Origin of the sequence: Aeromonas enteropelogenes (genome assembly GCF_000819845.1) — a bacterium.
Lineage (GTDB): Bacteria > Pseudomonadota > Gammaproteobacteria > Enterobacterales > Aeromonadaceae > Aeromonas > Aeromonas enteropelogenes.
In genome coordinates this window covers 56,592-165,274 of record NZ_CDCG01000037.1, presented here as the reverse complement: position 1 = coordinate 165,274, position 108,683 = coordinate 56,592, and the positions used below count along the sequence as shown (strand labels likewise).

Sequence of the window (108,683 nt, the reverse complement as noted above, 5' to 3'; positions counted from 1 at the left end):
GGGAGGAACTCCCTTTCGGGTGGCCTCCTTGCTGGCCATGAGGGTACCCGGGCGAGAGGTGATCACCGGCACCAACTTGCAGTTGCTGCTGGAGATGCTGCTGGAGCGCGATGATCTGAGTGCCAGCGAGTTTCGCATCGAGGCCCTTGCCTGCGGTCATCGGGGACTCACCTCCCTGGCCGACGAGATGAACAAGGAGCAGCAAGCACAGGTTGGTTTGGTGGAGGGGGGGATTTAAATGGCTTCACGGATCCGTGCCCGTTACCTGCTGAGCGAGCAGGGGTGGCTGGCACATCAGCAACTGACCTTCGAGGCGGGGCGCATCACCGCCATCGACCCCTTCACGGGAGGCGAGCCGGAATGGGATGTCGAGCTGTTGGTGCCCGCCCTTATCGATGGTCATGTTCACGGCGGCGCCGGGGTGGACGTGATGGATGAGGAGGCCGGCGCCCTGGCCCATCTCTCCCTTGCCAAGGCGGCCGAAGGGGTCGGCGCCTTTCTGGCCACCACGGTGACCGCTCCATTGCAGCAGATCGAGCAGACCCTGACCAGGATCGCCGACGGCGTGGCCAGCGGGATGCCGGGGGCACAGCTGCTTGGCAGCTATCTGGAAGGGCCCTACTTCACCCCCGAGCACAAGGGAGCCCACGATCAGGCCCTGTTTCGCGAGTTGGATATCCCGGAGCTGGAGAGGCTGCAACAGCTTGCTCGCGGCACCCTGCGGGTGGTCGCCCTGGCGCCGGAGAAACCCCGGGCGCTGGAGGCCATCCGTCACCTTGTTGCCAACGATGTGCGGGTCATGCTGGGTCACTCGGCCGCCGACCATGACACCACCATGGCGGCGCTCTCGGCCGGGGCTACCGGGCTGGTGCACTGTTTCAACGGTATGCGCGGCCTGCACCACAGAGAGCCCGGCATGGTCGGCGCGGGCCTGAGCCATCCCCATGCCTGGCTGGAGCTCATCGCCGACGGCCACCATCTGCATCCCGGCGTGCTCAGGCTCTGCCACTGCTGCGCCGGCGAGCGCCTGCTGCTCATCACGGATGCCATGCGCGCCGCCGGCATGCCGGATGGTCACTACCTGCTGGGTAACCACAGGGTGGCGATGAAAGCGGGAGTGGTACGCACCGAGGCCGGCGGTCTGGCCGGCAGCACCCTGACCCTGCTTGGCGCGGTACGCAACATGGTACAGCTTGCGGACGTACCGCTTGCCGATGCCATCCACATGGCCTCACTGGCGCCGGCCCGCATGCTGGGGATTGCGGATCGCCTCGGTTCCCTCTCGGTCGGCAAGCAGGCCAACCTGCTCGCCCTTGGCAATGAGCTCGCTCAACAACACATCTGGGTGGCGGGCAGGGAGATAGATCCAGCCTGTTTCAGCCCCCTCTTCTCTGAGTCTCGCGTCAGCCATGGCGCACAGGAGTCACCATGTATCTGATCTCTTCCCATGAAATGCTCAAGGATGCCCAGCGCCGGGGTTATGCCGTTCCCGCCTTCAATATCCATAACCTGGAAACCGTGCAGGTCGTGGCCCGCACGGCGGCGCGCATGGGCTCCCCCGTTATCCTGGCGGGTACGCCGGGCACCTGTCGTCACGCCGGCGTGGAGTACCTCGTCTCCATCTGCCAGGCCGCGGCGCAGCAGTACCGCATCCCGCTGGTCTTGCACCTGGATCACCATGAGGACGAGCAGGACATTCGTCGCAAGGTCGAGGCGGGCATTCACTCGGCGATGATCGATGCCTCTCACTGCCCGTTCGAGGAGAACATCGCCAAAGTGCGCAGTGTGGTGACCTTCTGTCACCGGATGGGGGCCAGTGTCGAGGCCGAACTGGGCCAGCTTGGTGGTCAGGAGGATGACCTCGTGGTCGATGCCGGCCACGCCCACCTGACCGATCCGCTGAAGGCGGCCGAATTTGTCCTGCGTACCGGCATCGACTCGCTGGCCGTCGCCATCGGGACTGCCCATGGTCTCTACAAGGAAGAGCCCCATCTTGATTTCGCCCGCCTCGCCGCCATTCGCCAGCAGGTGGATATCCCTTTGGTGCTGCACGGCGCCTCCGGTGTGCCGGAGGTCGATGTGAGGCGCTGCATCGGACTTGGGATCTGCAAGGTCAATGTCGCGACCGAACTCAAGATCGCCTTTGCCGATGCCATGAAGGCCTTTCTTGGCAGTCACCCCGATGCCAGTGATCCACGCCAGTATCTGGTGCCAGCGATGGCTGCCATGGAAGAGGTCGTCGCCGCGAAGATATGCATGTGCATGAGCGACGGCAAATTATAAAAACAACTCATCTCAATTACATAAGGGAGGAAATGCCACTATGCCAAATATTGTCTACACCCGAATTGATGAACGAGGATTGCACGGCCAGGTGACCGTGGGGCATGGGCCACACTCGGGCTGCAATTTAATTCTGTTTGCCAATGATGCGGTGGCCAATGATCCGGCACAGCAAGCACTGGCAAATATGTCGGCAGGTGAATTTGATACCCGTTTTTTTACTTTGCAAAAAACCATTGATGTTATTCATAAGGCCGCCGGTCACCAGAAAATATTTATTCTGGTGCGTACCCCTCAGGATGCATTGACGCTGGTGAAAGGCGGTGTACCCATTACCAAAATCAATATAGGAAATATGCACTACAAGGAGGGAAAGGAGCAGGTTCATGCCACTGTGTCGTTGGATGATGATGACAAACATGCATTTCGGGAACTGCTTGAATTGGGGATCCCCTGCACGATTCAGCGTAATCCATCAGACACTCCAATCGATATTGGACAATATGTGAAGGTGTAGATATGGATATGATAACTGTATTGGCCATCGCCATCTGGTGCGGTTTGGCGGGCCTTGATTACTATGGTTCCGGACTGATGATTGGGCGGCCCATTGTCACCGGGTCCGTGGTCGGCCTCTTGATGGGCGATCTCAAAACCGGTCTCGAGATCGGCGCCACGCTGGAATTGGCCTGGCTTGGGCTGGTGCCGCTGGCCGGCGCCCAGCCGCCCAATGTCACCATCGGCTCGGCGGTCGGGGTCGTGTTTGGTATCCAGTCAGGATTGTCTTCCAGTGCGGTCGTCGGGGTGGTGATCCCCTTTGCCATCTTGATGCAGCAGTTGACCGTCATTCAATTCACAACCTTTGCGACCTTGATGGCCAGGGTCGATAAAATGGCCGCAGAGTGCGATATAAAAGGGATCGAGCGAATAAATTATCTGGGAATGGCGGCCTATTTCTTTACCTTCTTCATCTGCGCATTCATTCCAACCTATTATGGGGACGTTGTTGCCAAAACGATCGTCGAGCAGGTTCCCAAGGGTATTATCGAAGGATTAAGCATTGCCGGTGCCATGATGCCTGCGCTCGGTTTTGCCATGCTGTTGAAAATGATGCTGAAAGAAAAGAGATATATTCCATTTTTCATCATCGGTTTTATTTGCGTCACCTTCCTGGAACTGCCGGTGATTGCCATTGCGCTGCTCGGTTTGTCGGTTGCTATTATCGATTATTTCAACCAGGCCGAACGCAAACAAAGCATGACCCGACCTGAGGATAAACAGATGGATGAGGGAATTTGACATGTCACAGCAAGCCAATGAAATAAAAAACGATGATGAATATCTCGATCAGGGCAATGAAATCGTGCTGGATAAAAAGTTGATGCGGCAATCCTGGCTGCGGATGCTGTGGGTGCAGGCTTCATTCAATTATCAACGCATGCAATCATCCGGATTTCTTTATGCCATGTTGCCGGCATTGCAGCGGATCCATAAAAACAAACATGATCTGTCATTGTCACTCCGGTTGCACAATGAATTTTTCAATACTTCTCCCTGGCTGGTTAGTTTTATGCAAGGGGTTATTTTGGCCATGGAAAAAGGCAAGCAACCCATAGAAACCATTCGAACCTTCAAAGTGGCCGCCATGGGGCCATTGGGCGGTATTGGTGATGCCATGTGCCAGTTGACCATGCTGCCTATTACAGCCTCCATCGCAGCATCATTGGCCCTGGATAAAGTCTATATCGCACCGCTTATTTTTCTGGTGCTGTTCAATATGGTGAGATTCTCGATATGGGTGCCTCTTTTCAATTATGGCTATAAATTGGGGCTCAATGCATTAAGCACCTTGAAACAACAGAGTGAAGCCTTTAGTCGCGGAGCCACCATTCTTGGCCTGATGGTGGTGGGGGCGCTGACGGCCTCCTTTGTCCGGGTTCAACTGGACGTCAATATCCCTCTGGGCGAGACGGCGTTGAGTCTTCAGGAAGGACTGTTAGACAAGATAATGCCCAATATCTTGCCGCTCGTTGTCGTCGCCTGCTGTTACCAGTTGATTATGCGTGGCTTGTCGCCTGTGAAAATCATGCTTGGCATGATCGCCGGTTCGATCATTTTTCATTACGCCGGAATACTTTGAGCCAGTGAGGGAAAGCGAATAATGATTAGCTATCTAGAGGAATGCAAAATCATCATCGAGCAGGTGATGAATAGTGAAGAAAATAATATTTTGCATGGAGCAAACCTGATGACCCGCACCGTTGCACAGGATGGTGTGATCCATGTATCTGGCGGTCATTGCCATATCTATGCCATGGAAACTTTTTATCGGGCTGGCGGTCTGGTGCCCATCAACCCGCTATTACCCCATATTTTTGCGACGGCGCCGCGTACCCAGGCTTATTCCGATCACATATATGAGGTGGAGGGGATCGGTTCCACTATTTTTGCGGATCAATGCGTCTCGACGAATGACTGCATCATATTGGCGTCGATAGCGGGCCGCACCATCCCCGTGGTGGATATAGCATTGGCCGCCAAAAAACGGGGCTTGCCAGTGATTGCATTGCAGTCACTGGCATTTAGCAGGCAGACAACACCGAAACACTCTTCCGGTCTCTTCCTGAGCGATATCGCCGATGTGACGATCGATCTGCATATTCCTTACGGGGATGCCGTTATCGAGCTGGAGGGCTTGTCTGAAAAATGTTGTCCTGTCTCGTCCGTGATCGGTTTCACCGTCATCCAGGCGCTGGTGACGCAGACAGTATGCAATCTGGCCGAATCCGGCCTGACCCCTCTCGTGTGGGTGAGTTCCAATCTCGACAGGGGCGATGAGATAAACAAAGAACATATTTTGTCCATGAAAGGACGGGTCAGCTGCCTGTGAGGGAGGGAATACTATGTACAAAAAATATGTGGCCGGATTGCTGCAGCATATGGATGTCGTGAAGGAGCAGCAGGCAATAATAGAGACGTGTGCCAAGGCGATGGCGCAGACCATCATCCAGGATGGCATGATCCATGTCACCGGCTGTGGCCATTCACAGATGTTTGCCCATGAGATGTATTACCGTGCGGGTGGTCTCGTGCAGGTGAATGCGATTCTGCCACCGATATTGGCATTAGCCCCCTATGCCCCCATGAGCACCTTTGCCGAACGGCAGCATGGCTTGGCCGCCATCGTGCTGGATGCCGAAAAAGAGTTGCGGGCGGGGGACATTCTGATCGTGGTATCGACTTCGGGCCGCAACCCTGTGCCCGTCGAGTTTGCCATGGAAGGGAAGAAGCGAGGCTTGACCGTGATCGGGCTGACGTCTCTTGCCTTTACCCGTTCGGTCAGCTCCCGGCATCAGAGTGGTAAAAAACTGGCGGACGTGTGCGATTACCTGCTGGATATGGGCGGTGTGCCGGGAGATGCCATCGTGCCCGTTCCCCATCATGATTTTGCCACCGGTTCAATCTCTTCCATTATTGGTTTTACGATCCTGAACAGCCTGGTTTATGAATGTGTCAAACAGATACTCAGGCTGGATCAAAAACCACTGCTATGGCGCTCGGTCAATGCCGCAGAGGCCGCCGAGACGAACCGCGTCAATCTGGATAAATATAAAAACAGAGTGACCTGCATGTAAATCATTGACGATGTTGCCGGTATTTTTACGGCAGCATCGATTTATATTGTCACATGAGGTTTGCCATGAAAAAACACACGCGATTTATGATAAGTGGAATAATAGGTCTCGGTTGTTTCTCCTTTCAATATGTCTGGGCTGCGGTGACAGCTGAACATACGTCTCCCGAGCAGGTGTTTCTGGTCAATGATTCACCGGGTTTCTCATTTATTGATGAAACCGGGAAATACCTGTATCACGATACCCTCTCGCAATATAACAAATACAATCCCAATAATGCCGATCATGCCTGGCGATTTTTCAGCGCCAAAAACTACCAGGGGGCAAGCGACAATATAAAAGACAAGCTGGGGGATTATGAAAAGATAAAACAGATCTACGACCAGGCCACGGTACAGAACACGGTTCCGTTATGTACCAATACTCCTTTGATGAAGCGTATAAAACCTCGTGGCAGTGGCTATGACTATATCAATTACTGCGGTTTGATGGATGTCTGGGTCGATCCGGATAGTGGGGACTGGTATGGCTTGCTGCATGACGAAATTTTTGGTCTGACTCCCAGGTATGATGCCATCGAGTTGGTCAAATCCACGGATAAAGGATTGAATTGGGCCGTCACCGATGTCATCCAGACCTCCCAATATGGCATGGCGGATTCGCGAGACGAAGCGCTGGGGCAAACTTACAATTACGGTGGTGGCGACCCTCGTCTGTTCGTGGATTATGCCTCCGGTTATTTTTATCTCTTCTACACCAGCCGGGTCATGAATCTGTCCGGCTGGTCCGGGTTCAGCTCCTTCATGCAGGAGCATGTCATGAGGGCCCCGATCTCGGGGAAAATGTCGCCAGAGTCGTGGCGAAAATATCATGATGGAAAGTGGGAAGCATTCTCTGCGGATGACTATTCCCTGGGTAATGCCGGTGCCGCCAGCAACATAGTGTCGGTAGAGTTGTCCCCCAAGGGGTATTTCACTCCCGAATATGACCCTGTCACCATGAGCGGCACCGCATCCGAGTTGGCCGGGCAGGGCAAACTGGTCAATTCGCCATTAAGAGTGATCAATGTGGCGTGGAATAGTTATCTGAAAAAATATGTGGCAACCCCCGAGCCATCGTCAGGGCCGAAAAATGAGGGCAAGGCGCCGTTGGCGCTTTACGTGACCGATAGTCTGTCGAGCCAGAAGTGGGAGAAGTTGCTGACATTGGACAACTATGTCACCCGCTCCTGGTATCGCTTCATGATGGATCCGCAGGTTCAGACAAGGTCCAATTTTATCGTGGGAAAAACCTTCCGGACCTATTGCTATGTTGAGTGCCAGAAATATGGTGGTGAATATATCGATGTGACCCTCCAGCGCTCACAAGAAGAGATCTCGCCCACACTGGAAAATACCCTGCTCAAAAACCGTGACGGCGAGGTATTGACCGCAGATGACAAGTTCAACCTGGCGGTGAAAAAAGAACCGGGCGAGGGTGATATGTCCTGGGGATTACAGGATAGGCAGGATGGTTATTATTCTGTGGTGGCCTATCCAACAGGGAATACGGCGCAAAAACGATATTTGGGGGTGATCGGCAGCGGGGCAGTCAACGATTTGAGAAAGTGGGGGGCCGAGGTCGGGTTGCTTGATAATCTTTGTCAGGATGCCACCGCCGATGAGTGCTTGAGCGCACAATGGATCAAGGTGCCGACTGTGATTAGCCGTGACGATGGCAGTGAGCGCCGCGATGGCAGTTATCGTCTGGTCAATCGCTTCAGTGGTCTGACGCTCAATCTCGATGCGAGTCAGGCTCAGGATCGCCAGGCCACCTTGTCGCCCTTCCGTTCCTGGGATTGCACCGGGGCGACTTGCAAGGACAGAAACAGGGCCTCCTCACAGATACTGCAATGATCCTTTGGTCGTGTGGCATTGGCACGTTCTCCCGGATCCTCGTCAAAGCGCCTTGAGAAGAGGCTGGAGGAAGAGAGACTGAAGGGACAGGGACTTAAGGTGCAGAGACATAAGAAAAAATAAGCCGCGCTGAAAAGAACAGAGCCACCCGTCGGGTGGCTCTGTTGCTATGGGGCCGTACATAGGGAGGGCGAACCGGGGTTGCCGCAAGCCATCAGACCATCTCGGCTTCAGCCTCCCGGGTGTTGGCCGGGGTGGCCAGCTTGTCAATACGCACCGCCGCGACCTTGAACTCGGGGATCTTGGCGTGGGGATCGGTGGCATTGATGGTGAGCCGGTTGGCCGGCGCCTCGGCAAAGTGGAACGGGATGAATACCACTCCGGGCTGCATCCGCTTGGTGACGAAGGCGGGTAGCTCGATATGGCCGCGGCGGCTGGTGACCTTCACCCGCTCGCTGTTGCCAATCCCGAGGCGCTCGGCATCCGCCACACTCATCATCACCCTGGGGCCGGCGAGCTTGTCGAGCCCCCTGGTCTTGCGGGTCATGGTGCCGGTGTGGAACTGCTCCAGCAGGCGCCCCGTGGTGAGCACTATCGGATAGGTTTCATCCGGCAGCTCGGCGGCATAGCGGAATGGCGTGGCCACCATCTCCCCCTTGCCCCGGGTGAACTGCTTGCCGTGGAGCAGGCGAGTCCCCTCGGGAGCCTGATCATGGCAGGGCCACTGCAACCCGGCCTGACCCACCTTGTCCCAGTGGATGCCGGCGTATTGGGGCGTCACCCGGCAGATCTCCTCGGTGATTTCGGCCACATTCTGGTAATGCCAGTCGCCCCCCATGGCATTGGCTAGCTGCTGGATGATCCACCAGTCTTCCCGCGCCTGCCCCGGCGCCTTGATGGCGGGGGAGAGGCGCTGCACCCGCCGCTCCGTGTTGGTGAAGTGGCCGCTCTTCTCGGCAAAGGAGCAGGAGGGGAGCACCACATCGGCGAGCTGGGCGGTTTCGGAGAGGAAGATATCCTGCACCACCAGGAATTCGAGGCGCTTTAGCCCCTCGATGACGTGATGCTGATCCGGATCGCTCAATACCGGGTTCTCTCCCATCACATAGAGCCCCTTGATAGTACCGGCGCAGGCGGCATCTATGGTCTCGGTGAGGGTGAGGCCGGGCTTGGCGGGCAGCCAGGGGGCTTGCCAGGCGGCCACGAAGCGGGCGTGCACGTCCGGGTCAGCCACCTTCTGATAGCCGGGGAAGTTGTTGGGCAGGGCTCCCATGTCGCAGGCTCCCTGCACGTTGGACTGGCCGCGCAGGGGATTGATACCACCCCCCTCAATGCCGATGTTGCCGCACAGCAGTTGCAGGTTGGCGATGGCCCGCACGTTGTCGTGGCCCGTGGTGTGCTGGGTGATCCCCATGGAGTAGTAGATGGCGGTGCGCTCGGCGGTGCCGATGAGCCGCGCCAGCTCAATCACCTGCTCGGCGGGCACGCCGGTGATGAGGGCCACCTTGTCCGGGGCATAGGCGGGGGAGAGCACCTCGGCCTTGAGCGCCTCAAACCCTTCCACCCGCTCGGCGATATAGCTCTTGTCGTGCCAGTCGTGCCGGATGATCTGCTGCATGATGCCGTTGAGCAGCATCACGTCGGTGCCGGGGCGATGGGCCAGGTAGAGGCTGGCATGATCAGCCATCTCGATCCGCTTGGGATCCGCTACCACCAGCCGTGCCTTGCCCTCGCGCACCACCCGCTTGATGTGGGAGCCGATGATGGGGTGGGCCGCCGAGGTGTCGGAGCCGATGATGAAGATGAGATCCGAGTGATCGATGCTCGGGATGTCGTTGGTCATGGCCCCGCTGCCCAAGGATGCCTCCAACCCGGTGACGGTGGAGGCGTGGCACAGGCGGGCGCAGTGATCCACGTTGTTGGTGGCAAGCTCCCGGCGCATGAATTTCTGGAACAGGTAGTTGTCTTCGTTGGTGGTCTTGGCCGAGGAGAACCCCGCCAGCGCATCGCTGCCATGCTCTGCCTTGATGGCACCAAAGCGCTCTGCCACCAGGGTGATCGCCTCCTGCCAGCTGGCGGGCACCAGCTGGCCATCCTTGCGGATCAGCGGCGTGGTGAGGCGCTCCTCGCTCTGGATAAAGTCAAAGCCAAAGCGCCCCTTGACGCAGAGCAGCCCCTGGTTGACCGGGGAGTGGCGGTTGCCCTCCACATAGCGGATGCGCTGCCGCGCCTCATCCACATAGAGGGTGACGCCGCAGCCAACCCCGCAGTAGGTGCAGATGGTGTTGACCGGGGTGAGCAACTCGGTGCGTCCCTGGGACTTGTCGCGGGCATCCACCATGGCGCCGGTGGGGCAGACCTGCACACAGGCGCCGCACTGCACGCAGTGGGAGTCCCCCATCGCCAGTCCCGCCTCGAACTGCGGCCGGGTCGAGAGGGTGCCATCGGCCTGTCTGGCAAATTGCAGGATGCCCTGTACCGCCTGCTCGTTGCACGCCTGCACGCACTGGCCACAGCCGATGCAGCGGTTGGCATCGAACACGATGAATTCGCTGCTGTTGTCCACCGCAAACTTCTGGCAGTCATGGGTATCGAGGGTGCTCTGGTCGACCTTGTATTCGGTGGCATAGTCGCGCAGGGCGCAATCGGTATTGGCCTGGCAGCCGCACTCCAGGCAGCGGGCCGCCTCGGCCCGGGCCGCGGCATCGCTAAAGCCCTGCTCCACCTCGGCAAAGCTGCCGCTGCGCTCGGCCAGATGGGGCATGACGGCGCGGGCGACCTGCTTCAGGTGGGCGAACTGGGCGGGGTCCACCTGCTTGAGGGAGGGGGCCTTGCTGGCGTTGAAGGGGCGTACCGGATCCACCATGGTGCCGTGCAGGAAGTGGTCGATGGCCAGCGCCGCCTTGCGCCCGTCGGCGACCGCCTCGATGGCGGTGGCCGGCCCCCGGCGCAGATCGCCGATGGCAAACAGATTGGCGTGACCGCTGTGCATGGTCTCGGGGTGGGCGTCCAGAGTATTCCAGCGGGTGAGGGGCAGGGTCAGCGACTCCCCTTCCATAAAGCTCAGATCCGGCCGCTGGGAGACGGCGGCGATGACGGTATCAAACTCCTCGACGATGAACTCGCCGGTGGGCTCGGGGCGGCGGCGGCCGGAGGCATCCGGTTCGCCGAGGGCCATCTTCTCGAGCCGCACCTGACAGACGCGGCCCGCTTCATCGGCCAGGTTCTCTACCGGATTGGTCAGCATCAAAAAGCGCACCCCTTCGTGCTCCGCCTCGTCAATCTCGTACGCCTCGGCAGGCATCTCGGCGCGGGTGCGACGATAGATGAGGGTGGTCTCGGCGCCGAGGCGCACCGCAGTACGGGCGCAGTCGATGGCGGTATTGCCGCCACCGATCACCGCAACCCGTTTGCCGGTGGTGAGGCGCTGCTCCAGCATCCGATCCTTGAGGTAGTCCACCCCGAGATAACAACCTTCGAGAGTGCAGCCCGGGTACTCCATGGGCACAGCCTGGGAGGCGCCGACCGCCAGACAGACGGCGTCGTAGTCGCGGCACAGAGCCGAGAGGCTGAGCTCCTGCCCCAGGCGCTGGCTGGTGTGGATCCGCATGCCGCTCTCGCACATCAATGCGATCTCTTGATCGAGGATCGCCTTGGGCAGCCGGTATTCGGGGATGCCGTAACGCAGCCAGCCACCGGCCTCGGGCATCGCCTCGAAGAGATCCACGTCGAACCCCTCATAGCCCAGGTAGTAACCGCAGGTGAGCCCCCCCGGGCCGCTGCCGATGATGGCGACTCGCTTGCCCTTGGCGGGCTTTTTCGGGGGGTGATAGGGGGTCATCCCGGCCAGATCCAGATCGGCGGCATGGCGCTTGAGTTGGCGAATGGCCAGCGGCTCATCCACCAGGGAGCGGCGGCATTCGGCCTCGCAGAAGGCCGGACAGACCCGGCCGATGGAGAGCGGCATGGGCAGTGTCTGCTTGATGACGGCGGTGGCCGCCTCGTGATCCCCCATGGCGATATGGTGCAGATAGGACTGGATATCCACCCCGGCCGGGCAGGCTCGCTGGCAGGGGGCCTCGCAGTCGGCGTAGTGATCCGCGAGGATGCGGCCGAGCGCCTGCTGGCGGTGATCCCTCAGGGCCTGCGATTGGCTGGTGACCACCATCCCCTCGCTCGGGCGGGTTTCGCAGGCGCGCCGGATGCCGACACCGGCGATCTCGACCACGCAGAGATCGCACGGGGTCTTGGGGGCACGGTCGTTGTCGCCGCACAGGGAGGGGATGTCGATATGGTGCTGTTTTGCTATCTGAAGCAGGGTCAGGGTCGGATCAACCGTCAGCTGAGCCCCATCGAGAGTGAGAGTGAGCATGGCGTCATAAACTCGGGTCAAGGCGCAGAAAATGCTGCATCTGGCGGAGCCAGCAGGAGAAGCGATCGAACAATCGCTGGATATAACCCCACATTACCAAAGGTCATCCACAACTTTATTTGATTTCGGACAGGTTATTGCGCCATAGGGGAAAACGCTTTCAAGGCTGGCTATGAGCCAGGGTCAGCGGACGAGCCGTTAAAGATAATTCCTTTAATAGCAGTATGTTAGTGGGTCATTGCGGCTTGTGAACGACAGGGTTACCAGCAAGGAATGACGCCAGAAAAGATGAGGTGTGGGCCATCTGGCTCTTTTTCTACAACTGTTTTTGCAATGAGGAAGGAATGGCCCGGGCGGCTGGCATCAGCACAAAAGGTTGCCATGGTGCCATATTGCCACATGAAAGGGCCGCGGTTGATACCGCGGCCGTCATGATGCCAGGGGGGGGAGTGACCGCCTGCAACAGAGGGTTAGAGCGCCGCCAGATAGAGTGCGCGGATCTGTTCGGGATCTGCGGCGCGCGGATTGCCGGGGGCACAGGGGTCGGCCATCGCCTTGTCAATCCAGCGGTCGATGTCGGTGCTGGTGATGCCAAGGGCCGAGAAACCGGCGGGGATGCCCACCCGTGCCGAGAGGGTACGGATTGCCTCGATGGCGGCCTGGCTCGCCTGTTCCTCGTCCATGGTGGTGGTGTCCACGCCGAGGGCGCGGGCTATGGCGGCAAAGCGGCTCACGCACACCGGCCGGTTGTAGTCGCAGATGACGGGCAGCAGGATGGCGTTGCAGACCCCGTGGGGCAGGTCGTGGGTCGCCCCCGGTTGGTGCGCCAGCGCATGTACCAGACCCAGCCCCGCACTGTTGAACGCCATGCCGGCCAGATACTGGCCATAGGCCATCATCTCGCGCCCTTGCAGATCCTGCCCCTGTTCCACCGCGTGAGGTAGCCAGCGGCCGATGATCTCGATGGCCGCCAACGCCGAGTGATCGGTAAGCGGATGAGCCCCTTTGGCCACGTAGGCCTCGATGGCGTGGGTCAGGGCATCCATGCCGGTGGCGGCGGTCACTGCCGGTGGAATGCCGAGCATCAGGGTCGGGTCATCCACCGCGATATCGACCAAGATGGCGGGATCGATGATCACCTCCTTCACCTGGCGGTCGGTGTCGGTGATCACCGCATTGCTGGTCACCTCGGCGGCAGTGCCGGCGGTGGTGTTGATGGCGGCGAGAAAGACACCGCGTTTGGCCACCTTGCCCACCCCGCTGTAGGAGGTGACGGGGCCCGGGTTGGCGGTGAGAATGCAGATCCCCTTGGCGGCGTCAATGGCGCTGCCACCGCCAAGGGCGATGATGCAGTCACTGTCGCTGCGCACGAAGGCGCGATGGCCTGCCTCGACGATCGCCACCGTCGGGTTGGGCATCACCTCGCCAAACAGGCAGTGATCGAGCCCACGGGCGGTGAGCCCCTCCACCACAGGTTGATGCAATCCGAGGCGCAGCAGATCCCGGTCGGTCACCAGAAGCGCCCGCTTGAAACCCTCTTGCGCCACCCGATCCAGCATGTCACCGATGGCGCCCGTGCCGTGAAAACTCAGTCTGGGCATGGCCAGCATAAAGCTCATGATTGTCTCCTTGAACATTTCGAATGTATCCATGAACGGGTCTGCCCGTTCATCGGGACACTCGGGCGGGGTCAGGCCCCGCCGCATCAGGGTCAACTCGGGGTGACCCCTTTTTTAAGCAGGATGTTGCCGTACTTGGCGCACTCGCCGGTGATCAGGATGGCGTAAGCCTGCTTCGCCCGCTCATAGAAGGCGAAGCGATCGATGCGCGTCACGTCGACCCCCGGGTTGTGCCCGGCCAGGGCTGCCAGGTAGCGCCGCTCCACGGCCGGATCCAGCTCGTCCCCCGCCACCGCCGCCATCATCACCAAGGGCGGGGCGTAGGCGTCGAGTTCAAACAGCGGGCTGATGGCAGCCAGCAGGGCATCGACCGGGATGCCGTCGGCCCTCAGTACCCGCCGGCCGAGCTGGTGGGCCGGGAAGTGGGCATCGGCAAGGATCAGCTCGTCGCCGTGGCCCATCTCGGCCATCACCTTGAGCAGGTCTGGGCTGATGAGGGGTGAAATTCCCTTGAGCATAGCGTTCTCCTTAGCGGGTGTGCAGCGGGCGGCCGGCAAACTCGGTCGCGTTAAAGAGCTCGGCATCGCTGCGTTCGCTGCGGGCATCGGGCATGCCGAGGGCCTGGCGAATGCGGATGAAGTCGCGCATCGAGGCGGCATCGACCCGGGTGATGGGGCGTTCCAGCTCGGTGGCCAGCAGCAGGATGCGGCAGTAGGCGTCGACGTTCTCGAGCTTCCAGTAGGCATCCTCCACGTGATCCCCCCAGACGATGACGCCGTGGTTCTCCATGAAGATGCACTGGTGATCGACCGAGGCCTCTCCTACGTTGTGGGCGTTCTCCTGACTCCCCGGCGTGGCATAGGCGGCCAGCCCTACCTCGCCGAAGAAGATATCCGGCTCTGGCATGATGCCGGAGGGGGGCACAGAGCCGGTGATCAGGAAGGCGTTGGCATGGGCCGGGTGGGCGTGTACGCAGGAGCGGGCACCGCTTTGGCGCATGATGGCGAGGTGAGTCTTGATCTCGCTGGTGGAGGGGCGGATGCCGGCCTTCTGGCGCCCGTCCATGTCTACCAGGCAGAGATCTTCAGGGCGCATGAAGCCCTTGCTGATGAGGGTCGGGGTGCAGAGCACCAGGTTGTCACCGACACGCACCGAGATGTTGCCACCGTTGCCATCCACGTACTCTTTTTGCCACAGGCGGCGCCCGATATCGCAGATGCGCTGTTTGAGCTGCTCCATGGGGGCGCTGTAGAAAAAGGCGTGTACCTGCTCCGGGGTGACGGGGTCCTTGCCCTCTTCCCAGTGATAGACGAAGTCGGGGAGAGGCGGGTTGATGGTCCAGTCTGCGGCAGTACGAATATCACAGTTCATGAGTGCAATTCCTTGTAGAGAGTCTGGTAAGCCCCGGCATCGGCCGAAGGCTGGAAAGGGGTATAGCGTCTGGTGAGGGCGGCATGGGCAACTGCCAGGGTGGGGTGCAGCCGGGCACCTGTCATGGCATAGAGGGCGGCGCCGAGCACAGTGGTCTCCGCCTCGTCGATGGCGAGCACGGGCAAACCCAGCACATCGGCCTTGATCTGGTTCCACAGGGCATTGCGCGAGCCGCCGCCCACCACCAGCAACTGCTGCGCCTGGAAGTGGCCAATCTGCTCGAGCCGGGTCAGTTGCCCCTTGAGATGAAAGGCCAGCGCCTCCAGGGCGGCGCGATAGAGATGGCCGCGACGGGTCGAGAGGGAGAGGCCGGTAAAGGCCCCTTGGCCATGCCCCACGCCATTGGCCAGCAGATTGGGTGCCATGCGCACGCCGTCACAGCCGACCGGCACGGCGCGCGCCTCATCGATCATCGCCTCGTAATCACCGCCCTCCGGCCAACCGAGGGTTCGCACCCACTCCAGCACGCCGGAGGCGAGCCACTGCAGGCCGGGATTGAACTGGCCGCGGTCGGCATCCAGCTCGCAGGTCGAGCCTGCCACCCGGGCCAGGGCGTCGCTGTCTACTTGCGGGGTGCGCACCATCAGGATCTCCCAGGTGCCCGACGAGAGGACTGGTTGATCCGGGCCCGCGCCGGAGCCTGCCAGGGCGAACTGGGTGTCATGGCCAGCGCTCACCACCGGGATGCCGGCAGGCAGGCCGAGCCGCTCGGCGAAGTCGGGCAGCAAGGAACCGATCATTTCGCCCGCCGCCACCATGGGCGGGAAGAGATGCTCGGACAGGCCGACAGCATCCAGGATGGTGCGGCTGAAACACTCCTGCTGCAGACTGAGCAGCTGGCTGGTGCCGGCCATGGTGCGGTCGGTTGTCATCTTGCCGGTCAGACGGTGATTGATGAGCGACGAGATGAAGAGCCAGGCGTGGGCGCGCTCGACCAGCTCGGGGTGCTGCTCACGCAGCCAGATCAGCTTGTAGAGGGTATTGAAGCCAAATTGCCCCACCCCGGAGAGGCGCTGCAACTGCTCGGGATCCAGATAACGACGGATCTGCTCCATCACCGCTACGGTGCGCGGGCACTTCCAGCTGATGATGGGATAGAGCAGCTCGCCCCGTTCATCCACCAGGGCACCATCGACGCCGAAGGTGGTGACGGTGACGGCCCGGATCTCGCACCCGGCCAGCGCCGGTTGCAACTCGCGGCAGCAGTGGGTGAAGCGTGCTAGGATCGCCTCCAGCGACCACTGGTGCCACTCCGGATGTTCCCGTGCTGGCTCGGTTGCATTGGCCACGGCTGCCTTGGCCACCACTTCACCTGCGGTGTTGACGGCAATGGCCCGGACATTGGTGGCACCACAATCGAGCACGATGACAACATCTTGCCTCATGACAACTCCTTACAACGAGGGAAGAGAGCAGGGCCTTGCGGCCCTGCCGGTACTTAGCGATAGAGCGGGCCGTAGTTGGCGCAGGCGCGATAGTCCTGCCCTTCGCTGTCCATGCCGTGGGCGCCCCAGGCGGAGGGACGGAACACCTTCTCTTCCGGCACGTTGTGCATGCAGACCGGGATGCGCAACATGGCGGCCAGGGTGAGCAGTTCGCTGCCCACATGGCCGACCGTCAGCACGCCGTGGTTGGCACCCCAGTTAGCCATGACCGAGTAGACATCGCGGAAGGCTCCCTGCCCGGTGAGGCGAGGGGCAAACCAGGTGGTCGGCCAGGTGGCGTCGGTGCGCTGATCCAGCACGTCGTGGACCTGTTGCGGCAGTGCCACGCTGTGGCCCTCGGCGATCTGCAGGACCGGACCAATTCCCTTGACGATGTTGATGCGACTCATGGTGAAGGGGATGCCGCCCTCGGTCAGGTAGTGAGTGGACAAGCCACCGCCATGGAAGTACTCCTCGATGGCCGGACACCATTCGGTAGCGGCGAGACAGGCTTTGATGTCCTCTTCGGTCACTTCCCAGTGGGGCTTGATGGTCGGCTTGCCGTCGGCGTCGCGCTGGCGGCCGGTGCCGTCGAGGGCGGCGGAGCCCGAGTTGATCATGTGGATGATGCCGTGTTCGGCGAGCCCGGTCAGACGGTGGCCGGTGACCCGCTCGACCGAATCGGGAGACCAGTAGGTGCGCACGTCGCAGAAGATCTGGGCGGTGCCGGTCAGGCCGTAACCCAGCAGCATGCTCATGGCATTGAGGCTGTCATTCTCGGTGCCCATGATGATGGGGGCGCGGGGGCCGTTCCAGTCGAACGAGCTGTTGAGCAGGGTTTCGGCGGTGTCACCGTTGGGGTATTGATTGGTCCAGTGCAACTGCCCCTGGAAGCCGCCGACGATGGCGTTGTACCCCAGGGCCTCGGCACCGAATCCGAGTTCGGCCAGGCGCGGGTTTCCCTGCATCATGTCGCGCATGCAGATGGTCATCAGCAGGCTCTCGCGCAGCATGGCATGCTTCTGCTCCGGGTTGCGGCGACGCTCGGGAGGGTTTTTGTCGACGCCTTCATTGAAGTACTTGTCGGCCCAGGCCAGTGCAATATCCAGCTCGGCCGGATCATAGATGCCTTTTTCCATGCGTCGGCGCAGCTCTGTCATGTCCACCGCCTGCACCCGCATGCCGAAGAACTCCTCGAAGAAGGTGTGATCGACGATGGAACCGGCGATCCCCATGGAAACCCCGCCGAGGGAGAGGTAACTCTTGCCACGCAGGGTAGCGACTACCAGGCCGGCGCGGGCGAAACTCAGCAGCTTCTCCTGCACGTCGGCCGGAATGCCATCGCTGTCTGCATCCTGCACATCCTTGCCGTAGATGGAGAAGGCGGGCAGCCCTTTCTGGTTATGGGCTGCCAGGGCCGCTGCCAGGTAGACGGCGCCCGGGCGCTCGGTGCCGTTGAAGCCCCAGATGGCTTTGGGACGCAGCGGATCCATGTCGATGGTCTCGCTGCCAAAACACCAGCAGGGGGTGACCGTGATGGAGAGACCGACGTTGCAGGATTTGAATTTTTCCTCGCAGGCGGCGGACTCGGTCATGCCGCCGATGGTGGTGTCGGCGATGACGCATTCCACCGGCTCGCCGCTCGGATGGCGCAGGTGTTGGCTGAGAAACGCAGCGGTCGCTTGCGCCATCTTCATGGTCTGCTCTTCCAGGGATTCACGGACCCCCATGCGACGACCATCGATGGTGGGACGGATGCCGATGGTGGGGAGTGCGCCGATTAACTTGTTCATGTCTTGCTCCTTATGCCTTGTGGCCTTTGAAACCGAAGTGAATGAGGTAGATAAATCCGATAAGCGGGATGATGAATGCCATGCGAATGCCGGCCATGTCCGAGATCTGGCCCATCAGGGCAGTCAGGACGGCGCCGCCGAGGATAGCCATGATGAGACAGCTGCCGCCGAACTGGGTGTCCTTGCCAAGGCCGTGTACCGAGAGGCCGAAGATGGTCGGGAACATCAGGGACATACAGGCGGAGACGGCGACCAGGGCGTATACGCCAGCCATGCCGCCGGCAAACATCACCCACAGCAGGCAGAACGACGCTCCCATGGCCAGCAACCCGAGCAGTTTGGCGGGGGAGATGTAGGTCATCAGGGCGGTGCAGATGAAGCGGCAGGCCGAGAAGATCACGATGGAGGCGAGCAGGTAGGTGGAGGCATCAGCCTCGTTGCCACCCACTTCCGTCATCACGTAACGAATGGTGTAGGACCAGCAGCCAATCTGGGCACCGACATAGAAGAACTGGCCCAGCACGCCGCGCACAAAGTAGCCCCTGGCCAGCAGGCGGGCGAAGCTGCCCTTGAGGTCCAGCCCCGTGCTGTTGGTATCGTGCGCCACCGGCATGCGGGTAAAGGCGATGGCCAGCCACACCGCGACGATGACCAGGGCCACCATCAGATAAGGTCCCATGACTGCGGCCAGCTCGCCGGCCTGGATCTGGCCGAGTTCGTCGGCGGACATCAGTGCCCGTTCGGCATCGGTGGCCGGATTAAGCTGCGAGAGAATGTAGAACTTGCCGATCAGCACGCCGGTGATGGAGCCGATGGGGTTAAACGATTGCGCGAGGTTCAAACGACGGGTGGCGGTTTCCTGCGGGCCCATCGCAATGATGTAGGGGTTGGCGCTGGTCTCCAGAATAGAGAGACCACCGGCCAGCACGAACAGAGAGGCGAGGAAGGGGCCATAGGTCATGATCTGGCTGGCCGGATAAAACATCAGTGCACCGGTGCAAAAGAGCCCGAGCCCGAGCAATACCCCCGCCTTGTAGCTGAACCGCTTGATAAAGAGAGCAGCGGGCAGGGCCAAACAAAAATAGGCACCATAAAAGGCGGTCTGAACCAGACCCGATTGCATATCCGTCAAGGTGAATACCTTTTTGAATTGAGCAATCAGGACATCCGTCATATTATTTGCAAGCCCCCACAGGGCAAAGCAACTGGTCAGCAGAATAAAGGGGATCAATATACTTCTGGGAACTACCTGACTGGATATTCCCGTGCTTTCGGGCACAATATCATCGCGGCTGTTTTCGCAAACAGCGGCATTGGATGTATTAGCCATAATGTAAACTCCATTTATTTTATATTGAGTAGGGTACAGTGTGTTATTTTTTGTATCTGCTTAATTGCCTTATATTGTTTTCATCTTTTTCTGTCAGAATTACATCAACATCGTTGAATTGACAGATCCTGACAATTCCGGAGCGGTTCTCTTTCCGGGTATCAGCCAGCAATACCTTCTGCCTGGCTGAGGCCAGCATCACCTTCTTGGTCGATGCGTTTATCTCATTGTTTTCCCAGACGCCATTGCCTTTGCTGTAGGCGGCGCAGGAGAAGAAAAGAGTATCCACCCGGTACTGGCTGATGTTGCCACTGGCAATGGTGCCAACGAAGGCGGCATATTTCTCAGAGTATTCACCACCGATGGCGATGGTCTTGATGTTCTTCTTGACTGCCAGGCTCAGCACATTTCGAAATGAGTTGGTGATTACCGTCATGGATATATCTGGCAGTGCTTCAGCCAGGTACCAACACGTTGAACTGGCATCGAGCATGATAATATCGCCGGGGTTAATCAGGGCCAGCGCCTTATAGGCGATCAGCTTCTTTTCAATGGAACTCTCGTGCTTGCGTTTATTGAATGCCAGCCCGGCATCGGCATTATCCAGAGAGATGGCACCGCCATGCACTCTTTTTACAGAGCCATTGGATTCCAATTCCTGCAGATCACGACGTATTGTTTCCAGCGATACTGAAAAACGCTCGGAGAGTTCCTTAACGGTGACTGAACCGGCTTGAACAATATATTTTTCAATATCGATAACGCGAGGTGACAACATAATTGGCTCTGCTTTGTTGGAATGAGCCGATTATAGGGGGAGGTGACTTGGAATATGTGTGATCTGACGCAGGATTTACCGAGTGAAAAACGGATGTAAAGCAATCAAAACGGGCATAACACCACATGGGTGATGCATATAACTAGTTGAAGTATATGTATTTGGTTGAAATCAAGGCTTGCCCGTTTCGGCATTGATTATCCGAAATCGGACAGTATTCAAATACAAAAAATTGAATTGGCTCACAGAGAAAAGAGAGTCTTAAAAATGGGGGGCATGTATTCAAGATGAAGCAGTAAATAGAGATCCTGAAAGGATGTCGTGTATTGGCATCATTGGAATCCTTTTTGTTATTCGTTAGATTGTCTAAAATTCGTACGTGTTGACGTGTTGACGTGTTGACGTGTTGACGTGTTGACGTGTTGACGTGTTGACGTGTTGGTGTAACCCGCCATCAAAAATGAAAAACCGGGAACGGGTGAAAAAACGGGAGAGATGGCAGGACAAACACAGGTGTGGTGAGGCTGGCGGCACGAGATGGCAAAGCCGGGCTGTTTACCAAAATATGACAAAGCGCCGTGCCTGGCTGATGGCGATGCGCTGAAAATGAAAAATGGCGTGATGAGTGGTACTGCACGTCTAAACGTTAGTATCCAGAGCGGCTTGCGCTGTCGGTGAACATTTTTGTGGCTGGGCTGTGCGTGGAGTCTCGGCACGGTTGAATAGACTGCTCGATAACCAACAAAAAGGGCCTCTTCCGAAGAAGAGGCCCTTTCCAAACGTTTGGTGGAGCTGGGGGGATTTGAACCCCCGGACTGTGCAGCTTTACCAATTGAACTATAAGGCTTTTTTATTTTCCGTGTGGATTTTGGATCAGGATTGGCGCTTTTGCTGTCTGGCCGTCGTACTCGGCGAGGTAGGATCCGTAGTGCCGAAATAGCATCTCCGGCCCTTTGTGACCCATCTGTGTGGCGAGCCAAAACAGGTTGCAGCCGCGGCTGATGTTGGCCGTGGCGAAGGTGTGGCGGGTTTGGTAAAGGTGGCGATAGCGAACACCGGATCGCCGGAGGGTGTAGAGCCAGGCTTTCTTTCTGATGGACTCAGCCCCAGACCATGGCTCATTGAGCTTCGGATCTTCAAACACGTACTCGCCGCGCATAAAGGTAAAACGCTTCTGGCTGGCCAGCGCCGCCAGCGCCTCACTCGTCAGCTCGATAGTGCGAGTGCCTGCCCTGGTCTTGGTGGTCTTGATGACCCCCACCACTTTAGCGGCCGACACCTGCACGGTGTTACCAATCCAGTCGATTGATCCCCAGCGCAGGGCGCAGATCTCAGACGGTCGCATGCCGGTGGCGAACGCGAACGCGAACAGGTTTGCCCACTGCTCGTTGATGCCGTGAGCGGTCGAGATGATGGCGGCCACTTCATCCGGGTTGAACGGATCCACGTCCTTGGCTCCCTGTTCAGGAACTGAATCCACGTCCAAATACCTGGAGACAGTGACCAGCGACACCGGATTTGATGGAAGCAGCCCATCAGTGACTGCTTCATCAATGGCACTACGCAGGAACGACAGCCGGTTGCGGGCCGTCTTGGCGGTGGTACTGCGTCTTACCAGCCAGTTCTTTACTTGTGCCGGGGTCAGCTCCGATACGGTGATCCCGTGCAGATCGGCCAGCGCCTTGTGGCATTTGCGGTACCCGACCATGGTGGACGGGCTTAGCCCACGGCTTTCACAGCGGTGCAGGTACTCATCCAGATAGTCAGACACCTTGGCGGCGATCGAGGCGCCGCCGAACATGCGCAGCTTTTTGGATTTCGGGAAGTAGTCGGCGTAGGCGAACTGGCCGCGCTCTATCTTGCCCTGGATCTCGCCGAGCAGGCGGGATGCATAACGCACGTTCGCCGTGGTGTTGGGCAGGTTGGACAGGGGCTCTCGGCAGCGAACCCCCTTGAAGGTAAAGGTGATGTTGATGGTCTCACCGCGCAGGCTCACGCCGCGTGGGAGCTGTTTTTCATTGCCCACTTGGTTACCTCCGCGATGTTGACCCAACGCTCCTTCACCCCGTCCACGTTGACGATGTGCACCCCAAGCTGCCAGATACCGCGCTGGATCCGCTTGTTGATGGTATCCCGGTCGGTGATCTCGATGGTGCTCAGGTAGGTGCTGAGCGGGATGGCGTCAGGCATTCTCATTATGATGAGCTGGCCCGGGATGTGGCTTACTGCTGGATCTGCTGCTGTGCCCATGGTGATTGGTCCTCATTATCCTGGTGATTTCATCCCGCCCCGCTCGGTTGTAGAGGAAGCATTCCACCTGCTTTCTACTACTGCTCGCCTGGTCAAGGCGATACTCCCCGAACGCGGGGCGCTTAAGGTTGTGTAGGTTGGCCAGTCGGCCGATGGCTTGCGCGCTCACCCCCAGCTCCTTTCCAAGATCGGTTGCGCTCCAGAGCTGGCCGGCAACCCGGGGTGCTTCGATGGGTAGGTCGAAGTGCGCCAGGATGCGGCCGATCTCGGCGAGCTTGGCCGAACGGGAAAGGGTGGGGGAGCGCACGGCGCTGACCAGCTCGTTGAGAAGCTGGCTGTCCTGGTCGATGGTCAGTTGAAGTTGTTGCATGGCGTGGCCCTCCTGTCCCAGAGGATGGGGCGCCGATTGAGTTGAAGGAAGGGCCGCTATTCAGAGCGGCCAGTTCAAACGGGCTTAAACCGCTCGAAACCAGCGAACAGGGTCAGCGTCTCGTCATTCTCACCCCATACAGCCACCGGTTCGCCGTTGAGGCTGCGTGACAGCTCCTCCGCTTTCGCTTCAGCAGTCTGAAGGTCGTCAATGAAGGGATCTGTCTTGGCTGGAGCCTGGAACAACCCGTAGCGATACTTGGCCATGTCAGTCTCCTATGGGCAGCAGCGCGGCGAGCCGCCGCAGTAGTGATGATTCGGGTCAAACTCAGCAGGGGTGCAATAGATTGGGGTGAGTTGTTCGCAGCATACGCACTCACCTACCCAGCCTCCTTTTGCTGCCTGCCACTGGATGACGCCATCATCTTTAAGCTGCTCAAACCTGGCCTTGTCTCGGGCCCTATTGTTTGCCTTGACCTGTTCCAGCAGGGCGTAGATCTTGGCGTGCTTGATGACCCAGGCGCCGGTCATATTGGCTTTGAGCTTCGGCCATGGATTGATGGTGTCGGGGTCCTGTCCCGGCGCCACCTCATCAGCCTCTCCGAAGTGCCACAGCAATACCTCTTTCGCCACATAAAGGACTGAGTGCCAGTCTTCCGCCTCGCCCCAGTAATCAGTGCCGCCGCCGATGCTCGGCATGTGGTTCACGCTGACCCGCACCTCACGGTTCTGGCGCTCCTGCTTTCCGGTGAGTGGCGGTCTATCTGCACGGCCTTGGCGAGAGCGCCAGTGCGGCTGGCTCAGGTCCAGCTCATCATCGACCCACACTTTTCCAATGGTATTGCCAAGGATGGTGTGGAGCTTCTTGCTCAGCTTCTTCTCGATACGTGGCTTCATGCAGCCTCCTCGTGCGGGATTGAAGTGAGGATCACCGGCTTGCCTAGCTTGATGGCCAGGGCATGCTCTGCTCTGGCGCCAGCGCTGCGCTCCCAGCCAGGCAGCATGACCAGCTGATCGGCCATCTTGACCATTTCGATGCAGATGGCCATGTACTCGTGTTGCTCCAGCCCATCCGGCAGGATCGCCGGGTTGAGCGCGATATGCCCGAGGGCATGCAGGCGTTCGGCCTCCAGGTTGAAGGCGTCGCGGTTGAAGTTCGGCAGGCCGCTCATCGGCCCGGCTATGTAGATTTTCGCCATGGTGAGTCCTTGAATTGGAAGCCCCGGACTGGCCGGGGCTCTGGTTATGCCCGCCAGCCCCGGTACCCGATAAAGCCGGGATCCATGACTTGCCTGAACGGCAGGACGGGGAGGTGGGCTATCAGGGTCTTGAGCTGGGGGTTATCGGGTTGGCTGTCGATGGTGACCCGGGCGCCGGGGTTGATGCGGAGGTATCTGGCGCGGGTCTCTTCGGCTTCGGTGCGGGTCAGGCCGGGCTGGATGATGGGCTCGCGGAATCGCACGGCTCACCTCCTGATGGTATTGGTGCGGCAGGCAGTACCAGGGCATCGGCCAGCAGGACGTATTCCCCCTCGTCGTCTTGCTCCATTTCGGCGCCGCAGCCTTGACCGAAGGAATCGCAGTGCCCGCCCAGGGTGTAGCGCTGGAGGGATGCAATGTCCGACATAAGGACCAGCCCGTCGCCCGGGTTCTGCTCCTGCATCAGGGCGATCAGCTCCTTGCTGTCGCCAGACAGGGTGGCTGTGATATTGGCGGAGAGGATTGCGTGTCCCTCCGCTATCTGTTTGCTGGGGGCGCACTCGACTGCCTCGTCCACATAGAGTTGTACCTGCGCGAGCATATCCAGCGCCCCCTTGAGTCGGCTTTGCAGTGCGTCGTGCTGGGCTTGCAGCTCGCGGTAGTCCTGCTCGGTCGGGGTGGTCGTGGACTCGGCCCAGTCGGCATCTGGCTGCGCTTGCTGGGGGTGCAGCGTGCCATACATCAGCACGCGATCCCGGGCCGCCTTGATGCGCTCCCACAGTTCGGCACCACCCACCGGGCCGCCCGGCGAGTCCAGCTCAACCATGACCCCCTGAAGTTCATCCATCATCTGGTGGAGGATGAACTCCGCGTGGCTGGGGATGGGGTGCCCGACAAAATCGAGGGCGGTTGCCACCTCCGGCAGCAGCTCGTCCCAGGTGGCGATGTCGCCGTTCTTGTGCCAGCCTGCCACGCCCTGGCTGTTGTTCATCACGTCCTGCACGTCATTCAGCGCCTCGATAAGGGTGTCGCGGTGCTGGTGCAAGCGCTTGAAGTAGGCGACAGCATCCATGACAGAGCCGGACGCCCGGACGACATCCTTATTTGGGATCGTTGCCAGCACAGCCCCCAATGCTTTTTGCCAGTCATCGCGATCCCGCTCAAGATCTAGCATCTGGTTGCCGACAGCCGCCACAAGCCCCTTCTGCTCCAGCTCGTCCGTGGGCAGCCCGTGACAGGCATTCCAGCAGGCGACCAGCCGCCGGGCATTGGCGGCGGTGACGGACTCGGCGACCAGGTGGCCGCCGTAGTATTCGACGGTATCGCTGCCGCTCATTTCGGGGGTGGGGTGGTCTGCCACAACCGCCCCCGAGTGGCCTACCCGCAGCAGGCCCTTGGTGTGTTCGCTCATACATCACCCCAGCATTCTGATTTCGTCGTCCGTCAGGCCAGCGGCCCGGGCCTTGTCCATCACCCGCAGGCGCTCGGCGTTGAGCGCGTCAGCGCGGCGATCTGCGTCGTTGGGCTCGATGATGCTCACCGGAGCCAGCCAACTGCCGCGCACCTTCACGGCGATCTCCTTGCTGACGTTGGCGTCGCTCCCCTGGACGCCCTTGTGTATCGCCATGCGTGCGGCGGTTGCGGGTGAGCCGCAGACGTGGATCGGGTACTGATACCCACGCCCCTCGGTAAGGTCGGTATTGGTGTAAACCACCCAGACCTCTTTGGTGTCGGTAATGGTGATGTCGGTCATGCCGCCTTCTCCTCTGCCGGGGCTTGGTAGTCCATCATGGTGCAGAGGTCGGTGATGGCCTTCGACAGCAGGATGAGGTTTGCAGCGTTGCACTGGCGCCAGTGGTGGGCGTAGTCATCGGCGTCATCGTCCGAGTCGTAATCCGGCATGGCGATGGCTCGCAGGCTGAAATCACTGTTCAGCTTGAAGCTGATGGGTTCGTGCCACAGCTCCAGCTCTTCCACCTGGTAGCCAGCTTCCAGCAGGGAAACCACATCGGATGCGCGATCCCCGTTGAGATCCATGCCCTTGAAGGTCACCATCTCTTGCGCGGTGTCGGCAGACTTGAGCTTGACGAACTGGAGCGGGGAGAAGGGGCCGAGCGCTTCCGGGCGCTCTGCACTATCGGTCAGGTAGTCTTTCAGGCGGTTGCTGATCCCCATCTTGATGTCGTCGATGTGGATGGTCTGGGTCTTGAGGGAGCCCATGCACTTCACCAGCAGGTGCATGACCACCTTGAGCGGGCGCTTGGTGGTGGTGTTGAGGTACAGCAACTCGTTGCTCTGGTCGTACAGGGCGTGGATGAGCGTGGTTTCATATTCAGCTGTGGCGGCCATCTCAACAATCAATTGGTCCTTCATGGCCAGCTTCTCTTTGCGAGTAACCTTCTCCCGCAGACCGGAGCTGATCAGCGCATCAACGCGCTCTTTGAGCTTGCGGTTGACGATCTTGGTCGGAATGAGCTTGGTGTCTTGGCGCACGACGAATGCGTAGCCGACGCCTGGCAGGTTGGTAACAAGCTCGCCGGTCACCTGGTTGTTCTCGAACCCGGCGCAGCTGAGCTGATTTTCAGTGAGCGGAGTGAAGGAGAGCTCGGCCAGGTGTTCGCGCATTGCTGCGATGGCTGGGAGCTTGGCACTGTAGATGCTGGCGGATTTGATAACGGAATGGTTCATGGTCTGGGTCCTTTGGTCGGTTAGTTGCGGGCTTTCTTGGCCTGCAGGTCGTGGATCTTCTTGGCTGCGGCCTCGGCGGTTTGCCGGTCGCAGGTGATGCCGCCTGGCAGGACGAACTTGCCGGGCTGCTTGGGATGGGGCATGACGACACCCAACCCGATGACTACTGCGCCGCAGTAGGGGTTTTCTGTCTTTTGCATGAGAGTCCTATGAGATATCCACCGTTCCTGTGTGGCTGGCGGTGGATGGGTTGGGGGTATCAGGCGGCAGCGCTGATGGGCTCTGCTCCGGTCAGCAGCAGCGTGAGCTTGCTGACATCACGGATCCGGCATTCGCCGCGCCAGTTGGGTGCGAAGATGAGGAGCATGGAGCCCTTGGGGTTGCCCTTCATCTCCTCGCCGGTGGCCTTGTTGATGAAGCTCACCCGGCCGTTGCGCCACTTGCCACTGGCATCGTGGTAGCCGGTGATGTGCCGCACCTCGCTGGCGCGCACACCGGGATACCATTCGGTGCTGGTGTCTTGGGGGACCAGCATGACGGTACCGATGCCGCGCCCCTGCTGCTCGATGGCCTTTTCCACCCATGGACCGATATCGGAGTAGGGCGGGTTGAGCCATGCCCACGGCGAGCGCACTGACGGGCTGATAAAGTCGCCCCAGTCCACGCTTAGGGCGTCGATATCCGGCGTCAGGTAATTATCACAGAGCGCAGTTTCCGGTAGGGCGGCGGCATCGAGGGCGAAGTTGAATTCCAGATCCAGCGCCCTGAACAGATAGAGCGGGGTCTGGGTCATGTCGCGGGTGGCTTCTGGGGTAGTGGAGCCGCGATAGTCAGCCATTGGCGATCTCCTTTCTGGCTTTGCTGTATCTGGCCGCGTCCTCGCAGTCATCAATGTGGCTGGCGCCATACTTCTCTCTGGCCGCCTCTGCGCAGCTGTACGCCTCGTATGGGCTGAACCCCCAGGTAACCTTTCCGCAGAGATAGCAGTTGCCGCGGGTGCGGCCGGTGGTCTGACGTTTCCGTGGGCGCTTTGGCTTACGGATCCCGGCAGCGGTGACCATGCGGCGCTCATTGACGTTGCGCGCCTGGAATGTGCGGCGACTGATGGAGACGGCATACAGAAACGGGTAGATGGCAGCATCATCCAGAAACCGCATGGCCTGCTCAGCTTCATCCTTGGTCAGCACCAGGGCGTCTGAAAGGTTCACCGTGCGACCGCGCTCGGCCTTCCAGTAAACGTCGTTGCCATCGTAGTCACCGCGGTTGACGTGAATGACGTATTTACCGCCATCCGCACCCAATCCGCCCTGGCTCTCATCAAGATACTGGTGGTCCACTCGCACGGTGGCGAGATCATCGACCAGCGCTTTGCAGAGCGGCACATCGGTATGGCGGTCGTTGAAGTGGCGCTGCGCTTCCTCCAGAGTGTAGACGTGCGCCCTGTCGAGATTGGTGGTGTAGCCGTTGCCGTTCTCAGCCCAGAACATGCAGGTGCTGCCTACATTGCTTCTGGTGTCGCGCAGGTAGAAGCCTGTCATGCCGCCTCCTTGTGCTGTTCCGGTTGCTGGCTGGCTGCGAACTGCTCCTCCCACAGCTTCACCTTGAGCTCGCAGGCGTAGACGATCTGGCCGACCAGCTTCTCGCCAATCCCCTTCACCTTGTCCAGCTTGTTCCCCTGGTGGCTCATTACCTTGTAGAGGGTGTCGATCCCCGCTTCGAGCAGTGGCTTGATGGTGCGCGGCGGCAGGCCACACTCGTGAATGCTGACCGTCTTGGCCCATTCGGTGCGGGGCTGCAGGTGGGGATGACTCTGCTCCAGGGCCTCCTGCATGAAGGCGAAGATGTCCCGGGTCATATCGTCCGGAGCGTCAGCTCCATAGGGGATCGGGTAAATGGGGTTCATCCACTGACTCAACATGACCGAGCAGCCTGAGCCGTCGGATTTCATGGCGTGCAGCTTCCAGTTGAGATCGTTGATGAGGTAGGGGAGGTTGGACCGCAGGCCGTAATCCACCAGGTAGACGTTCCAGAGCGTGCCATCCTCGCCCTTGTAGGTGTTGCCGAGGTGTTTGTGCCAGACCAACTTGGCAGCGCGGGCGCTCTCCAGCTCCATGATGACGGTGTGGCGGCGCTCCAGCTCGCGATCCTGGTCGTTGATGGAGCCAAGCAGCTCATTGATACGGCGCTCCAGCTTCAACACTTCCGAGCGGTAGGCCGCCTCGTTGCCCTTGTGCTTGGCGATCGCCGTGCGTTGCACCTCCAGCAGCTCGTTCTTCTCCTTGATGCGGCGCTTCATGCCGGCTGGATCCATGGCGTTGAAGTCGGCCAGCTGGCGTTCCAGTTGGCGGGAGGTGTACTGCAGGGCACTGAATTTGGTCTCTACCTCGTTCAGGGCGCGCTGCGCCTTGTAGAGCTCGTCTGCCTTGGCTTCCAGCTCGGCGGCTCCTTCTTGCCGCGCGGCCGCAATGCGCTGCTCGGCTTCGGCTACCTGCTGGCGCAGCTGGCTGACCAGTGCGATCTGCTCATCCAGCTCGCCATCCCGGGCTACCAGCTGGTCGATGAGTCCGTTGAAATCGTCAATATGGGCGTTGGCCGACTCGCTGATCATGGTCAGGTTGGCTGTAACGATAGGCTCCAGCCCGGCGACGGCCTGCTTGCAGTGTTCGGCCGGCATGTCTGCCAGCAGTCGGATCTGGTTGGTGATGGTGTTCAGGGCAAGGCTGGTTGCCTCACTGGGGTTCAGTTCAGTGGTCATGGTGCGGGTCCTGTTGTAAAGCGAAAGCCCCGTTGGCGGCGGGGCTTGTTGGTCAGTAGTTGATGCTCAGGTGATCGATCTTGTTGCTGGCGATCTGTTTGATGAGGTTGATGGCCTTGTCCTCTTCAATGCCAAGCCCCATCAGGTCCATCAGGATGGCGTTGTTGATGGTGCGGCGGTGCTCCACGTCTGCGGCTCGGCGCTCCTCTTCCTGCCGCTTGTGAGCCTGCTCCTGTGCGATGCGCTGGCGTTCTTGCTCGGCGGCGCGGGCGGCGGCTTCTTCTGCCTGGCGCGCGGCGTTGGCTTCGGCCTTCTGGCGGGCAAGCTCGGCAGCTTCGGCGTCGCGGCGGGCCTGCTCTTCACGCTCGCGGGCAGCCTGGGCTTGGCGTTGGGCCTCCAGCTCACGGTGCTGTGCTGCCTCACGCTCCAGGCGCTGGCGATTTTCTTCCTGGATGCGGGCCCGCTCCGCAGCCTGCTCGGCTATCTGGCGCTCGCGGTCGAGGCGTTCCTGCTCAGCCTGTTTCTGGCGCAGCAGCTCCAGCTCGGCCTGCTCGGCTTCGTACTTCTGGCGGGATGCCAGCGCTTCGCCAATGCGCTTGGTCGCCAGCTCCTTGGCGACAGTCGCCTGGGGCAGCAGCTCTTGCCAGGTGTCATCCAGTGCGGTCTGTTCCGCTTCCTGCAGCATGACCTGCAGGTCGGCGGCGGTGATCTCGATGCTGGCGGAGGCGCCCAGCTCATTGAGGCGGGCGAGGCGGCCCTGCAGGGCTTCCACTCTGGCTGATTCTGCCGCTTCGTACTGGGTGAGCGGGGCGCGCACCTCGTCTTTCAGGGCATCGAGGTCATCACGTATGGTCTTGCGGTTCGCATCGATGCGCTTGGGGATCTCCTTGTACTTGTCAGTCAGCTCCTTGCCGAACCCTTCCAGATAGGTCTTGGTCTTGGCCACGGCGTAGGCGACGCTGGCGATCTCCTTGCGGCCCTTGGTGGTGGTGATGTCGGGCACCAGGCTGGTCGCCTTTTGGCGGATGTCGGCCAGCAGTTCAGCAATACCCTGGCCTTCGGTGAACAGGGCGACAGCGGTAGTGGGTTCGATGACAACCAGCTGGGTCTGGGCGGTATCGGTCTTGGCTTGTTCGGTCATGATGGGGTCCTTGTGGCGCTCGGCCATAAAAAAGCCCACTGGTTGGCGGGCTGGATGGGTTGAAGTGGTTGGTTACACTTGTGATTTGTCGAGCTGTTTCTTGCGCTCGCCGGCGATCTGCTTGATGCCTTTCTCGATCTCTTTGTCGCCGGTTTCGCTGGCCCAGGCCCAAGCAGCGGTGTAGGCCTGCTGCCACTCGGTGGTATCGCTGGCCGCCTCAATGGCGGCGCAGTGGTCGGCGTAGGCGCTGGCGTGGTCAACCTGTTCACCAGCATCTACTTCCTGTCGCGGCACTGGCTGATGCTGAGGTTCAGCCTCAATCACCGTCCGTGGTGTGCGCATTGCGTCGAGAGCACGGCTGCCAGAGGGCGGTGGCGTCACATCACGCTCGATCCGCTCACCTTCGAACTCATCCGGCGTGTAAACACCCATAATCACGTCAGGGCAGTAGAGGCGCGCCCAGCGCTTGGTGGCCAGATACGCCAGCTGCTGGCGAGGGTCATCAGCCCAGAGCGTGGAGTTGCGTGTGCGCGCCTGAGCAAGGAACAGCTCCAGCATTCGCGGTTCGTCCTCGCCCTTGATGGTGGCCCACACCTTGATGCCAAGGCCCTCTTCATCTTTCAGTGTCCAGCCGGGGACGCGATATTCACCTTTATCCCCCTTTCTGATATCGAACTTGCCGATCACCCTGCTCCAATCCCCGAACCACTCGAAGTGGAGGCGGTCTTTTGTGGGGGCGAGGGCGGTGATCACCGCGTTGACCAGTTGCGCCTCGTAGCCAATCTTGCCGGATACGAAGTGTGTCTTCTGGGCTACGGCAAACGGGTTCATGCCCCACTGTACCGCCTGCATCACCACAGCCAGGCAGTCCCCCGGGCTGTTGCGGTATTCCTGCGGGATGGTTGCCTTGCCGGTCGCCATGATGTTGGCGAGGTTAACCATGGAGTTCATGCTGGCCACGTCGAGGGTGAGGTTTTGCCCCATGCCCTGCGGGGCTACTGCGGTTTGCTGGTTGCCGTATTCGGCAATCTGGGTGTTGTTCACGTTGCTCTCCTTGCCCATGCCGGGCGGGTAAGTGGTATCAGGTCGTGCCAGTCGTTGTTAACTCGGCACTCGTGGAATTTGCGCAGGTCGCGGCGGTAGAGGTCTTTGCCTGCCTCTTTCCACTCCTGCTCCAGCGGGCGAACCCGCACTGGGTAGCGGCCGCACTCAATGGATGAGCTGACCGCGATAAAGATGAAGTCCGGGATCTCGCCGTAAATCTCGAGATAGCCATCGGAGTACATGGCGTCCTGAACGTGGTAGCGAAATTCCTCGACGTGACGCTCGAAGCGGGACATGTCGTCCACCTTCTTGACGTCAGCCATGATGGGGTAGTTGTTGAGCTTCTTGTCTGGCCGGCAGCGGCAGAGCTCTTCTGTCTCGCGGTCAGTCCAATAGAGCGACCCCTCGCAGAGTCCGTCCTGCTCCAGTAGCCAGCGGGCGTCAGGATGGGCGAACACGCTTTCGCGCATCAGCTGCAGCTTGCGCCCATCCTCTGCGGTCATGATGGTCTTGCCCAGCTCGGAGCAGTTGGCCAGAAACTCCTTCTCTTCATCCTTGCCAGCGTTGGTACGGCGGTTGAACTCAGGGGCGATGATGAAGCGATCCTCGAACTCTTCCGGCTCCAGCAGCAAGCAGTGCAGGGCGGTGCCCATATCCAGCGCCTTGAGCTTTTCCTCATCGACAGGCGCGCTCTTGCGCCAGATGTAGGTGGCTGGGCTCTCGGCGATGTCGTCGAGCTGGGATTTGCTGATGCCGGGGCCGGAGTGGTACTCCTCGTTGGAGAGGCCCAGCACCAGACCTTGCGGCAGGGCCAGGCTGGTATCTACGGCGGCGTTCATGCTGCACCGCCTTTGGCTTTGGCGATGGCGGTGCGGGCCATAAGAAGTCTCTCGTCGATCTTTTCTTCTTGGGCCTGAATCGCATCGTCTAGGGCTTTCCCGTACTTACCAGAAAAGCCAGATGGCTCATCATGGATTGCAACCATCAGCTCCAGAGCCGCCAGCAGCTCGTCGCGCGACCGTTCAGCGGCAAGAAATCTTGCACTAATGGAGGTAACAAGCCCTTTTTGCTCAAGCTCATCGTTCGATAGGTTGCGGCAAGCATTCACGCAGGCCACGATGCGGCGGGCGTCAGGAATGGCGGTTTCGTCATCCTCACTTCCAACCTCTGCAATGTGGAATGATGTTTCAGCGGATGAGATGAATACGTCACCACTCGCATCCTGATGAACACCCCACGGCTCAGGTGTGTGCTTTATGGTCATGCTGCGCTCCTGTGCTGGTATTGCTGCCACTGCTCCTCGCTCATGGCGGTTTGCAGGTCGGCGAGATGGTTGCTCCATGCGTCATTGGCAAGGTCGGAAAGGCCGGCATCCACCACCTGCTGGACAAACTGCACCAGATGGGAGTGGTCGCCGTCATTCATCAGCAGCCAGATGGCTTGGTTGTACTGGCGATGCTGGTCGTTGTTGAGCTCACACAGCAGGGTGGCCGGGTCGGTGCTCAGCATGCCTGCCATCAGGAGCGGTCGGTTGGTGGCTGCCCACTCGGCGATCCACTCGGCTTTGGCGTTCGCCTCGGCTTCGCGGCTTTCGAGCAGAGCCAGCAGAGCGGATTCTCTGGTCATGGCTATAACTCCAGTTCACGCTGCAGGGCGCGCTTCTCGTGATACTCCTCGATGGCGCGGCGGGTGGCGGTGCGTTCGTGGGCGCTGCGGCGCTCTGCTGCGCTGGGTTCGACGCTCACGCTGTAGCGGTGTTCCGTGCGGGGCGGCATGGAGCCGCGAAAGCCCATTACCTGGGCCTCGGTCAGTTGCTTCATGGTCTGGGTCCTCTTGGTTATCCGAAGGCGGCCACAGCTTCGACGCTATGGTGTTGCCAGCTCCACCGGAGCCGCCTTGGGATACCGGCTCGCAAGCCGGGATCCATTCACATTCACGCACCGCTTTCCGAATTGACGGGTTATCGGCGCATCCCTACCGGCATCGGGATTCGTGGTTGTGAGCCGGTTCCAGACTGTTAAGGAGCGGTGCAACGCTGCTTCTTTTGGCAAAAAGAGGTTGCAAGAAGCCAAAGCGCACTTGTGGCACTTGTTGAAATGGGCTTTGGCTACGGCGCTATGAGGGAAGCGCCAGACCCTGCAAATCAGATGGATTCGAGGTGGTACTGCGTGCGTGCGTTCAGCATGGCTCTGTGACCTTTCGGGATGCGGCCAAGTCGCTCATTGGCGATGGCGCGCTTTTCTGCCAACTTTTGGCGGCGGATGTCGTCTGCGATTTCGCTGACGCGGCGATGGAGGCGTGCTCTGCGAGCTTTGTTTCCGCTTACGTGATCAGCGATAGTGGCGATGATCTGGTCTGCGCGTTGCGCGGCTCTGGAAAAAATGTTCTGGGTCATGGTACATTTACTCCTGTTGGCGAGTTGGTCCTCGCTAATTCCAGCTGGTTGACTGGCTGGGTCCTGATTGTCGGGGTTGGTCCCTCGGCATTCTCCGACTGGGTTGGTACCCCGGTCCTTCAAAGCCCGCCCTGTGCGGGCTTTGTCGTTCTTACGCGCTGGTCAGGCGCTTTACTGCTGCCCTGGCTGGGGCTGGGTCCTGATTGCTGGGTGTCTAATTTGGTCCGCCTTGCAGGACTTGAACCTGCGACCCTCTGGTCCCAAACCAGATGCGCTACCAGGCTGCGCTAAAGGCGGATGTTCGTTGTGGTGGCCGGTGCTGAACTCCGGCATTTCAGTGTCTACCTGACTCGGCTTACCCCTTTCCACCGGGAGATTCTTCGAGCTTCCCGTCCTTCGCGCATCAGCCTGCGCATTCACCACAACTGCGGATTGCACTGTTGGTTGCTACTCCAGTTCGCGTCGTCATCGCTTTGGTGACCTAGCTCGTCACCGGCTTTTGATGCCTACCAATGCAATCCCAGTTGTGCGCTCACCTTCCAGCAAGCTCGGTTCGGATAAACACGCGGCGCGTATTGCTACGAACTAGGCGGGATCTATCTCTCGGTCGCCGCCTCGATGACACCTAGAGAACAATTTGCCTTGTATCGCTAAACCAAGAGCCCAAAACTCTTTGTCACACTGAGAGCTGAGTGCTCCCGACAGGTTTCCGATTCATGACCATTATCTGGTCTTCGGCCTGGACAACGCCCAAGGCAAAGCGTTACCAGTAGCGACAACATCATGAGCTGATACATACCACCCCCGGTTGTCTTCTGGCCTTTTACTCCGCCAGAGCGGGAGGTTCCCCAAGACCTTCACCACGATTGGCCGCCTTCCACGCTGCCCCTTGTTGCTCCCGGCCTTGGTCGTTCTCTCAAGAGGACGATATGCAAACTGTATTCTTTAGAGAACGATTGGTCAACACCGATCTCTAAAATAAACGATATTTTTTTTGAACAACAAAAAACCCGCCGAAGCGGGTTAAGGGGAGGGAGAGGAGAGGGGGATTACTTGATCTCGTTGCGCCTCAGTTCTGACAACTTGCCAAGCACGATAGCCTCACTGGATGTGACCGTGCCAAGCCTTGGATCGTCTACACCGTAAACCCATCCATCAATCCCCGACATTGCCCTTAGCAGCCGCGCTTGATCATTCTTTTCGAGCCTGATCAGCATTACAGCACCCTCCTCTGGAGTGCGGTCAGCCAAGCTGAAGATGCAGATGTCACCGGCCACAATGCCTGATTTTGATAGGTGATCGTTTGTGGCCTCGATGGCAATGCTGTGGCTTTGGTTCTCTGCCACCACATACCGCCCGCTATTCATGTTCGGCAGCATATCTGTTGCCAGGTTCCCCACGTCATCCAAGGTCCAGACCGGCACTTTATCCGAATTGAACTGAATGTCGTTTAGCAACTCACCGCTGCTGCGACCGGTGTATAGCCAAATAGGGTCAACCTTCAGCACCCTGGCAATGGAGATCAGGGATGACACTCGCATTTCACGATTCGGGTTATTGATGGTGTTGCTGATCACGCTCTTGGATAAGCCGGTACGGCGAGCAAGCTCAGACATGCTGATGCCCAACTCTTGCAGCTTTTCTTCAAGGCGTTGCCCGAAAGTTTTCATCAATAACCTCTTGTTCTCTTTAGAGACTAAATTGTAATTCCGTTGTCGATCACTTTGGGCGACGTCTGCGGTTGACATCGTTCTCTGTAGAGGACATTATTTCAATGCAACCACAAAAGGACCCAGACCAATGAAGAAACATGAAGTAATCGGATATTTCGGCAACATGGCCCGCGCAATGAAGGCGATCGGCATCTCCCGCAGCCTCGCGGTGAAGTGGGGTGAGGTGATTCCCGCCCAGCATGCAGTTAGCTTTGTCATCGCCAGCAACGGCGAGCTGCGGCTGGGCCTGGAGGATTACCCCCTGCTCAAGGAGCAGGACCATCCTACCCAGCAGGCAGCCTAACCAGTCGCCCAACCATCCACAGGACCCAAGACCATGACCAATCTGAGCCTTATCAACAACAACGACCAGACCATGAGCAGCGTAGAGATCGCTGAACTGACAGGAAAGCGGCATGACAACGTGCTGGCCGATATCCGTAAAATGCTGGTCGAAATTCAATCTCCTGAAAAAGCAGGCGATTACAAAGACGGTAGAGGCCGCACCCAGCCTTGCCTGTTGCTGACCAAGGAGGAAAGCCTCTGCCTGGTTGCTGGCTACAGTGCCGCCCTGCGCATGGCGATCATCAAGCGCTGGCAGGAGCTGGAATCCCAGCAGGGGCCGCAGATCCCGCAGACCTATGCCGCCGCGCTGCTTGAGGCCGGCCGCCTTGCGCTGGAAGTGGAGCAGAAAAACCATCTGCTGGCGGTTCAGGCTCCCAAGGTGGCGTTTGCCGATCGCGTTGCCGGTGATGACAAGGGCGTCAACATAGGCAATTACGCCCGCGCCGTCGGTCTCGGCCAGAACGTGCTGTTCAAGGCGTTGCGCGATCATCGCATCCTGATGAGCGGCGGGAACCGGCACAACCTGCCGTTTCAGGACTACATCGAGCGTGGATACTTCACCGTCAAGGAGGGCACCCGCACCCACAACGATGAGACCGTCCCTACCTTCACGCCCATGGTGACAGGAAAAGGCCAGCAGTGGCTGACCCGACGCCTGATCGACCTTGGCTATTTGAAGCCCATCGCCGCCTGACCACCGGCCCGCTTTCCTATCCAACACAGAGGACCAACCCCATGGGAAGACTTGCCCAGCCAGACCATGAAAATATGAGCACCGTTTCTCCACTTCGCGTCCGCGGAAACCCCGCACAGCGCCAGGTATGGAAGGAAGTCGGCGCCGAGTGTGGCATGACTGAAACCGCATTTGCCCGCACCTCGCTGCTGATCCTGCTCCAGGCCATATCTCAGCATGAGCCCGGCATCTTGGCGAGGGCCGTCAAACGGGCCAATCGGAGCTTGCTCGAGCAGGGATTTCCGCCCGTGACTGTCGAGGAGATCCTGGAAGGTTCCGGCCTGCCTGAGCGCGGCCTGCTGCAGTTCAGCCAGGAAGACGAGGCCGTCTACAACGAGGAGCGCCCACTGCGCCCCCTGCAAAAACTCATCAACTTCGTCCTCGGGAGGTAACCCCATGACCATGCAATTACGTCCGCCGCGCCCGGCATCCCAGCACGTCAGCGATCGCGACAACATCATCCTGAAGTCGGTCATGCACGAGCTGGCCCTAGCCCTCGACGAGCCGCTGATTTCGACTGCGCATGCCGCCGGTACCGACCGGCAGGCCCTGCGCCTGGCCCGCGAGCTTGAGGCTCGCACCCTTGAACGCGCCGAGAACCAGCCTAGCGCATAACCACCATTCGCCTGCCTCACCACCAGGCTTACTGAATCAGGACCTGACCAATGACCAATCCGACCCTGGCCCATGGGGGCCATTCCTTGCCGCATGATCTCGACCATTGCCCGCTGTGCGGCAGTGAGCTGCAGTCCGGCACCAATGACCGCGCCTACGAGTGCCCCGCCTGTGAGTACACCGAGCAGGAGGTTGCAGCATGAACGCAATGAGCCCAGCCCTTCACATCAGCGACATCGCCGCCAAAATCGCCGAAGTCTTGAAGGCATACCGCGGTTACTGCGCAGAGTTCGGCATTGACGATGGCCACCAGGTCATCGTCAACAACTCCGGCGGCAAGGATAGCGGCGCCACCGAGTTGCTGGCCCGCGCCATCTTCGGCGACAACTATCGCTCGGTAGCGGCCGACACCGGCAACGAGCACCCGATCACTCTGCAGCATCTGAAAACCCTGCATCTGCAACGGGGAGGTGATCCTGTCGAGATTGTCTCGGCAGACTACCCACAGGAGCTGTTCGACAAGCGCCGTGAAAAGATTGCCAAAGCTTGGCAGCGCAAGCAGACGGTGATGGCTGGTGCCTATAGAGGCATCGTCATGCCTTCGCTGGCGCGCGCCGATACGGCGTTTGCTGAGTTGTGGCGAAATCGTGCCCAGGCGCTCGGTTGGGGTGAGTTCGACACCCCGCTTGATGCGGCCTTGTCGGCACTGCAACGCTCCGGAAATCCGTTCCTGGATATGGCGCTGATCCACGGAGGATTCCCCCTTGGTCGCCAGCGATTCTGCACCGACGAGCTGAAAATTCAGGTGGTGTTCGACACGGTACTCTCCCCCCTGCTGGACGCCGGTACGGATGTTGTTCAGTGGTCTGGCGTTCGGGCTGATGAGTCAGAAAAACGGGCCACCTACGACCGATTTTCAGAGGACAAGCGCGACAGCAACGGCCACCTGTTCAACTTCTTGCCGATCCATCAGTGGTCAGCCGCCGATGTGTTCGCACTCTATCGCTATTTTGGCATCAAGCCGAATCCCCTCTATTCCCAGGGGATGGAGCGCGTTGGGTGCATGCCCTGCATTCTGGCGGCCAAGCCCGAGCTGGCAGAGATCGCCGCCCGTTGGCCAGAAGAGATTGAGCGGGTGGCCAAGTGGGAGCAGCAGGTCGCCATGGTGTCGCGCTGGATCCACTGGATGATGGTTGGCCACGTTGACCGCCGCCAATTCAAGTCGTTCGGCGACAAGGCCAAGCTGGGGGTTAACTCCCGTCTGCTACATCGTGCTTTCGTGGTGGATGTCGAGGCTTACAAGGGAACTTGCATGCTCGGTCCCCGTGGCAACGTCATCGGTGGATCCATCTATGACGCCGTCGAGTGGTCACGCACCGGTCGAGGTGGCAAAACCTATGACCTGGTCACCAAAGCGATCGACGTCGAGGTGTGCAGTTCCAAATATGGCCTTTGTGGGTAAGGGGTAGGCATGAGCACCGTTCTTAAATTCCCGGGGCCCAGCGCCCCACATAACCCCCCTCAGAAGGAGGCCCGCGTGGTCGCAGATCTTGATGATGGGTTTACCCGTGTCGCCAATGAGCTGTTGGATGCACTGATGCGCACCAAAATGAGCGGCACGCAGAGTCAGGTGGTAATGGCTGTGATTCGTCAAACCTATGGCTACCGTAAGGCGAAGGATCGCGTTCACACCGGTTACCTGGCCGAGCTGACAGGTCTTCATAGCAACCGCATCAAGGATGCAGTGGTGGAGTTGGAGAAGCGCAACATCCTGAAGATTGAGCGGGGGAGTGGCATCTTCTTCATGGTGGCGGTAAACAAGGTCATTTCTGAATGGATTTCGGACAAAATTGAGTCCAGAGACGCCGCACGGAAATCCGTGAAAGCATCACGGAAATCCGTGAATAAAATCACGGAAATCCGAGATTCGAATCACGGAAATCCGTCCACAACAAAAGAAAACTACAAAAGAAAGGAACAGATAAAGATCTCTTCGTCGAAGAACGCTGAAGCGCTCTCCGACACCGAAGGCAATGAGTCGGTTTCTTCACCCGCTGAGAAAACCCGACCCGATGCCGCCATCCAGACCCCGAGTGGGAAATTCTGGGGGACCCAGGATGACCTGACCGCAGCCGAGTTCATTCACGGCAAGGTCTTGGTGGTGAACCCGACTGCCAAGGCCCCCAACTGGGCGCAGTGGGCGAACGACATCCGCCTGATGCGCACCCAGCTTGGGTACACCCATCACGAAATCTGCTCGCTGTTCAAGTGGGCCAACCTCGACCCGTTCTGGTCAGCCAACGTGCTGTGCCCCAAGACCCTGCGCAAGCAGTGGGACAAGCTCACCGCCAAGCGTGCCGGGGTGGTGCGCCAGCCGGCGCGCGGGGACGAGTGGGATCTGACCAAGACAATGACCGCCGACAAGCTCAACCAGCTGATCCAGGAGGGGTACTGATGACCATGAAACCGTTGAGCGAGGTCCTTGCCAGCATGCCGAGCGAGCTGCCGACCGTGCCGGTTCGCCCGGTGGCTGCGGTGGTCACCGAGCAGGATACCCAGGTGGTCGCCAGGCTGTTCGAGCAGCTCAAGGTGATCTTTCCTGCTTGGCAGCGGGCTTTCCCCAATCCCGAGATGCAGGCCAGGGCGTTGCGAGAGTGGACCGTGGCGCTGGTCGAGGCCAACTGCACCAGCCGTGATCAGCTGAGCCAGGGAATGCGCACTGCACGCAGCCAGGGTGGAGAGTGGTTTCCGAGCACCAGCAGGTTTATCCGGTGGTGCCAGATCACGCCGGAATCGCTGGGGCTGCCGACGCTGGATACTGCACTGGTCGAGGTACGCACCCGCCGGTTTACCCATCCCGCAGTGGAGCTGGCGGCCAAAGCGACGAGCTGGGAGCGCCAGACGTTGAGCCTTGACGCCTACCGCCCGGTGTTCGAGCAGGCCTACGCGCAGTTGCTGCGCCGTGTTGTCGCCGGGGAGGACCTGGGGGCCCAGGTGCGCAAGGGGTTGCCGTCGCGGGAGCAGATCCAGCACAGCCCTGAGTTTTACCAGCAGACCGGCCAGCGGGGGGTGGAAAGCCTCAAGGCGCTGTTCAAGCGGGGAGGGCTGTCCGATGTTCAATCCTGATGTGATCGCCGCGGTCGTGGCCGCGAAGTTCTGCCGGGTGGTGATCTATCCCGCCGTGCGGGGCTGGTGCGGGGAGCGGGTGCAGCTCGAGGTGGCCGACGAGATCGCCGTGCTGGGGAACACCGATTGCCAGCGCGGGGCAGGGCATTGGCTGGTACTCGATACGACGCCTGAGCAAGTGGCGGAGGAGGCTGAACGGCTGAGAGGCGCGCCAGTGCTGGTGTCGCGGGGTGGTGTTGCAAATGGAGCTGTGGATAACTCTGGAGGTGCGGCCCTTGCAAACCCGTGACAGGGGGTATATCGCGCCGTAACATGATGACTGAGCACGAAAGTCGGACATAGACCACCCGGCTGTTTGACCAAAGGACCCAGACTATGACCACCAAATCGAATACCCGAGATCTATCCGTTGCGACTCAGATGGGGCGAGTGATAGCCATCATGCGCGACGGCAAAGCCCGCACCCTGCGCGACATCGAGCGCGAGTGCTGGAGCCGCTTCGGCCAAGCCGACACCCAAGCAGCCATCAGCGCCCGTCTGCGCGAAGTCTGCTGCCACGGCTGGGTGAAGCACGCCAACCACCAGAACATCGACGGCAAGCAGGTTTGGCACTACCACCTCTCTCCGTTCCCCACTGCGGAAGCCGTTGCGGCTAAGGCGGTGGCAGCATGAAGATTCCACAATCCGTACTGGTCGCAGCCATCACTCAAGTTGGTCGCTATTTCCAACCGCTTCCGCCAGCCCTGTTTTTTAATCCGAGCAGCTCATACTGCATCACAAACCCGCGCAATGACTGGGCCGCCAAACGCCAACGTGCCGCCGCCAAGCGCCGCAACAAAGCCAAGCGGGGGTGAGGATGAGCCAATATCCAAAGCACTTTCTGCGCAGTCCTGAAATCCGCACCCGCGCCTGCCAGCTGGTAGCAAGCCTGCCGGTTGACCAGGACAAGCCGCTTGTCATCGAAATCAAGGAGATGACCCGGACCCTGGCCCAGAACGCTCTGTTTTGGGCGGTAATGACCGACATCGCCGAGCAGGTCAACTGGCACGGCCGCAAGCTCTCCAAGGAGGACTGGAAGCACGTTCTCTCCGCCGCCCTGTACCAGCAGGACGTGGTGCCGAACATCGACGGCAATGGCTTCGTGGTGCTGGGTAAGTCCACTTCCAAGATGACCGTGCGCGAGATGCGCGATCTCATTGAGCTGGCCCAATCCTTCGGCGCCCAGCAGGGCGTGAAGTTCGGGGATGAATCTCGCCGCGGCTTTGACTGGGTGGCGGCATACGGGAGGGCGGCGGCATGAGCGGGCATGAAGAGGGCTGGGTGGCGGCCAGAGGATGGGAAGGTTTGTATGAAGTGTCCAACCTTGGAGGAGTTCGCTCAATACCAAGGCTTGGGATCACAGCATTTGGAAAAAGAATGTATGGGGGGTCTCTGGTAACTCCTTTTGTACACAAGAGAACTGGGTACCTCTGTGTGAACTTAACCAAAAAAGGAAAGCGAAAGCAGGAGTTGCTGCATCGCTTGGTTATTGAGAGCTTTCTGGGTGATTGCCCCAAGGGTATGGAGTGCTGCCACAACGACGGAGATCGCACCAACCCGGCTTTGAAGAATCTAAGGTGGGACACCAGAAAGGGAAATCACGCGGATAAGAAGAATCACGGAACTCATCAGGAAGGTGAGAAAAACCCATTTAGAAAATTAACTGACGAGGCGGTTAGAGAAATAAGGGCATCAGACGCCTCGCTTGATGTTCTCGCGGAAAAGTTTGGCGTGTCAGTTGGGTGCGTAAGCAAAGTCAGGTATTTCTCCAACTGGAGGCATGTGGTGTGAGTAAGAACAAAGCTGATAAACGCTGGCTTGATGATGTTGCATCACTGTGTTGCGTGGTTTGTAGAAACATGGGGTTGGGTAGCACACCAAGTGAAATTCATCATGTGCGCTCTGGGTCTGGCATGGCCCAGCGCGCCGAGCACACCAGAGTGCTGCCGCTGTGCCCCCGGCACCACCGCGCTTGCTACCCCACCGGATTCCACGCCGCTCCGCGCACCTGGCAGCAGGAGCACGGCAGCGAGGAGTCTCTGCTCGAACAGGTAGCCCGGGAAGTGGCTGATCTGCGCAAGAACACCATCGGGAGGGTGGCATGAGTGACAAGGTTGTCAGCCTGTCAGCGGTTAAGAAGGAGAGCGGTGCCAACGTGATCTCCACTCTTGAGGATATGCTGGAGAGCGCCAGGCGCGGTGAGGTGGTCAACTGCCTTATCGTTACCGTAAATGGTGATGGAACCTGCACCAGGGCAGTAGCCAATGGGCATCAGCCCTTTACCCTGCTTGGCCAACTTGAGGATGCCAAGGTCAGCTTCATGGAGACCTACCTCGAATGATCCACCTCTCCGCTATCGATGCCGGCCGCCTGCTCAGCAATAACCCGAAAGCCAAGGCCGTCGTGAACAAGGTCAAGAAGGCGCAGCAGGTGGATGCCCTGCGCCAGCGAGTGCTGGCCCAGCTTGTCGGCTTCCCTGACCCAGCCACCGAGCTGGTATTCCACCCCAAGCGCAAGTGGCGACTCGATTACGCCTGGCCGACACGCATGATCGCCGTCGAGATCCACGGCGGGATCCACTCCGGTGGTCGCCACACCCGCGGCAAGGGGTTTGTGGAGGACCGAGCCAAGATGAACGAGGCCGCCCTGCTGGGGTGGACCGTCATCGAGGCAACGCCAGAGCATATTCAATCAGGCCAGCTGCGCGCTTGGCTGCTTACCGCTTTCAATCAGGACCAAGACCAGAGGACCAACCCATGAGCATGGAATTACTTATCAAGCTGCACGGCCCCAAGGCTGTATCTATTGAGGCAGAATCGCAGCGCGCCGGCCGATCGCCGGATAGTGTAGGTCGCGAGGAAGTGCTGGCAGCCCTGGCTCACGCTGAGCGTCTGTACCCTGTCGGAGTGAAGGTGATCCGCGCCCGCCACCTAGGGGATGGTATCGCCCTGCGCCAGCTGGTCACCAGTTACCCGATCAGCGCGGTGATGAGTGCCGCCGAACTGAATGGCGACAGCGATCGACTGCTGCGCCTCTACAAACGCCACCATCCCTATGGCCGCCGTGAAGCGAAGCGTGCCAGGGAGCTGGAGCTGCTGGGGGATCACGATAACGCCGCTCGGGTGCGGGCGCTTATCGTCTCCCGCTGTGAGCGTGACACCCAGGGTGGGCGCTGCCCGGCATGCTCCGGTACCGGGGAGCTCACCAAGCCGAAGCCGCACACCTGCCCGCACTGCCACGCCGGGTATATCGCAGCCCCGGCACTGACCACCGATGCAGAGCGCAACGCCGCCCAAGAGCTGCAGTATTGCTACTCCGATGCGGTTCGGGCATTCCATCAGTACCTGGATAAGGCCAAGGCGGCATGAATACATGGATTGAGAGCAATGCTTGTTCGTTGGTACCATTCAGCAATCACAGATTTAATTGGGGTCGCGAGATGGACGATGCATACAAATTCGAAATGAACTTCGCAAAAGACTCGATTAATGAAATGGCAAACCAAATTGCCGTTTATGCTCGCCAATCAATCGACGAGGCCGTCATTAAACACCTTTTCGTGCGCGGAGTTTCCGTTGATGAGATCCCACAACTGGTTAAGGATGGTCGCCTGGAGCGAACCATAATAAACAGCACTGGTGATGAGATTTACTCACTCGACGGTGAGGTGATATTCACCCACTACGGCCGCAGAGATGTAAGTTACTGTGGAAATGAGGTCAAGCTCACCACCTACTACCGGTGACGAGCATCCCGGATTAGGCGCCCATGTGGCGCCTTTTTCTTTTCCTCTCCGCCGGGTGGGGTATCATCGGCAGCGGGAGGGCACCATGAGCCACAACCTATGCAGTTTGACACCCGAGCAACAAGAGCGGGTGGAGGTAGAAAAGGCGGCCGCCTATGCGGTCTGGAAAGAACGGAACCCGGATATCAAGACACCCGCAGAGAGTGAGGTCAGCAACTACCAGGGGGGGATGCAGGCATTCTTCCTCCAGCAGGTGGAACGGTACCGGAAGATGAAATAAGCACAAATACGGGAGTGCGTGATGAATAACGAAGAGAAGTTGGTTAAAACCTTACTGATGGGTGCTCATGACGGACGCTCTGATGTAAGGGCCGCGGCGCTTGTAGCTATCGGTGAAAGCGGGATGATTGATGAAGACCGATTCATTAAAGCCCTTGAAGATGGCGCAGAGGTTGGCAACTCGGTGGTGAAGGCAGCGGCTTATACTGGTATGGGGCTGATGCTCAAAAGCGCCAACCGTCAATAACCCGTCGCCTGCCAATATCTGCGATTGCTTGCTATTTGCGGGCGCGTGGCACAAAATCTATCCATCATAGCCGGACTCTTTTTGAGCCCGGCTTTTTTGTATCTGGCCCGCCACTGTGCGGGCTTTGTCGTTTCTGGAGGGACGATGACGCCTGACAAGGACCCGCAGAACTACAGCGTGCTTGCCTACCTTGCGTTTGGCGGGCTCAGCGTATGGGGAGGGCTTGTGACCTACATACAGACAGTCAAACGTGAGGGAAGGCAATTCAGATGGGTTGAGGCGCTGCTGCAGGTTGTTGTGTCCGGGTTTGCCGGCATGCTGACCATGCTGCTCTGCTGGTACTTCTCTGCCCCTCTACCGTTGTGCGGCTTTATGGCTGGCATGTCTGGATACATGGGGTCCAAGGCTCTCGATTTGTACGAGCGCCGGGCTACCGGCTGGATGGGGAGAGGTTGATGAGCATCCGTTTACAGGTTATTGACGAGGTGATCCAGCGCGAGGGCGGTGACAAGTTCACTGACCGTGCAGAGGATCGCGGCGGCCCTACTCGCTGGGGGGTGACTCAGGCCACTGCTCGCCAGTTCGGCTATACCGGCAACATGCGCGACTACCCCAAGGAGGAGGCGGTCAAGGTCTACACCTCCTACTGGAACCAGCTGCGCCTATCAACCATCGAGGTGTTCGATGCTGACCTTGCCACCTACCTCTTTGACTACGGGGTCAACTCAGGCCCAGGGCGAGCGGCTACCGACCTGCAGCGATTGCTGAATGTGCTGAACGATCGACAAAAACTCTATCCAGACGTGAAAGCAGACGGGGCCATCGGGCCCCGTTCTCTTTCTGCGCTGGAGGCGTACATCAAGGCGCGCGGCGCCGGTGGCAAGCGCCTGCTGGCCGAGTCGGTGAACGCCCTTCGAATTGCCCACTGCATCACCCTGGCTGAGCGTCAGGAGTCGCAGGAGGCCAATGCCTACGGCTGGCTGAGCCGGATTTGTAACCTGTGAGGTAGACATGGAGAACGTGATTGATATTGCCGTCCACTGGTTTTTCATCCTGATGGCGGTTGTTGGCGCTGCATCGCTGATTGTGCAGGGTCTGGCCCAGATCGCTGCCGTAACCCCGTCAACTCGGGATGACGAGATCATCGGCAAGGTGCAGGGCTTCCTGACCTGGCTGGCCAAGATCCTGGACAAGGTGGCGCTGAACCTGCCGGCAGACAAGGCGCGAAGGCCGTGAACGCCTTCTTGAAGTTGTTGGATCTGCTCGCTGACGAGCTGATGCGGCTGCTCCGCATTCAGCAAGCCAGAGAGATACAGGAGGAACACGATGCGAACCATGCTGACCCGCAAGGGCGCTTTGCCGATCGCTTTGGCGCTGCTTCTGACGGGGTGCGCAACGAGCAGCATAAACCCTAACTGCCCGCCACCTGCACCACAACTGAACTGGAACCCCGCCGCTGATGGCGGGGTTTCTCTTTCTGGTGAGTCTACGGCTCGCCTGCTCGATTACATCGACGCACTGGAGCGCTGTACCAGATAGCCATGACCGACAACAAAGAGAAGAAGCCGCCAACCAAGCGGCCGCCGCGCCGCACTGCCGGCAAGGTGACTGACGCGCTCAACCCAGAGCGTGACCACCGCAAGAAAACAGACAAGCCGCGCGCCACCAAAGTGGCCCAGCCTGCCCAACGACATGGGGTGTACGCCAAGTTCTTTCCCGATGAGGTGATCGAGGATGCGGTGAAGGCCAACCTGTCCGACGAGCTGGTCGCCATGCGTTGCGGATTCCGCAATGGGGTACTGACGCTCGGCCGCATCGCCAAGGATTTGGAGCTGCCAGAGGACGAGCTGGACATTGAGCAGCGGATGTCTCTCTACAAGCTCTACAACTCCACCACCCGGGCGATGGATAACGTGCTCGGTCGCATCGTGCAGCTCGAAAAAACCATCGTCGAGATCCCGTACATCGTCGAGAGCACCAACCACAAGCGGGTTCAGTCCGAAAAGGACAAGGCGCTGACCGACAAGGCCCGTATCGAGTACGAACTGCTGCGCAAGGGCAAGAATACCGGCGTGCAGGTGCTGTGGAACCTGGGCTTCCTGAATAAGGACGAGGGCAGCGATGGAGATTAGGACCATCACCTACAAGCCCAGCCCGACCTTTGAGGCTATCCACCGGGATCGGCCCATGATCGCCGCGGTGCGTGGACCGGTCGGTTCCGGCAAGTCCGTGGGTTGCGTGATGTTCATGCTGGATGTCTCCATCAACCAGGAGCCCAACGCAGACGGCGTGAGAAAGACTCGCTGGGTTTGCATCCGCAATACCTACGGCGAGCTCAAGGCCACGGTCATCAAGACCTTTCAGGACTGGATCCCGGAAGAGGTGTGCCCCATCAAGTTCGACGCCCCGATCGTCGGCATGATGCGGATCCCGCACCCTGACGGCCAGACCATTATCGAGGCGGAGTTCTTCTTCCTGTCGATGGATAGGCCCAAGGACATCCGCAAGATGCTGTCGTTAGAGATGACTGGCGTCTGGATTAACGAGGCCCAGTTCCTCGACCTGAACATTGTGAACGAGGCGGCATCCCGGGCGGTGCAAGCCCGTTACCCATCCGGCAAGGACGGCGGCCCTACGTGGTGCGGACTCATCATGGATACCAACAGCCCGGATGAGGATCACTGGTGGCACACCTTCGAGTTCGGACAGGATGACGACGGCAACTCCCTCAAGCCGGTTGGCTGGAGCTTCTACGAGCAGCCAGGGGCACTGGTAGAGGTATCACCCGGGGCGCCCATTTCGCCAGACCTGCAGGCGCTTATCGATGCGGGCTATTTCCGTGACTATCTGGGGCGCCGGTTCGTGGCCAACCCCAAGGCGGAGAACGTCAAGAACAACAAGAAGGGGTATGACGCTTGGTTTGACCAGCTTGGCGGCAAGACCCTGAACTGGGTGCGCTCACGCATCTGCAACCGTTTTGCCACCGTGGCCACCGGCAAGCCGGTCTTTATCGACCACTTCAACCGGGATCTGCACGTCGCCAAGGACAAGCTCAGCCCCATCAAGTCGCTGCCGATCGTTATCGGTATGGACTTCGGGCTTACCCCGGCCGCCATCATCGGCCAGATCACCGCCTTCGGGCAGTTGCGCATTCTGGATGAGGTGGTGGCCACCGGCATGGGGATCGAGCGCTTCATTGATGAGCAACTGTCGCCGCTGCTTTCCAGCCGCTATCCCAACATGGAGTTCACCATCTGGGGTGACCCGGCAGGGGTAGGGCGCAGTCAGGCAGACGAAACCACCTGCTTCGAGGTGCTGGGCGAGAAGGGGATGCCAGCAGAGCCTGCCCACACCAACAACCTGATGGCACGCCTTGAGGGGGTTCGGTGGTGGATGTCTCGCTTGGTCGGTAAGGGCCAGCCAGCACTGCTTATCAGCCCGCACTGCCGGGTCATCATCAAGGCTTACGAGACTGGATACCAGTACAAGCAGCTCAACGTGGCCGGCGCCACCAAGTTCACCGAGCAGCCAGACAAGAACCAATATTCCCACCCTGCTGACGCATCCCAGTACCTGTGCTTAGGCGCCATGCCGGAGCGGGACCGCAAGCAGACCATCAACAGCAACGCCACCAGGGCAGCGCAGCGCGCCGCCGACTCTGTAACAGGATACTGACATGCAAAACCCGACCGAAATTACACTGTCTGGAGAGGCGGTGGAGAGCCTTTCACTCATCGATCTGTTCGGCAGTGGGCTATTCAAGGATCTTGGCAGCCAGCTCCAGCAGCGCAGCCTTGTAGAGCAGCGTTGGCTTGATGACCTGCGCCAGTACCGCGGCGAGTACGAGCCGGAGTTTGTGAAGGAGCTGAAAGAGGCCAAGAAGTCGCAGGCATTCGTCAACGTCACCCGCGAAAAGACAGACGCATGGGCCGCCCAGATGGGGGACATGCTGTTCCCGGTCGATGACAAGAACTACGGTATCGCGCCGTCCCCAGACCCCAAACTGTCCATGATGGCAAAGAGCGTGGTGATGGATGGTGATGGAGATGAGCAGCCATCGAGCGAGGCTCAGGTTGCCACGCAGATACTGGCCAAGGCTCAGGCCGCAGCTGCAGCGATGGAAAAGACCATCGACGACCAGCTGATCGCCTGTGACTACAACGCCGAATCGCGCCGGATGCTGCACTATGCCGCCAAGATTGGCACCGGCATCCTCAAGGGGCCGATCGTCGAGAGCGCCATCAAGCAGGCATGGCTGCCAGGCGAGGATGGTTCGTGGGCTGTCGAGATAGTGAAAGACCTCAAGCCGGGGGCTCGCTGCGTGCTGCCGTGGGACTTCGTGCCAGATATGAGCGCCACCCGCTTTGCCGACTGCGAGTTTGTCTACGAGCGGGAGTACATGACCAAGAAGGAGCTGCGCAAGCTGCTCAATCTGGAAAGCATGGGCTTCATCCCGGAGCAGGTGGAGAAGCTGCTGGCGCAAGACCCATCCAATACCCGCACTCGTTACGCCGAGTTTGTAGACCAGATCCGTTACCTGTGCGGTCTCAACCCAACCAATCAGGACTCACGCTACGAGGTTTGGACCTATCACGGCCCGGTGCCGCTCGATGTGCTGCAGTTCGCCGGGGTGGATACAGAGGGTCTTGGTGGTCGCGAGTGCGACGGGGTGGTGATCTTCTCCGGGGATGTGGTGCTGAAAGTGACCATCAACCCGATGGACACCATGGAGTGGCCATACTCCGTCTACGTCTGCGAGCCGGACGAAGGGAGCATCTTCGGTCTGTCGATGCCTTACCTGATGCGCCACCCGCAGCGGATCATCAACTCTGCGTGGCGGGCGATGCTGGACAACGCCGCCAAGACCGTCGGGCCGCAGGTGGTGGTGAACAAGCGACTCATCACGCCGAGCGATGGCAACTGGGAGGCTACCCCATTCAAAGTGTGGGAGATGGATTCGAGTGTGCAATGGGCGGAGGTTCAGAAGGCATTCGGGGTGTTCCACTTCGACAGCCGCCAGGGCGATATGGCCAACATCCTGCAGCTGGCACTCTCTCTGCTCGACCGTGAGGCCGGGGTGCCTATGATCAGCCAGGGCGAGCAGGGGCAGGTGACGCCGACACTTGGCGGCATGTCGATGCTGATGAACGCGGCCAACGCCGTTCGCCGCCAGCAGGTGAAGGAGTACGACGACAATATCACCAAGCCGATGATCCGCCGCTTCTACAACTGGAACATGCAGTTTGGCGATGATGCAGCCATCAAGGGTGATTTCGAGGTGCAGGCCCGCGGTACCAGCGCGCTGCTGGTCAAGGAGATCCAAACAGCCCAGCTGACCCAGATATTGGACAAGTACAGCCAGAACCCCAAGTTTGCGCCGATGTTCAATGAATACGACGCGATGGCAACGCTGTTCCAGTCCATGCACATCGACGCGGCCAAGATCCTGCGCAGCAAAGAGGAGTACGAGGCTGCCATCAAGCAGATGCAGGAGTCTGGCCAACAAGACCCGGCGCTCATCAAGCTGCAGATGGAGCAGCAACTGGCTCAGGCCAAGTTTGACCACGAGACCCAGCTCGCCCAGATGAAGAGTGCCAATGCCCTGCAGATGGCCCAGCTGCAGGCATCGCTCAAACAGCAGGAACTCCAGTTCTCCAGCCAGTACAAGCTGGCCACCATGCAGTTGCAGCATGAGGACAGTCAGCGCCGTGAGCGCATCGAGTTGATGAAGCTGGCACAGGCCAAGCAGATGAGCCGTGACCAGCTGATGATTGAGCTGGAGAAGCTGGACAAGCAGCAGGCGCACGATACCCAGAAGTTCATGGCCGAGATTCGAATGAAGGAGATTATGCCGCCGACCGGGAATTACGGATTGGAGTAGTTGACTTTTCCAGCAGGTGGCACAAAATAGCTCTAAGACTGCCAGAGTCCCATAACCCGCCTTGTGCGGGTTTTTGCGTTTCTGGTGCCCGCTATCTGGACAAGGAGGTGATCCCATCTCCCCACCCGGGGTAAAGGGCCTGCTCAAGCACTGCCGGAGGCAGGGTGAGAGAGTAACTACGCTGGTTTAGCTCAGGTGGTTGAGCATCCGACTCATAATCGGGGTGACGCAGGTTCGAGTCCTGCAACCAGCGCCATTTTCATAGCCCGGCCATGCGCCGGGTTTTTTATTGGAGCCAGCCATGACCAACCAGCAAATCAGGGAAGATGAAGATAAAGCCGTGGCATGGATCAAGAACAGCATCAGCAATGAACTTGAACAACTCAAGCCTCGGATCGCCAGACTTGAGCTCGACATCAAGATCTCAGGTGAGTTTGGCGATATGTATGTGTCGTACCGGAACACCATGAAGCGCCAACTGGTTTCTATGCGCGAGTACGCATCCGCGCTAGAGGAAAGGCTGGCAGCCGTAGAGGAGCTTCGCTCAGCATGAAAAAGACCATCGTCCATATCGCCGTGGTGACTACCATGGCCAAGCTCTACGGCGTCGCCTTCAATCCGTGGGCCAACTACAGCCGCACTCGCCAAGCGAAAGAGCGCATCGATAGCGGCATCAAGCTGGCTGGTAGTCTTGCCAGCGCAGGCTATCCAGTTGGGCCGCTGCTGCAAGAGGCATTTCATGCTCAGCCGTAGCCAGGACACCAACGCTGTCTTGCAGCACCTGAAAAACGAGATCGAACAGCTTCGCAGCGATCTGGAGCAGGACATGGAGCACGAGCAGACGCAGGCCATCCGAGCCCAAATCCGCCTGCTCGACAAGCTGATCACCGATTTCACGCCAGCCGGTTAATGCCGGAAGGTAACAACAGCCCGCCATGTGCGGGCTTTTTTTTGGAGATTTTACATGGATCACCTGAACGACCAAGCCGCAACAGGAGCTGACCAAGGCGCCGCCGATGGCCGCGAGCTGGATGTGTTCGCACAAGCTTCTGCCGCCGCCGATGCGCGTTTGCGTGGTGAGCCCGCAACCAGCGAGCCGCAAAACAACGACGAGCAGCACGACGAGCAACATCACGCCGACAGCGATGGCGGCAGTGAACAGCATCAACAGGAGGCCGCCTCTGCTGCAGAGCAGCATGCCGCACCCGGTGATGATGACCTGTTCCGTGATGCCACTCCAGAGCAGCGCGCCTACTTGCAATCGCTGATCGCCGATCGGGATCGGGAGGCTCAGGCAGCCCGTTCAGCCAATGGTCGGTACGCCGCTGCACAGCGGCAACTTGCTGAGAAAGAGCGCCAGTTCAACGAGCAGGTAGTCAGCATCCAGCAGGCAGACAAGCAGGGGGATGGGAAGGAAGCCAACCGCCAGCTCGATGCTCTGGAGAGTCGCATTGCCGCAATGCGCGAGGACTATCCCGATATTGCCGACCACATGCAAGGCGTTGCCGACGCTCTGCGCGATGGCCTGCGCAGCGAAATCTCGCAAGTAAAGGAGCCGGTTGCCAAGTTGCACCAGGAGGCTCAGGCACGACAGCAGGAGGAACTGCTCGGCATCGAGACTGACGAGCTGATTCGTCGGCACCCCGACGCTGAAACAGTTGTGGTTAGCAAGGAGTTCCAGAACTGGATCGCCACGCAGCCCGCCTCTGTGCAGTCCATTGCCAACTCCGACAGTGCCGCTGACGCCGATGTGGTTCTGACCCTCTACAAGTCAACCCAGCTCCAAGCTCAATCCCAACGCAACGCACAGCGCCAGCGCAAATTGGCAGACATGGCTCCGCTTGGCGGCAGTCAGGGCCGCGCCACGGTGGATACAGCGGATGAGTCCTCTGTGTTTAGCCGCGCCGCAGCCGATGCTGATAAACGCCTGACGCAGCGCAAATTCTGATTCAGGAGAAATAAGCTATGCCAACCACTACCTACGGGGATATCTCCCCGCGTGTCGGCATCATTGCCGAAGTGAAAATGCTGGAGCACGCCGAGCCGATCCTGGTGCTGCAGAAGTTTGGTGACCCCAAGCCGCAGCCCAAGAACAAGGGCCAGACCGTCAAGTTCCGCCGCCCGGTGCCGTTTGCTCCGGCAACTACCCCGCTTACCGAGGGGGTCACTCCAGCAAGCAAAAAGATGGCCTATCAGGATGTGACCGTCAGCATGTCTCAGTATGGCGACTGGTGCGAAATCACCGATGTGATCGCAGATACCCACGAAGACCCGGTGCTGCAGGATGTGCAGATGCTGCTGGGTGAGCAAGCTGGCGAAACCTTTGAGTTGCTGACTTGGGGTGTTCTCTCTGGCGGAACCAACGTAATTTATGCGAATGGCTCTGCTCGTAATGGCGTGAACACCCCGATCAGCCTCAACAAGCTGCGTCTGGCTGCTCGTTCTCTCAAGAAGCAGCGCGCCAAGAAGATCACCAAGATCTTGGCTCCGTCTGTCAACGTGGATACCAAGCCGGTCGAAGCGGCGTTTGTGGTGGTTGCTCACACCGACTGCGACTCCGATATCCGCGGCCTGGCTGGCTTTAAGTCAGTTGCCGAGTACGGCACCCGCCAGCCGCTGTGCCCGGAAGAGATCGGCAGCGTGGAGGAGTTCCGCTTCGTGCTCTCCCCAGTTCTGGCATCCCTGCCGGATGCAGGTGGCGCCAAGGGCACCATGGTGTCCACTGGCGGCACCAGTGCCGATGTGTACCCGATGGTGGTACTGGCGCAGAACGCTTTCGGTATCGTACCTCTCAAGGGTAACGGCGGTCCGGGGTCCATCGTTCCGATGATCCTGAACCCCAACACCCCTCGCGGTGGTGATCCGCTCGGTCAGCGTGGCTCTGCCTCCTGGAAGAGCTGGTTTACTGCAGTTCGCCTCAATGAGCTGTGGTTGACCCGTATCGAGGTTGCGGTCACCGCCCTCTAATACGCAATCAATAACTGGCCCGCCAAGTGCGGGCCTTTTACTTTTTTCAGGAGCATAGAGCCATGGAACTGATTGACCTCAATAACGCCGCGCCAGCTGACTTGCGCAAATACCTGTCCGATAACTTCGGTATCGACAAGGCGGCCAATACCAGTCGCGACAAACTGGTCGCCGAGATCATCGAGCAGGAGCAGGCGAACGGTATCACCCGTGACGCCAACACTGCTCCGAGCGCTGAAGCCATTACCGGCACCCCTACCGCTGAGCAGCGTGAGCTGAACAAGGCCAAAAAGGTCAAGATCAGGATCTCGCGCGACCCCAGCAGCCGCGGTAACGATGATGTCTATGCCGGAGTAAACGGTGTTGCCTACATCGTCCAGCGTGAGAAGGATGTATACGTACCTGAGCCGGTTTATCAGGTGTTACTGCAGGCCACAGAAACACGCTACGTGCAGACCGAGGATGGCTCTCTCGTGCCGCGCACCGTGCAGTCCTACCCGGTCAGCCTGGTCGGCTAACCATGACCTTTCTCGAGCTGTGCCAGCGGCTGCGGGCCGAGTGCCAGGATCTCGGAAGCGGCCCTGATACCGTGGTAGGCCAAAGCGGCCGGATGCTGAGCTATGTCAACGCAGTGCGTGAGTCATGGCAGAAAATCCAGATGTGCCGCAATGATTGGGAGTGGCTGAAAGCTACGCCGGCAACGCCATTGCAGACTCTGGCCGCAGACACCGATACCCCGTTCATTGATGAGGCGTACCACATGGCCATCGTGTGGCATGCTCTGCGCGGCATGTCCATCAGCCAGGTGACGACCGAGCTGCGCATTCGGGCCGAGGAGGAGTGGGGTACCTACCACACCATTCTGGTGCGACGGTATGTGCCGCCACTTACCTTTGCTGGCGGAGGGTGTGAGTTTTGAGACTGCCATCCATCGAGAGCAAGGTCATCCTGCTTGGTGGCGGTCTGGATCTCGCCACTACGCCGCTGGCCAAGGCGCCCGGGTTTGCTATCACGGCTATCAACGTGGAGCCGGGGATTACTGGTGGTTACCGGCGCACGCTGGGGTTTGACCGTTTCGATGGTCGGCCGCGGCCATCAAAGACCAAGGGGTACTTCGTTTTTCGCACCAATGGCGCCACTCAGCTTCCGCAAGCCACTTTTCAGGCGGTGACATGGAGCGGTGGCGCCGGGGTATTGCTGTATGTGTCTGGTAACGATGCCTTTATCGGTACCGACGCCAGCCCATCTTTGGCTGTAGGTGCCACATTCAGCATTGGGGCTGCCATCTACACGCTGGCCAACGTGCCGTCCCGTTCAGCCCGCACCATCGACGACATGCTGACGGCATCAGCCAAGGCGGCAGACTGGCGGCGTACCGCGATCGGCCAGGTTCCTGGTATTGGACCGGTTCGTTGCGTTGTTGCAATCCGTGACGAAGTGTTCGCCATCAGGGACAAGAGTCTTGAGGTCGGCGGTCTGTTCCGGGCAACCAGCTCAGGGTGGCAGGAGATCACCAGCTTTGGATCTCAAGTCACTGTGCAGGATGGCTTTGGGATTGATGACGGCGATCTCAACCTTATCCGCCACAGTGACGGGGCGACCTTCAACTGTGCAGCGCAGATGGCAGGGGATGGCTACAGCGGCACGCTGGCTCTGCCAAGCGGCCAGTCTCTGTCTGCCGGGCAGGTATTGCGCTCTGCTCCGGTTAACAACTATGCGGTGACGCTCAACGCTGCGCTGGCCGGTACGACAACGCCAACAGCTGAGACCGCCACCAACATGCTTGGCGGCGGCACCATCGACGAGAAGGACAACGCCGGCTGGTACGCGCTGGTTGGCGGTCAGTTCTTCCCAGTGGTGTCGTACAAGAAGAAGGATACCTCTACCAGCACGGTGCATGTGCTGACGGTGTGGAACGTCCACGGCAGGGCTGTGCCGACCAATACGGCAATCACCCTGTACCGCTTCGCGGCGTTCTGCGAGGTAGTGGCCAGTAAGGCGATCGTGCTCAAGGCTGGCGGCCGCTACGAAACACTGGTTCACAACTTCTTCGGCGATCCTGCCATGCGCCGCGCCTATCTTGCCAGCGGCGTGCAGCGAGCAATTGAGTTGCGTGAGAACGGTCGAATTGTCCCACTCATCACCAACCAAGCCGACGAGGCTGCTGATGCCCCCATCAAGATTGAGGCACATGCCAGTCACCTGTTTGTTGCTTACCGCGGTGGACAGTACGCCCACTCAGGGCCAGGCAACCCTCTTACTTGGTCTGGGCTGCTCGGGGCGAACGTCTTTGCGGTGGGTGATGAGATCACCGGGCTGCGCACCAGCGCAGGCGGCGTGCTGATGGTGACCGCCAAGAATCGCACGTTGGCGCTCTATGGTTCCGGCTCAAAAGACTGGCAGCAGAAGGTGATCAGCGAGTCGGTAGGGGTACAGGATGGTACGTTGCAGCCAACCTTTGTTCCGGTAGGTCTGTCAGATCGCGGCCTGGTGCGACTTGATCGGGTGCAGGAATTTGGCGATTTCGCCCTGAACCTGCTTGATCCAGCAGAGAAGATCCAGCCAATCATTGAGCGCTTCCGCTGGCACTCATCCACCCAGGTGGCTGCGGCTAACCAGTATCGCCTGTTCTCTCCATCAGGAAGAAATTTGGCCATCAAGCTCAATGCTGACGGAAGCATCGAGGCAACTGAGTTCTCCTATGGCGCACCTGTAGATCAAGCTTGGCGTTACGACGAGCTGGCTGAACGTAATTTCTTCACCATCACCGGCAAGGATGGCTGGGTGTTCGAGCTGGATGAAGAGGCTACCAGCTTCGATGGCGTCAATATTGTCTGGCTGATCAGGTTGGCCTACAGCCACTTTGGTTCACCAATGGTGGTCAAGAGCTTTCGCAGTATGACGCTGGAGCAGACAAGGCGTGGCAGATTGCGAGCCAAGATGGCCTACTCACTGGATTATCGCCATGGCCGGCAGTACCAGTCTGACAGTATGCAACTGCAGCAGGATGGTGGTCAGGACGGGATTTGGAACTACTCGGACTGGAACCAGTTTTACTGGGCCACCGAGTCGCAAGACGAGAGCAACTCAATCCAGCTGCAGGGTAATGGCGTTGCCCTGTCAGTCGCCATGTCTGGGCGCTCAGCTACAGAACCTAACTTCAATCTCACCGGGATGACAATTAACTTTATCCAGCGGAGGCTTTCACGTGCCTAACAATTACTACGAACGCCTTTCCGAGATGAATCCTGGCGAGCTTGCTGACGGTCTGGCCATTGAACAGGAGTTTGATGCCATTGGTCGCGGATTTTCAAAGTTGCCGGCGCCGCATCGTGATGGTGGTGGATTTGAAGGGCCGACCAAGGTTGGCACTCCAGTTGAACCTGGTGATGCTGTAAATCTCGACACCCTTGAAAAGCTCAACCTGCCGATATATCGCAAACAAATAACAAATGAAGATTGGAATACTATTACCAAGGATGGTATTTACGATGTAGTAGGAGCAAGCGGAGTCAACAAACCGCCAGTATATAATTTCGGTGTATTGCACGTTTACAGTTTCAACGGTGTATGCCTTCAAATTTATTACCCAGACAATAACGACTCCGGTCTACTAGCAAAGAGAACTTGTCAGAATATTGCCAATAACTCTTGGTTATCTTGGGGTGTGCTATCACCAGATACCGTAAGACATACTTGCCTTGTTAGCGCGGCAGGCACTGGCGCGCCGAATGAAACAGTAAGCCCTGCAATTCCAGCTGCCATTGTCAATAACTCGCGTTATGTAATACCAAATCCATTCGGCAATAGCGTGCCCGTTATTTGCTGGGCTGAAATTAAAATTAACGGGAATTGGTGTGACGCGAGCTTCGCGCTAGCTGATACCAATGCTGGGTATGGCGTTAAAGCCACATTTAAACAAGGTGAGGGGATAATCATCCAGACAGGCGTCACCGGTTTGATTGCGTTAGGCAGTCAAACTGGCACGGGTCACACTGGTTTTTCAGGTCTTATTACTTCGGCCCCTTGCCGTGTATTCATTAGTCGCATTGATTATTAAGGAGTAACCATGATTTACGCAAAACCTGGTGATAGCTCCCAACAATTTGGCGGTAAATGCCCGGATGGCTGGGTACAGATGCAAAGCAAGCGGCCAGATGGTGACTACGTTGCCAAAGAAAATGGCGAGTGGGTTATTAGGGTAGTGAGCAGAGGCGAGATTGAACAACTTCGCCTGGCGGCCTATGCAGACCCAATAACCGGGTCAGACCGCCATTTTAACGAGGCAATTCGCATGCAGGTGATGGGGGAAAGCGACCATGAGGTGGTTCGCCAGCGAGGAATCGCCCGCTTCGAAGAAATTCAGCGCCAATTCCCATGGCCAGTATAACTGATTCATATCGCAGAACAGGATCGCATTATGGCAACAACCGACTTGTCAGGGATGGGTATTGGCCAGTCATCCCGCCCTGGCGCACAGCCAGAACAGCAACAGGTGGCGCCTAAATTTGATGCCACCAACGTCAACGACCAACTCAACTCAACCCTGAACTCCAACAGCCTGCTAATGCGGGTTGCCAAGTCCAACGGTCAGGCGGCGGCCACGCAGCGTGGTCTTGGTAACTCGTCCATCGGCACAGAGGCGTCTCAACGAGCCATGGTTGATGCGGCACTTCCTATTGCCCAACAGAATGCCGCTCAGTCGCATGACCTGGGGGTTATCGACAAGCAGGCGCAGAACGACAAGGACAAACTGTCTCAGCAGGTGGTTGCCAACACTCACGGCATGTATATGAGCTCGGTGCAAGCAGCGATCGACAGTTACAACGAGCGATATGCGGCACTGATGTCTGACAAGGCTATGACAGCAGCAGACAAGACCAACCTGATCAACAGCATGAAAACCGAGCTCAACTCAACCCTGAACATGTACCAGAAGCTCTATTCAAATATCAGCACCATTCGTCCTGACTGGTCCAGTTTCCCAACCATCAGCCTACCAGGCGTAAATATCGGATAAGGGGTATCGCATGTTTGATTTTGGTGGAATGGTATCCAGCGCACTGGATTTTGCTGACAGCGCAGTCAGCTCGGTACTGGGCGGGATCTCCAGTGCCGGCACCTGGATGCAGAACAACCCTGGGGCAGCCACCCTGCTCGGCTCTGCACTGGTGGCTGGCGGTTCCTACATGGAGAACCGTGACGCGATCAAGGAGCAGCGCAAGCTGCGCGACGAGGAGTGGAACCGGCAGGATACCGTTTACGGTGCACCGGTCGTCACCCCCATTGAGTACCAGGTTACGCCCGGGCTGGCTGGTGACAGCATGACCCAGGGCGGCACATTGACCAATGGGGTGCTGGCCAACATCAAGAAGAACCAGACCGCGTTAGGGGGTAACTGATGGCGCTCGATCGCAACGGGACCGGCACAAGCCAGGGCTCATCCAGCAACCAGAAGGGCGGTAGCGGAGAAGGCAGCCGCAACCAGGGTTCCGGAGCCGGCAATCGCGGCAGCTCTGCATCCAAGAACAGTAGCAACAGCAGCTCATCAGGGAAGGGAGCATCCCAATCTGGTGGTGGTAAATCGTCACCCGGTCAAAGCAAGGCAAGCAGCGATACTGGCGGCAAAAAATCCAACTCAGCGAGCCAGTCGAGCGGCGGCTCGGTCAAGTCTGGCGGCAGCCTGGCTGGCAATACCGGTTTGGCCAGTGGCACATCGGCAAGCGAAAGTGAGTCTGGCACCAAGAAAGGGGTAGCCGGCAGGGTGTCATCTGTTAACCAGGCCCTGAGCAGCTACGGCGCAGCGCCCAGCTATGCGCGTGCCGGGTATGGTGACTCACTCAACTCGCAGCGCCAGTCACTGGCTGGCAGTGCCAGCCAAAAAGGATCCGATCCTGGCATGAGCGAGGCTGATCAGAGGGCCGCGTATTCAGCCGGTGCAGCTATAGCCAGGGATCATGGTGTGATCGCGAACTTGGTAAGCAGGGCAAACAAGGGCATTGCGACTGATAAGGAAAGAGCTCAGCTGACCAGTGTTGCTGACGCAGCAAACAGGCATTCAGCTGCAACGGTAGTGGGCGGAACCGTGCTTGGCAGCCCAGGCTCTTATATCGGGAACGGCTTAGCCAGCATGCTTGATGGTGATGATTACCACTCCCAGCTTGGAAAGCGAATTGGCACTGGCGAAATGAAAGGGGTGCTGGGGTCGGTCAATGATACGTTCGGCCAGGGCGGTACGCCAGATGCGGCAGTGAGCGTAGCGGCAAACGTGGCATCTGCGGCATTGCCAGGCTCTGGCTTTCTTTTCAATGCCATCAGTAATGGCCTGAAAGCGCCGAACTCGTCCGCCATAGCTGAGATTAACAAGGCGCTTGGCAGAGATATTGGCGGCGGTTCACTGTCAATGAGCGATAAGGGCTATGCAGCTCCGCCGCGCCAAAGCCTGACAGGAGCCAACCAAAGTGAAGGCACTCTGGCCTTCGATAGCAACTACTACGATCCGAGTCGCTTTAACGTGACAGCAGGAAGAAGGGGGTACTGATGGGCCTGATTCAGAGCATGCAACAGGGTGGCTCTCCCGATGGCGGAGCGGCACCGCAGCAACCGCCACAGCAAGCCAGCCAGGGTGGGGGAGATGGCATGCACAGCAGCATGATGCAGATGCTGGAGGCTGCACTGCTGGGCGATGGTGGAGAAGCCGTAGCAGGCCGGCTTGGCGCCGGGGATGATAAGATCCAGGGGGTGGCCGACGCGGTAGCCGGTGGCATCTTCACCATTCTCAAGCAAGCCAAGGAGGCGGGGCGCAGTGTGCCGGCGCAGCAGATCGTCAAGGCCGTCTACGCTGGCTGCCGCGAGATGCTGGCATCCGGCAAGATTAATGACCCTGACAGCAAGATCGACGCCCTGTTTCGCGCCATGCAGAAGCTCAAGGAGATGGATGCCGAGAACGACGTGATCGATGACCAGATCTTGGCTGAGGCCGGACAGATTCTGCAGGCCATCGTGCAGAAGATGGATGAAGCAGAGCAGCAAGGGGGTGCAGCATGAGCCTGCTCGCTGCATTGGCCAAGGGGGTTGGGGCCGGCACCGTCGATAATGCCCGTACCGGGTTTGCAGAACAGCAGCGCCAGCGCGAAGCTGCGCAACGCCGCGACGATATGCAGGTTGAACTGGATGCCCGCGACAAGCTGGCACAGAAGCAGATCGACGCCAGCCGCGCCGAGAACGATACCCGCTTCAAGGCGATGGCCGGCGAAAATCAGAAGAACCGGGATCACGACTGGGCCATGTTTGAAAAGCGCCTGGCCCTGGAAACCCAGGCGGCAGCAGCCAATGCCAGCGTTCGCGCCAGGGAGATGCATGCCAAGAATATCATGGGCACCATGGATCAACTGACCAAGCGCAAGGCCGAGCTGATGGAGAATGACAAGATAGGCGAAGAGCAGCGCGCCGTCGCCCTGGGTGAAATTGACGCTCTGGGCTATACGCTTGCATCAGACCCAGGCGCCCAGCAGTTGCTGAATGAATTTGGTGGTGGAGGATATGCTAATTACTGGCTTTCTCTTGCTCCACAGAAGTCGCAGGATCCACCGCCACAGGAACCCTCTCAGCCAACACCCACTCAACCACCCAAGCCACAGGGTATTATCCCGCGCCTGCAGGGAGATCGCTCGATTGAGAAGGCGCTGATCCAGTCTGGCCGTGAAGCGCTCACCGCGAACAAGAACCCTGATGCCATGGCGGCAAGCGCATATCAGAAGATGTATCAGTGACAAAGGCCCGCCAAGTGGCGGGCCATGTTATTTGGATTGATTACATTTCTCATGGAGTGAGATTTTTAGTAGCACCCATACTTCCCACATACAGCAGAGAATTTTTTCCCACCACTGTCTTTGCCATATATTATGGTGGAGTCACCAATCTTTGTTGCCGTACTATTCCACGACTGACCATTCGCGGCTTTTCCATTAGTGAAGGTGCTATTGCCTATTTTTTGGCTATCCTGATTCCAACTAGAACCAGTCTTTGAGTTATACCCACTCACATAAGTCGAATCGCCAAATTTCTGCACGGTGTATGAGTTGCCGCTGCTGTCATAGCACGTTTTCAGGTTGCCAGAACCTATACATTCAGCGGATGCTGACCCTGACAAAAACAGTAACACCGCAATAGCACTGGTTTTATAGCGCATCAAGACCCTCCTTTTTCTATTTGCAAAAAGTCAAATATTGCACAGTTTTAGGTTGAGCGTCAGTGAGCGATGTCACGTCGGCTTTTCTTGCCATTTGCGCTGCAGTAGCACAAAATTTCCCCATCATGGCCGGACCCTTAACAGGGGCCGGCTTTTTTATTGCCTTCGGAGAATTAACACATGGCCAAGCCAACCCGGGACGACTTTATTGCGGCTGCCAGGACGCGGTATTCAACCCAACAACAAGCGCCTGCCGACTCCAGCGAGCAGGGCATCTTTGGCGATACCGTCGATATGTTCCAGCGCGGCCTTGGCCAGACGCTGGGTGGCGATCTGGAGACGGTTGGCCAGTTGACCGACTCGCAGGGCATCAAGGATGCCGGGCGTGGCGTCAGCGCCTGGGCTGATGGCCAGCTTGACGAGGTTTCCACCCCCATGCGTGAGGCCATGGGCAAACAGTTCTTTCAGGAGAATGCCGAAACAGGCGAGATTGAAGCTGGCGATGCCTGGTCAGATCCTCGAGCGTGGGTCGGTAACTTTGCCACAGTGATGGGTCAGTTCACCGGGCTGGTTGGTGGCACCAAGGGTGCTGGGGTGTTGGCCAAGCCGGCGCTGCGTGGAGCTGGCAAGCTGCTGGCCAAAGACCTGGTGGAGGGGAGGGCGCGTGAAATGGTGGCCAAGGCCACGGTGAAGGACGCAATCAACGCCGGCGCCCTTGATTCGGTGCGGGCTGCCTACCTGGCGGCCCCCAGTGAGGCGGCCAAGCGTGCGGTGCTGGATAAGGCGATCGGCCGCCTGACCTCTATTGGCTATGGCGCCCATGCTGGCGCCATGGCATCCGGCATGCGGGCTCAGCAGGCAGAGCAGGAGGCGCGCAACTTCCTCAATGGCCTGGGCAATGATGACCTCAACGCCAACCCCATCTATCAGCAGGCGTATTGGGATCTGGCAGATGGCGAGATGCAGGGGGCCAGTGTTGGTGATATTCGTCGGGCGGCTATCGATGGTATCGCCGAGCAGGCGGCAACCGATGCCTGGTCAGATCCGCGGGCCATGTCTGCAGACTTCCTGTCTGGTGCGCTGACGGGGGCAGGTGGTGGCGTGGGTGGTTTACTGAGCAAAGTAGGCAAGACCAGAACGGGTTCGGCTGTCCGTGGCTTTGTCGGTGAAGGCGGCACCGAAGCATGGCAGGGGGCGGAAACCCAGCGCGCCGTTAACCAGGCGGTGGCGGAGTGGGCGGATGAAACCCGGGATCCGATGGCTGGCGTACTCTCCTCTGCGCTGAACGAGGGCACCTTGGGCGGTGCATTTGGCGGCGTTGTTGGCGGTGTGCGTGGGCCTGAGGTGCAGGAACGTAGTGCACCGGTGGTGCGCGTAGAGCGACGGGTGGTGACTGGCGACAGTCAGATGGATGACATGATCCATGGGCTGGATCAGCGCCAGGCTGAGCGCGGGGCCAGTATCAGCAGCGAAATTGACAACATGTTTGCTGGTGCCAACAACCCTCTTGGTTCTGGCAAGTTCGACCCTATCCGTGACGTGCCAGCCTATGAACGTCAAGGGTTTGTGCGCGGAAGCCATGATTTCAAGGGGCGTCCCATCGTGCCACTTGAAGGCGAATTGATGGATCCCGGCACCGACGCTGCAATCAATCCTGCTGGGCCTGATACCGGACTTGCTGAACGCGCGCCTCAACCTGCTGGCGGCGCGCCAGCGATTGAAGACCTGAGTGTCAGCGGTGAACTGATGGATGATGGCTCGCTGCTTGCGCCGCGTGGCGGCTTGCTGCCAGGCGCCACCATTGATGGCGTGGCAAGCGAGGTAGGCACTGAGCTACCAGCACCAGCTGCAGCTCAAATTGAACAGGAACAGCCTGCCGCAACTCCCACCCAATACGATAGCCTGCGCCTGACCCGCCGCGGCCTGCCTTTCTCCAGCGAGAAAGAGGCGGCGCTGGCCAGTCGTCAGGATGAAACCCCAGTTCCCCTCGATGGTGGCGGTTTCGGTATCGCCAAGATCGCAGACGCCACCCAACCACAAGCAGAGGTTTCCAATGAGCAGGCTCCCCAGGTACTTGCAGTCAGCAGCGAAGGACAAGGCGATCAGCCTGGAGCAGGCGAGCCAGTTGCAGCGAGCGCTGAACCAGCCATTGCCGGACTCGCCGACCGAGCTGGATCCGGAAATCCGGCAGACTACGCTGCTGCTCCACCTGTACCTGATGGACAGCAGCAAGATGACCAGACACTGACGACCCCGGCCACTGATTCCGGGGTTGCTGTTTCTGAGGTGGCGCAACCTGAGCTGGTAGCGCCGGAGCCTGCCGCCGCTCCGACGCCGTGGGCAGAAGCCATCGACAACCAGGATGGCACCATCACCCTGAAAGGCGAGGTGCCGCTCATCAAGCAGTGGGCCAAGGATAGCGGTGTGAAGGCGATCCCGGGCAAGGGAGGCATGGTGGTGGCCAAGTCATCGGCGGCCAAGGTGCGGGAGTACTCAGCACCAGCCGCCAGTGAGCCGGTGCAGCAGATCGAGGCCGCCCGCGCCGAGGTGGCGCCGGAGCCCACCGAGGCACAGAAGGAGGCTGGCAACTACAAGAAGGGGCACCTCACCCTGCAGGGGATGGATATTGCGCTCGAGACCCCCAAGGGCTCTACCCGTTCCGGCACTGACAAGGATGGCAAGGCGTGGCAATCCACCATGGCCCACGACTACGGCTATATCAAGCGCACTCTGGGGGCGGATGGGGATCATGTCGATGTGTTCATCGGTGACAAGCCGGATAGCGAAATGGTCTATGTGGTGGATCAGGTAGACCCCAAAACCGGCAAGTTTGACGAGCACAAGGTGATGATGGGCTTTGCCGATGAGCAGGCAGCACGGGATGGCTACCAGGCCAACTACGAGAAGGGCTGGAAGGGGCTTGGCGCTATCAAGGCCATGCCAATGGAGGAGTTCAAAAACTGGTTGAAGGAGGGGGACACCACTAAGCCGGTGGCAATCAATGACGCTAACAGCAAGATCACTGATTTTGGCGAAAAAATAGGTGGTGCTCGCAAGGATACATGGGCTGAATACCGCGACACTGTTGAGGGGGAAACAGCTGAGCAGATAAAGGAGCTTCCGCTTTCTAAGGCGTGGCCGGCACCCGCTTACGACAAGCTCATCGAGTCAGGTGTTGATCGACAGGCTGTTGCCATTGCCAGGGCTGCTCGTGATGCCATCCCGGCAAAGCCTCGCAACAGCTACAAGGTTAAAAATTGGGCAGGCACAGTGAAGAATATGCGTGACATAGCACTTGGTCTGCTGGACGGATCAATTGATGTCGATAAGGCTCGCAGCGTTATGTGGTCGTCAAACTTGCGAAACGCTCACGCAATTATCAACAAGGCTGAGCTGTATCAGGCAGTAGGGCATCAACGCAGCCTGGCCGATCTTGAGCTTTCCTCTGGTAGTTATAGCCTTTATGACGGCATTAAATACGACCCGCCAAAGAGTATTTGGACCATCAGCCGGGAGAGTAAATCTAGTGCATTTGGCAATTGGCCGCGCACTGTTGCATCCGGAGCAAGCAAAGCTGAGGTGATATCTGAGTTCAAGCGTCACTATGAGCAGTTGACAAGCCAGGAAAGCAAACCGAAGGCTGTGTCGTTTGATATCTACAGTTCTGACAATCGCAAAAGCTGGATTGTTGGAAAAAAGGTTGGCCGTAACTACCTGGCGCTGACAGAACCTTTCGAGAAAGTAAGCGACGCGCGCCAGTATCGTGCTGATAAATATGACGAGCTGGTGAGTAAACTGGAAAAGGCCAAGGAGATCCCTCGGGAGCGTCGCGATATTAACCTGCCTCGCGTCGGGGAGGATATGCGTGGCGGCGCTGACGTCACTCCTGAGCTATTTGGAAAAGCATTTGGATTTCGAGGGGTCGAGTTCGGTAACTGGGTTGAGCAAGGACGCCGCCAGCAAGATCTCAACAACGCTTACGACGCACTGATGGATATGGCTGCAGTGCTTGGCATTTCACCTAAGTCGCTATCGCTAAATGGTGAGCTTGGGCTGGCTTTTGGCGCGAGGGGATCAGGGGGCGTTAACCCGGCAGCGGCACACTATGAGCCTGGAAAGGTGGTGATCAACCTGACCAAAATGAACGGTGCTGGATCGCTTGGGCACGAGTGGTGGCATGCTCTTGATGGATATTTTTCCAGGATGAGAGGGCAGTCTGGCGACATGATGACTGAGGCTCGTGATGTTGCGCTATCCGCCATGGGAAGCCAGTACATTCATCGCGGAACTGTACGCAAAGAGATGATTGATGCTTTTGGCGCTGTAAACCGGGCTATTAAGCAGACCTCTCTCAAGGAGCGCTCCAGAAAGTTGGATGACAAGCGCAGCAAGGATTACTGGACAACCGATCGAGAGCTGAGCGCCAGAGCATTTGAGTCTTACCTTATTGCGAAGCTACAAGATCAGAACGCCAGCAACGATTATTTGGCCAACATAGTCAGCGAGAAATCATGGGATGCAGAGGCGGCCCTTGGCATGCGCCTTGATGGCAGTTACCCATATCCAACAGCAGGGGAGATACCTGCCATCAGGGCTGGTTTTGACCAGTTCTTTGACACCATTCAGGAGCGTGATGAGGGCGGTAAAAGAGTGCTGTTCTCCAAGCAGGCCATGGCGCAGGGTGACAAGCCGGCGCAGCACCTGACCCGCAAAGAGGCCGAGCTGGTCACCAGGGAGTGGCTCAAGCAGTACCGGGGTGCAGGCAGTATTGATGTGCAGATCCACGCCACGCAGGGGGAGTTGGAGCGGGCGCTAGGGTTGGTCGCCAAAGAGGGGTTAATCCGCCGCGCCGCGTTCGATGATGACACGAGCACCCTGCATGTAGCCGCTGACACCATCGCCAACGCCAAACGGATGCGCGAGATCCTGCGCCATGAAGTGTTGGCTCACTACGGCCTGGCCAACGTGCTTGGCGATGGCGAGTACACCAAGCTGATCAGCCGCCTTATCAAGTCGAAGAAAGACCCAAGCATGAAGGCGGTGTGGGAGTGGGTAGATACCCATTACGCCGACGAGGATATCGGGGTGCAGGCGGAGGAGGTGGTTGCCCATCTGGCCGAACTTGAGCAAAACGCCTGGCGCCGCGGTTGGGATCAGGTTGTGGCGTGGGTTACCAAGGCGCTGCGCGCCGTTGGCTTTGTGCCGGATGGCATTACCGCGGCGGAGACCCGCACCCTGATCGAGGCACTTGGCAAAAAGATGAAGCGCGGTTCGCCTGATGATGGTGGCCCTGATGGCGGCAAGAAGTTCAGCCAGGAGGCAGAGCAGCCAGACAAGAAGGGCGGGATCAAGATGAGCCAGACCGACACCGCGGCAGATGCAGCCATGGAAAAGCTCAACCTTGGTGCCAAGCCTGACGCTATCGACAAAGCCAAGACCAGCCTGGACAAGCTGCGCAAGGTTGAGCGGAGCGTGGTCAAGTCGTGGGTGGACCGGTTTATCAAGAAGGCCAACACCGAAGTGCTCGATGCCCTGGCCCCCATCAAGTATGCTGAGGATGCGGCTGGCATCACGGATGCAGCAGACTCCGGCTATGTGGCGGCGCGAATGGCCACCGGGGCGGCATCCACCATGCAGGCCACCATGCTATATGGCCTGCCGGAATGGAAGGATGGGGTGATCCAGCGCAAGGCGGGTACCGGCGAAAAGGATGCCTTGCTCGGCATCTTTTCCGACCTTGGCAAGGACCTGCACAACTGGTTGGGATGGATGGCTGGCCATCGGGCTGAGATCCTGATGGAGCAGGGGCGCGAGAATCTGCTGAGTGAGCAGGACATCGCCGCCCTGAAAGGGCTTGGCAAGGGTAATGAAGCCAAGTTCATGGAGGCCAAGGCCCGCTGGAACCGCCTCAATGCCGCCACCCTGGATCTGGCGCAGGAAGCAGGGCTGTTTACGCCGGAGGCGCGTGCCGAGTTCGAAAGCGAGTGGTACATCCCGTTCTTCCGCGAGTCTGAGGATGGCGACGTGCTGGCCCCATTCAAGCCCAAGGGGATTGCCAACCAGAACGCCGGGATCAAGAAGCTCAAGGGCGGGGAGGCCAACACCAACGACCTGCTAGAGAACATCTTTACCTCGACCTCCAAGCTGATCGACGCGTCCATGAAGAACATGGCGGCCCAGAAGACGGTTTGGAACCTGGCGGATACCGGCATCATCGAGGTCATCCCGAAGCCAAACAAGATGGATTACCAAGCCCTTGCCAATGGCAAAGACAGGATCATGGTCAAGCTGGAGGGGGAGGACTACATGATCCGGGTTGAGGATCCGGACCTCTATCGCGCCATGACTTTCTTCGACCGCGAGCCGTTCGGCGCTATGGTCAATGTGGCCGCCAAGGCCAAGCGCATCTTAACGGCAGGCATCACCGCGTCCCCCGAATTCATGCTGCGCAACTTCCTGCGCGACTCCCTCTCCAGCTGGGCCATCAGCAAGGATGGCTTCAAGCCGATGATTGATTCCATCAAGGGGGTGAGGAAAACCTGGCGCATGGACGGCAGCACCATTGACGTGATGTTCAGTGGAGCCTCCTTCCTGGGCGGCTACGTGAATGGCAATGACCCAGAGGCGATGGCCGATACCGTGCGTAAGTCGCTGCGACGCAAGGGGATGACCCCGGAGCAAATCGCCCGATACGAGAAGAGCATCATCCGCAATGCGGCGCATGCTAAGGGCGTGGTGGCAGACGCATGGGAGAAATACAGCAGGGTGGGTGAGGCGGTTGAAAACGGAAACCGTGAAGCCGTTTATGACGCTGCCATCAAGGCCGGGAAGAGCCACGCCCAGGCGGCGTTCGAGTCGAAGGACCTGATGGATTTCTCCATGCTGGGTGCGGCTCGCACAATTCAGCTCATGTCCCAACTGCTGCCGTTCTTCAACGCCCGGATCCAGGGCCTTGGAAAGCTGAGCCGTGAGCTGCGCGACAACCCGCGCGAGATCGCCAAGCGTGCCGGCATGATCACGGCTGCGAGCCTAGCTCTATTGGCCCACAACTGGGACGATGAGCGCTATGAAGGGTTGCCTGATTGGGATAAAGATGCCAACTGGCACTTCTGGCTTGGTGATCACCATTGGCGGATCCCCAAGCCGTTCGAGATTGGCGTGCTGTTTGGTACCATCCCCGAGCGCATGGCCCGGGCCCTGGGTGACAAGGACACCGGGGCCCAGTTCGGAAAGGCGGTGGCCAGGGCGATAGGCGACACCTTCGCGCTCAACCCGATCCCCCAGCTCGCAAAGCCGGTGGTGGAGACAACGGTAAACTATGACTTCTTCAAGGGTGGCCCCATCGACGGCCCACAGGACCTGAATGTCAGGGCAGAGGCACGCTACAACGAGCAAACCAGCCTGCTGATGCGCGAGCTGGGGGAGCTCACTGGCTTCTCACCCAAGCAGCTTGAGCACCTGGTTATCGGTTACACCGGCACCATGGGCAGCTATGTGATGGCTGCCGCTGACGGGCTTATCCGGGCTTCGCGCCCTGGTGAGTCAGCAAGCTGGCGCGCCGACGAGATCCCGCTTGTGAAAGCGGTGTATCGCGGCACTGGCCCTGCAAAGTCCACCCAGCACATGGAGGAGTTCTACCGGATGCTGAACGAGGTGAATCAGCTCAAGCGCACCGTTGACCAGTACCGCAGTGAGGGGCTCACAGATAAGGCCCGCGAGCTGCTGGAGGAGCAGGGTGGGATCTTGAAGTCGCGCCGCAGCTTGAGCCGCACTCAGCAGCAGGTCCGGGTGGTGCGCAACAAGATCGAGCTGATCCAGCGCGACCGCACACTGACCGCAGAAGAGAAGCGCCGGCGCATTGATGAGATGCTGGTCCGCCGTAATGACCTGGTGTATCTGGCGGTCAACAAGAACAAGTCGAACTGGGAGTAAGGGGGAATAGCGGCCCTGGCTGAGCCCCTGTGTTAGGGGTAATCTGGGGCCTTTATCGCAGAGGGCCCTGACCATGTGGATTCTGTTTGCTCTGATAATGATGGTGGTGGCGCTGAAAGCGTTCAGTGTCAGCTTCACCCTGGCACTGATACCCTTTGCGGCCGGTTGTTGGTGTTTCAGCAAATCCAGCCGGAGCGATCTGGATTGCTATGTTTGGATTGATCTTATGAGAAATGAATCGGCTGTATAATAGAAAATTGTTCAAAGCTTATCTTCACAAATAGCTCTTAGAATAGAAGGGTTGATTGAATTTGCAACGGATTTATTTGAAGAAAGATAGCCGATAATGTTGTTGCCTTGAACAAGCATTGGTGGGTTTATTGACATTGAATTGAATGGAGAATACATTCCAAACTTTCCGCCAAAACTACCATACTCATTCCAGATTGAGCTTGAAGAATATTTGCTTCCGTAGTCACCGTAATCATTAAATATTGATTTGCTATTAAACTTGTTATCTATAACACCTAGGAACGTATTGCTACTATCTTGGGCAAGTACATACGCACCACGAACTATGTTGCAAATGTCTGACGAATTTGCTGCACTTGACCATGCAAGAAGGAAAAACAAAGTAAAGGCTAATTTTATACTATTCATTTGTCTACCCATTTGAACGCTACGCATTAAAATGATTAACATTTTCACCTATTAAAAAATACTTTACTTGTGCCTAGCTACAATAAAAAACATGGCAAGCATACGAAAACGTATCAATCGACACAGATATCATATCATGCTCTATCTGTGGACTAAGACATTGAGGTGCATCAAGTTTATAGTCCCTCCACAATAAGATGTTTGTCACTTCATAAGACGGAGTATGGCTTGATTGCTCTACTGAGTCGATGTTGTTCGACGTGCTCTAACAGATTATCCCACTCTTCCTGCAAGGTTGAATACATCAACTGACCATTGGTGCTCCAAAGATCTGGGGATGCTTTGATGGTTTCCCAGATCCTGAGCTCGTCGTAATCCAGAAGGTCGGGTCGCGCCAGAGCGAGATTAGCCAAGCGAATGGACTCATCGGTTGACCATAGCCCATCAATCACCTCTAAGAAGTTTTCACCTCGTTCGGTATCGAAGATGGCTTCGGTACCAGCACGCTCGACCGCCCACTCTATCACCCCAGTGATGGTGCGTTTCTGCTGCCTGGCGAGTAGATCAATCAGATACTTAGAACGTGGGTCTAGCCTCAATGAAAGGTTTACGCTTGTTGTGTTCTTCTTAGTTTTTTTCTCGATAGCCATAATTGGTCCTAATGTGCTGATTGGGATAGGAATCAGCATTTTTCAATGGTTGCAAGTATTTACCATGCAGCGCAGGAGAGTCAAAGCACATCGTTTCACATATGGTATTGAAAAATCATTGCATGAGGTGATTTGTTGGATTATCTTCATCATGTCGAAACGACAACCAAGAGAGGAACGAAGATGGCGAGCGAGAAGAAAAAACCAATACAGATACGCATGACTCCAGCCATGATCACGGAGTACAGCGAGAATGCAGACCAACATTTCAGGACACTGGCAGCAGAGGTGATGTACAGACTGGCAGTCCTGGATGCACTGGTAAAGAGGGGAGAGGTAAATCTGAATGAGTTTAAGTTTCAGTAGGAAAAGTTCGACCCAAGCTGCGCCAACAGCTCGGGTCGAGAGATGTAAACCAAGCACGCAAATGATTGGAGTTACTATATGACTATACAACAACAGTATCAGCAAACCAAAGTTATTGGCAGGGCCGCGAATCAGTCCATGGTCGTGCCGTTCCGTGGCGACAACCTCTATCTGGTCGATCACCAAGGCGAACCCTATGTTCCAATGAAGCCGGTGGTTGAGGGGATGGGGCTGGCTTGGCAGGGCCAGCATGCGAAGCTGACAACCAAGTTCAGCAAAGGTATCAAGGAAATCGTGATACCTTCAGCCGGTGGCAATCAGACCATGACCTGCCTTCCACTCCGCAAGCTGCCGGCCTGGCTCTACTCGGTTCAGCCAGGCAAGGTCTCCCCCGAGATCCGCGAGAAGGTGGTGGCCTATCAGGAAGAGTGCGACGAAGTGCTGTGGCAGTACTGGACCACCGGTAAGGCCGATCGCCAATCCGTCAGGAAGGCTGCCAAGTCCTACTTGCCGGAATACCGTCAGGCACGGGCGATCAAGATGACCGCAGATGCCATTACGGTGGCGCTCTCGGTCATGCCCAACCTGAGCCAGGAGGCAAGGCAAACTGCGATGGCGACGGCCGTCAACACGGTGGTTGGTGACAACATCCTTCCTCTTCCGGTGCTGACAGAGCGTTACTACACCGCCGGAGAGGTGGGTGAGCGGTTTGGTATCAGCGCCAACAAGGTGGGCCGCATCGCCAACGAGCACAACCTGAAAACCGAGCGATACGGGAAGTTCTTCTTGGACAAATCCCGCAGCTCGACCAAGCAGGTGGAGACTTTCCGCTACAACGAGGCGGGGGCTGAGGCGGTTGGCGTCATCATCACTGCGCTGGAAGTTGGGGGTGCGGCATGAGCGACAGCAATGTGGTTCCATTCCCGTCTGGCGGAGAGCCAACCAACGAAACGATTGAGTATCTTCTTGAGATTGAAGGGCTTCTTGAAGATGCAAAGTTGTTGACGTCAGAGTGTGCCATTGCCACCGCTGATGAGCGCAGCGAGGGGTGCAGGTCGATGGCAAACAGCAAAATCGATGAAGCTCTCATTCATATAGAGTGCTGGATCAGCGAGGAGAGATTTAGCCTGGGAGGTCTGCAATGAGTGCCGCCCAACTACAGGTTGAGTTGAATGCCCTGCTGGGGGAGCTGGAGGTTATCGACCTCTGCCCCCAGGAACGCCGGGCGCTTGTTGACAGGATCCAGCGCATGATGCCTGACAAAGCTGACTGATACTGATGGGGCTGCGGCCCCATTTTTAATACCCAAATCAGTCCGAAAATGATAAATTCAAGAGATGCACTGTATGGGTATACAGTATTTCACAGTCGAGAGACTGGGAGAGCAAGGGGGAAATCGGATGGAATCACTACTAAGCGAACTGGAAGAGTTTGTTGAGACGCTGGACCTGGCGCCTGAGGAGGAGAGCAAGATCGCGCGCATTCTGAAAAAAACTACGCGATGAAGCCACCGTGTCAGCGTGATGCGGAAGGATTCGGATTGGCCCGCCACTGTGCGGGCTTTTCTATGCCTGGATGGCAGAAAAGAAAAAAGCCTGCATTTCTGCAGGCTTTCTTGCTCTTGGATCACCAGTGGATCATTTCGATTCCAGTTTTGGGCCAGTCACTGTCGCCTTGTTTGTGCTAAGTGGCTGTTTTTTCTGGGTTTGTCCTGTCGGTGTCCTAGTTAAATTGGTGGAGCTGGGGGGATTTGAACCCCCGTCCAAAATTACTACATCCTTGGCACTACATGCTTAGTCACTCTTTACATTCGCCAACCCGCTGCGGAGAGACACGCCACGAATTGACTAGCTCGATTGGTTTTAATGCTTCCGCCCCGAGCAGGACTTCCACACGATCCTGTGAAGGATGACCTTCCGATTCCCTAGGACACAGGCAAGCTAGGGTAGAAGGGCTCTGCGCAGGTTATTAAGCTGCCAGTGCGTAGTTTTCGTCGTTTGCGACTATTTTTTTGCGGTTTATTAACGAGGCCTACCGCACCTCGGCATGCACCTTGGGTTTCGTGAATCTTGTCGAATCCAGAATCAGCCCCAAGTTGTTAAGAGGGATTGTACGCAAAAATGCTGCCATGGCAAGGCGTTGATGGCCATTCCCGCGGGGAGCCGCTCCGTTTGCCGATTTATTGTGCGCAAGCAGGGGGGAGAGGGTAAGCGGTAGGCCAGAAAAGAAAAAGTCCGGGCTTGGAGCCCGGACCTTGCAGCATCAAGCGGATTAGCCGCGATTTTTGTTCTTCATGATGCGGGCTTTTTCCCGATCCCATTCGCGGGCCTTGGTATCTTCGCGCTTGTCGTGCTCTTTCTTGCCTTTTACCAGACCGATCTCGACCTTGACCCAGCACTGTTTCCAGTAGAGGGCGAGCGGCACTATGGTGTAGCCCTGACGGGCGATCAGGCTCTCGAGCTTGTCGAGTTCACGCCGGCTCAGCAGCAGCTTGCGGGTACGGGTCGGGTCACACACCACGTGGCTGGAGGCAGCCTGCAGTGGCAGGAAGCTGGAGCCGAACAGGTAGGCCTCGCCATCGCGGAAGATGACATAGGCTTCGCTGATGTTGGCCTTGCCCGCCCGCAGGGATTTGACTTCCCACCCTTGCAGGGACAGACCCGCTTCGATCTTCTCTTCAATGAAGTATTCGTGGCGCGCGGTTCTGTTGAGTGCAATGGTGCTGGACCCGGCTTTGTTTTTACTGTTTTTTTTGCTCATGACGGGCGATTTCCGGCAATGACTAGGAGGCTCGTATTATACGTAGGCGAGGGCGGCTGTAAAACGTGCAGCGGCTCGAGTGGCGGCTTAATGAGCAGTTTGACCGAGGTTTTACCTCCACAAGCCGGAACATGATGATAAAATCGCGGCGATTGGATGAGGAAAAGCCATGCCCCGTATTACTCGCAGTGCCCTGGTGATGTTCAGTGCAGAACAGATGTTCAAGTTGGTTAACGATGTGGATGCCTATCCGCAATTTTTGCCCGGTTGCGTCGGCAGTCGCGTGCACGAGGCCGGCGATGACTACATGATGGCCTCGGTGGATGTGGCCAAGGCGGGCATTGCCAAGACTTTTACCACCCGCAATCAGCTGGACATGAACCGCCAGATCAGGATGGAGCTGGTGGATGGCCCGTTTCGCAAGCTGGCGGGCTGGTGGACCTTCACTCCGCTGGATGTGGATGCCTGCAAGGTGGAGTTCGATCTCGATTTCGAATTTACCTCCAAGCTGATCGAGGTGGCCTTCGGTCAGGTGTTCCGCGATCTGGTGAGTTCCATGGTCGCCGCCTTCTCCAACCGGGCGAAGGAGGTTTACGGTGTCTGAGCAGCTCACCATAGAGGTGGTCTACGCCTTGCCGCAGCAGCAGACGGTGATTGAGCTGAGGGTTGCGCCAGAGACCTGCGTGCTGGATGCCATCGAGCAGTCCGGTATCGTGCAAAAGCACCCGGAGATCGATCTGGCAGTCAACAAGTTCGGTATCTACAGCCGCCCGGTCAAGGGGAGTGATCCCCTGCAGGACGGGGATCGCATCGAGATCTATCGTCCGCTCATCGCCGATCCGCGCGAGATGCGCAAGAAACGGGCCGAGAAGGCCAAAGAGGAAGGTCGGGCCGATGCGGTGACCGGCGGTCGCCCCAACACCAATCGCAAGCGGGGCGATGGCGAGTCGCACTAGTGAGTCGCTCCGGGATCCATTGCGATGCATTCGTCAAAAAGGCGCCTTGGGCGCCTTTTTTGATCCTGCGATATAGCCTTTTACCGTGCTGGTCAGCGCGCCGCCGCTGGCTGTGTGCTTTGACGGGAGAGCACCCAGGCGGCCAGCAGATCGACCCCGCTTTGCATCACCCGCTCATCGAAATCGAAGGCATTGTGATGGTGCGGCGCCGCGAGATCGGCTCCGAGCACCAGGTAGGCGGCTTCGCCTCCCTGTTTTTGTACCCGCTCCATCAGGAAACCTGCATCCTCGCTGGCGCCGAAGCGGCGAGTCTGGATGGTGGCGAGCCCCTGCTGGCGGGCCAGGGCGGTCAGTTCGGCCTGCAGGGTGGGGCTGTTGTCCAGCGCAATGGCCTCGCCCTGTTTGATGATCTGGTAGGTGACCCCGTGGGCCATGGCCACCCCTTCGACGATGCGTTGCACCTGGCCGAACATGTAGTTGTTGAGAGCGCTGTCGGCGCCGCGGGTCTCGCCGCGCAGTTCGGCATGATCGGGGATCACGTTGCGGCCGCTGCCGCCGTTGAGCTGGCCGATATTGATGCGGGTCATGCCATCCCGGTGGCGGGGAATGGCGAGCATGGCGCTGGTGGCCATGCAGGCGGCGGCCAGTGCGTTGCAACCGGCGTTGGGCTCAAGACCTGCGTGGGCCGCCGTACCCATGAAGTGCACATCGAACTTGGTGGAGCAGAGAAACTCGGTGGGGTTGATCACCAGCTCGCCGCTGCTGGCGTGGATACCGATATGCAGGGAGAGCAGGGCATCCACGTCATCGAGCGCCCCGCCGGCCGCCAGCGCCTTGCCGCCGCGACACCCCTCTTCGGCCGGCTGGAAGAAGAGCTTGATGCGCCCCCCCAACTGCTCTTTCATCGCCATCAACCGGCTGGCCAGCCCCATGCCAATGGCGGTGTGGCCATCGTGGGCGCAGGCGTGCATCCACCCCTTGTTGTGGGAGGCAAACCCTTCCCGCTGCGGTTGATGCTGCTCGTCGCCGGACTCTTCCACTTCCACCGCATCGATGTCAAAGCGAAAGGCGAGCGTCGGGCCGGGACGGCCGGTGTCCAGCTCCCCCATCAGACCGGTAAAGTCACCGATGCGATCCAGCCAGTCGGGATGCGCCCCCTGGCGGCGGGCGCGGGCCTTCTCGGCTGCCACGTCCAGATCCCGCCCCATCACCAGATTGCTGGCCAGCAGCTTGTCACCGAGCACGATGTGATAGCCGAGTCCGCTCAGGTGGTGGGCGATCAGGCTGGTGGTGCGGAACTCTTTCCAGGCGGCTTCCGGCAGGCGGTGCAGATCGCGGCGCCACTGGATCAGGTGCTCAAGGCTCATCTCGGCTTCCTTGTGTGTTTGAACTGCCGGCTATTGTGCCCTTTTTTGTGATCAAGAACAGAGGGGAGGCGGCTGGCGCTTTGTCGCTACCGTACAGAATAAAAAACGCCTCCCGGTGGGAGGCGTCATTGGCAGAGCGGCGACTCAGGCCGCGTGATGGTAGGCGGAGGCTTCAAACAGCTGCTTGTTGGCCACCAGATCGATGGGGTCGAAATCATCGACGTTGATGGTGCGCAGGCGGCTCACTTCGGCGCGGCGCAGCAGGTCGGCCTCGCTCTGGTTCAGCACGCCGGCAGCCAGTCCGATGTCGGCTACCTTGTCCAGCGCCAGGAAGGGACGCTTGATGCCATCGGCCTTGCACACCTTGTCAAACAGCGGTTCGGCGGCCAGCACGTCATCGAGTGCCTGCTCCAGCAGGCCGAAGGGGTTGCCCTCCTCGCGGGTGAGGTATTGTCCCTTGGCCAGGCGGCTGCGGGTTTCGCTCGGCGTTTGCAGCAGGCGGGCTACCTGGTTGTCCAGCTTGTCGCTCGGGCGCTTCATGTCGCGACCCAGCGGCAGCACGATGACGCGCAGAGCCAATCCAATCCAGCGGTTCGGGAAGTTGCGCAGCAGCTCGTCGATCGCCTCCTGTGCCTTGAACAGGGCATCTTGCAGCGCCCAGTGCAGCAGCGGCAGGTCGGCCTGTTGGCGTCCTTCGTCCTGATAGCGCTTGAGGGCGCTGGAGGCCAGATAGAGCTGGCTCAGCACGTCGCCGAGACGGGCGGAGACCCGCTCCTTGCGCTTGAGCTCGCCCCCCAGGGTGCCCATCGCCATGTCCGACAGGAACGCCAGATTGGCGGAGAGGCGGGAGAGCTGCTGATAATAGCGCTTGGTCTGATCCCCATAGGGGGCGGCGGCGAAGCGGGCACCGGTGAGACCCAGCCAGAAGCTGCGCACCAGGTTGCTGATGGCAAAGCCGACGTGGCTGAACACCGCCTTGTCGAAGTCTTTCAGGGCCTGCTCCTGATCCGGGTGGCTGGCTGCCAGCATTTCGGGCAGCACGTAGGGGTGGCAGCGGATGGCGCCCTGGCCGTAGATGATCATGCTGCGGGTCAGGATATTGGCTCCCTCGACGGTTACCGCGATAGGCGCTCCCTGATAGCCGCGGGCCAGATAGTTGTTGGGACCCATGCAGATGGCTTTGCCGCCGTGAATGTCCATGGCATCGATGATGCACTTCTGGGCACGGTCGGTGAGGTGGTACTTGACGATGGCGGAGATGACCGAGGGCTTCTCGCCAAGGTCGATGCCGGTCACGGTCAGGTTGGCCGCGGCGCCCATGATATAGGCGTTGCCGCCGATGCGGGCCAGCGGTTCTTCAATGCCTTCCATCTTGCCGATGGGCAGCTTGAACTGGCGACGGATGCGGCTGTAGGCGCCACTCGCCAGGGCCAGCATCTTGACGCCGCCGGTGCTGTTGGAGGGTAGGGTGATGCCGCGACCGACCGAGAGGCACTCCACCAGCATGCGCCAACCCTGTCCGGCCATGGCCGGGCCGCCGATGATGAAATCGAGGGGGACGAAGACGTCCTTGCCCTGGGTCGGGCCGTTCTGGAACGGCACGTTGAGCGGGAAGTGGCGACGGCCGATGCCGACTCCCTTGATGTGGGTCGGGATCAGGGCGCAGGTGATGCCGAGCTCCTCTTCCTCCCCCAGCAGATGCTCCGGGTCACGCAGCTTGAAGGCGAGCCCCAGCACGGTGGCGATGGGGGCAAGCGTAATGTAGCGCTTGTTCCAGGTCAGGCGCATGCCGAGCACCTCTTCCCCTTCCCACTCGCCCTTAGCGATGATGCCAAAATCGGGGATGGAACCCGCATCCGAACCCGCTTCCGGGCTGGTCAGGGCGAAGCAGGGGATCTCCTTGCCGACCGCCAGACGAGGCAGGTAGTAATCCTTCTGCTCATCGGTGCCATAGTGTTGCAGCAGTTCGCCCGGGCCCAGGGAGTTGGGCACGCCGACGGTGGAGGCGAGCACGGCGCTGGCGCCGCACAGCTTTTGCAGCACGCAGGACTGGGCGTAGGCGGAGAACTCCAGGCCACCGTACTTCTTCTTGATGATCATGGCGAAGAACTTGTTGTCCTTCAGGTATTGCCACACCTCGGGAGAGAGATCGGCCCGCTCGTGGGTTACCTCCCAGTCGCTGACCATGCGGCACACCTCTTCCACCGGACCGTCCAGGAAGGCCTGCTCTTCTGCCGACAGGGTGCTGACCGGGATGGCGTGCAGCTTCTTCCAGTCCGGATTGCCGGCAAACAGGTCGGCTTCCCACCAGGTAGTGCCCGCTTCGATGGCTTCTTTTTCAGTGCGGGACATCTCTGGCATGATGGATTTGTAGAGCTTGAACAGCGGCTTGGTCAGCTGGTTTCGGCGAAATTCCACCAGGTTGAGGGGGATGGCAACCACGGCAAACAGGGCCCATACCAGCAAGGGCACATGACCGTAGAGGGCCCCGATGATAAGGGCGGCGAAGGTTACCAGGGTCGAGATGAACAGGGATGCCCGGCGATAGGCCAGGGCTCCGATAACCAGGATCACCCCGAGCAGAGTGAGGGTCGTCGTCATTGCTTGCTCCTTGCGTGATAGGTTGCCAATGTGGCGTAACTGATCCAGAGGTCTGACCTGTTTGGTCTGGCCCTTGTTGTAATTCATACGCACAAAGTTATCAAGTTGTTTACAAGCTCATTACCTTGCGACTGTGATCCCCGTAACGTGGCAGGCCAGCCTGTGGCGCGACCTGCCGAGGGAGGGGGCGACGACGGGATTGCCTTGTGCGAGAATAGCGGCGACTTACACGCACACTAAAAAGTGGAAGAGACATCATGTACCAAGAATTGATCCGCAATGAACTGACCGAAGCCGCCAGCGTGCTGCAAGCCTTCCTGGCCGATGAGCAGAATCTGAAGAATATCGAGGCGGCCGCCAAGCTGCTGGCTGACTCCTTCAAAGAGGAAGGCAAGGTACTCTCCTGTGGTAACGGTGGCTCCCACTGCGACGCCATGCACTTTGCCGAGGAGCTGACCGGCCGCTATCGCGAGAACCGTCCGGGTTATGCCGGCATCGCCATCTCGGATCCTAGCCACCTCTCCTGCGTCTCCAACGACTTTGGCTATGACTTCGTCTTCTCCCGCTACGTCGAGGCTGTCGGCCGCCGTGGTGACGTGCTGCTCGGCATCTCTACCAGCGGCAACTCCGGCAACATCCTCAAGGCCATCGAGGCGGCTCGTGCCAAGGGCATGAAGGTGATCGCCTTAACCGGCAAGGATGGTGGCAAGATGGCAGGTCTGGCCGATGTGGAGATCCGCGTTCCACACTTCGGTTATGCCGACCGCATTCAGGAAGTGCACATCAAAGTGATCCACATCCTGATCCAGCTGGTCGAAAAAGAGATGGCCAAGTAAGTGATAGTGACGCCGGGCAGGAGTGTGCCTGTCCGGCATCGCCAATCTGGACAAGCGGCTTGATGCAAAGGCTATGCTTTTCTGCCAAGTCAGCCAGATGAACAAGTAGTCAAGGAAGGAGTGGTCCAGATATGTGCGAACTGCTCGGCATGAGCGCCAATGTGCCGACCGATATCTGCTTCAGTTTTACTGGCCTGATGCTGCGCGGTGGCAAGACGGGTCCCCACAAGGATGGCTGGGGGATCACCTTCTATGAGGGGAAGGGGTTTCGTACTTTCAAGGATCCCGAGCCCAGTGCCCACTCTCCCATCGCCAGGCTGGTACAGGCGCTGCCCATCAAGAGCTGCGCCGTGGTCAGTCATATCCGCCAGGCCAACCGGGGCTGCGTGTCGCTGGAAAATACTCACCCGTTTACCCGCGAGCTGTGGGGGCGGTACTGGACCTTTGCCCACAACGGTCAGCTGACCGGCTACAAGAGGCTGGCCACCGGGCGGCACAGGCCGGTGGGGGATACCGACAGCGAACACGCCTTCTGCTGGCTGCTCGACAGGCTGGAGCAGAAGTATCCGAGGCGACCGGCCAACTTCCCCGCCATGTTTCGCTACCTCGCTACCCTATGTGACGAGCTACGGGCATTCGGGGTGTTCAACATGCTGCTCTCGGACGGGGAGTATGTGATGACCTTTTGCTCCAACAATCTGCACTGGTTGACCCGGCGTGCCCCCTTTGGTGAAGCGAGTCTGCTGGATGAAGAGGTCGTGATCGATTTTCATAGTGAGACGACCCCCAATGACGTGGTGACCATCATCACGACTCGTCCGCTGACTGGGAATGAACACTGGGTCAAGATGGAACCTGGTGAGTTTAACCTGTTCCGGCTGGGTGAGCGTATCGCCAGCAATCACGACGAGATCGGCCAATAAAAAAATACCAGGGTAGATACCTACCCTGGTTCTTCGCAGCAGCCATAAAGGGCAAAAGGGATGAGAGGTGTTGCTGAGCATCATCACTCTGATGATGCTTAGTGTTACTTGAATGTTAATTTGTTGCAATGATGTTATTTTGCATTGCTGTCAAAGCGTGTTGATATTTTGAGCCCGATCACGTTTTTCGTCTTTTGGGCTGGATGTTGAAGCAGTTTGCCGGTCTCAGGTGAGCTGTCCGGGCGTCCGTGGCCCGAAAACTATCTATAGTATGGTCTGTTTGAATACCATTTTGAGAGGCCTCGCATGGAGTGGGTGGATCGCAAGGTGTTGCAACAGCTGGCTGACGATATCGGTCAGGAGATGTTGCCGGTCGTGATAACCGTGTTTATCGAAGAGGTGGGGGAGCAGCTGAGTCAGCTCAGGCCACTTTATGAACAACAGGATTGGGAGGCGCTGGCCAGGGTGGCGCACAGCATGAAATCCTCCTGCGGCAGCTATGGTGCCCTGACGAGCTATCAGCAGGTGATGGCGCTGGAGCTGGCGTGCAAGCAGGCCGATGGTGACGAGGCTGCGCGTCAGCTGCAGCAACTCGAACACTCTCTGCCACAGGTGTTGGCCTTTCTGGCCGATTACCACTGAAAACCGGCCACTGCCACACGGCAGTGGCGGCGTCTTAACGCTGGTTGAGCAGGTGCCCTATGGTCTTGTCCAGCGCCAGCTTCAGTTTCAGCCGGTCATGGCGATGGGGCAATGCCGTCTCGCCCAGATCGGCTTCGATCAGGCGACCTTGCCATGTTTCCCCTTCCCCTGCGCCAAAGGGAGCCAGAATGGCATCAATTTGGCCATGTCCGATCCTGGATTCCAGCCAGCGGCACTGGCTGGCCAGATCCAGCTGACCGGCAGGCCCTTTCTCCGCGACCAGGTTGCAAATGAACACCACCATGGCATTGCTTTCGTTGATGGCCTGGGCGATCTCCGCCAGCAGCAGCGGCGGCATGATGGAGGTGAGAAAACTGCCTGGGCCCAGGATGATCATGTCAGCCTGCTGCAGCGCCTGTACCGCTTCGCGGGTAGCCTGCACTTCCGGCATCAGGCTCAAGGAGAGGGGGGGAGTGGCCAGCTGATCGATGGAGACCTCCCCCAGGATCTGGTTGCCGCACTCCATATGGGCACAGAGATCGGTGGGTAATTCGGACATGGGTAACAATTGTGATTCAATTTTGAGCATGTCACTGATGAGCTTTATAGCATCCAGAGGGCGGACACAAAGGTTGTCCAGTGCCAGCAGCATCAGGTTGCCAAGATTGTGCCCTGCCAGTTCGCCACGGCCGGCGAAGCGGTACTCAAACAGCAGGCTGCCGATACTGGGATCGGTGACCAGCTGGTTCAGGCAGTTGCGCAGATCCCCCCAGGCGATGCAATCCTGGCTCTTGCGCAGACGGCCGGTTGAGCCGCCATCATCCGTGGTGGTGACGATACCGGTCAGCCGCTGACCGAGGAAGGAGAGGGCGGAGAGCACCCGGCCCATACCGTGGCCACCACCGATGGCAACGACCCGATCGAAGTCATTGATGTTTTTTTGCCACATGAGGGCATCCTGTCACTGGGGTTGATAGAAGGTTATGTTAGCAAGGAATATGAGCTAATTACTTGATAAGGGTATGACTTTTGCTTGCGACATGAATCCGATAACGCAAGGAGATGGTGTTGAACTTTCTGACCGTTCACTCTCTTGAGGAAAATTCCCTGCTGGCGGCTCAAGATATCTGCGCGCGGCTTCATCACCATGCCATGCAGGCGCCTTCCCTGTTGCTGGTCTATTTTACCCAGGCCCATGATGCTGCGGTACTGCGTGAGCAGCTTGGGCGTCAATTTCCGACGACCCCCTTGCTGGGGTGCAGCTCCTGCGGTGGCGTGATGACCGAAATGGGACATCATGTCAGGCAGGAGCATGGCGTGGCAGTGGCTGCTTTTTATGATGAGAAAGGGGCTTACGGCGTTGCCGGCGCCGAGGGGGAACCTGTGGATGTGCGTCTGTTGCTGCGCCGGGCCATGCTCGAGTGCGGCCGCCCGGGCGAACTGCCCCAGCTTGTTCTGGTTCATGCCAGCCCGGGCCAGGAGGAGGAGGTGCTGGCCTCTATCGAAGCTGAGTTTGGTCACTCGGTGCCTGTGGTCGGTGGCTCGGCGGCGGACAACAAGGTGAGCGGCGACTGGCAGCTCTGCTGGAGTGAAGGGCAGAGCAAGCAGGGGGTGGTGTTGGCGGTGCTCTATCCTGACTGTCAGCTGGCCTTCCAGTTTCACTCCGGTTATGTACCTGCCGAGAGCCACGGAGCCATCACTTCCTGTGATGGGCGCGAAGTGTTGACGATCGAGCATGAGCCCGCTGCAGAGGTGTATGCCCGCTGGTGTGGCCGGCAGCAATCCTGGCCAGTGGGCCCCATCCTGCACGAAAGCACCCTGACTCCTCTGGCTCGTCAGGTGGGTACCCTGGATGGCGTCCCTTACTACAAGCTTTCCCATCCCGAAGCCGTGACGGAGCGAGGTGGGCTGCGGCTTTTCACCGACGTGACTGTGGGCGAGCGCCTGTGGTTGATGTACAGCAGTCAGGAAGGGCTGTTGCAGCGCAGCCTCAGCGCCATCCGGATCGATCCCGAGTACGGTGTCGATGCCAGATTGCAGCCCGTCGGGGCGCTGATCATCTTCTGTGCTGGTTGCCGTCTGGCGCTGGGTGATATGCTGTATCAGTTTGTGGAGCAGAGCCAGGCCCGGCTTGGCCAGATTCCTTTCATCACCCCCTTTACCTTCGGGGAGCAGGGGCGGCTGCCCCATGGCGAGCTGGCTCATGGCAACCTGATGGTATCGAGCGTGATCTTTCTGACCAATGACACAGGACAGGCGACAAGATGATGGAGAGCGGTGAACTGGAGGCGCTGGGCGAAAAGTTGCAAACCGCTCTGGTCGATCTTACCCGTTGCCGTGAACGTGAAGCCAGGTATCGTGACGAGTCCCACACTCTGCTCAAAGGGGTAGAGACCCTGGCTGATGCCAAGACCCTAGAACGGGTACTGGAGAGTCTGATCGAGGTACTGAGACCCTTCATCGGTTTTGAACACGCGGATGTGGTGGCCTGGGAGGGAGAACAGGGCATTACCCACCTGAGCAGCGAGACGGGAGAGCAGGGGCGCTTCTGGTCAATGACGCCGGCGTTTGCCAGGGCCATCGCCGGCGAAACCCTGGTGATCTACGATCCCTCCCTGCTGCCCGAGCTGGCGCCTCTGGCCTGTGAGCCTGGCTGGGCCAGCCTGCTCTTGACCGGATTGCAGGCCCCGGGTTTTACCGCCATCCTCATCTGTCGCCATTCCCAGGCAGGCACCTTCGATCTTACCAGCAAGGCCGCGATGCAACGCTGTCGTCCGCTCATCGCCCAGGCGCTGGTCAATATCACCTACCGTGCCCGTTTGCAGGAGCAGGTCGCCGCCAAAACCGAGGCATTGCAGGCCAGTGAGCGTCGTTTTCGCAGCTTTGCCGCCATGGCTTCCGACTGGTTCTGGGAAACCGATGCCGAGCATCGCCTCAGTTTTGCCTCCGAACCGGGTTACATGGAGGAGTTCATTACCCCTTCTTCCCAACCAACCTTGCATGACTATCTCTACAACAAGCAGAGTCCGGAATCCCAGGGCTATCTGCGGCTGCTTGAGCAGCGGGCGCCACTGCGGGCGGCACGGGTTCTGGTGGCCTTGCAGGACAGAGCCTGCTGGATGGAGGTGAACGCGGAACCCTACATGGATCAGAACGGCCACTTCCTCGGCTATCGCGGGACGGCACGGGATATCAGCAACCAGATCAAGCGGGAAGAGGAGCTGGCCAGGGCTCGTGATGAGGCGGAAGCCGCCAACCGGGCAAAATCCCAGTTCCTGGCCATGATGACCCACGAGATCCGTTCTCCCATGAATGCGGTGCTGGGCATGCTCGATCTGTTGCTGCATGCCGAATTGTCTAGCGATCAGCAGGCGCTGCTGCGCCATGCCACCCATTCTGCCCGTCTGCTGCAAACCATCATTGACGATGTGCTCGATTTCTCGAAAATCGAGTCCCAGACCTTGTTGCTGCAGTGCGAAAGTCTGCAACCTGTCGGGTTGTGTCAATCGATCATCGAACCCTTGCTACCCCGGGCGAAGGCCAGTGGCATCGAACTGTTGTGCCAGGTAGACGAGGCGGTGCCACAGACGTTGCAGGGGGATCCGATGCGATTGTCGCAAGTGATCGGCAACCTGCTGGACAATGCCCTCAAGTTTACCGAGCAGGGCCGGATCGTTTTGCGGCTGGAGTGGCATGACGAGATGTTGAGGGTGTCCGTGACCGATACCGGGCTTGGTATTGCTGCGGCCGATCAGACCCTGCTGTTCAAACCCTTCTCTCAGGTCGACAACTCGGCGACGCGCCGCTTCTCCGGCGCTGGGCTCGGGCTTGCCATCAGCAAACGTCTGGTGGCATTGATGGGAGGGGAGATATGGCTGGAGAGCGAGCCTGGCAAGGGGAGTTGTTTCTGGTTTGATCTCCCCGGCATGGCCCAGCCCTGTCATTGTCAACCGGTACGGGAAGAGAGTGCCCAGACTTTGCTGCCACTGGATGTGCTGGTGGTGGAAGACAGCCCGGTCAACCAGCTGGTGGTCTCCCTGATGCTGCAAAAACTGGTCAGCAAGGTGCGCCTGGCCGCCAATGGCCTGGATGCACTGACACTGGTGGAAGAGCAGCTGCCGGATCTGATCCTGATGGATATGCGCATGCCCGAGATGGATGGGCTGGAAGCCACCAGGCGACTGCGTGCGCAAGGGGTGACCATCCCCATAGTCGCGCTGACGGCCAATGCGATGGCAGAGGACAAGGCGAGCTGTCTGGCGCAGGGGATGGATGATTTTCTGGCCAAGCCGATCACCCTGGCGAGGCTGCGGGAGTGCCTGGCGCGTCATTTCAGCCAGCGATTGCCGGAGCGCGGATAAAAAAATGGTCAACTTGTTAGGTTGACCAGTTCTTCAGCAAATACTGAAGAGAGCACGGGATAAATCGGGTTGTATTAAACTGTATGAAAAATCTGTGCCAACTTTTAATGACTCTTTTTGTGTTCAATTCGGCCGATTAGCGCAACGGCTCTCTCTTTTTCGTCTCCCTGTCTTTTGCAAAATGCGAATAATGAATTTTCATTGTCGGAATAATTGCATTTTGCAAAGGTTTTTTATCACTGCGAAATCAGGCGATGCAGAAATTGACGAGCCGCTTCGCTGTTTTGTTTGGCAATCAGCATCTGCTTTTCATAAATCGGCATCGGCAGGATCTCGAGCCAGCGCTGGCAAAGCCAGGAGGCATCTTCAAACCGTTTCTCGGGATAGAGTTCATCCAGTTCCGGATACTGCTCGAAGACCTCCCGCAGGCGATTCACCAGCAACTTGTCGTTGAAGTCCGAATGGATGCTGGGCCAGTTGGGCAGCATTTCTACTTTTGCCCGACGCAAACCGCTCGGATCCGTCTCCATCTCATGGATGCAGAAGCGTTCCAGACCGAGTACGGTGACGCCCAGCAATCCGTCGTTCAGGGTGTAGAAATCGGTGACCTTGACCCGGGTGCCGACAGGCAGGATCCGGCCGGATTGTCCCGAGGTGGTCGACTCTTCCATCACGATGCCGAAGCCCTGATCGTTGATGAACGATTCCTTGAGCATCTGCAGATGATGGGACTCGAACAGACGCAGAGGCAGCTTGCCGCCCGGAAGTATGTGGGAAGGCAGGGGGAACAGGGCCAAAGGTTGAATTTTCATGTTCCATCCTCCATTGAGTAGTTGCTGGATAAGACAATGCAGCGACTGTGCCAGAGAATGAAAAAAGCCACCGGAAGGTGGCTTTTAGAGGGAAGGGAAGGCGCTTAGTTGCGCTGCTCCAGATACATGACGGCCGCTTCTACGCGGCTTTGCGCCTCGAGTTTCTTCAGCAGGCTCTTCACATGCACCTTGACCGTGCCTTCAGAGATATGGAGGACGGAAGCTACCTGTTTGTTGGAGAGTCCCTTTGCAATTTCGCGCAGGATTTGCATTTCGCGACGCGTGAGGCTTTCGAGTTTCTGCTGCAGGTGATCCAGCTCGTAGATGTTCTCGAGGTAGGGACGCAGCGGCTCGCTCAGGATCTGCTTGCCGGTCATCACGTCGGCCAGCTGGGCCAGCAGCAGGTCGGGTTCGGTATCCTTGAGCAGGTAACCATCGGCGCCGGCCTTGAGCAGGGCCACCACGTCTTGGCGGGCATCGGAGACGGTCAGAATAACTACCCGCGAGGTGATCTCCTCGGCACGCAACGCCTTGAGGGTGTCGAGGCCGGATAGCCCTTTCATGTTGAGATCAAGCAGGATCAGATCCGGTTCGGATTCTTTGGCAAGGGCCACGGCATCGGTACCATTGGAAGCTTCGCCGGTGACATCCATGTTCTCTTCCAGAGCCAGCAACTGCACAATCCCTTTGCGCATGAGGGGATGGTCATCTACGACCAGAACACTGTATTTCATCACGTCCATCAAGCGTCTCTCGTTAGACTGGTGGGAAAAGTCAGATGCACCCGGGTGCCTTGTGGCTGCAGTTCACTGATGGTCAGCAGGCCATGCAGCTTGCTGGCGCGCTCGTTCATAATGCTCAAACCGTAGTGGTTGATCGCTGAGCTGGCGAGACCAATACCGACACCGTCATCTGAAATTTGAACCTCAATATTACCATCTGCGAGGGTCTGACAGCTAACATCAATCACTTGTGCATGGGCATGTTTGATGGCATTGAGCACTGCCTCACGGATCAGCTGCAGGATATGAATATGTTGGCCAGCCTCCAGATCCGTGTCGGACAGACCATAATGAAGCCGGATCTCTGCCGTGGTCTGGGGCTGCAGTTGTTCCAGCATGACCCGGATGGCTTCACCCAGATTGGCATCTCCTATGGTCAGGCGGAAGGTGCCGAGCAGTTCGCGCAGTTGGGTATAGGCGTTGCTGAGCCCTTCGTCGATCTGCTGCATCGCCTCCAGTGCTTTCTCCTGCTGGCCCTTGGCATGGGAGCGCTTGAGCAGGGTGGACTGGATCTTGAGGTAGGAGAGGGCCTGGGCCAGCGAGTCGTGCAGTTCGCGGGCGATGACGGCGCGCTCTTCCATCAATAGCAATCTTTGCTGTTGCAGCAGGGTCTGATCCTTGTGCAGCACCTGGGCCAGCAACATGGTGAAGTTCTTGATGAGGCGTTCGTCGATGGGATGCTGACTGATGATATCGAGCCGGCCAAACTCCTGCTCATCCATCTGCAGATAGAAGCTGGCTACCGCGTCGAGATCCCCGGGCCAGCCGGTGCGACCGGAAAGGTAAACCGGCATGACGTTGTTCTCGAAACGGGTCAGGCGGATGTAATCGATATGCTGGTGGGCCGCGGCGCGATCCAGCAGCTTGATAAGCGTGCGGGTACTGAGCGGGGCCGTGTGCAGCTTCTGGGCAGTGCTGTAGAGAAACGAGAGGGTGTCGTTGGCCTGCTGCAGCTTGGCCGTTTTCTCCTCGACCTTGTTCTCCAGCTCCCGATAGAGCTTGCCAAGTTCGTCCGCCATGGTGCCAAAGGCCCGTGACAGCTCGCCCAGTTCATTGTCGCGATGGGCTGGCAGGATCAGATCAAACTCCTGGCGCTGGATCTGGCGGGCGCAATAAACCAGCTGATTGAGGGGGGCCACTACCTGTTGGCGGGTAAAGCGCACCGTGAACCAGGCGATGGTAATGATGGAGAGCAACCCCAACCCTTCGGCTAGTGCCAGCATGCGTACCTTGAACTCCACGTGGTATTGCATCTGGTTGACGAAATTGTCGATGGCCGCCACAAATTTTTCGGTGTTGTCGGTATATCGTCTGGGAGTCCGATCTTCGATATGTTGGCGCATCTCATCCCACTGGCTGACCACCTCGCCATAGGTGCGGCGCAGGGAGGCCGGAGTGATCCAGCGCTGGGTCTCCTGCAACTCCCTGGCATGGAGCGTCTCTTCGAACTGGTTGAGGCGTCCCAGTACGCTCTCACCCTGCTCGATTTCGTAGGCCATTCGGTAGGCCTGCATCCGCAGGGAGCCGGACAGGTTGATCGCCTTGGCGTCGGGTACCGAATAGAACAGGGTGACCATGGCGACCAGCGCGATCAGACTGGCCATGAAGAGGATCAAAATCATGGATCGGCCGATGGCACTGCTGACCGAGCGGACCCTGAACCGTTTTTGCATGATGCCAAAAGTCTCCGGAATGTGTGGATTACCTCTTTAGTTGCGTGGGAGTGTACTCCAACTTGTGTTAGTATCGAAAAACTAGATGAACTCCGAGCGGTTTTGCCTAAGTCCTTGAGATAGGGGGAAACCAGCCGTCAGCCGATGTTCGAGCTGTAAGGGTCAGGAAAGAAATGCCCTGGCCTCCCGTATTTGGAAAGGTGTTTATGTCGCCACTTGAAGATGGTTTTTCCCGTCGTTTTTACTATTTGCGCCTGTCGATCACCGACGTGTGCAATTTCCGTTGTACCTATTGCCTGCCGGACGGCTATCGTCCGGAAGGGCGCAAATCCTTTCTCTCGGTAGACGAGATCCGCCGTGTGGTGAGCGGCTTTGCCGCCATGGGTACCCGCAAGGTGCGCCTGACCGGGGGGGAGCCCTCCCTGCGTCGCGACTTCACTTCGATCATTGAAGCCGTGGCAAGCACCCCGGGCATCGAGAAAGTGGCCATGACCACCAACGGTTATCGTCTCAAGGAGCGGGCCCGCGAGTGGTTTGATGCCGGGCTTTCCGCCCTCAATGTCAGTGTCGACAGCCTGGATCCCCGCCAGTTTCACCAGATCACCGGCGAAAACAAGTTGGCAGAAGTCATGGAGGGGATCGAAGCCGCCCTAGCCGCCGGTTTCAAATCGGTCAAGATCAATGCTGTGCTGCTCAAGGGGCTCAACGACTACCAACTGGATGCCTTTCTGGCCTGGATCAAGCACAAGCCCATCGAGCTGCGTTTCATCGAGCTGATGCAGACCGGTGAGATGGATACCCTGTTCCAGAACCATCATGTCAGCGGTGAGCAGATCAAACAGCGCCTGCTGGAAAGTGGCTGGGTTCAGCAACTGCGCGGCAAGGACGACGGTCCGGCCCAGGTCTTCATGCACCCGGAGTCACAAGGGGGCGTCGGTCTCATCATGCCTTACAGCAAGGATTTCTGTGCTGGTTGCAACCGGCTGCGGGTCTCCTCGGTGGGCAAGTTGCACCTCTGTCTGTTTGGCGACAATGGTGTCGAGCTGCGGGATCTGCTCGGTGCAGACAGCCAGCAGGAGGCGTTGCAACAACGCATTCGCTCGGCGCTCAGTGGCAAGGCGGCGACTCATCGGCTGCATGAAGGGAATGCCGGTGCGACGCCTCATCTGGCATCGATAGGCGGTTAAACCGCTCGCACACCTGACCATCACCACCTACCAAGTGGCTTTTTCCAATGGGGTACAAAATGTACGCCCATCGAACATTATTGCGCCAAGGGTTTGATCCAGCGCAAGAATCCCCCCTGTTTATCTCCCTGGTGGTATATCCCTGAACTTGTCAGGGCCGCAATATACGCCCAATCTTATAATTGGTATTGCAGATGTCCGTCATCGGACTCGCCCGTGCGCTATTGATCACCAGTGCGCTATCTATCACCAGGAAGGAGTCGATATGCCAGAGGGTGTCAACCTGTCACGTCGGGGTCTGTTTCGCGGTCGTTTGACGTCGAAAGAGCCAGGCGTCCAGTTACCCTGGTCACTCCCCTGGCCCGACTTCGTGGCCGATTGTACTCGCTGTGGCGACTGCCTGACGGCCTGTCCAGAGCAGATCCTGGTCAAGGGGGATGGCGGCTTTCCCATGGTGGAGTTCCGGCACGGTGAATGTACCTTCTGTGGTGATTGTGTCGCGGCCTGCAAGGCGCCGATTTTTCGTCCGACCACGGAGGCGCCCTGGCAATACATAGCCCATATTGAAGCCAACTGTCTGGCCAGTGCCCAGGTGTTTTGCCAGCGCTGCCAGGACAGTTGTGAAACCCGCGCCATTCGCTTTTCTCCCATGCTGGGTCGGGTGCCGACCCCCAGTATTGATGCCGCCTCGTGCACCGGTTGCGGTGCCTGTGTGATGGACTGCCCGGTAGGCAGCATCCGGGTTGGCGCTCCCGGGTCGGAGAACCCAATATGAATCAGGATGTTTGTGAAGCAGGAGCCACAATGACCCAAGAGTTCCACGTATCGAGCCTGGTGGTGCTGACCCAACCCATGTTGCGTCACCGGCTCGCTGAACAGATCGCGGCTTTGGAAGGAGCCGAGGTCCACGCTGTCAGTGAAGAGGGCAAGCTGGTCGTCACCCTGGAAGGTGAGAGCCAGCAACCCATCATGGCGGCTATTGATGCTATTCAGGCGATGCCGGGAGTGTTGTCCGCCGCCCTGATTTACCACCAGTTCGATGAACTCGATAAGCAATGCGAGGATATGTCATGAAGCTGAGTCGACGCGACTTTATGAAGGCCAATGCGGTGGCGGCTGCCGCTGCCGTGGCTGGTGTCAGTGCCCCCGCCATGGCGGCCAATCTGATCACCAGTACCGATAAAACCGCCATCAAATGGGACAAGGCCCCCTGCCGCTTCTGCGGTACCGGCTGCTCCGTGTTGGTGGGTTCCCAGGATGGGCGTGTCGTGGCGACCCAGGGTGACCCCGATGCACCGGTCAACCGTGGCCTCAACTGCATCAAGGGCTACTTCCTCTCCAAGATCATGTATGGCGAGGATCGCCTCACCCAGCCCCTGCTGCGGATGAAGAACGGCCAGTTCGACAAAGATGGCGATTTCGCCCCCATCAGCTGGGATCAAGCCTTCGACATCATGGCCGAGAAGTTCAAGGCCACCCTGAAAGAGAAGGGCCCGACTGCGGTCGGTATGTTCGGTTCCGGCCAGTGGACCGTGTGGGAAGGCTATGCCGCCGCCAAGCTGTTCAAGGCGGGTTTCCGCTCCAACAACATCGACCCCAACGCCCGCCACTGCATGGCATCCGCGGTCGTCGGTTTCATGCGTACCTTCGGCATGGATGAGCCCATGGGCTGCTACGACGATATCGAGCAGGCCGACGCCTTCGTGCTGTGGGGCTCCAATATGGCCGAGATGCACCCCATCCTCTGGTCCCGTATCTCCGATCGCCGTCTCTCCACCCCGGAAGTGCAGGTGCACGTGCTCTCCACCTTCGAGCACCGCAGCTTCGAACTGGCGGACAACGGCATGGTGTTCACGCCCCAGACCGATCTGGCGATCCTCAACTATGTCGCCAACTACATCATCCAGAACGACAAGGTGAACTGGGACTTCGTCAACAAGCACACAGTGTTCAAGAAGGGGGTGACCGATATCGGCTACGGTCTGCGCCCGACCGATCCGCTGCAGCAGAAGGCCAAGAACCCGGATAGCGGCGACGCGACCCCGATGACCTTTGAGGAGTTTGCCAAGTTCGTCGCCGATTACGATGTCGACTCCGTCTCCAAGCTCTCCGGCGTCTCCAAGGACAAGCTGGAAAAACTGGCCCAACTCTATGCCGACCCGAGCAAGAAAGTGGTCTCCTACTGGACCATGGGCTTCAACCAGCACACTCGTGGCGTCTGGGCCAACAACCTCTGCTACAACATCCACCTGCTGACCGGCAAGATCTCCGAGCCGGGCAATGGTCCCTTCTCCCTGACCGGTCAGCCCTCTGCCTGCGGTACTGCCCGTGAAGTGGGTACCTTCGCCCACCGTCTGCCGGCGGACATGGTGGTGACCGATCCCAAGCACCGCGCCATCGCCGAAAAAGTCTGGAAACTGCCGGAAGGCACTATTCCCGACAAGGTGGGCTACCATGCCGTGCTGCAGGATCGCATGCTCAAAGACGGCAAGCTCAACGCCTACTGGGTGATGTGCAACAACAACATGCAGGCCGGTCCCAACATGAATCAGGAGCGCCTGCCCGGCTACCGGGATCCGCGCAACTTCATCGTGGTGTCCGATCCCTATCCGACCGTGACCGCCCAGGCGGCCGACCTCATCCTGCCTACTGCCATGTGGGTGGAGAAAGAGGGGGCCTATGGCAACGCCGAACGTCGTACCCAGTTCTGGCACCAGCAGGTCAAGTCGCCGGAAGGGGCCAAATCCGATCTGTGGCAGCTGATGGAGTTCTCCAAGCGCTTCACCGTGGATGAGGTGTGGCCGGCCGAGCTCATTGCCAAGATGCCTGAACTCAAGGGCAAAACTCTGTTCGACGTGCTTTATGCCAACGGTCAGGTCAACAAGTTCCCGAAAGAGCAGAGCAAGGGGGATCTTAACGACGAGGCCGAACACTTTGGCTTCTATGTGCAGAAGGGCTTGTTCGAGGAGTACGCCATCTTCGGTCGTGGCCATGGTCACGATCTGGCACCGTTCGAGCAGTATCACGAAGCGCGCGGCCTGCGCTGGCCTGTGGTGGATGGCAAGGAGACCCTGTGGCGCTATCGCGAAGGGTTTGACCCTTACGTGAAAGCGGGCGAGGGAGTGCGCTTCTATGGCAAACCCGACGGCAAGGCGGTGATCTTCGCGCTGCCGTTCGAGCCTGCCGCCGAATCGCCGGATAAAGAGTATGATCTGTGGCTCTCCACCGGCCGCGTGCTGGAACACTGGCACACCGGCACCATGACCCGCCGTGTCCCCGAGCTCTACCGCGCCTTCCCGGATGCGGTGCTGTTCATGCACCCGGAAGATGCCAAGGCCCGTGGCGTGCGCCGTGGTGAAGAGGTGATTGTCACCTCCCGCCGTGGCGAGGTGAAGACCCGTGTCGAGACCCGTGGTCGCAACCGTCCGCCCAAAGGCCTGGTGTTCATGCCCTTCTTCGACGCGAGCCAGCTGGTCAACAAGCTGACCCTGGACGCTACCGATCCGCTCTCCAAAGAGACGGATTACAAGAAGTGCGCCGTCAAGGTGATGAAGGCCTAAGGCGGGGGAGCGAGAGATGAGTCGTAGTCGTCGCCAGTTTCTGGCCGACATGGCCAAGGGGGCCTGTGGTATGGGCCTGCTTGGTGTGGGGCTGGGCGGTATGGCCCGCCAGCAGGTGGAGGCGGTGCCGGCCCAGGCTCTGCGCCCGCCTGCGGCCCTCGACGAGGCTGAGTTTCTCGGTGCCTGTGTGCGCTGTGGGCTCTGCGTCGAGGCCTGCCCCTACGATACCCTCAAGCTTGCCCGGCTGTTTGAGCCCGTCACCACGGGAACGCCCTATTTCAAGGCGCGCAGCGTCCCCTGCGAGATGTGTGACGACATCCCCTGCGTGGTGGCCTGCCCGACCGGGGCACTGGATCAGGCCATGACCGACATCGATCAGGCGCGGATGGGAGTGGCAGTACTCATCGACCATGAGACCTGCCTCAACTATCTGGGCCTGCGTTGCGATGTCTGTTACCGGGTCTGTCCGCTCATCGACAAGGCGATCACCCTGGATCTGCAACACAACCAGCGTACCGGCAAGCACGCCATGTTCCTGCCCACGGTGCACAGCGATGTCTGCACCGGCTGTGGCAAGTGCGAGCATGCCTGCGTGCTGGAGGAGGCCGCCATCAAGGTGGTGCCCCGCGCCCTTGCCAAGGGGGAGCTGGGCCATCACTACCGGCTCGGCTGGGAAGAGAAACAGAAGGCGGGCAAGTCGCTCATCGGTGAGCGACTGACCCTGCCAACACGTAAACCGGAGGGACTATGAGCCGTTATCCGGGACAAGAGGCACGGGCGCGCCTCGGCTGGTGGCGGTCACACCGCTTCCTGCTGCTGCGTCGCTTGAGCCAGTTCAGCGTGTTGGGGCTGTTTCTGCTAGGGCCGCTGGCCGGCGTGTGGATCTTGAAGGGCAACCTCTCCAGCTCATTGCTGCTGGAGACGGTTCCCTTGACGGATCCCCTCACCCTGCTGCAGTCAGTAGCGGCGGGTCACTGGCCCATCACCACCCTGTGGCTGGGAGCGGCCATCGTGCTGCTGGGGTACTGGCTGGTCGGGGGGCGGGTGTTCTGCTCCTGGGTCTGTCCGGTCAACCTCATCACGGATGCCGCCGCCTGGCTGCGAGCCCGGCTCGGTCTCAAGGGCAATGGCCAGTTCAGCCGCAATACCCGCTACTGGCTGCTGGCCATGGTACTGGTGGCGCCAGCCATCGCCGGCGTACTGGTGTGGGAGCTGGTCAACCCGGTATCGCTTGCCCTGCGTGGCCTGCTGTTTGGCATGGGGGCGGGGTGGATGCTGCTGGCGGTGCTGTTTCTGTTCGATCTGTTCGTGGTGGAGCGCGGCTGGTGTGGTCACCTCTGCCCGGTCGGGGCCTTCTACGCCCTGGTGAACCGTGTCGGTTTTATCAAGATTGCAGCCTCGGGGCGCGAGCGTTGCAGCAACTGCATGGATTGTTATGCAGTCTGTCCCGAGCGCCCCATCCTGCGCGGGCCGGTTCATGGCGCCAAGCGCGGTCACGGGCCCCTGATAGTGGCTCAGGAATGTACCAACTGCGGCCGTTGCATCGATGTCTGCGCGGAGCATGTTTTTGAAATCAAAGTAGGTTTTGCCGTCAAGGCAGAAAAAACATTGGAGAATAACTAATGAAAAAGCTGATTGGAGCAATGCTGGCCTGCCTGATGGCGGGTTCCTTGATGGCTGCCACCTCCGAGATCACCAACAGCACCGGGGGGATCAAGTCTGAGCGGGGGTCTACCGATCTGGTGACCGAGGCGGCGCCGGCCCCCTTGAAGAACTTTCGCAAGGATGGCGACAGCTATGATCGCCAATATATCCATCAGCCGCCGCTGATCCCCCACGATATCCGCAACTACGAGGTGGATAACAAGGTCAACAAGTGCCTGGCGTGCCACAGCTTCAAGAATGCCACCAGGATGAAGGCGCCCAAGATTAGCCCGACCCATTTCGAGACCCGTGATGGCAGCACGTTGGGTGAAGTCTCCCCGCGTCGCTACTTCTGCCTGCAGTGCCACGTACCGCAAGCCGATGCCAAGCCGCTGGTGGAGAATACCTTCAAGCCGGTTGAAGCCCTGAACTGAGGAGCCCATAGATGAAATTACCCGGTTTTTTGCAGCGACTGTGGACCACCTTCAAGTCTCCCTCGAAGGCCGCCCTCTGGGTGCTGCTGATGATGGGTTTCTTTGGCGGGGTCATCTTCTGGGGTGGCTTCAACACTGCCATGGAAGCTTCCAACACCGAAGCCTTCTGTACCAGTTGCCACGAGATGCGCGACAACGTCTACGTGGAGTACCGTGACACCATCCACTATGCCAACCGTTCCGGCGTGCGCGCCAGTTGCCCGGATTGCCACGTGCCCCATGAGTGGACCTACAAGATCATTCGCAAGGTGCAGGCGTCCAAAGAACTGTGGGGCAAGCTCACCGGCAAGGTGGACACCCGCGAGAAGTTCGAGAGTCACAGACGCGAGATGGCCGAGCGGGAGTGGAAACGGATGAAGGATACGGATTCGAGAGAGTGCCGTAACTGTCACAACTTCGAATACATGGACTTCTCCCTGCAAGGGCAGCGCGCTGCCAAGATGCACTCGACCAACCTGGCCAGTGGCGAGAATACCTGTATCGACTGTCACAAGGGGATAGCGCACCAGCTCCCGGACATGACAGGGGTGAAGGGTTTCTAACCCACAAGACGCAGGCCGGATTTATCCGGCCTGCGTCTTTTTTTGCCAACCAGTGGGGTAAAGGACGGTTTTGTGAACCCTTTAGACCCATATCCAGTGAAACCTTTGATAGAATCAGCCCACCGTGCAGGATCCCGAGTGAACAAGTGCTGGTGACTGAACCTGGTTGTTCCCGTCAACATCCCAGGGGAGACTGCCCCGGGCTCCTTGCCCTTTTCTCATATTTCTCACGGTTTATAGCTAACAGGAGCTGCCCGATGGGACAGAAACATAACGAATTTATTCCCCTCAAGATCGCCGTGCTGACGGTCTCCAACAGCCGCACCGCCGCCGAAGACAGCTCGGGTGACTACCTGGTGTCGGCGCTGAGCGAGGCGGGGCATCAGCTGGCCGATCGGGCGCTGCTTGCCGACGATCTCTATCAGATCCGCTCCCGGGTCAGCCAGTGGATTGCCGACGAGGGCATCCAGGTGGTACTGGTCAATGGTGGCACCGGTTTTAACGATCAGAACCGGGTGCCTGAAGCGGTCGGCGTGCTGTTCGACCGCACCGTCAAAGGTTTTGGCGAGTTGTTTCGCCAGCTCTCGTTTGCCGAGATCAAGGGCTCTGCCATGCAGAGCCGCGCCCTCGCCGGGTTGGCCAATCGCACCCTGATCTGCTGCCTGCCCGGTTCGACCGGTGCCTGCCGCCTGGGGTGGGAGAAGCTTATCCGCGATCAGCTCGATGCCCGCACCAAGCCGTGCAATTTTGTCTCCCATCTTTGAACACCTGCATGAAAGGGATAGTGATGAACCTGACCCATCTCAACCAAAGCGGCGAAGCCCACATGGTGGACGTGACCGACAAGCAGGTCACCGAGCGTGAGGCGCGCGCCGAGGCGTTTGTGGCCATGGCCCCCGAGACCCTGACCCTGATCCTGAGCGGCCAGCACCACAAGGGGGATGTGTTCGCCACCGCCCGCATCGCCGGCATCATGGCGGCCAAGAAAACCTCGGATCTGATCCCCCTTTGCCACCCACTGGCGCTCACCAAGGTAGAGGTAGAGATTGCTCCGCTGCCCGAGCAGAACCGGGTGCATATCCGCACCCTGTGCAAACTCGCCGGCAAGACGGGGGTAGAGATGGAAGCGCTTACCGCCGCGTCGGTAGCGGCCCTCACCATTTACGACATGTGCAAGGCGGTACAAAAAGACATGGTGATCGAGCAGGTTCGCCTGGTGGAGAAACGGGGTGGCAAATCCGGCCACTTCCAGGTCGGTGACAACAGAGGAGAGCAGGCATGATCAAGGTACTGTTTTTTGCCCAGGTCAGGGAGCTGGTGGCGTGTGACGGGCTGACCCTGCCCTGCGACTATGCCACTGCCGAGGCACTTCGCGCCGCCCTGTGCGAACGCGGTGACAAGTGGGCGCTGGCGCTGGAGGAGGGCAAGCTGCTGGTGGCGGTCAACCAGACTCTGGTGCCCCTTGCCACCGAACTTCACGATGGTGATGAAGTGGCCTTCTTCCCCCCCGTGACCGGAGGTTAAGGATGCGCGAGATAATGACAGTGGATCGCATCACTGGGCTGTGCGGTGGCGACGAAGTGGCCTTCTTCCCTCTCCTTCCCGTAACGACCGGAGGCTGACATGAGCCAGACAAGCACCACGGATCGCATCCTGGTCCAGCAGGCCGATTTTTCGCTGGCCGATGAGTATGCCCGCCTCGCCACTCGCGCCGATACCGGCGCCATCGTCACCTTCGTGGGCAAGGTGCGTGATTTCAATCAGGGGGAGGAGGTCAAGGGGCTGGCCCTCGAGCACTATCCCGGCATGACCGAGAAGGCGCTGATCGAGATCGTGGCCGAAGCGCGCAGCCGCTGGCCCTTGCAGGAGTGCACCCTCATCCACCGCATCGGCGAGCTGATGCTGGGCGATCAAATCGTGTTGGTGGCGGTGAGCAGTGCCCATCGCGAGGCGGCCTTCGATGCCTGTCACTTCATCATGGATTTTCTGAAAACGCGCGCGCCCTTCTGGAAAAAAGAGCTGACCGCTGACGGAGTCAAGCGCTGGGTAGACGCGAAAGAGAGCGACAATGCGGCCGCCGCCCGCTGGCAGCAGCCCGGGTCGCAACGAGAGGAGTAGGTTCGCCGAGAACCATGGCTCCTATTTCCGGGCCGGGCCATGCCAGACCCGCATCAGGAGGAAAGAAATGAAACCGCTGTTATCTGTATTGGTGTTGGGAGTCTGTGCCGGTGCGCTGCACAGTGCCGAGGTGCAGGCCGACGAGGTGAAGGTGGCCGTAGCCGCCAACTTCAAGGGCACACTGGAGCGTATTGGCCAGGAGTTCACCGCCAAGACCGGCCACCAGGTGACCATCTCTTCCGCCGCAACCGGCGTGCTCTACACCCAGATAAGCCATGGTGCACCGTTCGATCTCTTCCTCTCCGCTGACGTGGCCACCCCGCAGAAGCTGGAGAAAGAGGGCAAGGGCAGCGAGCGCTTCACCTACGCCATTGGCCAGCTGGGGCTGTGGAAGAAGGGAGGCCCCGCACCGGATGAGGCTCAGCTTCGCGCCTGGCAGGGTAACCTGGCCATCGCCAACCCGCGTACCGCTCCCTATGGCGCCGCCGCCATGGCGACCCTCGAGAGTCTCAAGATCGATCCCAAGCAGTACCGGGTGCTGACCGGGGCCAACATCAGCCAGACCTGGCAGTTTGTCGACACCGGCAATGCGGAGATGGGTTTTGTCGCCTGGGCCAACCTGGTTGAAGCGGGCAAAACCGGCGAAGCCTGGGCTGTGCCACAGAACCTCTATCCTGCCATCGAGCAGCAGGGGCTGGTGCTCAAAAAAGGTGAGGCCGTGGATGCTCTGGTCGCCTGGCTCAAGGGGCCGGGTCAGAACACCATCAAGGAGGCGGGTTATGCCCTGCCTTGATATTCATGACGAGTGTCATTCATGAGTGAAGGGGATCTGCAGGCGGTCTGGCTGACCCTGAAACTGGCGGCCAGCACCACGGGCATCTTGCTTTTGCTGTCGCCGCCGCTGGCCTGGTGGCTGTCGCGCAGCCAGAACCGGTTGCGCCCCCTGGTGGAAGCGCTGGTGGCCCTGCCGCTGGTGCTGCCGCCGACCGTGCTCGGTTTTTATCTGCTGCTCGCCTTCTCCCCCGAATACGGGCTGGGGGCCTGGTGGCGCCACACCTTCGGGGCACCACTTGCCTTCAGCTTTACCGGCCTGTTGTTCGCGTCCATTCTCTACTCGCTCCCCTTCGTGGTGCAACCGCTTACCTCCGCCTTCGTCAATATGGGCAACAAGGAGCTGGAGGCTGCCGCCACCTTGGGGCTGGGGCCCTGGGAGCGCTTCTTCCAGATCATCTTGCCGATGACGCTGCCCAGCTTCGTGATGGCGGCGGCGCTCGGCTTTGCCCACACCCTGGGGGAGTTCGGCGTGGTGTTGATGATAGGGGGCAACATACCCGGTGAAACTCAGGTGCTCTCCATCGCCCTGTTCGACCATGTGGAGGCGATGGACTACCAGAACGCCCACTATCTGGCGGGCGGGCTGATGGGTTTCTCCCTGGTGATGCTGGTATTGGTGTACGGGGTGCTGCAGCGCCGTCAGCGGAGACTGTTTGGATGAGCCTGCAATTCAAAGCTCGCCGTGCCTTCGGCCCCTTTACCCTTGACTGCGAACTCGCTCTCGAACTGGGGGGGATCCTCGGTCTGTTCGGTCCTTCCGGCTGTGGCAAGAGTACCTTGCTGCGGATTATTGCCGGGCTGGATCGCCAGCCGTGCGACCGCCTGCACTGGCGAGGACACGAGCTGGCTCCCCTGCTGCCCGAGATGCGTCGTATCGGCCTGGTGTTTCAGGACTCGCGACTCTTTCCCCATATGACAGTGCTGGGCAACTTGCAACTGGCGGCGCGCAAGGGGCGTGGCCGCTGGCAACCTCAGGTGCTTGCCGAGCGGCTCGGGTTTGCCGAGCTGCTTAGTCAGCCGGCCCATGCGCTTTCCGGTGGCCAGCGCCAGCGGGTGGCGCTCGGGCGGGCGCTCTTGGCCGAGCCCGATTTGCTGCTGCTCGACGAGCCCTTCTCGGCGCTGGATCGGCGCAGCCGCATCCATCAGGCCCATGTGCTCAAGGGGCTGCAGCGAGAGAGCGGCATCCCGATGATCTTCGTCAGCCATGCCATGGAGGAGGTGAGCCTCTTGTGTGATCAGCTGGTGTTGCTGGAGGGGGGCAAGGTGGAGGCGCAGGGCCGGCCGAGCGAGATCTTCGCCCGCACCGATCTGTCGCTCGCCAGTCGCGACGATGCAGGTGTCATGCTCGATGCCACTCTGGCCCACTACGATGACGACGAGCAGATGGCAACCCTGCAACTGGGGGAGCAGACCCTGAGGGTCACCATGTCTCATGCGCCGGACGAGGTTGGCCCGTTGCAGATCAAGGTGGCGGGACGGGACGTGGTGATCGCCACCGCCCCCATCGAGTACTCCAGTCTCTCCAACTGCCTGGTTACCCGCCTGCTGGCGCTGCGCGAAGTGCGCCCCGGCCAGACCCTGTTGCAGTTGGCGCTGGGGGAGCAGATACTGCTGGCCCGGATCACCAGCCGCTCGGCAAACCGGCTGGCGCTGGAACCGGATCAGCGAATATACGCTTATATCAAGGCGGTCAGTTTGGTCAGTGAAGGGTGACGGTCTGGTTGGTGGTCGCACTGTGTTATGCCAAGGGTGTGATGAAAACGGACAGGCATCAGGGGATGAGTCGAGAGGCAACAGACGGATGCGTCGCAATCAGGTAATCAAATTCAACGGCCTGGCCCTGCGCAGTGCGGGGGAGGGGCCCTTGTTGTTGCTGCTGCATGGGCTGGGCTCCTCCAGCCTGGACTGGCAGGCGCAGATGGAGCGTTTTTCCGAACGCTATCGGGTCGTGGCCATCGATCTGCGCGGTCACGGCCAGAGCATGCAGGAGGGGCCGTTTGACGTGCCCACCCTGGCGGCCGACGTGGTGGCATGGCTCGATGCACAGCCTGGGCCTGCCTGGGTGGTGGGGCTCTCCCTGGGGGCCATGGTGGCGCTGGAGCTGGCGCTGCAACGGCCCGACAAGGTGAGCGGTCTGGTACTGGTCAACGGCTTTAGCGAGTTTTTGCTGGATACGCCGAAAGAGCAGGAGCGTTACGCCCAGCGCCTGAAGTGGTTGCGCTGGTTCGGCATGCGGCCGCTGGCCTGGTGGCTGGGGCGGGAGCTCTTTCCCGGTCCGGATCTCGCCCAGGTGCGCCACACCTTCCGGCTGCGTTTCGTGCGCAACCGCAAGAAGGTCTACAAGGCGCTGCTGGAGGCCTTGCCCGGCTGGTCGGTGCGATCCCGCCTCGGCCAGATCTGGCAGCCGGTGGCCATCATCTCCACCAGTCACGACTATCTGCCGCTGGCCAGACGGGTTGAGCAGTTCGCTGCCCTGCCCAATGCCACCATTCACACCCCCAATGGTCATCATGCCTGGCCGGCGGAAGATCCTTCCGGGTTCAATCAATTGCTTCACCGGATTCTAGAAATTCATTAAACTTGTCGCTTTTTTTAGCCGTGTATGTCTTGGCCCGCTTCCCTTGCCACTGGCAAAAGGCAACGGAAGCGGGCTCAATTTGCTTTTAAAACAGGTATTTCCTCATGTCTGAAGTAATGAAAATGGCCATCGATGATGGTTCGACCAACGTCAAGGTGAGCTGGATTGAGAACAAGGTGCTCAAGACCATCATCTCTCCCAACTCTTTTCGCAAGGATTGGAAGAGTGCCGCATTGCGCAAGGACAAGAAGATCTACAACTACGAGATAGGCAACACCAAGTACACCTATGACGCCACCTCCGACAAGTCGCTGGCAACGACTCACGTGGAGTACCAGTACGACGATCTGAACCTGCTCTCCGTGCACCATGCCCTGCTGCAGACCGGCGTGACCCCCTGTGACGTGGCCATCACGGTAACCCTGCCCATCACCGAGTTCTACAACCCGGATGACTGCCAGCGCAATGAAGAGAAGATCGAGAAGAAGCGCCGCAACCTGATGCGTGACATCAGCCTCAACAAGGGCGAGCTGTTCAATATCGTCAGCGTCGAGGTGATGCCGGAGAGCCTGCCTGCGGCCCTGTCCCGCCTGATTGGTTCGGGCTGCAACGAGTTCACCAAGACCCTGGTGATCGACTGTGGTGGTACCACCCTGGACATGGGGATCATCGTCGGTGAATTCGACGACGTCTCCGATGTCTACGGCAACAACGAGATCGGCGTCTCCATGGTGACCGACGCGACCCGCAAGGCGCTGGCGGCGGCGGACAGCGACTCCAGCTATCTGGTGGCCAACGAGTTCATCAAGCGTCGCCACGACATGAGCTTTGTGCGCGACGTAGTGAACGACGAGAGCCAGATCCCGCGCATCCTCGAGAAGATGCAGAACAAGATCGACGAACTGGGCTCCCAGGTTGCCCATGAGGCGAAGAAGTTCGCCAAGAACCCGAACCGGGTCTATCTGGTCGGTGGTGGTGCTTCCCTTATCTATGATGCGATCAAGGCGGCTTATCCGACCCTGGGTGAGCGGGTTGAACTGCTGGACGATGCCCAGGCCGCCCTGGCCCGCGAGATCTGCCTCTACACCACCGAAGAGGACGAGGTCTATCGCGAGGCGCCTGTGATGGCCGAGGTCGCCGATGAGTAGTCAACTCAAGCGCATGACCTTCTCCATCTACATGGATCCGGGTGCGCTGGAGTCTGATCGCTATGCGGTCGGGGTGCTGCAAAACTGGTATCAGCGGGCACGCAAGATCCAGGATGGCAGCGAGGAGTTCGACTTCTCCAAGAGTCGGTTCCACAAGGATATCTATCTCTCCGGCATGTTCATGTATGTGCTGGCCCCCAATCTGTGCAAGGCCATCGCCAATGCCCTGGGGCCGGAGCAGGTGAGCATGACCACCTTGCGCCACGCCTTCGCCAGCTGTGGCTTCTCGCTGGGAGCGGAGGATACGCCATCCTCCGATACCCTGATCGACGAGATAGTGGCCAGATTGGCTCCCCGGCTGGAACAGGGGGACAACCGGGCGCTGGCGGATGAGATAGTCCAGCGTCTGGGCCAACAGGCTGCGGCGCCGGTGCCGGACAACCTGGTAGACGAGATAGTGAGCCGGTTGGGTGAACAGCAGCCCACCGAACTGTGGGATGAGTTGCGCCAGGGGTTGCCGGCCCCTCTGGATCATGATCAGCTGGCCGAGGCCATCGCGGGCAAGTTGCCGGCCGTGGGGACGGAATCAGATCTGGCTCCCCTCGCCAGCAGCATCCAGCTGCTCTCGCGCCAGCTTGAGGAGCAATCCAGGCTCATTCGCGAGCAACACAGGCTGATCCAGCGCCTGGCCAGTGCGCCTGCTCGCCAGAGCACTGCCACCGAAGCCCCTGAGCCTCTGGTAGAAGATCTTTCGAGCCAGGTGGCCAGCATGAAGAAGGTCAAGGCGAAGGGGATCTTCTGATCCCCCATCGTCATGATGAAGGCCAACAAAAAGCCGACTCTATGGGTCGGCTTTTTGTTGGTGCAAAGAGTGGCTGGGCAACTCACTCGTGCGAGCAGACCGGGCAGTCTGGCCGTTTGGGCAGTTTCATCTCGCGAAAGCTGCCGCCCAGGCCATCGATCATCAGCAGGCGACCGCTGTAGCTCTTGCCCATGCCGGCCAGCAGCTTGATGGCTTCGAGAGCCTGCAGGCTGCCCACCAGACCGACCACGGGTGCCAGCACCCCGGCCTCGACGCAAGTGAGGGCCTGCTCGCCGAACAGGGCGCTGAGGCAGGCATAGCAGGGCTCTCCCTCCTGCCAGGTGAAGCTGCAGATCTGCCCCTCCATCCGGATGGCGGCGCCGCTGACCAGGGGGACCCCGTGCTGGCGGGCCTTTTGGTTGAGCAGGTTGCGAATGGTCAGGTTGTCGGTGCAATCGAGCACCAGCTGGTGCAGGGGCAACAGGGTATCGAGTAGTGCCTCGTCGGCGACGGTGGCGTGGGTGTCGACCTTGAGCCAGGGGTTGAGGGCGCGCAGCGCCTGGGCAGCGGAGTCCACCTTGTACTGGCCCACCCGGACATCTGTGTGCAGCACCTGGCGCTGCAGGTTGGAGAGCTCCACCTTGTCAAAATCCACCAGGGTAAGCTGGCCAACCCCCGCCACCGCCAGATACTGGCTGGCGGCGCAGCCGAGGCCCCCGGCGCCAATCACCAGCACATGGGCCTGCTTGAGCGCCTCCTGCCCCTCGAAGTCGAAGGATTTGAGGATGATCTGGCGGTTATAGCGCATAAGCTCGGCGTCGGAGAGGATCTCGCTCACAACAGCAATCCCCCGAACGGCTCGACGGTGACGGTCTCACCCGCCGCGACCCGGCCGCGTTCGCGCTCAAGGACGATGTAGCAGTTGGCCCGCGACAGAGAGCTGAACACGGCGGAGTCCTGGGAGCCTGTGCTGCGCACTTCGAGGCCGCTTGGACCTTGGCAGAGGATACCGCGCTGGAAATCCAGGCGCCCCGGGCTCTTCTTGAGGGGTTCGGTGGCAACAGCCTGGAGCTGGAGCGGGCGCTCGAAACGCTGACCGGCCAGTTTGGCCAGCGCCGGCTGCACCAGCTGATCGAAGGTGACCATGGCGGAGACCGGATTGCCCGGCAGGCCGAAGAACCAGGCGTGGGGCAGGCGGCCGAAGGCGAACGGTTTGCCCGGCTTGATGGCGAGCTTCCAGAAGCCGATTTCGCCAAGCTCGTCCAGCAGCTGTTTGGTAAAGTCCGCTTCCCCCACCGAGACGCCACCCGTGGTGATCAGCACATCGGCCTCCTGATCGGCCCGGATGAAGGCGGCACGCAGCAGATCCGGGTTGTCGGGCAGGATGCCAAGGTCGAGGCAGTCGCACCCCAGACGCGCCAGCATCGCCTTGACGCCGTAGCGGTTGGAGTCGTAGATGTCGCCGTGGGCGAGCGGGGTACCGACCGGTTTGAGCTCGTCACCTGTGCTGAAGATGGCGACCCTGAGCGGGCGGCGCACGCTGACGGTGGCGATGCCAAGAGAGGCCAGCAGCGGCATCTCCCGAGGGGTGAGGCGGGTGCCGGCGCCGAGCACGCAGGCGCCCTTGGCCATGTCGCTGCCGGCGCGGCGGATGTTCTGACCCGGCACGGGCTGGCAGAGGAAGGTGATCCGTTCGCCATCGGCCCGGGTCTCTTCCTGCATCACTACGGCATCAGTACCGGCGGGGACGGGAGCCCCCGTCATGATGCGCACGCAGTGGCCGGCGGGCCACTCCCCCTGATAGGGTTGGCCGGCGAAGGCCTTGCCCGCCATGATGAGCGGCGTGCCCGCGGCGAGATCCGCCAGGCGCACGGCATAGCCATCCATGGCGGAGTTGTCGAACGGAGGCACTGAGAGGGGAGAGGCGATATCGTCCGCGAGGATCCGGCCGAGGGCCTCTGGCAGCGGCAGCTGCTCGGTGTCGCAGCAGCAGGCAAGTTGCTCCAGCATCCCTTGCAGGGCATCGCTCAAGGGGAGTAGTCCGCTGGTATCAAATCCCATCGTCATTACCTCTTTCTATGGTTGAGGGCGGGATTATCACAAAAATTCCTGCGGATGGGCAGGTCGTGGCAGGGTAAAAGTGCCCGTTAGACCATAAAGTATGATTAGGAACGCAAGTTGACTTGAATATTGGCGGCAATGGCCGTTTACTATGCCGCCATACCATAAAGGGCCGCCCGATTGGCCCTCACCGTCCCTGAGCGTGGGAGAGACGACAATGACAACCTTAAGTCAGGAAGCCTTGCTGGTCAGGGCTGCCCTCGAGGCCCAGGGACTGGAAACACCCCTGGTTGCCAACCAGCTGGATAGCCAGCAGAAGCGGGAAAAGATCGAAGGCCACATGCGCGCCATCATGGAGACGCTGGGGCTGGACCTGGCCGATGATAGCCTGGCCGAGACGCCGCATCGCATCGCCAAGATGTACGTGAACGAGATTTTCTCCGGCCTCGACTACACCACCTTCCCCAAGGTGACGGTGATCGAGAACAAGATGCAGGTAGACGAGATGATCATGGTGCGGGACATCAGCCTCACCAGTACCTGCGAGCACCATTTCGTGACCATCGACGGGCTGGCCCATGTCGCCTATATCCCCCGTGGCAAGGTGATCGGGCTCTCGAAGATCAACCGCATCGTGCAGTTCTTCGCCCGTCGTCCCCAGGTGCAGGAGCGGCTCACCCAGCAGATCCTGCTGGCGCTGCAGACCCTGCTGGGCACCCAGGATGTGGCCATCAGCATCAAGGCGACCCACTTCTGCGTGAAAGCTCGCGGGGTGATGGACTCCACCTCTTACACCACCACCACCTCCCTCGGTGGCGTGTTCAAGACCCAGCCTGATACCCGCGCCGAGTTTTTGGGTGGTTTGCGCAGCTGATACTTGCGGGGCGTAGATGAGAACCGCCCCTGCACTTTCCCTCTCTGCTGCAGGCTGACAGTCGGCCTGCATTTTTTACCAATAAAAGTCTCAAGGAATAGGCCAGGTCGGTCGATAAGGCTTTTACAATGGGTTGTTTTGACTCCATTCCTTCTTGTTCGGGACACGGGAGACGGCTGTTTGTCCCCTGACGCCCCTTGTTTTACCTCAGGACCAAACTCATTTTCTCGATGAGCTGCGATGGAACGCGGGATCCGGGTCTTTGCCTCGCGCAACAGGCCCGCGGAACCTGTTCACTCAATTTCAGGAAATGCCATGAATACCAGCTCCATGACCATAGGCAAAAAACTGTCGGCCGGTTTTGCCGTGCTCGGCCTGATGGTTGCCTTTATCGGCGGCTTTGCAATCGTTCAGTTTGGCAACATGAACGGAGCGGCGCTGCGCTTTACCGACAGCATACTGCCGGCCGTCAACCGGACCACCCTGATTGGGGATCGCATCAGCGAACTGCGTCGCTATGAACTTGGCTACTTCGTGGTGGCCGAGGATCCGAAACTGCGAGCGGAATATCGTGATGTGGCCGCTGATCTGATCCGCAAGGTAGATCAGCAACTGGCCGGCCATGACCGCACCATCTGGGCGGAAGATGTGGAAGAGCGTCGCGCCTTCGACGGCGTCAAGGCGGAGTGGACCCGTTATGTCGCCCTGCACCAGCGGGTCACGCAGCTGCAGGACAACGGCCAGATGGCCGAAGCCCAGAAAATCTTCCTGGCAGAAGGGGTGCCGCTCTTTGGCTCACTGCATCACTATGTTGACGAGCTGATCCGTATCAACCACGGCTATGCCACAGACTCTCGCTCCGATGTGGTGGCCTCCTACGATGGCGCCAAGTGGAGTGTCTCCATCGCCCTGGTGGTCTCCCTCATTCTGGTGGTCATGCTCTCCATGCTGCTCACCCGCCAGATCCGCGATCCCCTCATCATGCTGGCCCGTCAGGCGCAACGTATCGCCGGTGGTGAGCTGGGGCAGGGCGAGCTGCAACAGTGGATCAAGGAGAACCGCTTCAACCGTGACGAGCTGGGCCAGCTGGGCAGCGCCATCAACCGGATGCAGACCTCCCTGTCCGAGCTGGTGAGCGAGATCGCAGGCTCGGTCAGCCAGCTCAGCAGCGCGGTGGAAGAGGTGAGTGCCATCTCCAGTCAATCTGCCAGCGGCATGGCCATCCAGCAGAGCGAAGTC

The 108,683-nt window shown here is 59.1% G+C and carries 125 protein-coding genes, 2 tRNA genes, 1 other RNA gene and 1 riboswitch (2 of these 129 cut by a window edge); of the genes, 84 read left to right on the top strand and 44 right to left on the bottom strand.

All coding sequences use genetic code 11. The features are described from left to right. The 9 genes from agaF to BN1123_RS13560 all read left to right on the top strand — a co-directional run. A protein-coding gene (gene agaF, locus BN1123_RS13600) for a PTS galactosamine/N-acetylgalactosamine transporter subunit IIA (RefSeq protein ID WP_042027591.1) crosses the window boundary here: on the top strand, window positions 1-238 show its 3' portion. 203 nt of this gene lie to the left of the window's left edge; 238 of the gene's 441 nt are visible here — the last part of the coding sequence; its start codon lies beyond the left edge, outside the window; it ends in the stop codon at window positions 236-238. Continuing rightward, window positions 239-1,438, top strand: coding sequence for an N-acetylglucosamine-6-phosphate deacetylase (nagA, locus tag BN1123_RS13595; protein ID WP_042027590.1), 1,200 nt, complete (start codon window positions 239-241; stop codon window positions 1,436-1,438). Next, complete coding sequence (locus tag BN1123_RS13590) at window positions 1,429-2,283, top strand: tagatose bisphosphate family class II aldolase (RefSeq protein WP_042027589.1); 855 nt, start codon at window positions 1,429-1,431, stop codon at window positions 2,281-2,283. Before nagA ends, BN1123_RS13590 begins: the two co-directional genes overlap by 10 nt. Before the next feature lie 40 nt (window positions 2,284-2,323). Beyond that, a complete protein-coding gene (gene agaV / locus BN1123_RS13585) occupies window positions 2,324-2,800 on the top strand; it encodes a PTS N-acetylgalactosamine transporter subunit IIB (RefSeq protein ID WP_026456121.1) in 477 nt (158 codons plus the stop codon). 2 nt (window positions 2,801-2,802) lie between these two features. Then, on the top strand, window positions 2,803-3,582 hold the full coding sequence (agaW, locus tag BN1123_RS13580; RefSeq protein ID WP_042027588.1) for a PTS N-acetylgalactosamine transporter subunit IIC: 780 nt from the start codon (window positions 2,803-2,805) through the stop codon (window positions 3,580-3,582). 1 nt (window position 3,583) lies between these two features. Next, window positions 3,584-4,423 carry a PTS system mannose/fructose/sorbose family transporter subunit IID gene (locus tag BN1123_RS13575; protein ID WP_052449267.1) on the top strand — a complete coding sequence of 280 codons (840 nt, stop codon included), beginning with the start codon at window positions 3,584-3,586 and terminating at the stop codon, window positions 4,421-4,423. Window positions 4,424-4,444: 21 nt separating this feature from the next. After that, window positions 4,445-5,173, top strand: a complete 729-nt coding sequence (locus BN1123_RS13570) for a sugar isomerase domain-containing protein (protein WP_042027582.1) — start codon at window positions 4,445-4,447, stop codon at window positions 5,171-5,173. Window positions 5,174-5,186: 13 nt separating this feature from the next. Then, complete coding sequence (locus BN1123_RS13565) at window positions 5,187-5,918, top strand: sugar isomerase domain-containing protein (RefSeq protein ID WP_042027581.1); 732 nt, start codon at window positions 5,187-5,189, stop codon at window positions 5,916-5,918. Between the two features lie 65 nt (window positions 5,919-5,983). Then, window positions 5,984-7,813 carry an RICIN domain-containing protein gene (locus BN1123_RS13560; RefSeq protein WP_042027580.1) on the top strand — a complete coding sequence of 610 codons (1,830 nt, stop codon included), beginning with the start codon at window positions 5,984-5,986 and terminating at the stop codon, window positions 7,811-7,813. Window positions 7,814-8,027: 214 nt separating this feature from the next. Here BN1123_RS13560 and fdhF read toward each other — a convergent pair whose 3' ends face one another. From fdhF to BN1123_RS13400, 31 genes are all read right to left on the bottom strand, one after another. Then, the gene (fdhF, locus tag BN1123_RS13555) at window positions 8,028-12,185 is read right to left on the bottom strand and encodes a formate dehydrogenase subunit alpha (protein WP_042027578.1); all 4,158 of its coding nucleotides are present in this window, start codon (window positions 12,183-12,185) and stop codon (window positions 8,028-8,030) included. Window positions 12,186-12,655: 470 nt separating this feature from the next. After that, on the bottom strand, window positions 12,656-13,804 hold the full coding sequence (locus BN1123_RS13550; RefSeq protein WP_042028191.1) for an iron-containing alcohol dehydrogenase: 1,149 nt from the start codon (window positions 13,802-13,804) through the stop codon (window positions 12,656-12,658). A gap of 92 nt (window positions 13,805-13,896) precedes the next feature. Further along, a complete protein-coding gene (fucU, locus tag BN1123_RS13545) occupies window positions 13,897-14,322 on the bottom strand; it encodes an L-fucose mutarotase (protein WP_042027576.1) in 426 nt (141 codons plus the stop codon). 10 nt (window positions 14,323-14,332) lie between these two features. Next, a complete protein-coding gene (locus BN1123_RS13540) occupies window positions 14,333-15,175 on the bottom strand; it encodes a class II aldolase/adducin family protein (RefSeq protein WP_052449266.1) in 843 nt (280 codons plus the stop codon). Beyond that, window positions 15,172-16,620 (bottom strand): L-fuculokinase, encoded by a 1,449-nt coding sequence (gene fucK, locus BN1123_RS13535; protein ID WP_042027574.1) that lies wholly within the window; start codon window positions 16,618-16,620, stop codon window positions 15,172-15,174. The genes BN1123_RS13540 and fucK overlap by 4 nt, the downstream gene beginning before the upstream one ends. 53 nt (window positions 16,621-16,673) lie before the next feature. Further along, window positions 16,674-18,452: an L-fucose isomerase gene (locus BN1123_RS13530; protein ID WP_042027572.1), complete on the bottom strand. Its 1,779-nt coding sequence runs from the start codon at window positions 18,450-18,452 to the stop codon at window positions 16,674-16,676. Window positions 18,453-18,462: 10 nt separating this feature from the next. Further along, the gene (fucP, locus tag BN1123_RS13525; RefSeq protein ID WP_082037556.1) at window positions 18,463-19,731 is read right to left on the bottom strand and encodes an L-fucose:H+ symporter permease; all 1,269 of its coding nucleotides are present in this window, start codon (window positions 19,729-19,731) and stop codon (window positions 18,463-18,465) included. A 94-nt stretch (window positions 19,732-19,825) separates the two neighbouring features. Further along, window positions 19,826-20,560 carry a DeoR/GlpR family DNA-binding transcription regulator gene (locus BN1123_RS13520; protein ID WP_042027570.1) on the bottom strand — a complete coding sequence of 245 codons (735 nt, stop codon included), beginning with the start codon at window positions 20,558-20,560 and terminating at the stop codon, window positions 19,826-19,828. Window positions 20,561-21,410: 850 nt separating this feature from the next. Beyond that, window positions 21,411-22,586 carry a site-specific integrase gene (locus tag BN1123_RS13515; RefSeq protein ID WP_042027569.1) on the bottom strand — a complete coding sequence of 392 codons (1,176 nt, stop codon included), beginning with the start codon at window positions 22,584-22,586 and terminating at the stop codon, window positions 21,411-21,413. After that, complete coding sequence (locus tag BN1123_RS13510) at window positions 22,553-22,750, bottom strand: hypothetical protein (protein ID WP_017411491.1); 198 nt, start codon at window positions 22,748-22,750, stop codon at window positions 22,553-22,555. The genes BN1123_RS13515 and BN1123_RS13510 overlap by 34 nt, the downstream gene beginning before the upstream one ends. Beyond that, window positions 22,743-23,180, bottom strand: coding sequence for a hypothetical protein (locus BN1123_RS13505; protein ID WP_042027567.1), 438 nt, complete (start codon window positions 23,178-23,180; stop codon window positions 22,743-22,745). Before BN1123_RS13505 ends, BN1123_RS13510 begins: the two co-directional genes overlap by 8 nt. A 74-nt stretch (window positions 23,181-23,254) precedes the next feature. Beyond that, on the bottom strand, window positions 23,255-23,446 hold the full coding sequence (locus BN1123_RS13500) for a hypothetical protein (RefSeq protein WP_042027566.1): 192 nt from the start codon (window positions 23,444-23,446) through the stop codon (window positions 23,255-23,257). A gap of 9 nt (window positions 23,447-23,455) precedes the next feature. Beyond that, window positions 23,456-24,076, bottom strand: a complete 621-nt coding sequence (locus BN1123_RS13495) for a hypothetical protein (protein ID WP_042027565.1) — start codon at window positions 24,074-24,076, stop codon at window positions 23,456-23,458. Then, window positions 24,073-24,378, bottom strand: coding sequence for a DUF4406 domain-containing protein (locus BN1123_RS13490; protein WP_042027563.1), 306 nt, complete (start codon window positions 24,376-24,378; stop codon window positions 24,073-24,075). The genes BN1123_RS13495 and BN1123_RS13490 overlap by 4 nt, the downstream gene beginning before the upstream one ends. Before the next feature lie 44 nt (window positions 24,379-24,422). Next, window positions 24,423-24,641, bottom strand: coding sequence for a hypothetical protein (locus tag BN1123_RS13485; protein ID WP_042027561.1), 219 nt, complete (start codon window positions 24,639-24,641; stop codon window positions 24,423-24,425). Continuing rightward, the gene (locus BN1123_RS20460) at window positions 24,605-25,789 is read right to left on the bottom strand and encodes a hypothetical protein (RefSeq protein WP_052449264.1); all 1,185 of its coding nucleotides are present in this window, start codon (window positions 25,787-25,789) and stop codon (window positions 24,605-24,607) included. Before BN1123_RS20460 ends, BN1123_RS13485 begins: the two co-directional genes overlap by 37 nt. Window positions 25,790-25,792: 3 nt before the next feature. Continuing rightward, entirely contained in the window at window positions 25,793-26,131 is a 339-nt protein-coding gene (locus BN1123_RS13470; RefSeq protein ID WP_042027559.1) for a hypothetical protein, read from the bottom strand. Beyond that, the gene (gene rdgC / locus BN1123_RS13465) at window positions 26,128-27,066 is read right to left on the bottom strand and encodes a recombination-associated protein RdgC (RefSeq protein ID WP_042027558.1); all 939 of its coding nucleotides are present in this window, start codon (window positions 27,064-27,066) and stop codon (window positions 26,128-26,130) included. Before rdgC ends, BN1123_RS13470 begins: the two co-directional genes overlap by 4 nt. Before the next feature lie 20 nt (window positions 27,067-27,086). Further along, the gene (locus BN1123_RS13460) at window positions 27,087-27,266 is read right to left on the bottom strand and encodes a hypothetical protein (protein WP_042027557.1); all 180 of its coding nucleotides are present in this window, start codon (window positions 27,264-27,266) and stop codon (window positions 27,087-27,089) included. Between the two features lie 59 nt (window positions 27,267-27,325). Next, window positions 27,326-27,904, bottom strand: coding sequence for a phage N-6-adenine-methyltransferase (locus tag BN1123_RS13455; RefSeq protein WP_042027555.1), 579 nt, complete (start codon window positions 27,902-27,904; stop codon window positions 27,326-27,328). Continuing rightward, window positions 27,897-28,604, bottom strand: a complete 708-nt coding sequence (locus BN1123_RS13450; RefSeq protein ID WP_042027554.1) for a hypothetical protein — start codon at window positions 28,602-28,604, stop codon at window positions 27,897-27,899. Before BN1123_RS13450 ends, BN1123_RS13455 begins: the two co-directional genes overlap by 8 nt. After that, window positions 28,601-29,821, bottom strand: coding sequence for a hypothetical protein (locus tag BN1123_RS13445; protein ID WP_042027553.1), 1,221 nt, complete (start codon window positions 29,819-29,821; stop codon window positions 28,601-28,603). The genes BN1123_RS13450 and BN1123_RS13445 overlap by 4 nt, the downstream gene beginning before the upstream one ends. A 52-nt stretch (window positions 29,822-29,873) precedes the next feature. Further along, window positions 29,874-30,962, bottom strand: coding sequence for a coiled-coil domain-containing protein (locus tag BN1123_RS13440; RefSeq protein ID WP_042028183.1), 1,089 nt, complete (start codon window positions 30,960-30,962; stop codon window positions 29,874-29,876). A gap of 72 nt (window positions 30,963-31,034) precedes the next feature. Next, window positions 31,035-32,006 (bottom strand): RecT family recombinase, encoded by a 972-nt coding sequence (locus BN1123_RS21450; protein ID WP_412149672.1) that lies wholly within the window; start codon window positions 32,004-32,006, stop codon window positions 31,035-31,037. Beyond that, entirely contained in the window at window positions 32,003-32,845 is an 843-nt protein-coding gene (locus BN1123_RS13430) for a PD-(D/E)XK nuclease-like domain-containing protein (RefSeq protein WP_042027551.1), read from the bottom strand. Before BN1123_RS13430 ends, BN1123_RS21450 begins: the two co-directional genes overlap by 4 nt. Next, window positions 32,842-33,270: a hypothetical protein gene (locus BN1123_RS13425; RefSeq protein WP_042027550.1), complete on the bottom strand. Its 429-nt coding sequence runs from the start codon at window positions 33,268-33,270 to the stop codon at window positions 32,842-32,844. Before BN1123_RS13425 ends, BN1123_RS13430 begins: the two co-directional genes overlap by 4 nt. Continuing rightward, window positions 33,267-33,632: a hypothetical protein gene (locus tag BN1123_RS13420; protein WP_042027548.1), complete on the bottom strand. Its 366-nt coding sequence runs from the start codon at window positions 33,630-33,632 to the stop codon at window positions 33,267-33,269. Before BN1123_RS13420 ends, BN1123_RS13425 begins: the two co-directional genes overlap by 4 nt. A 2-nt stretch (window positions 33,633-33,634) precedes the next feature. Then, entirely contained in the window at window positions 33,635-33,826 is a 192-nt protein-coding gene (locus BN1123_RS13415; RefSeq protein ID WP_042027547.1) for a PA3496 family putative envelope integrity protein, read from the bottom strand. A gap of 323 nt (window positions 33,827-34,149) precedes the next feature. After that, complete coding sequence (locus BN1123_RS13410; protein WP_042027544.1) at window positions 34,150-34,401, bottom strand: hypothetical protein; 252 nt, start codon at window positions 34,399-34,401, stop codon at window positions 34,150-34,152. A gap of 220 nt (window positions 34,402-34,621) precedes the next feature. Continuing rightward, window positions 34,622-34,698, bottom strand: a tRNA-Pro gene (locus tag BN1123_RS13405). A gap of 752 nt (window positions 34,699-35,450) precedes the next feature. Then, on the bottom strand, window positions 35,451-36,071 hold the full coding sequence (locus BN1123_RS13400) for a helix-turn-helix domain-containing protein (RefSeq protein WP_052449263.1): 621 nt from the start codon (window positions 36,069-36,071) through the stop codon (window positions 35,451-35,453). Window positions 36,072-36,201: 130 nt separating this feature from the next. On the opposite strand from BN1123_RS13400, the gene BN1123_RS13395 reads away from it, so the two are divergent. The 43 genes from BN1123_RS13395 (at window position 36,202) to BN1123_RS13200 (ending at window position 61,862) form a co-directional block, all read left to right on the top strand. Further along, entirely contained in the window at window positions 36,202-36,417 is a 216-nt protein-coding gene (locus tag BN1123_RS13395; protein ID WP_042027542.1) for a Cro/CI family transcriptional regulator, read from the top strand. A gap of 33 nt (window positions 36,418-36,450) precedes the next feature. Continuing rightward, entirely contained in the window at window positions 36,451-37,152 is a 702-nt protein-coding gene (locus BN1123_RS13390) for a phage antirepressor KilAC domain-containing protein (RefSeq protein WP_042027540.1), read from the top strand. Window positions 37,153-37,193: 41 nt separating this feature from the next. After that, window positions 37,194-37,583 carry a hypothetical protein gene (locus BN1123_RS13385; protein ID WP_042027539.1) on the top strand — a complete coding sequence of 130 codons (390 nt, stop codon included), beginning with the start codon at window positions 37,194-37,196 and terminating at the stop codon, window positions 37,581-37,583. Between the two features lie 10 nt (window positions 37,584-37,593). Beyond that, window positions 37,594-37,806 (top strand): hypothetical protein, encoded by a 213-nt coding sequence (locus BN1123_RS13380; RefSeq protein WP_224212350.1) that lies wholly within the window; start codon window positions 37,594-37,596, stop codon window positions 37,804-37,806. Between the two features lie 50 nt (window positions 37,807-37,856). Beyond that, on the top strand, window positions 37,857-38,009 hold the full coding sequence (locus BN1123_RS21700) for a hypothetical protein (protein ID WP_197064514.1): 153 nt from the start codon (window positions 37,857-37,859) through the stop codon (window positions 38,007-38,009). Then, window positions 38,006-39,268, top strand: coding sequence for a phosphoadenosine phosphosulfate reductase domain-containing protein (locus BN1123_RS13375; RefSeq protein ID WP_042027537.1), 1,263 nt, complete (start codon window positions 38,006-38,008; stop codon window positions 39,266-39,268). Before BN1123_RS21700 ends, BN1123_RS13375 begins: the two co-directional genes overlap by 4 nt. A gap of 9 nt (window positions 39,269-39,277) precedes the next feature. After that, a complete protein-coding gene (locus BN1123_RS13370) occupies window positions 39,278-40,261 on the top strand; it encodes a replication protein (protein ID WP_082037541.1) in 984 nt (327 codons plus the stop codon). Then, window positions 40,261-40,932 (top strand): replication protein P, encoded by a 672-nt coding sequence (locus BN1123_RS13365; protein ID WP_042027536.1) that lies wholly within the window; start codon window positions 40,261-40,263, stop codon window positions 40,930-40,932. Before BN1123_RS13370 ends, BN1123_RS13365 begins: the two co-directional genes overlap by 1 nt. Continuing rightward, the gene (locus BN1123_RS13360; RefSeq protein ID WP_042027535.1) at window positions 40,919-41,221 is read left to right on the top strand and encodes a hypothetical protein; all 303 of its coding nucleotides are present in this window, start codon (window positions 40,919-40,921) and stop codon (window positions 41,219-41,221) included. The genes BN1123_RS13365 and BN1123_RS13360 overlap by 14 nt, the downstream gene beginning before the upstream one ends. An 86-nt stretch (window positions 41,222-41,307) precedes the next feature. Continuing rightward, window positions 41,308-41,604 (top strand): hypothetical protein, encoded by a 297-nt coding sequence (locus BN1123_RS13355; RefSeq protein WP_042027534.1) that lies wholly within the window; start codon window positions 41,308-41,310, stop codon window positions 41,602-41,604. Next, complete coding sequence (locus BN1123_RS13350) at window positions 41,601-41,786, top strand: hypothetical protein (protein WP_042027533.1); 186 nt, start codon at window positions 41,601-41,603, stop codon at window positions 41,784-41,786. The genes BN1123_RS13355 and BN1123_RS13350 overlap by 4 nt, the downstream gene beginning before the upstream one ends. Before the next feature lie 2 nt (window positions 41,787-41,788). Continuing rightward, window positions 41,789-42,232, top strand: a complete 444-nt coding sequence (locus tag BN1123_RS13345) for a recombination protein NinB (RefSeq protein ID WP_042027532.1) — start codon at window positions 41,789-41,791, stop codon at window positions 42,230-42,232. Further along, a complete protein-coding gene (locus BN1123_RS13340) occupies window positions 42,229-42,762 on the top strand; it encodes an NUMOD4 motif-containing HNH endonuclease (protein ID WP_042027530.1) in 534 nt (177 codons plus the stop codon). The genes BN1123_RS13345 and BN1123_RS13340 overlap by 4 nt, the downstream gene beginning before the upstream one ends. Continuing rightward, window positions 42,714-43,076, top strand: coding sequence for a Ref family recombination enhancement nuclease (locus BN1123_RS13335; RefSeq protein WP_326938640.1), 363 nt, complete (start codon window positions 42,714-42,716; stop codon window positions 43,074-43,076). Before BN1123_RS13340 ends, BN1123_RS13335 begins: the two co-directional genes overlap by 49 nt. Next, window positions 43,073-43,312, top strand: a complete 240-nt coding sequence (locus BN1123_RS13330) for a hypothetical protein (RefSeq protein ID WP_042027526.1) — start codon at window positions 43,073-43,075, stop codon at window positions 43,310-43,312. The genes BN1123_RS13335 and BN1123_RS13330 overlap by 4 nt, the downstream gene beginning before the upstream one ends. Next, window positions 43,309-43,731 carry a hypothetical protein gene (locus tag BN1123_RS13325; protein ID WP_042027524.1) on the top strand — a complete coding sequence of 141 codons (423 nt, stop codon included), beginning with the start codon at window positions 43,309-43,311 and terminating at the stop codon, window positions 43,729-43,731. Before BN1123_RS13330 ends, BN1123_RS13325 begins: the two co-directional genes overlap by 4 nt. Continuing rightward, window positions 43,728-44,339: a DnaJ-like cysteine-rich domain-containing protein gene (locus BN1123_RS13320; RefSeq protein WP_042027523.1), complete on the top strand. Its 612-nt coding sequence runs from the start codon at window positions 43,728-43,730 to the stop codon at window positions 44,337-44,339. Before BN1123_RS13325 ends, BN1123_RS13320 begins: the two co-directional genes overlap by 4 nt. Next, window positions 44,336-44,716: a hypothetical protein gene (locus BN1123_RS13315; RefSeq protein WP_042027522.1), complete on the top strand. Its 381-nt coding sequence runs from the start codon at window positions 44,336-44,338 to the stop codon at window positions 44,714-44,716. The genes BN1123_RS13320 and BN1123_RS13315 overlap by 4 nt, the downstream gene beginning before the upstream one ends. Window positions 44,717-44,801: 85 nt before the next feature. After that, window positions 44,802-44,996 (top strand): DUF3283 family protein, encoded by a 195-nt coding sequence (locus BN1123_RS13310; protein ID WP_042027521.1) that lies wholly within the window; start codon window positions 44,802-44,804, stop codon window positions 44,994-44,996. Window positions 44,997-45,017: 21 nt separating this feature from the next. Then, the gene (locus BN1123_RS13305; RefSeq protein ID WP_042027519.1) at window positions 45,018-45,242 is read left to right on the top strand and encodes a hypothetical protein; all 225 of its coding nucleotides are present in this window, start codon (window positions 45,018-45,020) and stop codon (window positions 45,240-45,242) included. Between the two features lie 144 nt (window positions 45,243-45,386). Continuing rightward, window positions 45,387-45,698: a phage holin family protein gene (locus BN1123_RS20980; protein WP_042027517.1), complete on the top strand. Its 312-nt coding sequence runs from the start codon at window positions 45,387-45,389 to the stop codon at window positions 45,696-45,698. Continuing rightward, the gene (locus BN1123_RS13295) at window positions 45,698-46,246 is read left to right on the top strand and encodes a glycoside hydrolase family 108 protein (RefSeq protein WP_042027515.1); all 549 of its coding nucleotides are present in this window, start codon (window positions 45,698-45,700) and stop codon (window positions 46,244-46,246) included. Before BN1123_RS20980 ends, BN1123_RS13295 begins: the two co-directional genes overlap by 1 nt. Before the next feature lie 7 nt (window positions 46,247-46,253). After that, the gene (locus BN1123_RS13290) at window positions 46,254-46,478 is read left to right on the top strand and encodes a hypothetical protein (protein ID WP_042027513.1); all 225 of its coding nucleotides are present in this window, start codon (window positions 46,254-46,256) and stop codon (window positions 46,476-46,478) included. After that, window positions 46,475-46,657 (top strand): hypothetical protein, encoded by a 183-nt coding sequence (locus BN1123_RS13285; RefSeq protein WP_042027512.1) that lies wholly within the window; start codon window positions 46,475-46,477, stop codon window positions 46,655-46,657. Before BN1123_RS13290 ends, BN1123_RS13285 begins: the two co-directional genes overlap by 4 nt. 126 nt (window positions 46,658-46,783) lie before the next feature. Further along, window positions 46,784-47,374, top strand: a complete 591-nt coding sequence (locus BN1123_RS13280; protein ID WP_042027511.1) for a hypothetical protein — start codon at window positions 46,784-46,786, stop codon at window positions 47,372-47,374. Then, entirely contained in the window at window positions 47,364-48,917 is a 1,554-nt protein-coding gene (locus BN1123_RS13275) for a hypothetical protein (protein WP_042027509.1), read from the top strand. Before BN1123_RS13280 ends, BN1123_RS13275 begins: the two co-directional genes overlap by 11 nt. Window position 48,918: 1 nt before the next feature. After that, window positions 48,919-51,123: a portal protein gene (locus tag BN1123_RS13270; RefSeq protein ID WP_052449261.1), complete on the top strand. Its 2,205-nt coding sequence runs from the start codon at window positions 48,919-48,921 to the stop codon at window positions 51,121-51,123. Window positions 51,124-51,303: 180 nt separating this feature from the next. Continuing rightward, a tRNA-Met gene (locus BN1123_RS13265) sits at window positions 51,304-51,379 on the top strand. 45 nt (window positions 51,380-51,424) lie between these two features. Next, window positions 51,425-51,676: a crAss001_48 related protein gene (locus tag BN1123_RS13260; protein ID WP_042027507.1), complete on the top strand. Its 252-nt coding sequence runs from the start codon at window positions 51,425-51,427 to the stop codon at window positions 51,674-51,676. After that, window positions 51,673-51,876 (top strand): hypothetical protein, encoded by a 204-nt coding sequence (locus BN1123_RS13255; protein WP_042027506.1) that lies wholly within the window; start codon window positions 51,673-51,675, stop codon window positions 51,874-51,876. The genes BN1123_RS13260 and BN1123_RS13255 overlap by 4 nt, the downstream gene beginning before the upstream one ends. Continuing rightward, window positions 51,863-52,033: a hypothetical protein gene (locus BN1123_RS21445; RefSeq protein WP_156130592.1), complete on the top strand. Its 171-nt coding sequence runs from the start codon at window positions 51,863-51,865 to the stop codon at window positions 52,031-52,033. Before BN1123_RS13255 ends, BN1123_RS21445 begins: the two co-directional genes overlap by 14 nt. A gap of 54 nt (window positions 52,034-52,087) precedes the next feature. Continuing rightward, window positions 52,088-53,071, top strand: coding sequence for a hypothetical protein (locus BN1123_RS13250; protein WP_042027505.1), 984 nt, complete (start codon window positions 52,088-52,090; stop codon window positions 53,069-53,071). 17 nt (window positions 53,072-53,088) lie between these two features. Then, on the top strand, window positions 53,089-54,090 hold the full coding sequence (locus BN1123_RS13245; protein ID WP_042027504.1) for a N4-gp56 family major capsid protein: 1,002 nt from the start codon (window positions 53,089-53,091) through the stop codon (window positions 54,088-54,090). 62 nt (window positions 54,091-54,152) lie between these two features. Then, on the top strand, window positions 54,153-54,608 hold the full coding sequence (locus BN1123_RS13240) for a hypothetical protein (RefSeq protein ID WP_042027502.1): 456 nt from the start codon (window positions 54,153-54,155) through the stop codon (window positions 54,606-54,608). Between the two features lie 2 nt (window positions 54,609-54,610). Continuing rightward, on the top strand, window positions 54,611-55,009 hold the full coding sequence (locus tag BN1123_RS13235; RefSeq protein WP_042027501.1) for a hypothetical protein: 399 nt from the start codon (window positions 54,611-54,613) through the stop codon (window positions 55,007-55,009). Then, window positions 55,006-57,306: a hypothetical protein gene (locus BN1123_RS13230; RefSeq protein ID WP_042027498.1), complete on the top strand. Its 2,301-nt coding sequence runs from the start codon at window positions 55,006-55,008 to the stop codon at window positions 57,304-57,306. Before BN1123_RS13235 ends, BN1123_RS13230 begins: the two co-directional genes overlap by 4 nt. Further along, entirely contained in the window at window positions 57,299-58,150 is an 852-nt protein-coding gene (locus tag BN1123_RS21440; RefSeq protein WP_156130590.1) for a pyocin knob domain-containing protein, read from the top strand. The genes BN1123_RS13230 and BN1123_RS21440 overlap by 8 nt, the downstream gene beginning before the upstream one ends. Window positions 58,151-58,159: 9 nt before the next feature. Next, window positions 58,160-58,480 (top strand): SMC-Scp complex subunit ScpB, encoded by a 321-nt coding sequence (locus BN1123_RS13225; protein ID WP_042027497.1) that lies wholly within the window; start codon window positions 58,160-58,162, stop codon window positions 58,478-58,480. Window positions 58,481-58,510: 30 nt separating this feature from the next. After that, entirely contained in the window at window positions 58,511-59,110 is a 600-nt protein-coding gene (locus BN1123_RS13220) for a hypothetical protein (protein ID WP_042027496.1), read from the top strand. A 10-nt stretch (window positions 59,111-59,120) separates the two neighbouring features. Next, window positions 59,121-59,492, top strand: coding sequence for a hypothetical protein (locus BN1123_RS13215; RefSeq protein ID WP_042027494.1), 372 nt, complete (start codon window positions 59,121-59,123; stop codon window positions 59,490-59,492). Continuing rightward, window positions 59,492-60,631 carry a hypothetical protein gene (locus BN1123_RS21435; protein WP_156130588.1) on the top strand — a complete coding sequence of 380 codons (1,140 nt, stop codon included), beginning with the start codon at window positions 59,492-59,494 and terminating at the stop codon, window positions 60,629-60,631. Before BN1123_RS13215 ends, BN1123_RS21435 begins: the two co-directional genes overlap by 1 nt. Next, a complete protein-coding gene (locus BN1123_RS13205; RefSeq protein ID WP_042027491.1) occupies window positions 60,631-61,137 on the top strand; it encodes a hypothetical protein in 507 nt (168 codons plus the stop codon). Before BN1123_RS21435 ends, BN1123_RS13205 begins: the two co-directional genes overlap by 1 nt. Further along, on the top strand, window positions 61,134-61,862 hold the full coding sequence (locus BN1123_RS13200) for a hypothetical protein (RefSeq protein WP_042027490.1): 729 nt from the start codon (window positions 61,134-61,136) through the stop codon (window positions 61,860-61,862). The genes BN1123_RS13205 and BN1123_RS13200 overlap by 4 nt, the downstream gene beginning before the upstream one ends. Before the next feature lie 65 nt (window positions 61,863-61,927). Here BN1123_RS13200 and BN1123_RS20975 read toward each other — a convergent pair whose 3' ends face one another. Further along, window positions 61,928-62,281 carry a hypothetical protein gene (locus BN1123_RS20975; protein ID WP_082037540.1) on the bottom strand — a complete coding sequence of 118 codons (354 nt, stop codon included), beginning with the start codon at window positions 62,279-62,281 and terminating at the stop codon, window positions 61,928-61,930. A 180-nt stretch (window positions 62,282-62,461) separates the two neighbouring features. Between BN1123_RS20975 and BN1123_RS13195 the strand changes: the two genes are divergently transcribed. After that, on the top strand, window positions 62,462-70,213 hold the full coding sequence (locus BN1123_RS13195; protein ID WP_082037539.1) for an LPD38 domain-containing protein: 7,752 nt from the start codon (window positions 62,462-62,464) through the stop codon (window positions 70,211-70,213). Between the two features lie 261 nt (window positions 70,214-70,474). Here BN1123_RS13195 and BN1123_RS21430 read toward each other — a convergent pair whose 3' ends face one another. Then, on the bottom strand, window positions 70,475-70,915 hold the full coding sequence (locus BN1123_RS21430) for a hypothetical protein (protein ID WP_152952585.1): 441 nt from the start codon (window positions 70,913-70,915) through the stop codon (window positions 70,475-70,477). 167 nt (window positions 70,916-71,082) lie between these two features. Continuing rightward, window positions 71,083-71,523: a hypothetical protein gene (locus BN1123_RS13190; protein WP_042027489.1), complete on the bottom strand. Its 441-nt coding sequence runs from the start codon at window positions 71,521-71,523 to the stop codon at window positions 71,083-71,085. Between the two features lie 183 nt (window positions 71,524-71,706). Between BN1123_RS13190 and BN1123_RS13185 the strand changes: the two genes are divergently transcribed. From BN1123_RS13185 to BN1123_RS21910, 4 genes are all read left to right on the top strand, one after another. Then, window positions 71,707-71,889: a hypothetical protein gene (locus BN1123_RS13185; RefSeq protein ID WP_042027487.1), complete on the top strand. Its 183-nt coding sequence runs from the start codon at window positions 71,707-71,709 to the stop codon at window positions 71,887-71,889. A gap of 78 nt (window positions 71,890-71,967) precedes the next feature. Continuing rightward, window positions 71,968-72,789, top strand: coding sequence for a phage antirepressor N-terminal domain-containing protein (locus tag BN1123_RS20455; RefSeq protein WP_052449260.1), 822 nt, complete (start codon window positions 71,968-71,970; stop codon window positions 72,787-72,789). Beyond that, window positions 72,786-73,034, top strand: a complete 249-nt coding sequence (locus BN1123_RS13170) for a hypothetical protein (RefSeq protein ID WP_042027486.1) — start codon at window positions 72,786-72,788, stop codon at window positions 73,032-73,034. The genes BN1123_RS20455 and BN1123_RS13170 overlap by 4 nt, the downstream gene beginning before the upstream one ends. Beyond that, window positions 73,031-73,162, top strand: a complete 132-nt coding sequence (locus BN1123_RS21910; protein ID WP_257520022.1) for a hypothetical protein — start codon at window positions 73,031-73,033, stop codon at window positions 73,160-73,162. Before BN1123_RS13170 ends, BN1123_RS21910 begins: the two co-directional genes overlap by 4 nt. A 459-nt stretch (window positions 73,163-73,621) precedes the next feature. Here the strand turns inward: BN1123_RS21910 and ssrA are convergent. Next, window positions 73,622-73,981, bottom strand: a transfer-messenger RNA (tmRNA) gene (gene ssrA / locus BN1123_RS20970). Between the two features lie 179 nt (window positions 73,982-74,160). Further along, window positions 74,161-74,649 (bottom strand): SsrA-binding protein SmpB, encoded by a 489-nt coding sequence (gene smpB, locus BN1123_RS13165; RefSeq protein WP_026455809.1) that lies wholly within the window; start codon window positions 74,647-74,649, stop codon window positions 74,161-74,163. Window positions 74,650-74,818: 169 nt separating this feature from the next. Here smpB and BN1123_RS13160 point away from each other — a divergent pair, with 169 nt between their 5' ends. Further along, window positions 74,819-75,253, top strand: a complete 435-nt coding sequence (locus BN1123_RS13160) for an SRPBCC family protein (RefSeq protein ID WP_026455810.1) — start codon at window positions 74,819-74,821, stop codon at window positions 75,251-75,253. Further along, complete coding sequence (locus tag BN1123_RS13155) at window positions 75,246-75,605, top strand: RnfH family protein (RefSeq protein WP_026455811.1); 360 nt, start codon at window positions 75,246-75,248, stop codon at window positions 75,603-75,605. The genes BN1123_RS13160 and BN1123_RS13155 overlap by 8 nt, the downstream gene beginning before the upstream one ends. A 92-nt stretch (window positions 75,606-75,697) precedes the next feature. On the opposite strand, the gene BN1123_RS13150 is transcribed toward BN1123_RS13155, so the two are convergent. Together BN1123_RS13150 and fadE are read right to left on the bottom strand one after the other, a co-directional pair. Continuing rightward, window positions 75,698-76,972: an amidohydrolase gene (locus BN1123_RS13150; protein WP_042027485.1), complete on the bottom strand. Its 1,275-nt coding sequence runs from the start codon at window positions 76,970-76,972 to the stop codon at window positions 75,698-75,700. A 144-nt stretch (window positions 76,973-77,116) separates the two neighbouring features. Then, the gene (fadE, locus tag BN1123_RS13145) at window positions 77,117-79,573 is read right to left on the bottom strand and encodes an acyl-CoA dehydrogenase FadE (RefSeq protein WP_042028173.1); all 2,457 of its coding nucleotides are present in this window, start codon (window positions 79,571-79,573) and stop codon (window positions 77,117-77,119) included. Window positions 79,574-79,830: 257 nt separating this feature from the next. Between fadE and lpcA the strand changes: the two genes are divergently transcribed. The 3 genes from lpcA to BN1123_RS13130 all read left to right on the top strand — a co-directional run bounded on the left by lpcA (window position 79,831) and on the right by BN1123_RS13130 (window position 81,974). Then, window positions 79,831-80,409 carry a D-sedoheptulose 7-phosphate isomerase gene (gene lpcA, locus BN1123_RS13140; protein ID WP_026455813.1) on the top strand — a complete coding sequence of 193 codons (579 nt, stop codon included), beginning with the start codon at window positions 79,831-79,833 and terminating at the stop codon, window positions 80,407-80,409. A gap of 131 nt (window positions 80,410-80,540) precedes the next feature. Then, a complete protein-coding gene (locus tag BN1123_RS13135) occupies window positions 80,541-81,332 on the top strand; it encodes a class II glutamine amidotransferase (protein WP_026455814.1) in 792 nt (263 codons plus the stop codon). 306 nt (window positions 81,333-81,638) lie between these two features. Beyond that, complete coding sequence (locus BN1123_RS13130) at window positions 81,639-81,974, top strand: Hpt domain-containing protein (RefSeq protein WP_026455815.1); 336 nt, start codon at window positions 81,639-81,641, stop codon at window positions 81,972-81,974. 34 nt (window positions 81,975-82,008) lie between these two features. On the opposite strand, the gene BN1123_RS13125 is transcribed toward BN1123_RS13130, so the two are convergent. Then, window positions 82,009-82,923 (bottom strand): gluconeogenesis factor YvcK family protein, encoded by a 915-nt coding sequence (locus BN1123_RS13125; protein WP_042027483.1) that lies wholly within the window; start codon window positions 82,921-82,923, stop codon window positions 82,009-82,011. 113 nt (window positions 82,924-83,036) lie between these two features. On the opposite strand from BN1123_RS13125, the gene BN1123_RS13120 reads away from it, so the two are divergent. Together BN1123_RS13120 and BN1123_RS13115 are read left to right on the top strand one after the other, a co-directional pair. Further along, complete coding sequence (locus tag BN1123_RS13120; protein WP_042027482.1) at window positions 83,037-84,242, top strand: FIST signal transduction protein; 1,206 nt, start codon at window positions 83,037-83,039, stop codon at window positions 84,240-84,242. Next, a complete protein-coding gene (locus BN1123_RS13115) occupies window positions 84,239-86,335 on the top strand; it encodes an ATP-binding protein (RefSeq protein WP_042027480.1) in 2,097 nt (698 codons plus the stop codon). Before BN1123_RS13120 ends, BN1123_RS13115 begins: the two co-directional genes overlap by 4 nt. 236 nt (window positions 86,336-86,571) lie before the next feature. Here the strand turns inward: BN1123_RS13115 and BN1123_RS13110 are convergent, their stop codons facing one another. The 3 genes from BN1123_RS13110 to narQ all read right to left on the bottom strand — a co-directional run bounded on the left by BN1123_RS13110 (window position 86,572) and on the right by narQ (window position 89,602). Further along, complete coding sequence (locus tag BN1123_RS13110) at window positions 86,572-87,147, bottom strand: LON peptidase substrate-binding domain-containing protein (RefSeq protein ID WP_026455820.1); 576 nt, start codon at window positions 87,145-87,147, stop codon at window positions 86,572-86,574. Between the two features lie 104 nt (window positions 87,148-87,251). Continuing rightward, on the bottom strand, window positions 87,252-87,890 hold the full coding sequence (gene narL, locus BN1123_RS13105) for a two-component system response regulator NarL (protein ID WP_026455821.1): 639 nt from the start codon (window positions 87,888-87,890) through the stop codon (window positions 87,252-87,254). After that, window positions 87,890-89,602 carry a nitrate/nitrite two-component system sensor histidine kinase NarQ gene (gene narQ, locus BN1123_RS13100; protein ID WP_042027478.1) on the bottom strand — a complete coding sequence of 571 codons (1,713 nt, stop codon included), beginning with the start codon at window positions 89,600-89,602 and terminating at the stop codon, window positions 87,890-87,892. Before narQ ends, narL begins: the two co-directional genes overlap by 1 nt. A gap of 78 nt (window positions 89,603-89,680) precedes the next feature. Next, window positions 89,681-89,821, top strand: a riboswitch (molybdenum cofactor riboswitch). Between narQ and moaA the strand changes: the two genes are divergently transcribed. From moaA to BN1123_RS13010, 18 genes are all read left to right on the top strand, one after another. After that, window positions 89,809-90,789 carry a GTP 3',8-cyclase MoaA gene (moaA, locus tag BN1123_RS13095; protein WP_042027477.1) on the top strand — a complete coding sequence of 327 codons (981 nt, stop codon included), beginning with the start codon at window positions 89,809-89,811 and terminating at the stop codon, window positions 90,787-90,789. (Overlaps the previous riboswitch by 13 nt.) Before the next feature lie 265 nt (window positions 90,790-91,054). Beyond that, window positions 91,055-91,564: a ferredoxin-type protein NapF gene (gene napF, locus BN1123_RS13090; RefSeq protein WP_042027476.1), complete on the top strand. Its 510-nt coding sequence runs from the start codon at window positions 91,055-91,057 to the stop codon at window positions 91,562-91,564. A gap of 29 nt (window positions 91,565-91,593) precedes the next feature. After that, window positions 91,594-91,863, top strand: coding sequence for a chaperone NapD (locus BN1123_RS13085; RefSeq protein WP_026455825.1), 270 nt, complete (start codon window positions 91,594-91,596; stop codon window positions 91,861-91,863). Continuing rightward, window positions 91,860-94,349 carry a nitrate reductase catalytic subunit NapA gene (gene napA / locus BN1123_RS13080; protein ID WP_042027475.1) on the top strand — a complete coding sequence of 830 codons (2,490 nt, stop codon included), beginning with the start codon at window positions 91,860-91,862 and terminating at the stop codon, window positions 94,347-94,349. The genes BN1123_RS13085 and napA overlap by 4 nt, the downstream gene beginning before the upstream one ends. A gap of 16 nt (window positions 94,350-94,365) precedes the next feature. Continuing rightward, window positions 94,366-95,100 (top strand): ferredoxin-type protein NapG, encoded by a 735-nt coding sequence (gene napG / locus BN1123_RS13075; RefSeq protein WP_026455826.1) that lies wholly within the window; start codon window positions 94,366-94,368, stop codon window positions 95,098-95,100. Beyond that, the gene (gene napH, locus BN1123_RS13070; protein ID WP_042027474.1) at window positions 95,097-95,972 is read left to right on the top strand and encodes a quinol dehydrogenase ferredoxin subunit NapH; all 876 of its coding nucleotides are present in this window, start codon (window positions 95,097-95,099) and stop codon (window positions 95,970-95,972) included. Before napG ends, napH begins: the two co-directional genes overlap by 4 nt. Beyond that, window positions 95,972-96,427, top strand: a complete 456-nt coding sequence (locus BN1123_RS13065; protein ID WP_042027472.1) for a nitrate reductase cytochrome c-type subunit — start codon at window positions 95,972-95,974, stop codon at window positions 96,425-96,427. The genes napH and BN1123_RS13065 overlap by 1 nt, the downstream gene beginning before the upstream one ends. A gap of 11 nt (window positions 96,428-96,438) precedes the next feature. Beyond that, window positions 96,439-97,029, top strand: a complete 591-nt coding sequence (locus BN1123_RS13060) for a cytochrome c3 family protein (protein WP_042027471.1) — start codon at window positions 96,439-96,441, stop codon at window positions 97,027-97,029. A gap of 257 nt (window positions 97,030-97,286) precedes the next feature. After that, entirely contained in the window at window positions 97,287-97,793 is a 507-nt protein-coding gene (gene moaB, locus BN1123_RS13055; RefSeq protein ID WP_026458449.1) for a molybdenum cofactor biosynthesis protein B, read from the top strand. A gap of 23 nt (window positions 97,794-97,816) precedes the next feature. Continuing rightward, complete coding sequence (moaC, locus tag BN1123_RS13050) at window positions 97,817-98,311, top strand: cyclic pyranopterin monophosphate synthase MoaC (RefSeq protein WP_042027469.1); 495 nt, start codon at window positions 97,817-97,819, stop codon at window positions 98,309-98,311. Beyond that, on the top strand, window positions 98,308-98,553 hold the full coding sequence (moaD, locus tag BN1123_RS13045) for a molybdopterin synthase sulfur carrier subunit (protein ID WP_042027468.1): 246 nt from the start codon (window positions 98,308-98,310) through the stop codon (window positions 98,551-98,553). Before moaC ends, moaD begins: the two co-directional genes overlap by 4 nt. A 99-nt stretch (window positions 98,554-98,652) precedes the next feature. Further along, window positions 98,653-99,147 carry a molybdopterin synthase catalytic subunit MoaE gene (gene moaE, locus BN1123_RS13040; RefSeq protein WP_042027465.1) on the top strand — a complete coding sequence of 165 codons (495 nt, stop codon included), beginning with the start codon at window positions 98,653-98,655 and terminating at the stop codon, window positions 99,145-99,147. A gap of 67 nt (window positions 99,148-99,214) precedes the next feature. Next, the gene (gene modA / locus BN1123_RS13035; protein ID WP_042027463.1) at window positions 99,215-99,940 is read left to right on the top strand and encodes a molybdate ABC transporter substrate-binding protein; all 726 of its coding nucleotides are present in this window, start codon (window positions 99,215-99,217) and stop codon (window positions 99,938-99,940) included. A 21-nt stretch (window positions 99,941-99,961) separates the two neighbouring features. Then, window positions 99,962-100,642, top strand: coding sequence for a molybdate ABC transporter permease subunit (gene modB / locus BN1123_RS13030; protein WP_042028172.1), 681 nt, complete (start codon window positions 99,962-99,964; stop codon window positions 100,640-100,642). Beyond that, window positions 100,639-101,694 carry a molybdenum ABC transporter ATP-binding protein gene (gene modC / locus BN1123_RS13025; protein WP_042027461.1) on the top strand — a complete coding sequence of 352 codons (1,056 nt, stop codon included), beginning with the start codon at window positions 100,639-100,641 and terminating at the stop codon, window positions 101,692-101,694. The genes modB and modC overlap by 4 nt, the downstream gene beginning before the upstream one ends. 88 nt (window positions 101,695-101,782) lie before the next feature. After that, the gene (locus BN1123_RS13020; protein ID WP_042027459.1) at window positions 101,783-102,559 is read left to right on the top strand and encodes an alpha/beta fold hydrolase; all 777 of its coding nucleotides are present in this window, start codon (window positions 101,783-101,785) and stop codon (window positions 102,557-102,559) included. 104 nt (window positions 102,560-102,663) lie between these two features. Then, the gene (parM, locus tag BN1123_RS13015) at window positions 102,664-103,707 is read left to right on the top strand and encodes a plasmid segregation protein ParM domain-containing protein (RefSeq protein ID WP_223378403.1); all 1,044 of its coding nucleotides are present in this window, start codon (window positions 102,664-102,666) and stop codon (window positions 103,705-103,707) included. After that, window positions 103,700-104,509, top strand: a complete 810-nt coding sequence (locus tag BN1123_RS13010) for a hypothetical protein (RefSeq protein WP_224212351.1) — start codon at window positions 103,700-103,702, stop codon at window positions 104,507-104,509. Before parM ends, BN1123_RS13010 begins: the two co-directional genes overlap by 8 nt. 82 nt (window positions 104,510-104,591) lie before the next feature. On the opposite strand, the gene moeB is transcribed toward BN1123_RS13010, so the two are convergent. After that, a complete protein-coding gene (moeB, locus tag BN1123_RS13005) occupies window positions 104,592-105,347 on the bottom strand; it encodes a molybdopterin-synthase adenylyltransferase MoeB (RefSeq protein WP_042027458.1) in 756 nt (251 codons plus the stop codon). Beyond that, window positions 105,344-106,570, bottom strand: a complete 1,227-nt coding sequence (gene moeA, locus BN1123_RS13000; RefSeq protein ID WP_042027457.1) for a molybdopterin molybdotransferase MoeA — start codon at window positions 106,568-106,570, stop codon at window positions 105,344-105,346. Before moeA ends, moeB begins: the two co-directional genes overlap by 4 nt. Window positions 106,571-106,787: 217 nt before the next feature. On the opposite strand from moeA, the gene folE reads away from it, so the two are divergent. Both folE and BN1123_RS12990 read left to right on the top strand, forming a co-directional pair. Beyond that, window positions 106,788-107,444, top strand: a complete 657-nt coding sequence (folE, locus tag BN1123_RS12995; protein ID WP_042027456.1) for a GTP cyclohydrolase I FolE — start codon at window positions 106,788-106,790, stop codon at window positions 107,442-107,444. A gap of 315 nt (window positions 107,445-107,759) precedes the next feature. Next, window positions 107,760-108,683: the 5' portion of a methyl-accepting chemotaxis protein gene (locus BN1123_RS12990; protein WP_042027453.1), read on the top strand. 732 nt of this gene lie beyond the right edge of the window; 924 of the gene's 1,656 nt are visible here — the first part of the coding sequence; it begins with the start codon at window positions 107,760-107,762; the stop codon falls past the right edge of the window.

What these genes read in the sequence shown, in the direction of transcription:
- nagA (WP_042027590.1), top strand. Translation starts at nt 239, where the DNA reads ATGGCTTCACGGATCCGTGCCCGTTACCTGCTGAGCGAGCAGGGGTGG.
- BN1123_RS13590 (WP_042027589.1), top strand. Translation starts at nt 1,429, where the DNA reads ATGTATCTGATCTCTTCCCATGAAATGCTCAAGGATGCCCAGCGCCGG.
- agaV (WP_026456121.1), top strand. Translation starts at nt 2,324, where the DNA reads ATGCCAAATATTGTCTACACCCGAATTGATGAACGAGGATTGCACGGC.
- agaW (WP_042027588.1), top strand. Translation starts at nt 2,803, where the DNA reads ATGGATATGATAACTGTATTGGCCATCGCCATCTGGTGCGGTTTGGCG.
- BN1123_RS13575 (WP_052449267.1), top strand. Translation starts at nt 3,584, where the DNA reads ATGTCACAGCAAGCCAATGAAATAAAAAACGATGATGAATATCTCGAT.
- BN1123_RS13570 (WP_042027582.1), top strand. Translation starts at nt 4,445, where the DNA reads ATGATTAGCTATCTAGAGGAATGCAAAATCATCATCGAGCAGGTGATG.
- BN1123_RS13565 (WP_042027581.1), top strand. Translation starts at nt 5,187, where the DNA reads ATGTACAAAAAATATGTGGCCGGATTGCTGCAGCATATGGATGTCGTG.
- BN1123_RS13560 (WP_042027580.1), top strand. Translation starts at nt 5,984, where the DNA reads ATGAAAAAACACACGCGATTTATGATAAGTGGAATAATAGGTCTCGGT.
- fdhF (WP_042027578.1), bottom strand. Translation starts at nt 12,185, where the DNA reads ATGCTCACTCTCACTCTCGATGGGGCTCAGCTGACGGTTGATCCGACC.
- BN1123_RS13550 (WP_042028191.1), bottom strand. Translation starts at nt 13,804, where the DNA reads ATGAGCTTTATGCTGGCCATGCCCAGACTGAGTTTTCACGGCACGGGC.
- fucU (WP_042027576.1), bottom strand. Translation starts at nt 14,322, where the DNA reads ATGCTCAAGGGAATTTCACCCCTCATCAGCCCAGACCTGCTCAAGGTG.
- BN1123_RS13540 (WP_052449266.1), bottom strand. Translation starts at nt 15,175, where the DNA reads ATGAACTGTGATATTCGTACTGCCGCAGACTGGACCATCAACCCGCCT.
- fucK (WP_042027574.1), bottom strand. Translation starts at nt 16,620, where the DNA reads ATGAGGCAAGATGTTGTCATCGTGCTCGATTGTGGTGCCACCAATGTC.
- BN1123_RS13530 (WP_042027572.1), bottom strand. Translation starts at nt 18,452, where the DNA reads ATGAACAAGTTAATCGGCGCACTCCCCACCATCGGCATCCGTCCCACC.
- BN1123_RS13520 (WP_042027570.1), bottom strand. Translation starts at nt 20,560, where the DNA reads ATGTTGTCACCTCGCGTTATCGATATTGAAAAATATATTGTTCAAGCC.
- BN1123_RS13510 (WP_017411491.1), bottom strand. Translation starts at nt 22,750, where the DNA reads ATGCCTGACGCCATCCCGCTCAGCACCTACCTGAGCACCATCGAGATC.
- BN1123_RS13505 (WP_042027567.1), bottom strand. Translation starts at nt 23,180, where the DNA reads ATGCAACAACTTCAACTGACCATCGACCAGGACAGCCAGCTTCTCAAC.
- BN1123_RS13500 (WP_042027566.1), bottom strand. Translation starts at nt 23,446, where the DNA reads ATGGCCAAGTATCGCTACGGGTTGTTCCAGGCTCCAGCCAAGACAGAT.
- BN1123_RS13495 (WP_042027565.1), bottom strand. Translation starts at nt 24,076, where the DNA reads ATGAAGCCACGTATCGAGAAGAAGCTGAGCAAGAAGCTCCACACCATC.
- BN1123_RS13490 (WP_042027563.1), bottom strand. Translation starts at nt 24,378, where the DNA reads ATGGCGAAAATCTACATAGCCGGGCCGATGAGCGGCCTGCCGAACTTC.
- BN1123_RS20460 (WP_052449264.1), bottom strand. Translation starts at nt 25,789, where the DNA reads ATGAGCGAACACACCAAGGGCCTGCTGCGGGTAGGCCACTCGGGGGCG.
- BN1123_RS13470 (WP_042027559.1), bottom strand. Translation starts at nt 26,131, where the DNA reads ATGACCGACATCACCATTACCGACACCAAAGAGGTCTGGGTGGTTTAC.
- rdgC (WP_042027558.1), bottom strand. Translation starts at nt 27,066, where the DNA reads ATGAACCATTCCGTTATCAAATCCGCCAGCATCTACAGTGCCAAGCTC.
- BN1123_RS13460 (WP_042027557.1), bottom strand. Translation starts at nt 27,266, where the DNA reads ATGCAAAAGACAGAAAACCCCTACTGCGGCGCAGTAGTCATCGGGTTG.
- BN1123_RS13455 (WP_042027555.1), bottom strand. Translation starts at nt 27,904, where the DNA reads ATGGCTGACTATCGCGGCTCCACTACCCCAGAAGCCACCCGCGACATG.
- BN1123_RS13450 (WP_042027554.1), bottom strand. Translation starts at nt 28,604, where the DNA reads ATGACAGGCTTCTACCTGCGCGACACCAGAAGCAATGTAGGCAGCACC.
- BN1123_RS13445 (WP_042027553.1), bottom strand. Translation starts at nt 29,821, where the DNA reads ATGACCACTGAACTGAACCCCAGTGAGGCAACCAGCCTTGCCCTGAAC.
- BN1123_RS13440 (WP_042028183.1), bottom strand. Translation starts at nt 30,962, where the DNA reads ATGACCGAACAAGCCAAGACCGATACCGCCCAGACCCAGCTGGTTGTC.
- BN1123_RS13430 (WP_042027551.1), bottom strand. Translation starts at nt 32,845, where the DNA reads ATGAACGCCGCCGTAGATACCAGCCTGGCCCTGCCGCAAGGTCTGGTG.
- BN1123_RS13425 (WP_042027550.1), bottom strand. Translation starts at nt 33,270, where the DNA reads ATGACCATAAAGCACACACCTGAGCCGTGGGGTGTTCATCAGGATGCG.
- BN1123_RS13420 (WP_042027548.1), bottom strand. Translation starts at nt 33,632, where the DNA reads ATGACCAGAGAATCCGCTCTGCTGGCTCTGCTCGAAAGCCGCGAAGCC.
- BN1123_RS13415 (WP_042027547.1), bottom strand. Translation starts at nt 33,826, where the DNA reads ATGAAGCAACTGACCGAGGCCCAGGTAATGGGCTTTCGCGGCTCCATG.
- BN1123_RS13410 (WP_042027544.1), bottom strand. Translation starts at nt 34,401, where the DNA reads ATGACCCAGAACATTTTTTCCAGAGCCGCGCAACGCGCAGACCAGATC.
- BN1123_RS13400 (WP_052449263.1), bottom strand. Translation starts at nt 36,071, where the DNA reads ATGAAAACTTTCGGGCAACGCCTTGAAGAAAAGCTGCAAGAGTTGGGC.
- BN1123_RS13395 (WP_042027542.1), top strand. Translation starts at nt 36,202, where the DNA reads ATGAAGAAACATGAAGTAATCGGATATTTCGGCAACATGGCCCGCGCA.
- BN1123_RS13390 (WP_042027540.1), top strand. Translation starts at nt 36,451, where the DNA reads ATGACCAATCTGAGCCTTATCAACAACAACGACCAGACCATGAGCAGC.
- BN1123_RS13385 (WP_042027539.1), top strand. Translation starts at nt 37,194, where the DNA reads ATGGGAAGACTTGCCCAGCCAGACCATGAAAATATGAGCACCGTTTCT.
- BN1123_RS13380 (WP_224212350.1), top strand. Translation starts at nt 37,594, where the DNA reads ATGCAATTACGTCCGCCGCGCCCGGCATCCCAGCACGTCAGCGATCGC.
- BN1123_RS21700 (WP_197064514.1), top strand. Translation starts at nt 37,857, where the DNA reads ATGACCAATCCGACCCTGGCCCATGGGGGCCATTCCTTGCCGCATGAT.
- BN1123_RS13375 (WP_042027537.1), top strand. Translation starts at nt 38,006, where the DNA reads ATGAACGCAATGAGCCCAGCCCTTCACATCAGCGACATCGCCGCCAAA.
- BN1123_RS13370 (WP_082037541.1), top strand. Translation starts at nt 39,278, where the DNA reads ATGAGCACCGTTCTTAAATTCCCGGGGCCCAGCGCCCCACATAACCCC.
- BN1123_RS13365 (WP_042027536.1), top strand. Translation starts at nt 40,261, where the DNA reads ATGACCATGAAACCGTTGAGCGAGGTCCTTGCCAGCATGCCGAGCGAG.
- BN1123_RS13360 (WP_042027535.1), top strand. Translation starts at nt 40,919, where the DNA reads ATGTTCAATCCTGATGTGATCGCCGCGGTCGTGGCCGCGAAGTTCTGC.
- BN1123_RS13355 (WP_042027534.1), top strand. Translation starts at nt 41,308, where the DNA reads ATGACCACCAAATCGAATACCCGAGATCTATCCGTTGCGACTCAGATG.
- BN1123_RS13350 (WP_042027533.1), top strand. Translation starts at nt 41,601, where the DNA reads ATGAAGATTCCACAATCCGTACTGGTCGCAGCCATCACTCAAGTTGGT.
- BN1123_RS13345 (WP_042027532.1), top strand. Translation starts at nt 41,789, where the DNA reads ATGAGCCAATATCCAAAGCACTTTCTGCGCAGTCCTGAAATCCGCACC.
- BN1123_RS13340 (WP_042027530.1), top strand. Translation starts at nt 42,229, where the DNA reads ATGAGCGGGCATGAAGAGGGCTGGGTGGCGGCCAGAGGATGGGAAGGT.
- BN1123_RS13330 (WP_042027526.1), top strand. Translation starts at nt 43,073, where the DNA reads ATGAGTGACAAGGTTGTCAGCCTGTCAGCGGTTAAGAAGGAGAGCGGT.
- BN1123_RS13325 (WP_042027524.1), top strand. Translation starts at nt 43,309, where the DNA reads ATGATCCACCTCTCCGCTATCGATGCCGGCCGCCTGCTCAGCAATAAC.
- BN1123_RS13320 (WP_042027523.1), top strand. Translation starts at nt 43,728, where the DNA reads ATGAGCATGGAATTACTTATCAAGCTGCACGGCCCCAAGGCTGTATCT.
- BN1123_RS13315 (WP_042027522.1), top strand. Translation starts at nt 44,336, where the DNA reads ATGAATACATGGATTGAGAGCAATGCTTGTTCGTTGGTACCATTCAGC.
- BN1123_RS13310 (WP_042027521.1), top strand. Translation starts at nt 44,802, where the DNA reads ATGAGCCACAACCTATGCAGTTTGACACCCGAGCAACAAGAGCGGGTG.
- BN1123_RS13305 (WP_042027519.1), top strand. Translation starts at nt 45,018, where the DNA reads ATGAATAACGAAGAGAAGTTGGTTAAAACCTTACTGATGGGTGCTCAT.
- BN1123_RS20980 (WP_042027517.1), top strand. Translation starts at nt 45,387, where the DNA reads ATGACGCCTGACAAGGACCCGCAGAACTACAGCGTGCTTGCCTACCTT.
- BN1123_RS13295 (WP_042027515.1), top strand. Translation starts at nt 45,698, where the DNA reads ATGAGCATCCGTTTACAGGTTATTGACGAGGTGATCCAGCGCGAGGGC.
- BN1123_RS13290 (WP_042027513.1), top strand. Translation starts at nt 46,254, where the DNA reads ATGGAGAACGTGATTGATATTGCCGTCCACTGGTTTTTCATCCTGATG.
- BN1123_RS13280 (WP_042027511.1), top strand. Translation starts at nt 46,784, where the DNA reads ATGACCGACAACAAAGAGAAGAAGCCGCCAACCAAGCGGCCGCCGCGC.
- BN1123_RS13275 (WP_042027509.1), top strand. Translation starts at nt 47,364, where the DNA reads ATGGAGATTAGGACCATCACCTACAAGCCCAGCCCGACCTTTGAGGCT.
- BN1123_RS13270 (WP_052449261.1), top strand. Translation starts at nt 48,919, where the DNA reads ATGCAAAACCCGACCGAAATTACACTGTCTGGAGAGGCGGTGGAGAGC.
- BN1123_RS13260 (WP_042027507.1), top strand. Translation starts at nt 51,425, where the DNA reads ATGACCAACCAGCAAATCAGGGAAGATGAAGATAAAGCCGTGGCATGG.
- BN1123_RS13255 (WP_042027506.1), top strand. Translation starts at nt 51,673, where the DNA reads ATGAAAAAGACCATCGTCCATATCGCCGTGGTGACTACCATGGCCAAG.
- BN1123_RS21445 (WP_156130592.1), top strand. Translation starts at nt 51,863, where the DNA reads ATGCTCAGCCGTAGCCAGGACACCAACGCTGTCTTGCAGCACCTGAAA.
- BN1123_RS13250 (WP_042027505.1), top strand. Translation starts at nt 52,088, where the DNA reads ATGGATCACCTGAACGACCAAGCCGCAACAGGAGCTGACCAAGGCGCC.
- BN1123_RS13245 (WP_042027504.1), top strand. Translation starts at nt 53,089, where the DNA reads ATGCCAACCACTACCTACGGGGATATCTCCCCGCGTGTCGGCATCATT.
- BN1123_RS13240 (WP_042027502.1), top strand. Translation starts at nt 54,153, where the DNA reads ATGGAACTGATTGACCTCAATAACGCCGCGCCAGCTGACTTGCGCAAA.
- BN1123_RS13235 (WP_042027501.1), top strand. Translation starts at nt 54,611, where the DNA reads ATGACCTTTCTCGAGCTGTGCCAGCGGCTGCGGGCCGAGTGCCAGGAT.
- BN1123_RS13225 (WP_042027497.1), top strand. Translation starts at nt 58,160, where the DNA reads ATGATTTACGCAAAACCTGGTGATAGCTCCCAACAATTTGGCGGTAAA.
- BN1123_RS13220 (WP_042027496.1), top strand. Translation starts at nt 58,511, where the DNA reads ATGGCAACAACCGACTTGTCAGGGATGGGTATTGGCCAGTCATCCCGC.
- BN1123_RS13215 (WP_042027494.1), top strand. Translation starts at nt 59,121, where the DNA reads ATGTTTGATTTTGGTGGAATGGTATCCAGCGCACTGGATTTTGCTGAC.
- BN1123_RS21435 (WP_156130588.1), top strand. Translation starts at nt 59,492, where the DNA reads ATGGCGCTCGATCGCAACGGGACCGGCACAAGCCAGGGCTCATCCAGC.
- BN1123_RS13205 (WP_042027491.1), top strand. Translation starts at nt 60,631, where the DNA reads ATGGGCCTGATTCAGAGCATGCAACAGGGTGGCTCTCCCGATGGCGGA.
- BN1123_RS13200 (WP_042027490.1), top strand. Translation starts at nt 61,134, where the DNA reads ATGAGCCTGCTCGCTGCATTGGCCAAGGGGGTTGGGGCCGGCACCGTC.
- BN1123_RS20975 (WP_082037540.1), bottom strand. Translation starts at nt 62,281, where the DNA reads ATGCGCTATAAAACCAGTGCTATTGCGGTGTTACTGTTTTTGTCAGGG.
- BN1123_RS13195 (WP_082037539.1), top strand. Translation starts at nt 62,462, where the DNA reads ATGGCCAAGCCAACCCGGGACGACTTTATTGCGGCTGCCAGGACGCGG.
- BN1123_RS21430 (WP_152952585.1), bottom strand. Translation starts at nt 70,915, where the DNA reads ATGTTAATCATTTTAATGCGTAGCGTTCAAATGGGTAGACAAATGAAT.
- BN1123_RS13190 (WP_042027489.1), bottom strand. Translation starts at nt 71,523, where the DNA reads ATGGCTATCGAGAAAAAAACTAAGAAGAACACAACAAGCGTAAACCTT.
- BN1123_RS13185 (WP_042027487.1), top strand. Translation starts at nt 71,707, where the DNA reads ATGGCGAGCGAGAAGAAAAAACCAATACAGATACGCATGACTCCAGCC.
- BN1123_RS20455 (WP_052449260.1), top strand. Translation starts at nt 71,968, where the DNA reads ATGACTATACAACAACAGTATCAGCAAACCAAAGTTATTGGCAGGGCC.
- BN1123_RS13170 (WP_042027486.1), top strand. Translation starts at nt 72,786, where the DNA reads ATGAGCGACAGCAATGTGGTTCCATTCCCGTCTGGCGGAGAGCCAACC.
- BN1123_RS21910 (WP_257520022.1), top strand. Translation starts at nt 73,031, where the DNA reads ATGAGTGCCGCCCAACTACAGGTTGAGTTGAATGCCCTGCTGGGGGAG.
- smpB (WP_026455809.1), bottom strand. Translation starts at nt 74,649, where the DNA reads ATGAGCAAAAAAAACAGTAAAAACAAAGCCGGGTCCAGCACCATTGCA.
- BN1123_RS13160 (WP_026455810.1), top strand. Translation starts at nt 74,819, where the DNA reads ATGCCCCGTATTACTCGCAGTGCCCTGGTGATGTTCAGTGCAGAACAG.
- BN1123_RS13150 (WP_042027485.1), bottom strand. Translation starts at nt 76,972, where the DNA reads ATGAGCCTTGAGCACCTGATCCAGTGGCGCCGCGATCTGCACCGCCTG.
- fadE (WP_042028173.1), bottom strand. Translation starts at nt 79,573, where the DNA reads ATGACGACGACCCTCACTCTGCTCGGGGTGATCCTGGTTATCGGAGCC.
- lpcA (WP_026455813.1), top strand. Translation starts at nt 79,831, where the DNA reads ATGTACCAAGAATTGATCCGCAATGAACTGACCGAAGCCGCCAGCGTG.
- BN1123_RS13135 (WP_026455814.1), top strand. Translation starts at nt 80,541, where the DNA reads ATGTGCGAACTGCTCGGCATGAGCGCCAATGTGCCGACCGATATCTGC.
- BN1123_RS13130 (WP_026455815.1), top strand. Translation starts at nt 81,639, where the DNA reads ATGGAGTGGGTGGATCGCAAGGTGTTGCAACAGCTGGCTGACGATATC.
- BN1123_RS13125 (WP_042027483.1), bottom strand. Translation starts at nt 82,923, where the DNA reads ATGTGGCAAAAAAACATCAATGACTTCGATCGGGTCGTTGCCATCGGT.
- BN1123_RS13120 (WP_042027482.1), top strand. Translation starts at nt 83,037, where the DNA reads ATGGTGTTGAACTTTCTGACCGTTCACTCTCTTGAGGAAAATTCCCTG.
- BN1123_RS13115 (WP_042027480.1), top strand. Translation starts at nt 84,239, where the DNA reads ATGATGGAGAGCGGTGAACTGGAGGCGCTGGGCGAAAAGTTGCAAACC.
- BN1123_RS13110 (WP_026455820.1), bottom strand. Translation starts at nt 87,147, where the DNA reads ATGAAAATTCAACCTTTGGCCCTGTTCCCCCTGCCTTCCCACATACTT.
- narL (WP_026455821.1), bottom strand. Translation starts at nt 87,890, where the DNA reads ATGGACGTGATGAAATACAGTGTTCTGGTCGTAGATGACCATCCCCTC.
- narQ (WP_042027478.1), bottom strand. Translation starts at nt 89,602, where the DNA reads ATGCAAAAACGGTTCAGGGTCCGCTCGGTCAGCAGTGCCATCGGCCGA.
- moaA (WP_042027477.1), top strand. Translation starts at nt 89,809, where the DNA reads ATGTCGCCACTTGAAGATGGTTTTTCCCGTCGTTTTTACTATTTGCGC.
- napF (WP_042027476.1), top strand. Translation starts at nt 91,055, where the DNA reads ATGCCAGAGGGTGTCAACCTGTCACGTCGGGGTCTGTTTCGCGGTCGT.
- BN1123_RS13085 (WP_026455825.1), top strand. Translation starts at nt 91,594, where the DNA reads ATGACCCAAGAGTTCCACGTATCGAGCCTGGTGGTGCTGACCCAACCC.
- napA (WP_042027475.1), top strand. Translation starts at nt 91,860, where the DNA reads ATGAAGCTGAGTCGACGCGACTTTATGAAGGCCAATGCGGTGGCGGCT.
- napG (WP_026455826.1), top strand. Translation starts at nt 94,366, where the DNA reads ATGAGTCGTAGTCGTCGCCAGTTTCTGGCCGACATGGCCAAGGGGGCC.
- napH (WP_042027474.1), top strand. Translation starts at nt 95,097, where the DNA reads ATGAGCCGTTATCCGGGACAAGAGGCACGGGCGCGCCTCGGCTGGTGG.
- BN1123_RS13065 (WP_042027472.1), top strand. Translation starts at nt 95,972, where the DNA reads ATGAAAAAGCTGATTGGAGCAATGCTGGCCTGCCTGATGGCGGGTTCC.
- BN1123_RS13060 (WP_042027471.1), top strand. Translation starts at nt 96,439, where the DNA reads ATGAAATTACCCGGTTTTTTGCAGCGACTGTGGACCACCTTCAAGTCT.
- moaB (WP_026458449.1), top strand. Translation starts at nt 97,287, where the DNA reads ATGGGACAGAAACATAACGAATTTATTCCCCTCAAGATCGCCGTGCTG.
- moaC (WP_042027469.1), top strand. Translation starts at nt 97,817, where the DNA reads ATGAACCTGACCCATCTCAACCAAAGCGGCGAAGCCCACATGGTGGAC.
- moaD (WP_042027468.1), top strand. Translation starts at nt 98,308, where the DNA reads ATGATCAAGGTACTGTTTTTTGCCCAGGTCAGGGAGCTGGTGGCGTGT.
- moaE (WP_042027465.1), top strand. Translation starts at nt 98,653, where the DNA reads ATGAGCCAGACAAGCACCACGGATCGCATCCTGGTCCAGCAGGCCGAT.
- modA (WP_042027463.1), top strand. Translation starts at nt 99,215, where the DNA reads ATGAAACCGCTGTTATCTGTATTGGTGTTGGGAGTCTGTGCCGGTGCG.
- modB (WP_042028172.1), top strand. Translation starts at nt 99,962, where the DNA reads ATGAGTGAAGGGGATCTGCAGGCGGTCTGGCTGACCCTGAAACTGGCG.
- modC (WP_042027461.1), top strand. Translation starts at nt 100,639, where the DNA reads ATGAGCCTGCAATTCAAAGCTCGCCGTGCCTTCGGCCCCTTTACCCTT.
- BN1123_RS13020 (WP_042027459.1), top strand. Translation starts at nt 101,783, where the DNA reads ATGCGTCGCAATCAGGTAATCAAATTCAACGGCCTGGCCCTGCGCAGT.
- parM (WP_223378403.1), top strand. Translation starts at nt 102,664, where the DNA reads ATGTCTGAAGTAATGAAAATGGCCATCGATGATGGTTCGACCAACGTC.
- BN1123_RS13010 (WP_224212351.1), top strand. Translation starts at nt 103,700, where the DNA reads ATGAGTAGTCAACTCAAGCGCATGACCTTCTCCATCTACATGGATCCG.
- moeA (WP_042027457.1), bottom strand. Translation starts at nt 106,570, where the DNA reads ATGGGATTTGATACCAGCGGACTACTCCCCTTGAGCGATGCCCTGCAA.
- folE (WP_042027456.1), top strand. Translation starts at nt 106,788, where the DNA reads ATGACAACCTTAAGTCAGGAAGCCTTGCTGGTCAGGGCTGCCCTCGAG.